The sequence below is a fragment of the Novosphingobium resinovorum genome (assembly GCF_027922145.1).
Classification (GTDB): domain Bacteria; phylum Pseudomonadota; class Alphaproteobacteria; order Sphingomonadales; family Sphingomonadaceae; genus Novosphingobium; species Novosphingobium resinovorum.
Genome location: NZ_BSFC01000011.1, coordinates 565251 through 674408, shown reverse-complemented (window position 1 = coordinate 674408; position 109158 = coordinate 565251). Strand labels below are relative to the sequence as shown.

At 66.4% G+C, this 109158-nt stretch carries 121 protein-coding genes and 1 tRNA gene (2 of these 122 running past the window's edge); 74 read left to right on the top strand and 48 right to left on the bottom strand.

The genetic code is table 11. The annotated features are described in order from the left end of the window. On the top strand, window positions 1-2306 hold the 3' portion of the coding sequence (locus tag PKE80_RS08200; protein ID WP_271182038.1) for a TonB-dependent receptor. The gene continues 10 nt to the left of window position 1, outside the view; 2306 of the gene's 2316 nt are visible here — the last part of the coding sequence; its start codon lies beyond the left edge, outside the window; its stop codon occupies window positions 2304-2306. 805 nt (window positions 2307-3111) lie between these two features. Here PKE80_RS08200 and PKE80_RS08195 read toward each other — a convergent pair. Beyond that, window positions 3112-4383, bottom strand: a complete 1272-nt coding sequence (locus tag PKE80_RS08195) for an MFS transporter (protein ID WP_271182037.1) — start codon at window positions 4381-4383, stop codon at window positions 3112-3114. A gap of 163 nt (window positions 4384-4546) precedes the next feature. Here PKE80_RS08195 and PKE80_RS08190 point away from each other — a divergent pair, with 163 nt between their 5' ends. The 3 genes from PKE80_RS08190 to PKE80_RS08180 are packed head-to-tail and all read left to right on the top strand — an operon-like array spanning window position 4547 to window position 8563. Beyond that, window positions 4547-5614: a YeiH family protein gene (locus tag PKE80_RS08190; RefSeq protein ID WP_036526152.1), complete on the top strand. Its 1068-nt coding sequence runs from the start codon at window positions 4547-4549 to the stop codon at window positions 5612-5614. An 8-nt stretch (window positions 5615-5622) separates the two neighbouring features. Beyond that, on the top strand, window positions 5623-7083 hold the full coding sequence (locus PKE80_RS08185) for a glycerol-3-phosphate dehydrogenase (protein WP_271182036.1): 1461 nt from the start codon (window positions 5623-5625) through the stop codon (window positions 7081-7083). 4 nt (window positions 7084-7087) lie between these two features. Further along, window positions 7088-8563, top strand: a complete 1476-nt coding sequence (locus tag PKE80_RS08180) for an FGGY family carbohydrate kinase (protein ID WP_271182035.1) — start codon at window positions 7088-7090, stop codon at window positions 8561-8563. Between the two features lie 395 nt (window positions 8564-8958). Here PKE80_RS08180 and ahpF read toward each other — a convergent pair whose 3' ends face one another. The 4 genes from ahpF to aroC all read right to left on the bottom strand — a co-directional run bounded on the left by ahpF (window position 8959) and on the right by aroC (window position 13286). Continuing rightward, the gene (gene ahpF / locus PKE80_RS08175; protein ID WP_271182034.1) at window positions 8959-10560 is read right to left on the bottom strand and encodes an alkyl hydroperoxide reductase subunit F; all 1602 of its coding nucleotides are present in this window, start codon (window positions 10558-10560) and stop codon (window positions 8959-8961) included. A 194-nt stretch (window positions 10561-10754) separates the two neighbouring features. Continuing rightward, window positions 10755-11321 carry an alkyl hydroperoxide reductase subunit C gene (ahpC, locus tag PKE80_RS08170; protein WP_008831739.1) on the bottom strand — a complete coding sequence of 189 codons (567 nt, stop codon included), beginning with the start codon at window positions 11319-11321 and terminating at the stop codon, window positions 10755-10757. Window positions 11322-11614: 293 nt separating this feature from the next. Further along, a complete protein-coding gene (locus PKE80_RS08165) occupies window positions 11615-12073 on the bottom strand; it encodes a YaiI/YqxD family protein (RefSeq protein WP_271182033.1) in 459 nt (152 codons plus the stop codon). A 133-nt stretch (window positions 12074-12206) separates the two neighbouring features. After that, entirely contained in the window at window positions 12207-13286 is a 1080-nt protein-coding gene (gene aroC, locus PKE80_RS08160) for a chorismate synthase (protein WP_271182032.1), read from the bottom strand. 156 nt (window positions 13287-13442) lie between these two features. Between aroC and PKE80_RS08155 the strand changes: the two genes are divergently transcribed. The 4 genes from PKE80_RS08155 (at window position 13443) to PKE80_RS08140 (ending at window position 15350) form a co-directional block, all read left to right on the top strand. Further along, complete coding sequence (locus PKE80_RS08155; RefSeq protein ID WP_008830561.1) at window positions 13443-13763, top strand: antibiotic biosynthesis monooxygenase family protein; 321 nt, start codon at window positions 13443-13445, stop codon at window positions 13761-13763. Between the two features lie 111 nt (window positions 13764-13874). Further along, window positions 13875-14222: an arsenate reductase gene (locus PKE80_RS08150; RefSeq protein ID WP_271182149.1), complete on the top strand. Its 348-nt coding sequence runs from the start codon at window positions 13875-13877 to the stop codon at window positions 14220-14222. Between the two features lie 40 nt (window positions 14223-14262). Beyond that, a complete protein-coding gene (gene pnuC / locus PKE80_RS08145) occupies window positions 14263-14838 on the top strand; it encodes a nicotinamide riboside transporter PnuC (RefSeq protein ID WP_008830559.1) in 576 nt (191 codons plus the stop codon). Further along, on the top strand, window positions 14835-15350 hold the full coding sequence (locus tag PKE80_RS08140) for an AAA family ATPase (RefSeq protein WP_271182031.1): 516 nt from the start codon (window positions 14835-14837) through the stop codon (window positions 15348-15350). Before pnuC ends, PKE80_RS08140 begins: the two co-directional genes overlap by 4 nt. Before the next feature lie 133 nt (window positions 15351-15483). Here the strand turns inward: PKE80_RS08140 and ubiG are convergent, their stop codons facing one another. Further along, window positions 15484-16233: a bifunctional 2-polyprenyl-6-hydroxyphenol methylase/3-demethylubiquinol 3-O-methyltransferase UbiG gene (gene ubiG / locus PKE80_RS08135; protein WP_271182030.1), complete on the bottom strand. Its 750-nt coding sequence runs from the start codon at window positions 16231-16233 to the stop codon at window positions 15484-15486. Between the two features lie 83 nt (window positions 16234-16316). On the opposite strand from ubiG, the gene PKE80_RS08130 reads away from it, so the two are divergent. Together PKE80_RS08130 and PKE80_RS08125 are read left to right on the top strand one after the other, a co-directional pair. Continuing rightward, window positions 16317-17576, top strand: coding sequence for an aspartate kinase (locus tag PKE80_RS08130; protein ID WP_417629276.1), 1260 nt, complete (start codon window positions 16317-16319; stop codon window positions 17574-17576). Window positions 17577-17761: 185 nt separating this feature from the next. Continuing rightward, window positions 17762-20053 carry a glycoside hydrolase family 3 N-terminal domain-containing protein gene (locus tag PKE80_RS08125; protein WP_271182029.1) on the top strand — a complete coding sequence of 764 codons (2292 nt, stop codon included), beginning with the start codon at window positions 17762-17764 and terminating at the stop codon, window positions 20051-20053. Window positions 20054-20238: 185 nt separating this feature from the next. Here the strand turns inward: PKE80_RS08125 and PKE80_RS08120 are convergent, their stop codons facing one another. Both PKE80_RS08120 and PKE80_RS08115 read right to left on the bottom strand, forming a co-directional pair. Next, a complete protein-coding gene (locus tag PKE80_RS08120) occupies window positions 20239-21762 on the bottom strand; it encodes a catalase (RefSeq protein ID WP_271182028.1) in 1524 nt (507 codons plus the stop codon). A gap of 147 nt (window positions 21763-21909) precedes the next feature. After that, complete coding sequence (locus tag PKE80_RS08115; RefSeq protein ID WP_271182027.1) at window positions 21910-22272, bottom strand: hypothetical protein; 363 nt, start codon at window positions 22270-22272, stop codon at window positions 21910-21912. A gap of 146 nt (window positions 22273-22418) precedes the next feature. Here PKE80_RS08115 and PKE80_RS08110 point away from each other — a divergent pair, with 146 nt between their 5' ends. The 4 genes from PKE80_RS08110 to PKE80_RS08095 all read left to right on the top strand — a co-directional run bounded on the left by PKE80_RS08110 (window position 22419) and on the right by PKE80_RS08095 (window position 25775). Beyond that, a complete protein-coding gene (locus PKE80_RS08110) occupies window positions 22419-23444 on the top strand; it encodes an NAD(P)H-dependent flavin oxidoreductase (RefSeq protein WP_271182026.1) in 1026 nt (341 codons plus the stop codon). 11 nt (window positions 23445-23455) lie between these two features. Next, complete coding sequence (gene purU / locus PKE80_RS08105) at window positions 23456-24310, top strand: formyltetrahydrofolate deformylase (RefSeq protein WP_271182025.1); 855 nt, start codon at window positions 23456-23458, stop codon at window positions 24308-24310. Between the two features lie 148 nt (window positions 24311-24458). Then, the gene (locus PKE80_RS08100; RefSeq protein WP_211149709.1) at window positions 24459-24860 is read left to right on the top strand and encodes a VOC family protein; all 402 of its coding nucleotides are present in this window, start codon (window positions 24459-24461) and stop codon (window positions 24858-24860) included. 51 nt (window positions 24861-24911) lie between these two features. Beyond that, window positions 24912-25775, top strand: coding sequence for a dienelactone hydrolase family protein (locus PKE80_RS08095; protein ID WP_271182024.1), 864 nt, complete (start codon window positions 24912-24914; stop codon window positions 25773-25775). Between the two features lie 214 nt (window positions 25776-25989). On the opposite strand, the gene PKE80_RS08090 is transcribed toward PKE80_RS08095, so the two are convergent. The 3 genes from PKE80_RS08090 to PKE80_RS08080 are packed head-to-tail and all read right to left on the bottom strand — an operon-like array spanning window position 25990 to window position 27381. Beyond that, a complete protein-coding gene (locus tag PKE80_RS08090) occupies window positions 25990-26256 on the bottom strand; it encodes a hypothetical protein (RefSeq protein WP_008832624.1) in 267 nt (88 codons plus the stop codon). A gap of 2 nt (window positions 26257-26258) precedes the next feature. Next, entirely contained in the window at window positions 26259-26462 is a 204-nt protein-coding gene (locus PKE80_RS08085) for a type II toxin-antitoxin system antitoxin (protein ID WP_008832625.1), read from the bottom strand. Between the two features lie 7 nt (window positions 26463-26469). Further along, window positions 26470-27381 carry an SPFH domain-containing protein gene (locus PKE80_RS08080; RefSeq protein ID WP_271182023.1) on the bottom strand — a complete coding sequence of 304 codons (912 nt, stop codon included), beginning with the start codon at window positions 27379-27381 and terminating at the stop codon, window positions 26470-26472. A gap of 399 nt (window positions 27382-27780) precedes the next feature. Between PKE80_RS08080 and PKE80_RS08075 the strand changes: the two genes are divergently transcribed. From PKE80_RS08075 to PKE80_RS08045, 7 genes are all read left to right on the top strand, one after another. Further along, window positions 27781-27963: an HP1242/YdcH family protein gene (locus tag PKE80_RS08075; protein WP_271182022.1), complete on the top strand. Its 183-nt coding sequence runs from the start codon at window positions 27781-27783 to the stop codon at window positions 27961-27963. Between the two features lie 77 nt (window positions 27964-28040). Then, the gene (locus tag PKE80_RS08070; RefSeq protein WP_271182021.1) at window positions 28041-29027 is read left to right on the top strand and encodes a TerC family protein; all 987 of its coding nucleotides are present in this window, start codon (window positions 28041-28043) and stop codon (window positions 29025-29027) included. Window positions 29028-29104: 77 nt separating this feature from the next. Beyond that, the gene (locus PKE80_RS08065) at window positions 29105-30016 is read left to right on the top strand and encodes a DMT family transporter (RefSeq protein ID WP_036528044.1); all 912 of its coding nucleotides are present in this window, start codon (window positions 29105-29107) and stop codon (window positions 30014-30016) included. Between the two features lie 4 nt (window positions 30017-30020). Further along, window positions 30021-30569 (top strand): pseudouridine synthase, encoded by a 549-nt coding sequence (locus PKE80_RS08060; protein ID WP_036528046.1) that lies wholly within the window; start codon window positions 30021-30023, stop codon window positions 30567-30569. A 38-nt stretch (window positions 30570-30607) separates the two neighbouring features. Continuing rightward, window positions 30608-31048, top strand: coding sequence for a thioredoxin TrxC (gene trxC / locus PKE80_RS08055; protein ID WP_271182020.1), 441 nt, complete (start codon window positions 30608-30610; stop codon window positions 31046-31048). 60 nt (window positions 31049-31108) lie between these two features. Then, entirely contained in the window at window positions 31109-31384 is a 276-nt protein-coding gene (locus PKE80_RS08050) for a BrnT family toxin (protein WP_008833584.1), read from the top strand. After that, window positions 31350-31652, top strand: a complete 303-nt coding sequence (locus PKE80_RS08045) for a helix-turn-helix domain-containing protein (RefSeq protein WP_162177409.1) — start codon at window positions 31350-31352, stop codon at window positions 31650-31652. The genes PKE80_RS08050 and PKE80_RS08045 overlap by 35 nt, the downstream gene beginning before the upstream one ends. 52 nt (window positions 31653-31704) lie before the next feature. Here PKE80_RS08045 and PKE80_RS08040 read toward each other — a convergent pair whose 3' ends face one another. From PKE80_RS08040 to PKE80_RS08005, 8 genes are all read right to left on the bottom strand, one after another. Then, on the bottom strand, window positions 31705-31848 hold the full coding sequence (locus tag PKE80_RS08040; RefSeq protein WP_155986379.1) for a hypothetical protein: 144 nt from the start codon (window positions 31846-31848) through the stop codon (window positions 31705-31707). Further along, window positions 31845-33524, bottom strand: coding sequence for a YbaL family putative K(+) efflux transporter (gene ybaL, locus PKE80_RS08035; RefSeq protein ID WP_008833586.1), 1680 nt, complete (start codon window positions 33522-33524; stop codon window positions 31845-31847). The genes PKE80_RS08040 and ybaL overlap by 4 nt, the downstream gene beginning before the upstream one ends. A 93-nt stretch (window positions 33525-33617) precedes the next feature. Next, window positions 33618-33956: a hypothetical protein gene (locus PKE80_RS08030; protein ID WP_271182019.1), complete on the bottom strand. Its 339-nt coding sequence runs from the start codon at window positions 33954-33956 to the stop codon at window positions 33618-33620. Between the two features lie 241 nt (window positions 33957-34197). Continuing rightward, window positions 34198-35184 carry a quinolinate synthase NadA gene (gene nadA, locus PKE80_RS08025; protein WP_008833588.1) on the bottom strand — a complete coding sequence of 329 codons (987 nt, stop codon included), beginning with the start codon at window positions 35182-35184 and terminating at the stop codon, window positions 34198-34200. A gap of 235 nt (window positions 35185-35419) precedes the next feature. Then, entirely contained in the window at window positions 35420-36124 is a 705-nt protein-coding gene (locus PKE80_RS08020) for a hypothetical protein (RefSeq protein ID WP_271182018.1), read from the bottom strand. Window positions 36125-36201: 77 nt separating this feature from the next. Next, entirely contained in the window at window positions 36202-37086 is an 885-nt protein-coding gene (locus tag PKE80_RS08015) for an MBL fold metallo-hydrolase (RefSeq protein ID WP_271182017.1), read from the bottom strand. A gap of 68 nt (window positions 37087-37154) precedes the next feature. Then, window positions 37155-37610, bottom strand: a complete 456-nt coding sequence (locus PKE80_RS08010) for a DUF1465 family protein (RefSeq protein ID WP_008833014.1) — start codon at window positions 37608-37610, stop codon at window positions 37155-37157. Window positions 37611-37885: 275 nt separating this feature from the next. Then, complete coding sequence (locus PKE80_RS08005) at window positions 37886-38086, bottom strand: YdcH family protein (RefSeq protein WP_008833013.1); 201 nt, start codon at window positions 38084-38086, stop codon at window positions 37886-37888. Between the two features lie 250 nt (window positions 38087-38336). Here PKE80_RS08005 and PKE80_RS08000 point away from each other — a divergent pair, with 250 nt between their 5' ends. The 5 genes from PKE80_RS08000 to tilS all read left to right on the top strand — a co-directional run bounded on the left by PKE80_RS08000 (window position 38337) and on the right by tilS (window position 44182). Continuing rightward, on the top strand, window positions 38337-38492 hold the full coding sequence (locus PKE80_RS08000; protein WP_008833012.1) for a YdcH family protein: 156 nt from the start codon (window positions 38337-38339) through the stop codon (window positions 38490-38492). Between the two features lie 143 nt (window positions 38493-38635). Then, window positions 38636-40912 carry a phosphoenolpyruvate--protein phosphotransferase gene (gene ptsP, locus PKE80_RS07995; protein ID WP_271182016.1) on the top strand — a complete coding sequence of 759 codons (2277 nt, stop codon included), beginning with the start codon at window positions 38636-38638 and terminating at the stop codon, window positions 40910-40912. 152 nt (window positions 40913-41064) lie between these two features. Next, the gene (locus tag PKE80_RS07990) at window positions 41065-42045 is read left to right on the top strand and encodes a helix-turn-helix domain-containing protein (protein WP_271182015.1); all 981 of its coding nucleotides are present in this window, start codon (window positions 41065-41067) and stop codon (window positions 42043-42045) included. 189 nt (window positions 42046-42234) lie between these two features. Then, window positions 42235-43227 (top strand): tol-pal system YbgF family protein, encoded by a 993-nt coding sequence (locus tag PKE80_RS07985; RefSeq protein WP_271182014.1) that lies wholly within the window; start codon window positions 42235-42237, stop codon window positions 43225-43227. Then, entirely contained in the window at window positions 43208-44182 is a 975-nt protein-coding gene (gene tilS / locus PKE80_RS07980; RefSeq protein WP_271182013.1) for a tRNA lysidine(34) synthetase TilS, read from the top strand. Before PKE80_RS07985 ends, tilS begins: the two co-directional genes overlap by 20 nt. Here the strand turns inward: tilS and PKE80_RS07975 are convergent. Together PKE80_RS07975 and PKE80_RS07970 are read right to left on the bottom strand one after the other, a co-directional pair. Further along, window positions 44179-44817: a L,D-transpeptidase family protein gene (locus PKE80_RS07975; protein WP_271182012.1), complete on the bottom strand. Its 639-nt coding sequence runs from the start codon at window positions 44815-44817 to the stop codon at window positions 44179-44181. The two genes, tilS and PKE80_RS07975, sit on opposite strands and share 4 nt — an antisense overlap. 162 nt (window positions 44818-44979) lie before the next feature. Continuing rightward, window positions 44980-45597 (bottom strand): TetR/AcrR family transcriptional regulator, encoded by a 618-nt coding sequence (locus PKE80_RS07970; protein WP_271182011.1) that lies wholly within the window; start codon window positions 45595-45597, stop codon window positions 44980-44982. Window positions 45598-45708: 111 nt separating this feature from the next. On the opposite strand from PKE80_RS07970, the gene PKE80_RS07965 reads away from it, so the two are divergent. The 3 genes from PKE80_RS07965 (at window position 45709) to PKE80_RS07955 (ending at window position 50438) form a co-directional block, all read left to right on the top strand. Beyond that, complete coding sequence (locus PKE80_RS07965; RefSeq protein ID WP_271182010.1) at window positions 45709-48054, top strand: TonB-dependent receptor; 2346 nt, start codon at window positions 45709-45711, stop codon at window positions 48052-48054. Between the two features lie 148 nt (window positions 48055-48202). Beyond that, on the top strand, window positions 48203-49081 hold the full coding sequence (locus tag PKE80_RS07960; protein WP_271182009.1) for an alpha/beta fold hydrolase: 879 nt from the start codon (window positions 48203-48205) through the stop codon (window positions 49079-49081). Window positions 49082-49193: 112 nt separating this feature from the next. Then, window positions 49194-50438 (top strand): spinster family MFS transporter, encoded by a 1245-nt coding sequence (locus tag PKE80_RS07955; RefSeq protein ID WP_271182008.1) that lies wholly within the window; start codon window positions 49194-49196, stop codon window positions 50436-50438. Window positions 50439-50446: 8 nt separating this feature from the next. Here the strand turns inward: PKE80_RS07955 and PKE80_RS07950 are convergent. From PKE80_RS07950 to PKE80_RS07935, 4 genes are all read right to left on the bottom strand, one after another. Beyond that, window positions 50447-50522: transfer RNA gene (locus PKE80_RS07950), tRNA-Thr, on the bottom strand. A gap of 64 nt (window positions 50523-50586) precedes the next feature. Next, the gene (locus tag PKE80_RS07945; protein ID WP_271182007.1) at window positions 50587-52332 is read right to left on the bottom strand and encodes a DUF885 domain-containing protein; all 1746 of its coding nucleotides are present in this window, start codon (window positions 52330-52332) and stop codon (window positions 50587-50589) included. 39 nt (window positions 52333-52371) lie between these two features. Next, window positions 52372-53256 carry a hypothetical protein gene (locus tag PKE80_RS07940; RefSeq protein ID WP_271182006.1) on the bottom strand — a complete coding sequence of 295 codons (885 nt, stop codon included), beginning with the start codon at window positions 53254-53256 and terminating at the stop codon, window positions 52372-52374. Between the two features lie 202 nt (window positions 53257-53458). After that, complete coding sequence (locus PKE80_RS07935; protein ID WP_271182005.1) at window positions 53459-54778, bottom strand: replication-associated recombination protein A; 1320 nt, start codon at window positions 54776-54778, stop codon at window positions 53459-53461. Between the two features lie 82 nt (window positions 54779-54860). Here PKE80_RS07935 and PKE80_RS07930 point away from each other — a divergent pair, with 82 nt between their 5' ends. Both PKE80_RS07930 and PKE80_RS07925 read left to right on the top strand, forming a co-directional pair. Beyond that, the gene (locus tag PKE80_RS07930; RefSeq protein WP_271182004.1) at window positions 54861-55304 is read left to right on the top strand and encodes a hypothetical protein; all 444 of its coding nucleotides are present in this window, start codon (window positions 54861-54863) and stop codon (window positions 55302-55304) included. An 83-nt stretch (window positions 55305-55387) separates the two neighbouring features. Continuing rightward, complete coding sequence (locus tag PKE80_RS07925; RefSeq protein WP_271182003.1) at window positions 55388-56200, top strand: sugar phosphate isomerase/epimerase family protein; 813 nt, start codon at window positions 55388-55390, stop codon at window positions 56198-56200. A gap of 135 nt (window positions 56201-56335) precedes the next feature. Here the strand turns inward: PKE80_RS07925 and PKE80_RS07920 are convergent, their stop codons facing one another. Then, entirely contained in the window at window positions 56336-57916 is a 1581-nt protein-coding gene (locus PKE80_RS07920) for a GMC family oxidoreductase (protein WP_271182002.1), read from the bottom strand. Window positions 57917-58055: 139 nt separating this feature from the next. Between PKE80_RS07920 and PKE80_RS07915 the strand changes: the two genes are divergently transcribed. Beyond that, window positions 58056-58949 carry a TIGR03620 family F420-dependent LLM class oxidoreductase gene (locus PKE80_RS07915; protein WP_271182001.1) on the top strand — a complete coding sequence of 298 codons (894 nt, stop codon included), beginning with the start codon at window positions 58056-58058 and terminating at the stop codon, window positions 58947-58949. 243 nt (window positions 58950-59192) lie between these two features. Here the strand turns inward: PKE80_RS07915 and PKE80_RS07910 are convergent, their stop codons facing one another. The 8 genes from PKE80_RS07910 to PKE80_RS07875 all read right to left on the bottom strand — a co-directional run bounded on the left by PKE80_RS07910 (window position 59193) and on the right by PKE80_RS07875 (window position 63270). Next, entirely contained in the window at window positions 59193-59393 is a 201-nt protein-coding gene (locus tag PKE80_RS07910) for a hypothetical protein (RefSeq protein WP_008831797.1), read from the bottom strand. 98 nt (window positions 59394-59491) lie between these two features. After that, window positions 59492-59938, bottom strand: a complete 447-nt coding sequence (locus PKE80_RS07905; RefSeq protein ID WP_271182000.1) for a DUF1810 domain-containing protein — start codon at window positions 59936-59938, stop codon at window positions 59492-59494. Then, a complete protein-coding gene (locus PKE80_RS07900) occupies window positions 59935-60153 on the bottom strand; it encodes a hypervirulence associated TUDOR domain-containing protein (protein WP_271181999.1) in 219 nt (72 codons plus the stop codon). The genes PKE80_RS07905 and PKE80_RS07900 overlap by 4 nt, the downstream gene beginning before the upstream one ends. After that, window positions 60150-60365 carry a hypothetical protein gene (locus PKE80_RS07895; RefSeq protein ID WP_271181998.1) on the bottom strand — a complete coding sequence of 72 codons (216 nt, stop codon included), beginning with the start codon at window positions 60363-60365 and terminating at the stop codon, window positions 60150-60152. Before PKE80_RS07895 ends, PKE80_RS07900 begins: the two co-directional genes overlap by 4 nt. Window positions 60366-60459: 94 nt before the next feature. After that, window positions 60460-61305 carry a 2,3,4,5-tetrahydropyridine-2,6-dicarboxylate N-succinyltransferase gene (gene dapD / locus PKE80_RS07890; protein WP_271181997.1) on the bottom strand — a complete coding sequence of 282 codons (846 nt, stop codon included), beginning with the start codon at window positions 61303-61305 and terminating at the stop codon, window positions 60460-60462. A 199-nt stretch (window positions 61306-61504) separates the two neighbouring features. Then, window positions 61505-62170 (bottom strand): guanylate kinase, encoded by a 666-nt coding sequence (gmk, locus tag PKE80_RS07885; RefSeq protein WP_008831792.1) that lies wholly within the window; start codon window positions 62168-62170, stop codon window positions 61505-61507. Between the two features lie 139 nt (window positions 62171-62309). After that, window positions 62310-62744 (bottom strand): hypothetical protein, encoded by a 435-nt coding sequence (locus PKE80_RS07880; RefSeq protein ID WP_271181996.1) that lies wholly within the window; start codon window positions 62742-62744, stop codon window positions 62310-62312. A gap of 31 nt (window positions 62745-62775) precedes the next feature. Then, window positions 62776-63270, bottom strand: coding sequence for an SspB family protein (locus PKE80_RS07875; RefSeq protein WP_271181995.1), 495 nt, complete (start codon window positions 63268-63270; stop codon window positions 62776-62778). A 184-nt stretch (window positions 63271-63454) separates the two neighbouring features. On the opposite strand from PKE80_RS07875, the gene hisB reads away from it, so the two are divergent. The 16 genes from hisB (at window position 63455) to PKE80_RS07795 (ending at window position 73804) form a co-directional block, all read left to right on the top strand. Further along, window positions 63455-64057, top strand: coding sequence for an imidazoleglycerol-phosphate dehydratase HisB (gene hisB / locus PKE80_RS07870; protein WP_271181994.1), 603 nt, complete (start codon window positions 63455-63457; stop codon window positions 64055-64057). Next, entirely contained in the window at window positions 64057-64353 is a 297-nt protein-coding gene (locus PKE80_RS07865; protein ID WP_271181993.1) for a YciI family protein, read from the top strand. The genes hisB and PKE80_RS07865 overlap by 1 nt, the downstream gene beginning before the upstream one ends. Then, window positions 64350-64973 carry an imidazole glycerol phosphate synthase subunit HisH gene (hisH, locus tag PKE80_RS07860; protein ID WP_271181992.1) on the top strand — a complete coding sequence of 208 codons (624 nt, stop codon included), beginning with the start codon at window positions 64350-64352 and terminating at the stop codon, window positions 64971-64973. The genes PKE80_RS07865 and hisH overlap by 4 nt, the downstream gene beginning before the upstream one ends. A 256-nt stretch (window positions 64974-65229) precedes the next feature. Continuing rightward, window positions 65230-65961 (top strand): 1-(5-phosphoribosyl)-5-[(5-phosphoribosylamino)methylideneamino]imidazole-4-carboxamide isomerase, encoded by a 732-nt coding sequence (gene hisA, locus PKE80_RS07855; protein WP_008831786.1) that lies wholly within the window; start codon window positions 65230-65232, stop codon window positions 65959-65961. Then, window positions 65958-66200, top strand: coding sequence for a hypothetical protein (locus tag PKE80_RS07850; protein WP_271181991.1), 243 nt, complete (start codon window positions 65958-65960; stop codon window positions 66198-66200). The genes hisA and PKE80_RS07850 overlap by 4 nt, the downstream gene beginning before the upstream one ends. A 5-nt stretch (window positions 66201-66205) precedes the next feature. Further along, window positions 66206-66967: an imidazole glycerol phosphate synthase subunit HisF gene (gene hisF, locus PKE80_RS07845; RefSeq protein ID WP_069709031.1), complete on the top strand. Its 762-nt coding sequence runs from the start codon at window positions 66206-66208 to the stop codon at window positions 66965-66967. A gap of 147 nt (window positions 66968-67114) precedes the next feature. Next, window positions 67115-67288 (top strand): PEP-CTERM sorting domain-containing protein, encoded by a 174-nt coding sequence (locus PKE80_RS07840; protein ID WP_069709032.1) that lies wholly within the window; start codon window positions 67115-67117, stop codon window positions 67286-67288. A gap of 42 nt (window positions 67289-67330) precedes the next feature. Continuing rightward, window positions 67331-67654 (top strand): phosphoribosyl-ATP diphosphatase, encoded by a 324-nt coding sequence (locus tag PKE80_RS07835; RefSeq protein WP_271181990.1) that lies wholly within the window; start codon window positions 67331-67333, stop codon window positions 67652-67654. 111 nt (window positions 67655-67765) lie between these two features. Then, a complete protein-coding gene (locus PKE80_RS07830; protein WP_271181989.1) occupies window positions 67766-68143 on the top strand; it encodes a histidine triad nucleotide-binding protein in 378 nt (125 codons plus the stop codon). Window positions 68144-68405: 262 nt separating this feature from the next. Then, complete coding sequence (locus PKE80_RS07825; protein ID WP_271181988.1) at window positions 68406-68864, top strand: YbgC/FadM family acyl-CoA thioesterase; 459 nt, start codon at window positions 68406-68408, stop codon at window positions 68862-68864. Continuing rightward, window positions 68861-69568 (top strand): protein TolQ, encoded by a 708-nt coding sequence (gene tolQ, locus PKE80_RS07820; protein WP_008831780.1) that lies wholly within the window; start codon window positions 68861-68863, stop codon window positions 69566-69568. Before PKE80_RS07825 ends, tolQ begins: the two co-directional genes overlap by 4 nt. Continuing rightward, window positions 69568-70014 (top strand): ExbD/TolR family protein, encoded by a 447-nt coding sequence (locus tag PKE80_RS07815; RefSeq protein WP_036528115.1) that lies wholly within the window; start codon window positions 69568-69570, stop codon window positions 70012-70014. The genes tolQ and PKE80_RS07815 overlap by 1 nt, the downstream gene beginning before the upstream one ends. 24 nt (window positions 70015-70038) lie before the next feature. After that, window positions 70039-71082 (top strand): cell envelope integrity protein TolA, encoded by a 1044-nt coding sequence (tolA, locus tag PKE80_RS07810; RefSeq protein WP_271181987.1) that lies wholly within the window; start codon window positions 70039-70041, stop codon window positions 71080-71082. After that, the gene (tolB, locus tag PKE80_RS07805; protein ID WP_271181986.1) at window positions 71079-72452 is read left to right on the top strand and encodes a Tol-Pal system beta propeller repeat protein TolB; all 1374 of its coding nucleotides are present in this window, start codon (window positions 71079-71081) and stop codon (window positions 72450-72452) included. The genes tolA and tolB overlap by 4 nt, the downstream gene beginning before the upstream one ends. Window positions 72453-72624: 172 nt before the next feature. After that, the gene (gene pal, locus PKE80_RS07800; RefSeq protein ID WP_008831776.1) at window positions 72625-73170 is read left to right on the top strand and encodes a peptidoglycan-associated lipoprotein Pal; all 546 of its coding nucleotides are present in this window, start codon (window positions 72625-72627) and stop codon (window positions 73168-73170) included. Window positions 73171-73270: 100 nt separating this feature from the next. Next, entirely contained in the window at window positions 73271-73804 is a 534-nt protein-coding gene (locus PKE80_RS07795) for a J domain-containing protein (RefSeq protein ID WP_008831775.1), read from the top strand. 264 nt (window positions 73805-74068) lie between these two features. On the opposite strand, the gene infC is transcribed toward PKE80_RS07795, so the two are convergent. After that, a complete protein-coding gene (gene infC / locus PKE80_RS07790; RefSeq protein WP_036528118.1) occupies window positions 74069-74590 on the bottom strand; it encodes a translation initiation factor IF-3 in 522 nt (173 codons plus the stop codon). A gap of 166 nt (window positions 74591-74756) precedes the next feature. After that, on the bottom strand, window positions 74757-75449 hold the full coding sequence (gene pdeM, locus PKE80_RS07785; RefSeq protein WP_271181985.1) for a ligase-associated DNA damage response endonuclease PdeM: 693 nt from the start codon (window positions 75447-75449) through the stop codon (window positions 74757-74759). Between the two features lie 89 nt (window positions 75450-75538). Here pdeM and hemF point away from each other — a divergent pair, with 89 nt between their 5' ends. Further along, window positions 75539-76414 carry an oxygen-dependent coproporphyrinogen oxidase gene (gene hemF / locus PKE80_RS07780; protein ID WP_271181984.1) on the top strand — a complete coding sequence of 292 codons (876 nt, stop codon included), beginning with the start codon at window positions 75539-75541 and terminating at the stop codon, window positions 76412-76414. A 277-nt stretch (window positions 76415-76691) separates the two neighbouring features. Further along, window positions 76692-77807 (top strand): adenosine deaminase, encoded by a 1116-nt coding sequence (add, locus tag PKE80_RS07775; protein ID WP_271181983.1) that lies wholly within the window; start codon window positions 76692-76694, stop codon window positions 77805-77807. Between the two features lie 4 nt (window positions 77808-77811). Here add and PKE80_RS07770 read toward each other — a convergent pair whose 3' ends face one another. The 3 genes from PKE80_RS07770 to uvrB all read right to left on the bottom strand — a co-directional run bounded on the left by PKE80_RS07770 (window position 77812) and on the right by uvrB (window position 80553). After that, a complete protein-coding gene (locus tag PKE80_RS07770; protein ID WP_271181982.1) occupies window positions 77812-78036 on the bottom strand; it encodes a type II toxin-antitoxin system HicB family antitoxin in 225 nt (74 codons plus the stop codon). Continuing rightward, a complete protein-coding gene (locus PKE80_RS07765; protein ID WP_271181981.1) occupies window positions 78033-78287 on the bottom strand; it encodes a type II toxin-antitoxin system HicA family toxin in 255 nt (84 codons plus the stop codon). The genes PKE80_RS07770 and PKE80_RS07765 overlap by 4 nt, the downstream gene beginning before the upstream one ends. 79 nt (window positions 78288-78366) lie before the next feature. After that, entirely contained in the window at window positions 78367-80553 is a 2187-nt protein-coding gene (gene uvrB / locus PKE80_RS07760; RefSeq protein WP_271181980.1) for an excinuclease ABC subunit UvrB, read from the bottom strand. 101 nt (window positions 80554-80654) lie between these two features. On the opposite strand from uvrB, the gene PKE80_RS07755 reads away from it, so the two are divergent. Then, on the top strand, window positions 80655-81224 hold the full coding sequence (locus PKE80_RS07755; RefSeq protein ID WP_069709040.1) for a DUF3617 domain-containing protein: 570 nt from the start codon (window positions 80655-80657) through the stop codon (window positions 81222-81224). Window positions 81225-81245: 21 nt separating this feature from the next. Continuing rightward, on the top strand, window positions 81246-82022 hold the full coding sequence (locus PKE80_RS07750) for an esterase/lipase family protein (RefSeq protein ID WP_008831766.1): 777 nt from the start codon (window positions 81246-81248) through the stop codon (window positions 82020-82022). 344 nt (window positions 82023-82366) lie between these two features. Here PKE80_RS07750 and PKE80_RS07745 read toward each other — a convergent pair whose 3' ends face one another. Continuing rightward, window positions 82367-82792, bottom strand: coding sequence for a hypothetical protein (locus PKE80_RS07745; RefSeq protein WP_271181979.1), 426 nt, complete (start codon window positions 82790-82792; stop codon window positions 82367-82369). A 319-nt stretch (window positions 82793-83111) separates the two neighbouring features. Beyond that, window positions 83112-84620 (bottom strand): YifB family Mg chelatase-like AAA ATPase, encoded by a 1509-nt coding sequence (locus PKE80_RS07740; RefSeq protein ID WP_271181978.1) that lies wholly within the window; start codon window positions 84618-84620, stop codon window positions 83112-83114. Between the two features lie 191 nt (window positions 84621-84811). Between PKE80_RS07740 and PKE80_RS07735 the strand changes: the two genes are divergently transcribed. From PKE80_RS07735 to PKE80_RS07685, 11 genes are all read left to right on the top strand, one after another. Beyond that, window positions 84812-85525 (top strand): alpha/beta hydrolase, encoded by a 714-nt coding sequence (locus tag PKE80_RS07735; protein ID WP_309298978.1) that lies wholly within the window; start codon window positions 84812-84814, stop codon window positions 85523-85525. A 68-nt stretch (window positions 85526-85593) separates the two neighbouring features. Further along, on the top strand, window positions 85594-85728 hold the full coding sequence (rpmH, locus tag PKE80_RS07730) for a 50S ribosomal protein L34 (RefSeq protein ID WP_008831762.1): 135 nt from the start codon (window positions 85594-85596) through the stop codon (window positions 85726-85728). 133 nt (window positions 85729-85861) lie between these two features. Further along, a complete protein-coding gene (rnpA, locus tag PKE80_RS07725; RefSeq protein ID WP_271181976.1) occupies window positions 85862-86251 on the top strand; it encodes a ribonuclease P protein component in 390 nt (129 codons plus the stop codon). After that, entirely contained in the window at window positions 86248-86493 is a 246-nt protein-coding gene (gene yidD / locus PKE80_RS07720; RefSeq protein WP_069709045.1) for a membrane protein insertion efficiency factor YidD, read from the top strand. The genes rnpA and yidD overlap by 4 nt, the downstream gene beginning before the upstream one ends. An 81-nt stretch (window positions 86494-86574) precedes the next feature. After that, on the top strand, window positions 86575-88338 hold the full coding sequence (yidC, locus tag PKE80_RS07715; RefSeq protein WP_271181975.1) for a membrane protein insertase YidC: 1764 nt from the start codon (window positions 86575-86577) through the stop codon (window positions 88336-88338). Between the two features lie 23 nt (window positions 88339-88361). Then, window positions 88362-88991 carry a ribosome biogenesis GTP-binding protein YihA/YsxC gene (yihA, locus tag PKE80_RS07710; protein WP_271181974.1) on the top strand — a complete coding sequence of 210 codons (630 nt, stop codon included), beginning with the start codon at window positions 88362-88364 and terminating at the stop codon, window positions 88989-88991. Between the two features lie 252 nt (window positions 88992-89243). After that, complete coding sequence (locus PKE80_RS07705) at window positions 89244-90377, top strand: DUF47 family protein (RefSeq protein ID WP_008831757.1); 1134 nt, start codon at window positions 89244-89246, stop codon at window positions 90375-90377. A gap of 137 nt (window positions 90378-90514) precedes the next feature. After that, the gene (locus PKE80_RS07700; protein ID WP_271181973.1) at window positions 90515-91516 is read left to right on the top strand and encodes an inorganic phosphate transporter; all 1002 of its coding nucleotides are present in this window, start codon (window positions 90515-90517) and stop codon (window positions 91514-91516) included. A gap of 167 nt (window positions 91517-91683) precedes the next feature. Beyond that, window positions 91684-92349, top strand: coding sequence for a glutathione S-transferase family protein (locus tag PKE80_RS07695; protein WP_271181972.1), 666 nt, complete (start codon window positions 91684-91686; stop codon window positions 92347-92349). A gap of 2 nt (window positions 92350-92351) precedes the next feature. Next, window positions 92352-93209, top strand: a complete 858-nt coding sequence (locus PKE80_RS07690; protein ID WP_309141546.1) for a S1/P1 nuclease — start codon at window positions 92352-92354, stop codon at window positions 93207-93209. Window positions 93210-93338: 129 nt separating this feature from the next. After that, on the top strand, window positions 93339-94247 hold the full coding sequence (locus PKE80_RS07685; protein ID WP_271181971.1) for a DMT family transporter: 909 nt from the start codon (window positions 93339-93341) through the stop codon (window positions 94245-94247). A 6-nt stretch (window positions 94248-94253) separates the two neighbouring features. Here the strand turns inward: PKE80_RS07685 and PKE80_RS07680 are convergent, their stop codons facing one another. The 3 genes from PKE80_RS07680 to PKE80_RS07670 all read right to left on the bottom strand — a co-directional run bounded on the left by PKE80_RS07680 (window position 94254) and on the right by PKE80_RS07670 (window position 97157). Further along, window positions 94254-95033 carry an SDR family NAD(P)-dependent oxidoreductase gene (locus PKE80_RS07680; RefSeq protein ID WP_271181970.1) on the bottom strand — a complete coding sequence of 260 codons (780 nt, stop codon included), beginning with the start codon at window positions 95031-95033 and terminating at the stop codon, window positions 94254-94256. 149 nt (window positions 95034-95182) lie between these two features. Continuing rightward, window positions 95183-96508 carry a NupC/NupG family nucleoside CNT transporter gene (locus PKE80_RS07675; RefSeq protein WP_271181969.1) on the bottom strand — a complete coding sequence of 442 codons (1326 nt, stop codon included), beginning with the start codon at window positions 96506-96508 and terminating at the stop codon, window positions 95183-95185. Between the two features lie 451 nt (window positions 96509-96959). Then, a complete protein-coding gene (locus tag PKE80_RS07670; protein WP_069709049.1) occupies window positions 96960-97157 on the bottom strand; it encodes a hypothetical protein in 198 nt (65 codons plus the stop codon). 241 nt (window positions 97158-97398) lie between these two features. Between PKE80_RS07670 and PKE80_RS07665 the strand changes: the two genes are divergently transcribed. The 10 genes from PKE80_RS07665 to PKE80_RS07620 all read left to right on the top strand — a co-directional run bounded on the left by PKE80_RS07665 (window position 97399) and on the right by PKE80_RS07620 (window position 104630). Beyond that, window positions 97399-98061: a queuosine precursor transporter gene (locus PKE80_RS07665; protein WP_271181968.1), complete on the top strand. Its 663-nt coding sequence runs from the start codon at window positions 97399-97401 to the stop codon at window positions 98059-98061. 80 nt (window positions 98062-98141) lie between these two features. Continuing rightward, window positions 98142-99041 carry an acetylglutamate kinase gene (argB, locus tag PKE80_RS07660; RefSeq protein WP_008832918.1) on the top strand — a complete coding sequence of 300 codons (900 nt, stop codon included), beginning with the start codon at window positions 98142-98144 and terminating at the stop codon, window positions 99039-99041. 48 nt (window positions 99042-99089) lie between these two features. Beyond that, window positions 99090-99641 (top strand): hypothetical protein, encoded by a 552-nt coding sequence (locus PKE80_RS07655; RefSeq protein WP_271181967.1) that lies wholly within the window; start codon window positions 99090-99092, stop codon window positions 99639-99641. A gap of 231 nt (window positions 99642-99872) precedes the next feature. After that, on the top strand, window positions 99873-100166 hold the full coding sequence (locus PKE80_RS07650; protein WP_008832920.1) for a YggT family protein: 294 nt from the start codon (window positions 99873-99875) through the stop codon (window positions 100164-100166). Continuing rightward, window positions 100166-101056 (top strand): bifunctional methylenetetrahydrofolate dehydrogenase/methenyltetrahydrofolate cyclohydrolase FolD, encoded by an 891-nt coding sequence (folD, locus tag PKE80_RS07645; RefSeq protein WP_271181966.1) that lies wholly within the window; start codon window positions 100166-100168, stop codon window positions 101054-101056. Before PKE80_RS07650 ends, folD begins: the two co-directional genes overlap by 1 nt. After that, the gene (locus PKE80_RS07640) at window positions 101053-101742 is read left to right on the top strand and encodes a Cif family virulence factor (protein ID WP_271181965.1); all 690 of its coding nucleotides are present in this window, start codon (window positions 101053-101055) and stop codon (window positions 101740-101742) included. Before folD ends, PKE80_RS07640 begins: the two co-directional genes overlap by 4 nt. Before the next feature lie 10 nt (window positions 101743-101752). Continuing rightward, window positions 101753-102391, top strand: a complete 639-nt coding sequence (locus PKE80_RS07635; RefSeq protein WP_008829351.1) for a MarC family protein — start codon at window positions 101753-101755, stop codon at window positions 102389-102391. Continuing rightward, window positions 102388-102729: a YnfA family protein gene (locus PKE80_RS07630; RefSeq protein ID WP_271181964.1), complete on the top strand. Its 342-nt coding sequence runs from the start codon at window positions 102388-102390 to the stop codon at window positions 102727-102729. The genes PKE80_RS07635 and PKE80_RS07630 overlap by 4 nt, the downstream gene beginning before the upstream one ends. 84 nt (window positions 102730-102813) lie before the next feature. Beyond that, window positions 102814-103824: an LLM class flavin-dependent oxidoreductase gene (locus tag PKE80_RS07625; protein WP_271181963.1), complete on the top strand. Its 1011-nt coding sequence runs from the start codon at window positions 102814-102816 to the stop codon at window positions 103822-103824. Window positions 103825-103832: 8 nt separating this feature from the next. Next, window positions 103833-104630 (top strand): IclR family transcriptional regulator, encoded by a 798-nt coding sequence (locus tag PKE80_RS07620; RefSeq protein WP_271181962.1) that lies wholly within the window; start codon window positions 103833-103835, stop codon window positions 104628-104630. Window positions 104631-104732: 102 nt separating this feature from the next. On the opposite strand, the gene PKE80_RS07615 is transcribed toward PKE80_RS07620, so the two are convergent. Continuing rightward, window positions 104733-105815 (bottom strand): glycosyltransferase family 4 protein, encoded by a 1083-nt coding sequence (locus PKE80_RS07615; protein ID WP_271181961.1) that lies wholly within the window; start codon window positions 105813-105815, stop codon window positions 104733-104735. Then, the gene (locus PKE80_RS07610; protein ID WP_008830165.1) at window positions 105812-106717 is read right to left on the bottom strand and encodes a UDP-2,3-diacylglucosamine diphosphatase; all 906 of its coding nucleotides are present in this window, start codon (window positions 106715-106717) and stop codon (window positions 105812-105814) included. Before PKE80_RS07610 ends, PKE80_RS07615 begins: the two co-directional genes overlap by 4 nt. A gap of 275 nt (window positions 106718-106992) precedes the next feature. On the opposite strand from PKE80_RS07610, the gene PKE80_RS07605 reads away from it, so the two are divergent. Continuing rightward, entirely contained in the window at window positions 106993-107667 is a 675-nt protein-coding gene (locus tag PKE80_RS07605) for a response regulator transcription factor (protein WP_271181960.1), read from the top strand. A 96-nt stretch (window positions 107668-107763) separates the two neighbouring features. On the opposite strand, the gene PKE80_RS07600 is transcribed toward PKE80_RS07605, so the two are convergent. Together PKE80_RS07600 and PKE80_RS07595 are read right to left on the bottom strand one after the other, a co-directional pair. Beyond that, window positions 107764-108372 carry an LON peptidase substrate-binding domain-containing protein gene (locus PKE80_RS07600; protein WP_008830163.1) on the bottom strand — a complete coding sequence of 203 codons (609 nt, stop codon included), beginning with the start codon at window positions 108370-108372 and terminating at the stop codon, window positions 107764-107766. A gap of 5 nt (window positions 108373-108377) precedes the next feature. Beyond that, window positions 108378-109158, bottom strand: the 3' portion of a protein-coding gene (locus tag PKE80_RS07595) for a tetratricopeptide repeat protein (protein ID WP_271182147.1). Its footprint extends 122 nt past the window's final position; only the last 781 of its 903 coding nucleotides appear in the window; the start codon falls outside the window, past its right edge — the gene reads right to left on this strand; its stop codon occupies window positions 108378-108380.

Genomic DNA, 109158 nt, shown 5'->3' with positions numbered 1-109158 from the left:
ACGCCATCACCACGCCCGGAGCGATTCTGGCGCGCACCGCGCTGGCGCTTTCGGCGTCGGCCGTCGCGCTTGTTGCCGCGACCCCGGCCAGCGCGCAGGTCGACGAGATTATCGTTACCGCGCAGAAGGTTCGTCAGAACGTCCAGGACGTGCCGATCGCCATCAGCGCGGTCACCGGAGAGGCCATGGCCCGCGCCGGCGCCAAGAGCCTGGAAGACATCACCTCGATCGTTCCTTCGGTCACCTTCCGCAAGGGTACCACCAACGCCAACAGCGCGATCGTCATGCGCGGCGTCGGCACGATCAGCTTCTCGGTCGCGGCCGAACCCAGTGTGTCCACCGTTGTCGACGGCATCGTGCTGAGCCGTTCGGGCCAGTCGTTCCTCGACCTCGTCGACTTCGATCGCCTCGAAGTGCTGCGCGGGCCGCAGGGCACGCTGTTCGGCAAGAACGCCTCGGCGGGTCTGGTCAACATCGTGTCGAAGGGCGGCACCAGGGACTTCGAAGCCGAGGCCAACGTTTCGGGCACCACCGACGACGAATACCGCGCCAAGATGACCATTTCCGGCCCGATCTCGGAGAACCTGACCGGCCGCCTCACCGGCTTCTACGGAAACTTCGACGGCAACATCAAGAACACCTACTACGACAAGACGGTCAACGGCTACGAGCACTACGGCGCGCGCGGCCTGATCGACTATGACGGCGAGGGCGGCCGTTTCCGCCTGATCGCGGACTACTTCAAGGCCAACGACGATTGCTGCGCCGAAGTGACCGGCGTGTCGCGCGGCACCGTGATCGACAACGAACTGGGCATCGTCCCGCAGGGTGAAGACACCCGCGACGTCAACCAGAACCTCATCACCCGCTCGCTCGACCGCCAGTACAGCCTGACGATGAGCGCGGACATCGATACCTTCGCCGATCACACGCTTTCGATCGTCACCGGCTATCGCAACTGGAAGAACACCGAAATCCGCGACGGCGACTTCTTGCCCCGCGCGATCGTCGGCACGCCGCAGCTCCATGACCGCGGTACCGTCGAGACCGACCAGATCTCCGCCGAGGTCCGCCTTGCCTCGCCGCAGAACCAGGCGCTGACCTATCAGGTCGGCGGCTTCATGTGGTATTCCAAGAACACGCAGGACTTCACCCGCAGCGACGTGACCTGCACCACCTCGACCTCGCCGATCGATGCGGCGACGGGCGCGCGGCCATGCAACCTGTCGGACACCGTCAACACGCACTATGTCTCGGCGACCTCGCGCAGCGACGTCTCGTTCCGCAACTGGGCGCTGTTCGGTCAGGCGACTTACGCCTTCCTGCCGGAACTGCGCCTGACGCTGGGCGGCCGCTACACGCATGACAGCGTGAGCTTCACCCACGTGCGCGGCGCTGCGATCGATGCTGCCACCGGCCTGCCGATGGCGGCTTCGGGCCTGCTGCCCTACGGCGCGGGCGGCACCTTCGCCACCGGCGGTAACGGCACGGACACGTCGCGTGGGGAAACCAGCGCCAACAACTTCTCCGGCAAGGCGGTGCTGCAGTACGACGTCATGGACGACGTGATGGTCTACGGCAGCTATACGCGCGGCTACAAGGGACCGGCGTTCAACGTCTTCTTCAACCACACCGCGCCCAACAACGCCGAACCCATCGATCCCGAGAAGTCGAACAGCTTCGAGGTCGGCTTCAAGAGCCAGTGGTTCGACCGCATAGTGCAGTTGAATGCGGCCGCGTTCCTGGTCGACTATAAGGGCTTCCAGGCGAACAACTTCGTGCTCATCAACGGCGCGACGACCACCAGCCTGACCAACGCCGGTTCGGTGCGCTCGAAGGGCTTCGAGGCCGACCTCACCGTCGCCCCGACCGAGGGTCTGACATTCCGCGCCAGCGCCGCCTATGCGGATGCCAAGGTGCGCAAGTTCAACCCGAACCCGCTGACCAATGCGCCCGACGCGCGTGACGGCACCCGCCTGCCGCTGGCGCCCAAGTTCAGCTACACCATCGGCGCGGACTACGACGTCCCCGTCGGCCCGGTGAAGCTGTACCTGTCGAGCGACTGGCACCATGTCTCGAAGCAGTTCTCGGACCTCGGCGAGAGCGGGCCGATCGACCCATACGGCATCTGGAACGCCAGCATCGGCGTGTCGGACGCCGAGGACAAGTATCGCCTGACCTTCATGGTGAGGAACATCCTCGACGACAGCTACGTGCTGCTCAACACCACGAACGGCCAGCGCCTGATGATCCCGCGCGACGCGGATCGCTATGCAGGCCTGAACTTGCGGGCGAAGTTCAACTGAGGACGGGCGCAAACGTCCTTCGCTGAATGCTCGCACAAAGAACCCCCGGCGGATCTCCTCCCCGCCGGGGGTTTTTGTTTGCCCTTCGCGAGACAAGCTTGAGGAGGAACCGAGCCCCCAACCGTTCGTCATTGCGAGCGCAGCGAAGCAATCCAGGCGGCTTGAGACTGCCCTGGATTGCTTCGCTGCGCTCGCAATGACGAACTTGGGGTTTGCAGATACGACAATACCCGCTGGCGAGTGCGGGCCGTTACGCCGGGGAAATCAACGCAAGTCCGAGAACATCGGGTCGGCGTCGGGAGCGTCCTCACCGGGACGCGGGGTTTTGTTTTCCACCTGCTCGGGCGAGCGGCCGGGTAGCGGTGGTCAGCCCGGCTCGACCTGGGTATTCCATCGGAGCCGTCCCGTATGACCGACGTTAGGGTTCGCGTCGTTGGCGGTCATGGGTCATCCGGGATAGCCTTCGCGTTGTCTGTCCGAAGGCAGAACGGTTCGAAGGACGTTTCCAGAGCCGAGAGGACAGTCCGGGTCTTCGATGGGCGCGTGGTTTGCGTAGCTACGGCTTGAAACCGCACCCCGGCCCACGACGCCGACCCGATACACCGAAGCGATGTGATCTGCACTGCTGCGGATGCTGGGCCACATAACCCATGTGGTTATAAATGTCAAGGCCGATGGCAAGCGCCCGTCATCCCAGCGCAGGCTGGGACCGCTGGTCTATTACGACCGACCCTCGTCAAAAGTGCCCCGACGCCAGCCATCGCCTCAAGCACTGCCAGCGATCCCGGCCTTCGCCGGGATGACCTCAATCCGCCGCCGCCAGCTTCGGCTGCATGAGGTGGATGAACGCCGTCGCCACCAGATAGGCCGCGCCGCACACCACGAACAGCGGGCCGTAGCCGAGGCCCGACTTCAGCGACCAGCCCGCGAACTCGATGATCCCGGTCCCGGTGAGGTTTCCCGCCACCGCGCCCAGCGCGATCACCGTGGCCATGCGGCGTGCCGGGATGATCTCGGTCGCCATGCCGAAGATGTTGGTGGAGAAGCCCTGATGCGCGAACAGGCCCAGCCCGATGCACACCGCCGCCACCCACGGATTGCTCGCCAGCAGCGCCAGCGGCATCACCAGCACGACGAGGGCATAAGCCAGCATCGAGCCCTTGCGCGCGAGGTTCATCGAAACCCCGCGCAGCAGCAGTGCCGGGTAAAGCGCGCCCGAGGATACCGCGCCCAGCGCCGCGAGGATGAAGATCACCGCGATCGGCCAGCCCAGCTCGCCTTGGCTGAGATTGAACTGGCGCGCGAAGAAATCGGGCGTCCAGAACAGGACGAACCACCAGACGAGATCGGTGAAGGCCTTGGCCCCGATCACCGTCCAGCTGCGACGGTCGGACAGGATCGCGCCCCATTCGACCTTGCCGCGTGTCGTCGCGGCCTGTCCGGCGATGGGCGTCAGCTTCGCGGTGTTGAGCTTCCACAAGGCCAGCCACACAAGGCCCAGCCCGCCGGTGACGAGGAACGCGGCCTTCCATCCGAACGCCATCGCGAAAGGCGGGATGATGAGCGGGGTGAGGATCGCGCCGATGTTGGGCGCGGTGTTGATGATGCCGATGCCGACCGAGCGGCGCGCGGCGGGCAGGTAGATCGCGGCGGTCTTCATCGCGGCGGGGGTGTTGACCGATTCTGCGGTCGCCAGCACGGCACGGGCGATCACGAATTGCTGCACGCTGGCGGCCAGCGCATGGGCCATCCCCGCAAGGCTCCACAAGGCCACGGCGAAACCGTAGGCGAAGCGCACGCCGAAACGATCGACGAACCAGCCCACGCCGAGCAGCGAAGCCGCCGCCGCCAGCTGGAAGATTGAGCCGAGATGCGCGAACTGCTGGTCGTCCCAGTGGAACTCCGCTTCCAGCATCGGCTTGAGCAGCGCCAGCACCTGCCGGTCGACGTAGTTCAGCGCCGTCGCGAAAAAGATCAGCGCGATCAGTATGTTCTGCGCGCGGATGGCGGCGCGGCCGGAGTCGGGCGCCGGGGGAGGGGCGTGCTCGGGCACGGCCGTCTGTTGGTGAATGGTCATTCTCGCTCTCCCCTATCCCGCCGCTTCGTCGGCGGCAATTCTTCCTGCCCCCTCGCGCAAAGCTCTTGCTCCGCTGCGTGGGTGGTCATAAAGACGGATATGACAACGTAGGACATACGGCAAGCATCTTCGACAGAGAGATGCGGCGAAAGGACGGGGACCAGTGAGCGCAGAACACGCAGGCGACCTTTACGGCGAGATGTTCCTCGCCCAGCTCGACGGCCCCGCCGCGAAGCCGAGCCGTATAGAGATATGGAAGACGCTCTGGCCGGGCCTCGCCATCTGCGGCATCGCCAGCATCGCCGCCGCCTGGCTTTCCGAGCACTACGGCGCGCCGATCATCCTGATGGGCCTGCTGATCGGCCTCGCCTTGAACTTCGTGACCAGCGAGAAGCGCACGCATCCGGGGCTCGATTTCGCCTCCAAGGCCTGTCTGCGCTGGGGTATCGTCGTGCTCGGCACGCAAGTGACCTTGGCGCAGATCGTGGCGCTCGGCCCGGTGCCGTTCCTGGCGCTGCTGATGGTCATGGCCGCCGCGATGGGCGCCGCGCTGCTGGTGGCGCGGGCGACCGGTGCCTCGACCGCGATCGGCATCCTTGCGGGCGGCGCGACGGCGATCTGCGGGGCCTCCGCCGCACTGGCGCTGTTCGGCGTGCTGGGGGCGAAGCGGATCAGCCAGGCGCAGTTCGCGCTGACCCTCGTGGTTATCTCGATGGCGAGCGCGATCGCCATGTCGTTCTATCCGCCGCTCGCAGGGCTGATGCACCTCGACGACCGGCAGGCGGGGTTCCTGATCGGCGCCTCGATTCACGACGTCGCGCAGGCGATCGGCGGCGGCTATGCCTATTCGGACATTGCCGGAAGCTACGCCACCATCGTCAAGCTGAGCCGCGTGGCGCTGCTAGCGCCGATCGTCGCGGTCGTCTCGCTGATGTACACGGACGAGGATGCCGGGGAGCGGCACTGGATCCGGAAACTTGCGATGCCCTGGTTCATTACCCTGTTTCTGGCGGTGGTGGTGCTCAATTCGCTGGTGACGATCCCGGCCTTCGTGGTCCACCTGAACCTGACGCTGTCGAAGACGCTGCTGCTGCTGGCGGTGACCGCCACCGCGATGCGCTCGCGCCTCGATCTGGTGATGCAGATGGGCTGGCGCGCGGCGATGCCGGTGGTGGCGGCGACTTTGGCCTCGCTGGTGGTCGCCACGGCCTTCAGCATGATGATCTTGTGAGTGTGTGAATGACTGAAATCTACGACATCGCGATCATCGGCGGCGGCGTGAACGGCTGCGGCATCGCGCGCGATGCCGCCGGGCGCGGGGCGAAGGTGCTGGTGCTGGAGCAGGGCGACCTGGCCGGCGGCACCTCGTCCGCCTCGACCAAGCTGATCCACGGGGGCCTGCGCTATCTGGAGCACTACGAGTTCGCCCTCGTGCGCGAGGCGCTGACCGAGCGGGAGCGGTTGTGGCGGATCGCCCCACACATCATCCACCCGATGCGCTTCGTGTTGCCGCATGTGAAAGGCCTGCGCCCGCGCTGGCTGCTGCGCCTCGGCCTGTTCCTCTACGACTACATCGGCGGCCGCAAGGCGCTGCCCGCGACCGAGTCCATAGACCTGCACCGGCACCCGGCGGGCAAGCCGCTCAAGCCGGGGTTCGGCAAGGCTTTCGTCTATTCCGACGGCTGGGTGGACGATGCGCGACTGGTGGTGCTCAATGCCCGCGACGCGGCGGACCGGGGCGCGACGATCCTGACCCGCACCGGCGTAGAGAAGCTGGAGCGCGACGGCGGCGTCTGGACCATCTCCACGTCCGGCGGCACGTTCCGCGCGAAGGCGGTGGTGAACGCGGCCGGGCCATCGGCGCTCGACCTCGTCGGCCGCGCCGGTGAGCGCACCAAGCGCGCGATGCGGCTGGTACGCGGCTCGCACATCGTCGTGCCGCGCCTGTTCGAGCATCCTTACGCCTACTTCTTCCAGATCCCCGACGGGCGCATCTTCTTCGCGATCCCCTACCAGCACGACTTCACCCTGATCGGCACCACCGACCGCGACCACACCGGCCCGCTGAGCGAGGTGAAGGCGAGCGAGGAGGAGATCGCTTACTTGTGCGAGGCGGCCAACGCCTACTTCGCCAAGTCGATCACCCCGGCCGATGTGGTGTGGACTTATTCCGGCGTGCGCCCACTGGTGGACGACGGTTCCGGCAAGCCCGAGGCGGCGACGCGCGGCTACGACTTCGACCTCGATCTGGACGGGGAGGGCGGCGCGCCGTTCCTCTCGGTGTTCGGCGGCAAGATCACGACCTATCGCCATCTCGCCAAGGATGCGGTGGAGAAGCTGCAGCCGCTGGTCCCGGCGCTGTCCGGCAAGGACTGGACCGCCACCGCGCCGCTCCCCGGCGGCGATTTCGCGATGGGCGCGATCGATGCGCTGAAGGCCGACCTCGCGCGCGAATACCCGCGCCTCGATGCGGCGACGGTGGACCGCGTGGCGCAGGCCTATGGCACCAGGGCGCGCGATTGGCTGGCGATGGACCCCGGCGAGGACTTCGGCCACGGCCTGACCGGCGCGGAAGTCGATTACCTCAAGGCCAACGAGTGGGCGCTGACGGCCGAGGACGTGCTGTGGCGCCGCACGAAGCTGGGCCTCAGGCTCGACGCGGCACAAGCCGCGCGACTGCAAACATACATGGGTGAGTGAGCACGTGAACGGCGAACACATTCTGGTCCTCGACGAAGGGACCACCTCGACGCGGGCGATCGTCTACGGCGCGGACGGCAGGGTCCTGCACGTCGCGCAGAAGGAACTGACGCAGCATTATCCCGCCCCCGGCCGCGTCGAGCACGATGCCGCCGAGATGTGGGACAAGACCCTCGCCTGCGCGCGCGAGGTCATCGGCAAGGTGGGCGGCGCGGACCGCATCGCCGCGCTCGGCATCACCAACCAGCGCGAGACCGTGGTGGCCTGGGATCGCCAGACCGGCGAGCCGATCACCCGCGCCATCGTCTGGCAGGACCGCCGCACGGCCGAGATGTGCGCCACGCTGCGGGATGGCGGGCATGAGACCATGCTGCAGGAGCGGACGGGCCTCGTCGTCGATCCGTACTTCTCCGGGACCAAGATGCGCTGGGTGCTCGACAACGTGCCCGAGGCGCGCGAACTGGGCGAGCGGCTGGCGCTGGGCACGGTGGAGAGCTGGCTGGTCTGGAAGCTGACCGGGGGCTTGCATGTCACCGATGCCAGCAACGCCAGCCGTACGCAGCTGATGGCGCTGGACGGCGCGGATTGGGACGACGACCTGCTCGGCCTGTTCGGGGTGCCGCGCAGTGCGCTGGGCCGGATCGTCGATACGGCGGGGACGGTGGGCACTTGCGATCCCGAACTACTCGGCGCGCCGATCCCGATCAGCGGGCTTGCGGGCGACCAGCAAGCGGCGACGATCGGCCAGCACTGCCTCAAGGCGGGTGAGACCAAGGCCACTTTCGGCACCGGCGCCTTCATCCTCACCAACATGGGCGAGACCTTGCCGCGTTCCTCGCATCGGCTGCTCGGCACCGTGCTGTGCCAGCAGGACGGGCGGCGGACATATGCGCTGGAAGGCTCGATCTTCGTGGCGGGGAGCCTCATCAAGTGGCTGCGCGACGAACTCGGCGTGATCCGGACGGCGGGGGAGAGCGAGACGCTCGCCCGCGCGGTGGCGGACAATGGCGGGGTGTTGTTCCTGCCCGCGCTGGCCGGGCTGGGCGCGCCGCACTGGCAGCCGGATGCCAAGGGCGTCGTCACCGGGCTCACGCAAGGGACCAGCCGGGCGCATATCGTGCGCGCGGCGATGGAATCGATGGCGCACCAGTGCCACGACCTGCAGGCCGCCTTCGCCGCCGACGGCGCGGCCTGGACCTCGCTGCGCATCGACGGCGGGATGAGCGCCAACGACTGGATGGCGCAGGATCTGGCCGACGTGCTCGCGCTGCCGGTTGAGCGGCCTGCGGATATCGAGACGACCGCTCTGGGCGCGGCGATGCTGGCGGGGGTCGGGGTTGGACTCCATGCTTCGCTGGAGGATGCGGTGGCGATGGGCAGCGCTTCGAAGCGGTTCGCGCCGGATATGGACGGGGCGGTTCGCTCGGGGCGTATCGCGATGTGGGAGGCGGGGCTGAGGCGGCATATCGACGGGGTTTGAGCGCTCGCTTTTATCCCTCCAGTCATTCCCGCGAAGGCGGGAACCCAGCTGATGCCGGTGCAACAGGAACCGTCACGAGATGGGTCCCCGCCTTCGCGGGGATGACGAAGTTTTTAGTGGGTACGTCGTCCCGGACTTGCTCCGGGACCGCTGGCCGTGAACGGCCCACGTTGCAGCGCGCGCCTGCGAGCTATCGCCTCAAGATATGCCAGCGGTCCCGGATCAAGTCCGGGACGACGACGAGTACTGCGGGGGCTTCGACAAGCTCAGCCTGAGCGGAATGGAGAGAACACCTCTAAAACCGCTCAGGCTGAGCTTGTCGAAGCCCCATCCGTACACGAAAAACGGGCGGGAATCCTACGATCCCCGCCCGCCTCTCGTTGGAACTTTTAAGCTCAGGCCGCCTGCTGAGCCGCCTGCGCGATCTCCTCGGGAGCCTCGTTCCGGATCAGGTAATCGAATGCGGAAAGCGCCGCCTTCGATCCCTCGCCCATGGCGATGATGATCTGCTTGTAAGGCACCGTGGTCACGTCGCCTGCCGCGAACACGCCGGGCAGGTTGGTGGCGGCCTTCTCGTCGATGACGATCTCGCCGCGCGCCGTCAGTTCGACGCCGGAGTCCTTCAGCCATTCGGTGTTGGGCACCAGCCCGATCTGGACGAACACGCCTTCCAACTCGACCTTGTGCTCCTGACCCGAATTGCGATCCTTGTAGACCAGCGCGTTGACCTTCTCGCCGTCGCCTTCGACCTCGGTGGTCTGGGCGCTGGTGAAGATGTCGACGTTCTTCATCGACTTGAGCTTGTCGACCAGGACCTGGTCGGCGCGCAGCTTGGCGTCGAATTCGATCAGCGTCACGTGGCCGACGATGTTGGCAAGGTCGATCGCCGCCTCGACGCCCGAGTTGCCGCCGCCGATCACCGCCACGCGCTTGCCCTTGAACAGCGGGCCGTCGCAGTGCGGGCAATAGGCCACGCCCTTGTTCTTGTACTCGGCCTCGCCGGGCACGCCGAGGTTCCTCCAGCGTGCGCCGGTGGTCAGCACCACCGAGCGGGCTTTCAGCGAAGCGCCGTTGGCGAACACGACTTCGTGATAGCCGCCCACTTCGCTGGCCGGGATCAGCTTTTCGGCGCGCTGCAGGTTCATCACGTCGATGTCGTATTCAGCGACGTGCGATTCCAGCGCGGCGGCGAGCTTGGGGCCTTCGGTGTAGGGAACCGAGATGAAGTTCTCGATGCCCATGGTGTCCTGCACCTGGCCGCCGAAACGCTCGGCCGCGATGCCGGTGCTGAAGCCCTTGCGCGCGGTGTAGACCGACGCGGCGGCACCAGCGGGACCACCGCCGACGACGAGCACCTCGAAAGGCTTCTTCTCGGCCAGCTTGGCGGCGGCCTTGGCGTCGGCGCCGCTGTCGAGCTTGCCGAGGATTTCCTCGATGCTCATCTTGCCCGAACCCCACATCTGCCCATTCAGGAAGACGGCGGGGACGGCCATCACGCCGCGCTCCTCGACTTCGGCCTGGAACGTGCCGCCTTCGATCAGGGTCACGTCGGCGTGCGGGTTGTTGAGCGCGATCAGCGTCAGCGCCTGCACCACGTCGGGGCAGTTGTGGCACGAGAGCGAGAAATACATCTCGAACGTCAGCGAGCCTTCGAGCGCCTTGGCCTGCTCCAGAACTTCGTCCGAGACCTTGGGCGGATGGCCGCCGGTCCACAGCAGGGCGAGGACGAGCGAGGTGAATTCGTGGCCGAGCGGCAGGCCGGCGAAGCGCACCCAGGCGCTGGCGTCGCTGGCGCGGCGGATGATGAAGCTGGGGCGGCGCGCATCGTCGCCGTCGAAAGTGGCGGTGACCTTGTCCGAGAGCGAGGCGATGGTGGTCAGCAGCTCGCGGGTCTCGGTGGACTTTGCGTCATCGCCAAGGGAGGCGACGAGCTCGATCGGCTCGCGCAGCATGCCGAGGTATTGCGAGAGCTGTTGCTTCAGGTTGGCGTCGAGCATGAGTCAGGTTTCCTTTGTTGGGAATCCTCCCTGCGAAGCGGGGAGGGGGACCATCCGAAGGATGGTGGAGGGGGGCGGGGCGGTCCCGTCTGCAATGCGACGTCTGCGGCCCTGCGGCCCGCCCCCTCCGTCAGCCCCTTGCGGGGCTGCCACCTCCCCATGGCCTGCGGCCACGGGGAGGATTTGCAGGGGTCTTAGATCTTGCCGACGAGGTCGAGCGAGGGAGCCAGCGTGGCTTCGCCTTCTTCCCACTTGGCCGGGCAGACCTGGCCGGGGTGCTCGCGCCAGTACTTGGCGGCCTTGATCTTGCGGACCAGTTCCTTGGCGTTGCGGCCCACGCCCTCGGGGGTGATTTCGACCAGCTGGATCACGCCGTCCGGATCGACCACGAAGGTGGCGCGGTCAGCCAGGCCGACGCCTTCGCGCAGCACGCCGAAGTTGTTGGCAAGGTTGTGGTTCTGGTCGCCGAGGAAGGCGTAGGTGCACTTGCCGATGGCGTCCGAGGTGTCGTGCCATGCCTTGTGGCTGAAGTGCGTGTCGGTCGAAACGCCGAACACTTCGACGCCGAGGCCCTGAAGCGTGGCGTATTCGCCGGCGAGGTCTTCCAGCTCGGTCGGGCACACGAAGGTGAAGTCCGCCGGGTAGAAGAAGAACACGGCCCACTTGCCCGCGATGTCGCCTTCGGTGACGTCGAAGAAGTCCTTACCGGCCTGGAAGGCGGTGTTCTTGAACGGCTTGATGGTGCTGCCGACGATACCCATGGATGTAGTTCCCTCAGTTGGGTGGTTGAAACTGGTGAAGTTCAGATAGGCCGGGGGTGTGACGATTGTAAGCACGATGATCCGATTGGGCTCATCGGTTCAGGCGATCAATCGGAGATGGATTGTGCAGCTCTGTCGATGAGATGTGGAAAGCATCGTACCGGTCTGGCCAACTCTCCCTTCATCCTCATTGCGAGCGAAGCGAAGCAATCCAGGGCGGTGTAGGGCCGCCCTGGATTGCTTCGCTTCGCTCGCAATGACGAACTGGGGTTGAAGGCGTCAGCGGTCCCGGATCAAGTCCGGGACGACGACCTCAGCAACCGTACCAGCACTTCGTCCAGCGCCGAGAGGAACCGCGAGCGGTCCTGCTTCGCGAACGGCGGCGGCCCGCCGATGATGTCTCCGCCCGCGCGCAAGTCCGCCATGATCGCGCGGGTGGCGATGGCGCTGCCGATCGAACTGGTGGTGAAAGGCTTGCCGTTGGGAGCAACCACGCTGGCGCCCAGCTTGAGGCAGCGGTCGGCCAGGAGGATATCGGCGGTGATCACCACCGTTGCGGCGTCAGTATTCTCCACGATCCAGTCGTCCGCCGCGTCGAAGGCGTCGCTGACCACCTTGCGGGAAATCAGCGCACTTTGCGGGACGCGGATCGCGCTGTTGCTGACGACGACGACGGGCACCTTGTGGCGGGCGGCGACCTTGTAGGTCTCCTCCTTCACCGGGCAGGCGTCGGCGTCGATCAGGATGCGCATGCAAATCCTCCCTGAGCTTGCTCGGGGAGGGGGACCGCCCACGTAGCGGGTGGTGGAGGGGGAGACGACCCCTCCGTCAGCCCTGCGGGCTGCCACCTCCCCATTGCTTCGCAACAGGGAGGATTCGGCCCACTCAACCGCACTGCCCGCGGTGGAGCAACTTGTGATCGGCCAGCACCAGCGCCATCATCGCCTCGACCACCGGCACGCCGCGGATGCCGACGCAGGGGTCGTGGCGGCCCTTGGTGAACATCTCGGTCGCCTCGCCGGAGCGGTTGATGGTCGCTTGCGGGGTGAGGATCGAACTGGTCGGCTTGAACGCCACGCGGCAGGTCACCGGCTGGCCGGTGGAGATGCCGCCCGCGATGCCGCCCGCGTGGTTCGCCAGAAACTCCGGCGCGCCGTCCGGCCCTTCGGCATTCGGGCGCATCGGGTCGGCGTTCTGCTCGCCGGAGAGGCGTGCGGCCGCAAAGCCGTCGCCGATCTCGACGCCCTTGACCGCGTTGATGCCCATCATCGCCGCCGCGAGGTCGGCGTCGAGCTTGGCGTAGAGCGGGGCGCCCCAGCCTGCGGGCACGCCGCTGGCATAGCATTCCACCACCGCGCCGACCGACGAACCGCTCTTGCGCGCGTCATCGACGATCTTCTCCCAGCGCGCCGCAGCGGCCGCGTCGGGGCAGAAGAACGGGTTGTTGGCGATCTCGGCTTCGTCGAACTTGCCCGGATCGATCATGTCGCCGCCGATCTCGGAGACGTAGGCGAGGATCTTCACTTCGGGGATCACCAGCCGCGCCACCGCGCCCGCCGCCACGCGGCTGGCGGTCTCGCGCGCCGAGGAGCGCCCGCCGCCGCGATAGTCGCGGAAGCCGTACTTGGCGTCGTAGGCGTAGTCGGCATGGCCGGGGCGATAGGCGACGGCGACCTCGGAATAGTCCTTGGAGCGCTGGTCGACGTTCTCGATCATCAGGCTGATCGGGGTGCCTGTCGTCCTGCCTTCGAAAACGCCCGAGAGGATGCGGACCTGGTCCGGCTCCTGCCGCTGCGTGGTGAACTTCGACTGGCCGGGACGGCGCGCGTCGAGGAAGGGCTGGATCACGCCCTCGTCGATGGCGAGGCCCGGCGGGCACCCGTCGACGACGGCGCCGATGGCGGGTCCGTGGCTCTCACCCCAGGTGGTGAAGCGGAAGAGGCGGCCGAAGCTGTTCATGCTCATGGTGCCTCGCGCCTTGTCGGGAATCGCGCGATTTGTCCAGTGGAGCGCTGATTGTGGTCGAAGCGGCTGCGATCTTCCCGAAGCGGGACAAATCGCAAGTCACAATGGCGCTTTTGATCACTTGTACAACCGATTGCGGCGATGCAGGGAGCGCAAATGTTCCTTGTCCTTTTCCGCAACCGCAAGCGCGCCGACATCGACGTTGACGCTTATATCCACGACGCCGTCGCCATGGAGGCGATGGCCGCCGAGCAGCCGGGATTCCTGTTGTTCCGCAGCTATACGGCGGACGACGGCGAAGTGCTGTCGATGTCGGAATGGGAGAGCGCGGAGCACGCCGCCGCCTGGGCGCGCAATGCCGAGCATCTCATGGTCCAGCGTCGCGGCATGAAGGAATATTACGAGAGCTACACGCTCTACACGTGCGACATGCCCAAGGTGCAGCGCTTCGACATGAAGGCAAGGCTGCCGGGCTGATCGGCCCCATGTTCTTGCCGGTATGCATCGCGCGCGGCTTGGTGTATCGCCGCGCGTGAAGCAGGCTCCTTACCGTAACTTGTGCCTGCGTTTCAGGGCGATAGGTACGGCATGGCGATCGAGTTCTACGGCATCCCCAACTGCGACACGGTGAAGAAGGCGCGTGTCTGGCTTGACGCGAAGGGGATCGCGTACACGTTCCACGACTACAAGAAGGAAGGCGCGGACCCGGAAAAGCTCGCGGCGTGGATCGACGCCGCCGGGCTCGACAAGGTGCTGAACCGCGCCGGGACCACCTTCCGCAAGCTGCCCGATGCCGACAAGGCCGACCTCGACGCCGAGAAGGCGACTGCGCTGATGGCCGCCAATCCCAGCATGATCAAGCGGCCTGTGGTGGAATATCCCGGCGGCATCCTCGTCGGCTTCAAGGAGCCGGAATGGGCGGCGGCGTTCGTCTGAGCGGGGGCCTGATTCGGGGACTGTTTCGGGGGCCGGGGCAATGAACACCGTCGAATGGATCGCGGCCGCGCTCGGTCTTGCCAACATTGCGCTGCTGGTGCGGCGCAGCGTGTGGAACTATCCGTTCGGCATGGCCATGGTGGCGCTCTATGTCGCCGTGTTCTTCGAGGCGAAGCTCTACGGAGAGGCGGGGCTGCAGGTCTTCTTCTTCGTGGCGCAGGGGTGGAGCTGGGTGCTCTGGCTGCGCGCGGCGAAGACCGGCGGCGAGGGCGACGACCGCGTGCCCGTTCGCCTGCTGAGCAACCTCAGCCGCGTCGTCTGGCTGACGGCGACGGCGGCGCTGGCGCTCAACCTCGGCTGGGTGATGCACCGCTTTACCGACGCCTCGCTGCCTTACGCCGACACCGCGATTGCCGGGGCCAGCATCGCCGCGCAGATCCTGCTCGCGTTTCGCCGCATCGAGAACTGGGTCTTGTGGATCGCCGTCGATATCGCGTCCATCGCAGTCTACGTTCACAAGGACTTGTGGGCGACGGCGGGGCTTTACGTCGTATTTCTCCTGATGTCGGTGCTGGCCTTGCGGGAATGGATCGTCGCCTACAGGACGCAGGCATGAAGACCGTCTGCCTCCACGGCGCCGAGAGCACCGGCAAGTCGGTGCTGTGCGAGCGCCTGCTCGTCACGCGCGGCTGGCCTTTTGTGCCGGAGTATGGCCGCACCTATTGCGAAGAGAACGGCATCGACCTGACGATGACGGACCTTCTCGTCATCGCCGAGGGGCAGGCCCGGCACAATCGCCGGGCGCTGTCTGACGATGACGGTGCGCCGGTCCTGTTGTTCGACACCGACCAGCTGATGACCGCCGCCTGGGCGCAGATGCTGTTCGGCGAAGTGCCCGAAGCCCTGCTGGCCTATCCCAAGGCCGACCTCTACCTGCTGTTCGAGCCCGATGTGCCCTGGCAGGAGGACGGCACCCGCTTTTTCGGGACCGATGACACCCGCGCCCGCTTCGCCGCGCTGGCCGAGGACATGCTGGTGCGTGCCGGGGTGACCTTCGTGCGCATCGCCGGAACCTGGGCCGAGCGTGAGGCGAAGGCCGTGGCGGCGATCGAGGGGGTGCTGGGGTAAGGTCCCCAAATCCTCCCTGTCGCGAAGCGATGGGGAGGGGGACCGCTCGCGTAGCGAGTGGTGGAGGGGGAGAAGCCCCTCCGTCAGCCCTGCGGGCTGCCACCTCCCCATTCCTTCGGAACAGGGAGGATGCTTACTTCTTCCGCGCCGTCGCGATGAAGTTCAGCGCCAGATCGTCTGACAGGTGCAGCCCCTTGAGCGGCGACCATGCGATCCCGCGCGGCGTACCCAGTTCCAGCCCGGCGCCATCCGCAAGCTCGCGCAGTTCCTCAGGCGTCACGAACTGGCTCCATTCGTGCGTTCCCTTCGGCACATGGCCGAGCCGCTCCGCCGCCTCCACCAGCAGCACGCGCGAGCGGGCGGTGCGGTTAGGGCACGATAGGATCATCAACCCGTCGTCCGCCAACGCAGCGGACAGGTCACCGATGAAGGTGGCCTTGTCGGTGACATGCTCGATCACTTCCAGCGAGCAGACGAGGTCGTAGCCCGTCAGGCCCAGCGATCCCAGTTCGCCCGCGCGGTAGTCGATCGCCAGCCCGCCCGCCTCGGCATGGGCGCGCGCGGCGGCGGCGTTTTCGGGTGCGGCGTCCACGCCCGTCACCGCCGCGCCCATGCGCGCCAGCGGCTCGCACAGCAGCCCCGCGCCGCATCCGGCGTCGAGCGCGCGCTTGCCCGCCAGCGGCCTGAGCCCGCGCGAATCGGTGCCGAAATGTCCGTCGATCGCCTCGCGGATGAAGCCCAGGCGCACCGGGTTCAGCTTGTGCAGCATCGCCGAAGTGCCCTTCGGATCCCACCACTCGGCGGCGAGGGCGCCGAAGTGCGCGGCCTCCTTCGGATCGATTGTTGCGCGCGAAGCGGGAAGAGAGGCAGTTGCATTGTCCATGATCCCCCCCTAACAGCGCCGCCGACTCTTATCCACACTCGCGCACTCCGCGCGGGTCTTTTACGCAGGGGAGCAACGGCGCCTTGGCACGTATCGTGATGAAATTCGGCGGCACTTCCATGGCCGGGTCCGAGCGCATCCGGCGCGTGGCGGGTATCGTCAAACGCCAGCAGGAAGCCGGGCACGAAGTGGCCGTGGTCGTCTCCGCGATGGCGGGCGAGACCGACCGCCTCGTCAACTTCTGCCGTGAAGCCGATGCGCTCTACGATCCGGCCGAATACGACGTCGTGGTCGCCTCGGGCGAGCAGGTCACGTCCGGCCTGCTGGCGCTGACGCTGCAGTCGATGGGCTGCAAGGCGCGCTCGTGGCTGGGCTGGCAGGTGCCGATCAAGACCGACGACGCCCACGCCAAGGCCCGCATCGAGGATATCGACGCCGAGGCGCTGATCGCCTCGATGGCATCGGGCCAGATCGCGGTGATCCCGGGCTTTCAGGGTGTCTCGCCGGAAAATCGCGTGACCACGCTGGGGCGCGGCGGCTCGGATACTTCGGCGGTGGCCGTGGCGGCGGCGGTGAAGGCCGACCGCTGCGACATCTACACCGACGTCGACGGCGTCTACACCACCGACCCGCGCATCGTCGCCAAGGCGCGCAAGCTGCCACTGGTGACTTATGAGGAAATGCTGGAACTGGCCTCGGTCGGCTCCAAGGTGCTGCAGACCCGCTCGGTCTCCCTCGCCATGAAGGAGAACGTGCGCGTGCAGGTGCTGTCCTCGTTCATCGACGAGAACGCGCCCGCCGCCGATACCATCCCCGGAACCCTGATCGTCAGTGACGAAGAGCTTGAAGGAAGCGACATGGAACGCCAGCTGATCACCGGCATCGCCGCCGACAAGAACGAAGCCAAGATCACCCTGACCCGCATCGCCGACCGTCCGGGCGCGGTGGCGTCGATCTTCGCGCCGCTCGCGGATTCGAACATCAACGTCGACATGATCATCCAGAACGTCGCCAAGGACAAAGGCGAGACCGACGTGACCTTCACGGTCCCGCAGGCCGATCTCGCCCGCGCGCAGGCGCTGCTGGAAGAGCGCAAGGAGGCCATCGGCTACTACCGCATGATCGCCGAGGGCAATGTGGCGAAGATCAGCGTCGTAGGCGTGGGCATGCGCAGCCACGCGGGCGTCGCGGCGACAATGTTCAAGACGCTGGCCGATCGCGGCATCAACATCATCGCCATCTCGACCAGCGAGATCAAGGTCTCGGTCCTGATCGACACCGATGAGACCGAACTGGCCGTGCGCGTGCTGCACACCGCTTACGGGCTCGACGCGGCCGCCTGATCGCGGCGCTCTCGCGTACCGGCGAAGGATTAGAGAAAGGCGGCGCGGCAAGCGCCGCCTCTTTTCGTTTCCGCTATCCGCGCGTCGGATACAGCGCTGTCAAATACGCGAAACCGCGATAGTGCGCGTGCACAAGTATGCTGATCAGCATTCCAATGGAGTAATCGACCTTGCGCCTTTCCCGAATGGTACTCGCTTTGGCCCTGACGTCGTCGCTCGTTCCGCTGGCGGCCACGCCGGTCGTGGCCAAGCAGGCGAAAGTCGTGACAGAGGCGGAAGCACGCGAGCGCGCGGAGGCGATGCTGCAGCGGATGACGCTGGAGGAGAAGGCGGGCCAGCTCGTCCAGTACTTCGACTTCGGCGGCGCTACCGTGGCGAATCCGAAGGCGACGGCGGTGAACATCGACGCCGCGATCGCGAAGGGCGAGGTCGGCTCGATGCTGTTCGTCACCGATCCGGTCCGCATCAACGCGCTGCAGGAACTGGCGGTGAAGAAGACCCGCCTCGGCATTCCGCTGCTGATCGGCTACGACGTGATCCACGGGTTGCACACGATCATGCCGGTGCCGATCGCGATGGCCGCGTCGTGGGACCCGGCGACGGCCGAGCGCGGCCAGGCCGTCGCGGCATCGGAAGCGCGCGCGGTGGGCATCAACTGGACCTTCGCGCCGATGGTCGACATCACCATGGACCCGCGCTGGGGCCGCATGGTCGAGGGCGCGGGCGAGGACCCGGTGCTCGGCGCGGCGATGGCGGCGGCACAGGTGCGCGGCTTCCAGGGCGGGGCCATCGGCACGCCGGGCCACGTGCTGTCCGGCCCCAAGCATTTCGTCGGCTACGGCGCCTCGTTCGGCGGGCGTGACTACGACGAGGTGGACTTGTCGGAAAACCAGCTGCGCAACACTTACCTGCCGCCGTTCAAGGCCGCGCTCGATGCGGGCGCGGGCAATATCATGAGCGCCTACATGGGCCTCAACGGCGTTCCGGCGGCGGCGAACAAGTGGCTGCTGACCGACGTGCTGCGCAAGGAATGGGGCTTCAAGGGCTTCGTCGTCAGCGATGCCAACGGCGTCGATTCGCTGGAGAAGCAGGGCATGGCGGGCAGCCCGAAGCAGGCCGCCGTGCGCGCGCTGGAGGCGGGCATGGACCTTGCGATGACGGTGCCGAGCAACCCCTCGCCGATGCTGTCGCTGATCGACGCGGTGAAGAACGGCGAAGTGGCCGAAAGCGCGCTCGACGGCCCGGTGCTGCGTCTGCTCGAGGCCAAGTATCGCCTTGGCCTGTTCGACAAGCCTTATGTCGATCCCAAGGCGGTGCCCAGGACCTTCGACGATCCCGCGCACCGCGAAGTCGCGCGGATCGCGGCCGAGCGGTCGGCGGTGCTGCTGGCCAATGCGGGCGGGCTGCTGCCGCTGGACCGCAGCAAGCTCAAGTCGGTGGCGGTGATCGGGCCGCTCGGCGATGCGGGCCACGACATGCTCGGCCCCTGGGTGTTCTCCTCCAACAAGCCGGAGGGCGTCAGCGTCCTTGTAGGCCTGCGCGCCAAGCTGGGTGCGGGCGTGAAGGTCGAATATGCGACCGGAACGGCATGGCCGACCCGCAAGAACCCCTCCTTCTTCGACGCGATGAACAAGCCCGGCGAGCATCCCGCGATCGACGAGAAGGCGGAACTGGCCAGGGCGATCGCGCTTGCGAAGCAGTCGGACGTCGCGGTCATGGTGCTGGGCGAGGCGCAGAACATGGCGGGCGAATTCGCCTCGCGATCGGACCTGAAGTTGCCGGGCCGTCAGCAGGAACTGCTCGACGCGGTGATCGCCACCGGAAAGCCGGTCGTCGTGGTGCTGGTCAACGGCCGTCCGCTCAGCCTCGGCGATGCGAAGCCCGGCGCGGTGCTGGAGGCGTGGTATCCCGGCTCCGAGGGCGGCAATGCCGTCGCCAACCTGCTGCTCGGTGATGCGAACCCCGGCGGCAAGCTGCCCTTCAGCTGGATCCGCAGCGCGGCACAGGCGCCTTACACTTACGCCTACCTGCCCTCGCACCAGCCCGGAAGCGCCGACAAGCGCTACTGGAACGAGGACAATTCGCCGACCTGGCCCTTCGGTCACGGCCTGAGCTATACCACGTTCGCTTACGGCAAGCTGGCGGTGGACCGCGCCTCGGTGAAGCTGGGCGAGCCGGTCACGGTGTCGTTCGACCTCACCAACACCGGCAAGCGTGCGGGCGACGAGGTGGCGCAGCTCTACATTCACCAGCGCGTGGGCACGTCCTCGCGTCCGGTGCGCCAGCTCAAGAAGTTCGCCCGCGTCGCCCTCGCGCCGGGCGAGACGAAGCACATGCAGTTCACGCTGACGGCCGACGACCTGCGCTACTGGAGCGCGGCGACCAAGGGCTGGGTGCAGGACGACAGCGCCTTCGACGTGTGGGTCGGCGGCGATTCGAAGGCTGACATGGCGACGACCTTCACGGTGGCGAAGTAGAACACCGACCCTTTGACAGTCATTCCCGCGAAGGCGGGAACCCATCTCCGGTTCTCTCGTGTTGCACGGTCATCAGATGGGTCCCCGCCTTCGCGGGGATGACTGTTAAAGGGTGACGGAACAATCACGAAAAAGGCCCCGTGCGCGGACATCCGCACACGGGGCCTTTTCATTCGGCCGTCAGGTCAATCCGCCAGTTCGGGCACCGGCGAGAGTTCCGCGCTCACGCTCATCCCCAGCGCAGCCGCCACGCCTGTACCGTAAGCCGGATCGCAGCGGGTGGCGTTGTCGATGTGGCGCTGCTTGATGAAGTCCGGCGCGTCGCCCATGGCGCGGGCGGTGTTGCCGAACAGGCGCTCCTTCTGCGCATCGTCCATCAGCTGGAACAGCGCGCGCGGCTGGCTGTAGTAGTCGTCGTCATCCTCGCGGAAGTTCCAGAAGTCGGCAGCGCCCGAGAGGCGCAGCGGCGGTTCGCGGAATTCGGGCTGGCCCTGCCACTGGTCGAACGAGTTCGGGTGGTAGTGCAGCAGTCCGCCGTAGTTCCCGTCGACCCGGCCCTGGCCGTCGCGGTGGTTGTTGAACACCGGGCAGCGCGCCGCGTTCACCGGGATCTGGTGGTGGTTGACCCCCAGACGATACCGCTGCGCGTCCGAATAGGCGAACAGGCGTGCCTGCAGCATCTTGTCGGGCGAGACGCCGATGCCGGGGACGAGGTTGGACGGGCTGAAGGCGCTCTGCTCCACGTCCGCGAAGAAGTTCTCCGGGTTGCGGTTCAGTTCCATCATGCCGACCTCGATCAGCGGATAGACCTTCTGCGACCAGACCTTGGTGAGATCGAAGGGGTGGAAACCGCAGGTCTCGGCCTCGGCCTCGTCCATGATCTGGACCATGACCTTCCACTTCGGGAACTCGCCGCGCTCGATCGCCTCGTAGAGATCGCGCTGGTTGCTCTCGCGGTCGCCGGCGACGACTTCGGCGGCTTCGGCGTCGGTCAGGTGCGCGTGGCCCTGCTGGGTCTTGAAGTGCCACTTCACCCAGAACCGCTCGCCCGCCTCGTTGTAGAACGAATAGGTGTGGCTGGAGAAGCCGTCCATGTGGCGGTACGACTTGGGGATGCCGCGATCGCCCATCACGTAGGTGACCTGATGGAAGGCTTCGGGCAGCAGGGTCCAGAAGTCCCAGTTGTTCTGCGCGCTGCGCATGTTGGTGCGCGGATCGCGCTTCACCGCCTTGTTGAGATCGGCGAAGTGGCGGGGATCACGCACGAAGAAGACCGGCGTGTTGTTGCCGACCATGTCCCAGTTGCCTTCCTCGGTGTAGAACTTCACCGCGAAGCCGCGAATGTCGCGCTCGGCATCGGCCGCGCCGCGCTCTCCGGCCACGGTGGTGAAGCGGGCGAACAGCTCGGTCTGCTTGCCCTTTTCGGCGAGGAACTTCGCGCGGGTGTACTTCGAGACGTCACCGGTGACGGTGAAGGTGCCGAATGCGCCCGAACCCTTGGCGTGCATGCGACGCTCGGGGATCACTTCGCGGTTGAGGTTGGCCAGCTTCTCGATCAGCCAGACGTCCTGCATCAGCAGCGGGCCGCGCGGCCCGGCGGTGTAGGAGTTGGAGTTGTCGACGACCGGCGCGCCGAACTGCGTGGTCAGCGGGGTAGCGGCGCCGTGGCCGTAAGGGCACTTGGGCTCGTCTGAGTTGGATCCGTGCATGTCGGCTCTCCTTTGGTCATGGGCCTGTGGTCATGGATTGGCGTGTGCTGCCCTTTGGCGGCTCTGCTTTAGACCTAACGAAGCCCGCCAAGGCGGAGAAGCTATACGAACATGTAAGAGTAATCGGGAAACTCGATGAAACTTGATCTATTCTTCGGATTTTACGGCCCAGCACGTCGTGCGCAGCGAAACCAGTGTGTCGATGACGCGCAGATGGCACTCGCGGACCCGCGCCAGATCACCGGCCTGCGTGGCCTTGCGCACTTCATCGGCAAGGACCTGCATCTTCGCGGCTGAAGGTTCGCGCAACTTGCGGCCGAGCATCACGATTTCCGTGGCGCGCGGGGCGCCGAGACCGGCGGTGGCCTGCGTACTCAACCGCAACGCGCCTTCGAGATCCAGAATGTCCTCGAACAGATGTTCGTCGATCGTTACGCCCTGCGCGGCGACCGCTTCCGGGCCCGACGGTGTCGTGGCTGCGGCATTCAGCGGTTCGTCGTCGTGTTGCATGTTGGAAATGACCCCCTGATTTCCATGTAACTGTGCCTCACCTGAACGAACTTGTCGCCATTTGGTTCCGTCGCTCGCCGCTTGTCTGGTGCGGCTCGTCACCCTATGGCGCACGGCTGAACAAGAATCCGGGCTATGGGAATTTCATGACCGCCTACACCAAGACTTCCGCGCTGATGGCGCGCGGCTGCGAATTCCTCGGCACCGAGACCGCCATCCTGTGCGGCGCCATGTCCTGGGTTTCCGAGCGCAACCTCGTCTCCGCGATCAGCAACGCAGGCGGCTTCGGCGTGATCGCCTGCGGAGCGATGACCCCGGAACTGCTCGACACCGAGATCGCCGCCACCAAGGCGCTGACGTCCAAGCCCTTCGGCGTGAACCTCATCACCATGCACCCGATGCTGTTCGACCTGATCGACGTCTGCGCGAAGCATGGCGTGACGCATGTGGTGCTTGCGGGCGGAATTCCGCCCAAGGGCAGCGTCGAGGCGATCAAGGCCAATGGCGCCAAGGTCATCTGCTTCGCGCCCACGCTGGCGCTGGGCAAGAAACTGCTGCGCTCGGGCGCGGACGCGCTGGTGATCGAGGGTTCGGAAGCGGGCGGCCACATCGGCCCCGTCTCCACCTCGGTGCTGGCGCAGGAAATCCTGCCGAGCCTAGCCGCGGACAACCTCGTGTTCGTCGCGGGCGGCATCGGCCGGGGCGAGGCGATCGCCGGATACCTCGAAATGGGCGCGGCCGGCGTGCAGCTCGGCACCCGCTTCGCCTGCGCGAGCGAATCGATCGCCCATGAAGCGTTCAAGAAGGCGTTCTTCCGAGCCTCGGCCCGCGATGCGGTGGCATCGGTGCAGGTCGATCCGCGCCTGCCGGTAATCCCCGTGCGCGCGCTCAAGAACAAGGGCACCGAGGAATTCACCGCCAAGCAGATCGAAGTCGCGCGCCTGCTGGACGCGGGCGAGGTCGACATGGGCGAGGCGCAGCTCAAGATCGAGCACTTCTGGGCAGGCGCGCTGCGCCGCGCGGTCATCGACGGCGACGTCGAGAGCGGCTCGATCATGGCGGGCCAGTCGGTCGGCATGGTCGGCAAGGAGGAGCCGGTGGCCGAGATCATCGCCGCGCTCATGGCCGAGAGCGAGGCCGCGCTGACCAATCGCGGCGCCGTCGCGGCGTAAGGGGCAAGGGTATGGCCGAGCCGCTGATCCTCGCCTTTTCGTGTGCCGACCGTCCGGGCATCGTCGCCCGGGTGACGGGCTATCTCGCGCAGATGGGCGCCAACATCACCGAGGCGCAGCAGTTCGACGATCTCGAGCAGGGCCGGTTCTTCATGCGCGTGGCCTTCGATCCGGGCGCCACGGACCGCGAGGATATCCGCGAAGGCTTCGGTCCGATCGCGCACGAATACGGCATGGCCTGGTCGATGCAGCGCCGCGACCGGCCGCGCCGCGTCCTGCTGCTGGTCAGCAAGTTCGACCATTGCCTGGCGGACCTGCTCTATCGCCACCGCATCGGCGAGATCGCGATGGAGATCGTCGGCGTCGTCTCCAACCACCCGCGCGAGGCGATCAACACGCTGATGCTGGGGGACATTCCCTTCCATCACCTGCCGATGGCCAAGGGCGAGAAGGCCGCGCAGGAAGCGCAGATCCGCGCCATCGTCGACGAGACGCGGGCGGAACTGGTGGTGCTGGCGCGCTACATGCAGATCCTCTCGGACGAGATGGCGGCATTCCTGTCGGGGCGCTGCATCAACATCCACCACTCCTTCCTGCCCGGCTTCAAGGGCGCCAAGCCCTATCACCAGGCGCACGCGCGCGGGGTGAAGATGATCGGGGCGACCGCGCATTACGTGACCGCCGACCTCGACGAAGGGCCGATCATCCATCAGGACGTGGAGCCGGTGACGCACTCCGACACGCCCGAGGACATGGTCCGCAAGGGTCGCGACATCGAACGCCGCGTGCTGGCCGAGGCGGTGCGGCTGCATCTGGAGGACCGGGTGCTGCTGAACGGAGCGCGGACGGTGGTGTTCCGGAGCTGAGGCCCACCCCGTCCGGCTAGTTCGCTTCGCTCTCAAGCCTCCCGGCCCTCCCGCGAGCGGGAGGGCTATGCGCAGGTTTCGCATTCCCCTCCCGCTTGCGGGAGGGGGCAGGGGTGGGTTAATCCCTGCCCAACAATGGGAGAGCACCATGCAGGTCAGCGGCATCGATCACGTCAACATCCTGACCGACGACCTCGAAGGCACCGCCACGTTCTACGAACGCGTACTGGGCCTGATCCGCAGCGAAAACCCCTCGATCCGCGCGGGCACGGCGGGCTACTGGATGCGCGACGCAGGGGGGCTGCCGATCATTCACCTCGTCGATCGCACCACCGCTCCGGGGCGCTACGACGATTACCTGCCGGGCGAATCAACCAACGGTTTCCATCACGTCGCCTTGCGCTGCAGCGGCTTCGAGGAGACCCGCGCGAAGCTGGACGAACTCGGCCTCGACTACCGGTTCAACGATCTGACGCACATCGGCCTCAGGCAACTGTTCCTCGCCGATCCCAATGCCGTGAACCTGGAACTCAACTTCAACGGCGATTGAGGTCGCGCGAAGCTCTGCTAGGCTGCCGGGAAAGCAGCGAAAGGCCAGCCCATGTGTGACGACTATACCGCCGACGACTTCAGCCGCTTGGACCGCCGCGCGTTCTCGGTGCTGGGTGCCGGACTTGCGCTGACCGGGTGCGGAGCGGTGGCGGCGGAGAGCGGCGGCGAACTGACCGAGCGCATGGTTTCGATCACCACGGCGGACGGCGTGTGCGATGCGTTCTTCGTCCATCCGGGCCATAAAGCGGGTGGGGGCAAGCATCCCGGCATCGTGATGTGGCCCGACATTGCGGGCCTGCGTGATGCCAAGAAGATCATGGCCCGCAATCTCGCCGCGCAGGGCTATGCGGTCCTGGTGGTGAACCCCTACTACCGCTCGGGCCCGGCGCCGGTGATGAAGAGCTTCGCCGAGTACCGCACGCCTGAAGGTCAGGCGAAAGTCGGCCCGATGCGCGCGATGCTCACGTCCGAGGCTGTCACGCGCGATGCGACGGCCTATGTGGCGTTCCTCGACACGCAGGACGCGGTGGATACGAAGCGCGGGATCGGCAGCAACGGCTACTGCATGGGCGGGCCGTTCACCGTGCGCACGGCGGCGGCGGTGCCGGGGCGGGTGAAGGCGGCGGTGTCGCTCCACGGTGCGGGGCTGGTGACCGAGGCGCCCGACAGTCCGCACAGGGTTCTGGGCAAGACGCAGGCGAGCTACATCCTCGCCATTGCCCGCAACGACGACGCCAAGCAGCCCGAGGTGAAGACCGAACTGCGCAAGGCCGCCGATGCGGCGAAGCGTCCGGCTGAGGTGGAGGTCTACGCCGCCGACCACGGCTGGTGCGTGCCGGATTCGCCTGCCTACGATCCGGGCGAGGCGGACCGGGCGTGGAAGGCGATGGTGGCGGTTTTCGCGAAGTTGTAATGTTCCACGTCGTCCCGGACTTGATCCGGGACCGCTGGCTGTCTTTAGGCGGGCGTTATCGGCCAGGGCTTCGACAAGCTCAGGCTGAGCGGTTTTGAGAGCAGGTCTTTAAATTCCGCTCAGGCTGAGCTTGTCGAAGCCCCGGCGGCGCGCGCCGACAGATGGGCTGTTCACGGCCAGCGGTCCCGGATCAAGTCCGGGACGACGGACCGCCTCAATCCCCGCCCCAGCGCCACTTCCAGCCGCCGCGCGTGTGGCGCGCGGCGATCACCATGAACACGCCCGTCACCAGCAGCACGCCGACGAAGGACGCGGTCCGGGCGCCCAGCGTGCCGCCGGTCCCCGGCAGCGCGATCCCGACGATAATGGCGAGGTAGGCCGCCAGCAGCGCCCACCCCTGCCACGCGATCGGCAGCCCCGCGCCGTAGCCGTAGCGCTTGGGGGCGAACCACGGATCATTCTCGAACAGCTTGTGCAGCATGATCAGTCTCCATCCTTCGGCGGACGTCCGCGCCTTGCCGGTTCGCCCGCCTCGACCTTGACGCCGCGCCGGGCGAGGGCCTCGCGCAGCAGCACTTCGACTTCGGCGTTCACCGAGCGCAAGTCCGCCGCCGCCGTCCGCTCCAGCGCCGCGTAGAGCGCCGGATCGAGACGGAGCGCGAACGCCTTCTTGCCGGGAGACGCCATGGGGTCGTTACGAGTAGAGCGTGCCGGTGTTGACGACGGGCTGGGTATCCCGCTCGCCGCAGAGCACGACCATCAGGTTCGAAACCATCGCCGCGCGGCGCTCGTCGTCGAGTTCGACCACGTTCTTTTCCGAGAGCTGCGCCAGCGCCATCTCGACCATCGACACCGCGCCCTCCACCAGCTTGCGCCGCGCGCCGATGACGGCCTCGGCCTGCTGGCGGCGCAGCATGGCCCCGGCGATCTCTGGCGCGTAGGCGAGGTGAGTGAGGCCGCACTCGTCCACCGTGATGCCCGCCACCTGCAGGCGGGCGATCAGTTCGGTGCGCAGTTCGGCATTCACCTGCTCGTGGCTGCCACGCAGGGTGATCTCGGCATCCTCGACGTCGTCATAGGCGTAGCGCGATCCGATCGAGCGCACGGCGGCCTCGATCTGGACGTTCACGAAGGCCTTGTAGTCGTCCACGTCGTAGAGCGCCTGGGCGGTGTCGGCGACGCGCCAGACGACGTTGGTGGCGATCTCGATCGGGTTGCCGCGAAGGTCGTTCACCTTGAGCTTTTCCGAGACGACGTTGTTGGCGCGGGCCGAGATTTTCGTCTTGCCCATCCACGGCCAGACCCAGCGCAGGCCGGGGGTGCGATCGGTGCCCTTGTAGCTGCCGAACAGGGTGACGGCAGCGGCCTGGTTGGGCTGGATCATGTAAAAGCCGCTGAGGATCAGAACGTTCATGATCACCGCCGGGAGGATGAAGGCGAGGAAGCCCAGCACCGTGCCCGGTCCCGGATCACCGCTGGCAAGCGTGACGACGCAGAACACGATCGCCACGAGCAGCGCCAGGAACACTATGAGCATCAGGTAGCCGCTCCGGGTCGAGGCGATGCTCTCCCGGCTGGCGTTGATGGGCAGATGCGAATCGGACATCGGTGGCACCCCTCTAAAAGTGATATCACATTAATATCGGATTTTGAGGCAGAGGCAATCCTCCCTGTCGCGCAGCGATGGGGAGGGGGACCGCCGCCGTAGGCGGTGGTGGAGGGGGAGGGGCGTGCGGGTTCCCCCCTCCGTCAGTCGCTTCGCGACTGCCACCTCCCCATCGCTGCGCGACACGGAGGATCGATGGGTTGAACTCGGAGCGATTCGGTCGTATTAGAGCCTTTGCGGGCCGGGCCCCTCTGGCGCGGCGTGATCGGGAATTTCCCTCACGCCTCGTGATGTCGGACCGCATCGGGTGATACCGGTGCAGGTTCAGCATTGTTTTCTTACGCAACCCCAGCGCCGCTCATCCGATCGAACTTCAACCCGTTCGATAGGGATACGATAATGACCGAACGCATGTTCCGCCTGCTAGAGCTGCACCAGAAGCTCGACGCCGCGATCCGCCGCATGAAGACAGGCCGCCACAGGGACCCGTTGGAGGTCGCCCGGCTGATGAAACGGAAAACCAGGCTCAGGGACAGGATGGCGCGGCTGCTGCCGCCCGCGCGCGCACTCGCCAGCCTGTAACCCGCGCGCCGGCGCGCTTTCCTCCCCCGATCCTGCGCGCCGGCGCCTCCGTTTCCCCCTGAACAGGGCACGTCATCATGGAATTTCTCTTCGCCGACTGGCTGGGCACGCCCGCCTGGTTCTGGCTTTCGTTCGCGGCCGTCGTGCTGCTGCTCACCGCCTTCGACCTCGGCGTCCTGCATAAGGACGACAAGGAGATGGGCATCGCCGAATCGCTGAAACTGTCGGTGTTCTACATCGGCATCGCCATGATCTTCGGCGCGTGGATCTGGTGGGCCAAGGGCTCCGCGCCCGCGATCGACTACTACACGGGCTACTTCATCGAGAAGGCGCTCTCGATCGACAACGTCTTCGTCATATCGATGATCTTCGGCTACTTCGCGATCCACCCCAAGTACCAGTACCGCGCGCTCCTGTGGGGCATCCTTGCCGTCATCGTGCTGCGAGGGGCTATGATCGCGGGCGGCGCGGCGCTGGTCGCCCATGCCCACTGGGTCATGTACCTGTTCGCCGCCTTCCTGATCTTCACCGGGATCAAGATGCTGTTCACCAGCGACCATGACCCGGACATCGGCAACAACGCCGCGATCCGCTGGATCTCGCGCCACATGCGCGTGACCAAGCAGCACCACGCCGAGCACTTCTTCGTGAAGGAGGCCAACGCGAAGGGCCACCTCGTCTGGGCAGCGACGCCGCTGTTCCTGGCGCTGGTGGTGATCAACCTGGCCGACCTGGTCTTCGCGATCGATTCGGTGCCGGCGATCTTCTCGATCACGACCGACACCTTCATCGTCTACACCTCGAACATCATGGCGATCCTGGGCCTGCGCGCGCTCTACTTCGCGCTGGCGGCGATGGTGCATCGCTTCCACTACCTGAAGTATGCGCTCGCGCTGGTGCTGGTGTTCATCGGCGGCAAGATCCTGATCGCCGACTTTGCGCTGGGCGGCGCCAAATTCCCGCCGCTCGCCAGCCTTGGCATCACGCTGGCGCTGATCGCGGGCGGCGTGGGCTGGTCGCTGTGGAAGACGCGGGGGGAAGAGACGGCGCAGTTGCCGAATTGATCCTGCTTTGTTGACGATCCGGGCGGCGCGCCAATAAGCAGGTGCGCCGCCCGCGCCATGCCGCTAGGACGCGGGCCATGAGCACTGCTCCCGCCCTGTCCGTCCCCGAAGTCCGACCCGGCCATGACTGGACCGCGCGCCATCTCCTCGCGCTGCTGGCCGCCAACGTCGCGCTGGCGCTGGGGGCATGGCTGGTGCGGCTTGCCGATACCGGGCCGGTCGCCGCCGGATTCTGGCGCCTGACCCTCGCGCTGCCGGTGCTCGTGCTGCTCGCCGGACGTGAGCCTGCGGTGCAGCGCAGGATGTCGCCGGGGGTGATCGCGCTGGTCATGGCGGCGGGGGTGTTCTTTGCCCTGGACCTGGCCGCCTGGCATTTCGGCATCGTGCGGACAAAGGTGGGCAATGCCTCGCTGTTCGGCAATTCGGGCAGTCTGATCGTGATGGTCTGGGGTCTTGCCACCGCCCGGCGCGCGCCGCGCGTGCTGGAAGTCAGCGCCATCCTCGCCGCGCTGGCGGGAGCGGGCCTGCTGATGGGCGGATCGCTGGAGATCAGCCGCACGAACCTCGTCGGAGACTTGTTCTGCCTGCTCGGCGGAGCCTTCTACGCGGTCTATCTCATCATGCTGAACGGCGTGCGGCAGGGCAGGGGGCAATATTCGCTGCTCGCCGTCTCGACCGCCGCGAGCGTGCCGGTGATGCTGCTCGCCGCGGTGCTGCTGGGCGAAGTCATCATGCCGCGCGACTGGACGCCGCTGGTCGCGCTCGCGCTGTCGAGCCAGCTGATCGGGCAGGGTTTCCTGATCTACTCGCTGCGCCATTTCACACCGCTGGTGATCGGCCTCGCGCTGATGGCGCAGCCGGCGCTGGCGGCCACTGTTGGCTGGCTCGCTTTCGGAGAGACGCTGGGCACGATCGACGTGGTCGGCATGGTGTTGCTCGCCGTGGCGCTGGCGATGGCGCGCGCCGCAGACAAGCCCGCGAAGGACTGATCGCATGACCCGCCTGATCCTGCTCAACAAGCCGTTCGACGTGCTGCCGCAGTTCACCGACCTCAAGTCTCCCAGCCCGCGCGCGACGCTGTCGGACTTCGTGAAGGTGCCCGGCGTCTACCCCGCCGGGCGGCTCGACCGCGACAGTGAGGGGCTGTTGCTGCTGACCGACGACGGCCGCCTGCAGGCGCGTATCTCGAACCCGCGCTACAAGACGCCCAAGACCTATCTCGTGCAAGTCGAGGGAGAGCCGGACGAGGCCGCGATCCAAACGCTGTGCAAGGGTGTCACGCTGAACGACGGCCCGACGCTGCCCGCTGATGCCCGCCGCATCGACACGCCCGACCTGTGGCCGCGCAATCCGCCGGTGCGCTTCCGCAAGACGGTGCCGGACTGCTGGATCGAACTGACCTTGCGCGAAGGCCGTAACCGGCAGGTCCGCCGCATGACCGCCGCCGTGGGCCACCCGACCTTGCGCCTCGTACGCTGGCGCATCGGGGACTGGACTCTCGATGGCATCGCGCCGGGCGAGTGGCGCGAAGTGGCGGTCTGAGTCGCGCGCTCCTACATCGATGGTGAGGAGACGTGTCCATGTCCGATAACAGAATCGTCGTTTGCCCCAGCTGCACGACGTCGAACCGGGTGCCGGTCGAACGGCTGGGCGCCGGCGGGACATGCGGCAAGTGCAGGGCGGCCCTCTTCGCCGGGGCGCCGGTCACCCTGACCACAGCGAATTTCGATGCTCATGCGATCCGCAGCGACCTGCCGCTGCTGGTCGACTTCTGGGCCGCGTGGTGCGGTCCCTGCCGCCAGATGGCTCCGGCCTTCGCGGCGGCGGCGGCGCAGCTGGAGCCCGAGATGCGCCTCGGCAAGCTCGACACCGAGGCGGAAGGGGCGATTGCCGGGCACTACGGCATCCAGTCCATCCCGACCCTCGTTCTGATGCACAAGGGCCGGGAGATCGCGCGCAAGTCCGGTGCGATGCCGCCCGGCGCGATCGTCGCGTGGGCACGGGCCGCGGCGGCTGGGTAAGTCGCCGGATGGACGGGGTTTAATTTCCCGTGTTATATGCGGTGCCCATAGTCACGGGCGATGGAGTTCGCGTTCGACCCCGCCAAGGACGAGGCCAATCTGGTCAAGCACGGCTTGCGGCTGGCGTTCGGGATGCGGATTTTCGAGGATACGCGGCATGAGGTTTTACCTTCGTTTCGCTTGGTCGATGGCGAAGATCGCTACAAGGCGGTGGGATTGGTGGACGGTAAGTTGTTCACGGTCGTGTACGTCTTGAGAGACGATCGGGTCAGGCTGATATCTGTTCGACGGAGCAATGCTGGTGAACAAAGAGACTACGATCGCAATTCCGGCTGATCCCAACGATCCCGAGGATTTTGACGTCAGTGTAGCCGGGCTGGAACGCGCCCATATCGGACGGCGGTTTCGCATTCTGCGGCATCGCCTTGGCTTGGACCAGGCGCAGTTCTCGGCGGCTTATGGCATTCCGCTCGCCAACTTGCGCCAGTACGAACTGGCTCGCCACATGCCGCCACCCGCCGTGCGCGCCTATCTCACGGTTATCGAGGCCGAACCGGAGATGGTGCGCAAGGTCATGGCGCAGGCAGCCGGAGTGCTCGCCTAGACTACGACTGCCTTTGATGACGGCGAGAACGTCGACCCAAACCTGTCTCGTTTCAGTGCGGCAATGACGGGAAGGCGCCGTAGCCCGGCACCTCCCCGTGGTTCATCACGCAGGCGGTGGGGACGGCGACGGCCAGCACGATCCCGCCCCAGACCGCCCACTTGAACCAGCCGGGCGGTTTTCTCCTCGCCCTCATGCCGACTTCACGTCCGGTACGGCGGCGATGCGGCTGGCGCTGGCGCCGATCAGTTCGAGCATCTGCCGTGCGATCTCCCGCTCGCCCAGCACCACCTTGTCGCAGCCGTGCTCCACGAGATGCGCGAACTGCGCGTCCGAGTGGGCGCGGGCGATCACCGAGAGGTCGGGGCGCAGCTTGCGGGCGGCCTCGCAGATCGCGCCCGCCTCGAAGCCTTCGGGGATGGCGATGAGCATGCGGTTGGCGCGCTCGATGCCGGCTTCCCTCAGGACATCGGGCTCCACCGCGTTGCCGGTGACGACCTCGAAGCCCTCGGCGCGGGCCTCGCGGGCGAGATCGCTCTGCGCTTCGATCAGCAGCACGGCGGTCGGGGTGGCGCGCAGGCCGTGCGCCACCAGCTTGCCGACGCGGCCGTAGCCGACGAGGATGACGTGCTCCTCGCGCTTTTTCTCGTGCTCGATCTCCGCCTGTTCGGCCTGCTCCTCCATCTGTTTCTTCACCGAACCGGTGCTGCCCACCGCGAAGTTGAAGATGAAGGGGTTGAGGAAGATCGAGATGATCGCGCCTGCCAGGATGAGGTCGCGCCCGGCCTCGGGCAGCAGCCCCAGCCCGGCGCCCAGCCCGGCGAGGATGAACGAGAACTCGCCGATCTGCGCAAGGCTGGCGGAGATCGTCAGCGCCTTGTCGTTCTCGTAGCCGAAGGCGCGCACGATCAGCCAGGCCGCCAGCGACTTGCCGACCACGATCGTCAGCACCGTGACCAGCAGCGGAATCGGCTGCTCGGTCACCACCGAGGGGTCGAACAGCATGCCCACCGAGACGAAGAACAGCACCGCGAAAGCGTCGCGCAAGGGCAGCGTTTCCTCGGCGGCGCGGCGGGACAGCTGGGTTTCGCCCAGGATCATGCCTGCGAAGAAGGCACCCAGCGCAAAGCTGACGTCGAAGGCATAGGCCGCCCCGAACGCCACGCCGAGAGCCACCGCAAGGACGGCAAGGCGGAACAGCTCGCGCGATCCGGTGTGGACCACCCAGTGCAGCGCCCAGGGCAGCACGCGGCGCCCGACGATCAGCATCAGCGCCACGAAGCCCGCGACTTTCAGCAACGTCGTCGAGATCACCCATGGCAGGCTTGCCGCGCCGTCGCCTCCCGAGAGGCCCGAGGCCAGCGCAGGCAGCAGCACCAGCGCGAGGACCATGACGAGATCCTCGACGATCAGCCAGCCGACGGCGATGCGGCCGCGCTCGGTCTCGACGAGGTTGCGGCTCTGCAGCGCGCGCAGCAGGACCACGGTACTCGCCACCGAGAGCGCGAGGCCGAAGACGAAGCCGGCGGCAAGGTCCCAGCCCATCATGTAGCCGATGCCGATGCCCAGCAGGGTGGCGACGGCGATCTGCACCAGTGCGCCGGGGATGGCGATGTTCTTCACCGCCAGCAGGTCTCGCAGCGAGAAATGCAGGCCGACGCCGAACATGAGGAGAATCACGCCGATCTCGGCGAGTTCCTGTGCGAGCCCGGCATCGGCGACGAAGCCGGGCGTGAAGGGGCCGACCATGACGCCGGCGAGAAGGTAGCCTGCGATGGGGGAAACCCGCAGGCGGTGGGCGAGCGCCCCCATGAAGAAGGCGATCACCAGACCGGCGACGATGGTGCCGATCAGGGGAGTGTGATGAGGCATTGGATGTCCCGTGCTTCGCTGCCGGGACGCGCTGGAATGCGCCGCTCCGGCCTTGCTGAAACTGTCGGATCGGTATTGCGATCCGGCGGCGTGTCAGGCGAAGGGCGGGGCTCTGGGCTGCGACAGCGCGCAGCGCCAGCCGGGCGGGCCGGAGGCTCCGGCCGGGGCAGGGCAGGCGCGGGCGTCCCGTGCTTCCCGGTCCTGGGAAGAGGAGGCGAGCAACATCCCCCTGCCGAGCGGGTCACGCTGGGGGGCGAGCTTGCGCACGGCAGCCACACGCAGGGAGTGGCCGGTCGATACCTCGACCGTGGAAGGGCTGAATGCCGAGCCGGAGGCGCGGGCCTCGATCGGGATCAGCGCGTGCGCGAAGACGGCGGCCAGCAGCAGCAGGCACCAGACCTTCAGTTTCCTCAGGATGAGGACATCACGCAAGTTTCAGGGCTCCCCGGTTCGTTCCCATACAACATAGGAAGCGCGAAGAGGTTTCGCCAGTCGTCGTCCCGGACTTGATCTGGGACCGGTGGCTTGTCTTTAGAGTGATGCCTTACCTTGAATCGTCATTGCGAGCGCAGCGAAGCAATCCAGAGCAGTCTTACACCGCCCTGGATTGCTTCGCTGCGCTCGCAATGACGAAGGGTTGGGTCATCGCGCTTCAGGCGGGACGACGAAGCCCTCAACGCGCGCCCAGGTCGCCCTTGCCGATCGTCCCGCTGGCCATCTCCAGCATGCGGTCGAGGCTCTTCTTCGCCGCCAGACGCAGCGGCTCCTCGATCTCGACGCGCGGGGACAGGTCACGCAGCGCGATGTACAGCTTCTCGAGGTTGTTGAGCGCCATGTAGGGGCAGATGTTGCAGTTGCAGTTGCCGTCCGCACCGGGCGCGCCGATGAAGGTCTTGTTCGGGATCGAGAGCTGCATCTGGTGGATGATGTGCGGCTCGGTCGCCACGATCAGCGTGTCGCCGGGCATGGTCTTCGCATACTGCAGGATGCCACTGGTCGAGCCGACGTAGTCCGCATGATCGACGATGTGCGGCGGGCATTCAGGGTGCGCGGCGATCGGCGCATTGGGATGCTCGGCGCGCAGTTTCAGCAGTTCGGTCTCGCTGAACGCCTCGTGCACGATGCACACGCCCGGCCACAGCAGCATCTCGCGGTTGAATTTGCGCGCGAGGTAGCCGCCGAGGTGACGGTCGGGGCCGAAGATGATCTTCTGGTCGAGCGGGATCTGCTGCAGGATCGTCTCGGCGCTGGAGCTGGTGACGATGACGTCGGACAGCGCCTTAACCTCGGTCGAGCAGTTGATGTAGGTCAGCGCGATGTGATCGGGGTGCGCCTCGCGGAACGCCTTGAACTTCTCCGGCGGGCAGGAATCTTCCAGGCTGCACCCGGCGTTGAGATCGGGCAGCACGACGATCTTGTTCGGGGAGAGGATCTTGGCGGTGTCGGCCATGAACTTCACGCCGCAAAAGGCGATGACGTCGGCATCGGTTTCCGCCGCCTTGCGGCTCAGTTCGAGGCTGTCGCCCACGAAGTCGGCAAGGTCCTGAAGCTCGGGCTTCTGGTAGTAATGGGCGAGGATGACCGCATTGCGCTCCTTGCGCAGGCGCTCGATTTCGGCGCGCACGTCGATGCCTGAGAGGTCGGCGGGCATTACGGTCATGGTCGTTCCTGTACATCCTCGCCCGAACCTTGCTGCGGGCGGGGTCTATCTAGGGACGGGAAGGCGCGGACCCAAGCGGAATTTTCGCAGATCGCGGCCGTCGTCTTCCTCCCTGTTCCGCAGGAATGGGGAGGTGGCAGCCCGCAGGGCTGACGGAGGGGGCTCCCCCTCCACCACCCGCTATGCGGGCGGTCCCCCTCCCCATCGCTGCGCGACAGGGAGGACAGCTGGACATCTATCCCGCGAATTGCGCCGCGAACGCGACCCACGGCGGCGTGATCGCCAGCAGCTCGACAAGGACATGCGCCAGCACCACCGCCAGCGCGACGGTCACGGTGGCAGGATGGACCCGGCCTATCGTGCGCCGGTCGTGCCGCACGATCAGCGCGACCATGCCAAGCTGGATCGCCATCGACAGCCACTCGCCCCAGGGCATGATGAAAGGCATCGGCAGGACCCGGCCGAGCGCAGGGTCCATGATGAGGATGGTGGAGCCCAGGATCAGCCGCTTGTGCCAGTCCGCACGGCCGCGCAGCGCAACGGCGCCGCCGACCATCATCACGAAGATCAGCATCGAGACATGGATCAGCGCGAGAAAATAGGCCGGCGGGAAGAACGGAGGGAACATGCCGGTGCGAAGTCCGGCGAAGCAGGTCAGGCTGGTCAGCACGGCGATGGTGGGCAGCATGACTGCACTCGCCCAGCCAAGTCGTCGGTGCAGTTCCAGCCCGCTGCCGTTGCCCAGCAGCGCCTGCGTCGTCACGAGGGCGAGCCAGCCGAGCATGACCACGCCATGGACATGAAAGATTACCGGCACTTGCGTAACGGGCACGAAGCCGCGCAGACCGAATTGTGCAAAGGCGAAGACGATGAACAGGCTGAGCCCGATCGTCATCTTCGCCCAGAACGAGACGCGCGAAACCTGCGCTGCGGTTGCCATGAATTACCCTCCACCTTTCGATGGCGGTGGATAATACCGTGTTAAGTGTTATTGCGACAATACTTGTCGATGAACGCCTAATTCGCGGCGATCAGCGTCCATTGGTCTTCGCGGCGCGTTGTAATGCCGCGTTTTTCCAGATCGAGGAGGTGGGCCAGGACCGAACGCCCAGCGGCGGGCCAGAGCCTTTCGTCGACGCCCTTGTACATCAGCGGAACCATCGCGGCGATGGTGGTCACGCCCGATTCGATCTGGCGCAGGATCTGCCGCTCGCGCTGGCGGCGGTGGCCGATCATCCCGCGCACGAGCTGGCGCGGCTTTGTCACTTCCGGGCCGTGGGCGGGGTAGTAGACCACGTCCTGTTCGCGCTCGTAGAGGCGGGCGAGGCTTTCCATGTAGGCGGTCATGTCGCCGTCGGGCGGGGAGACGACGCTGGTGGACCATCCCATGACATGATCGCCGGTGAACAGCGCGCCGGTTTCCTCCAGCGCGAAGCACAAGTGGTTGGAAGTGTGCCCCGGCGTCGTGACCGCGCGCAGGGTCCAGCCTTTGCCCGTAACCACCTCGCCGTCGGCGAGCACGCGGTCGGGCGCGTAGTTCGCATCGAACGAGGCGTCGGCGCGCGGGCCGTCGTCGCTCAGCACCAGCGGCGCGCAGCCGACGATCGGCGCGCCGGTCAGCGCGGCGAGGGGGGCCGCGGCGGGCGAGTGGTCGCGGTGGGTATGAGTGCAGCAGATCGCCACCACCTTGTCACCGCCGATCGCCGCCATCAGCGCGCCCAGATGCTCGGCCTCGTCCGGGCCGGGATCGATGACGGCCACTTCGCCATCGGTGCCTACCAGATACGTCTGGGTACCGGTGAAAGTGAAGGGCGAGGGGTTGCGCGCCAGCACTCGGCGGACCAGCGGGCCGATGGTTTCGGCCACCGTGTAGGGCCGGTCGATCTCTGCAGCAGCGTTCATGGGCGCGATATGGGGTGGATGAAGCGCCGTGTCGACCTTGAGGGCGGTTATGGCACCGTTGAGTGCCGTTAGGTGCCGGTCGCAACCTCCGTCTCGATCCGTTCACGCAAGTGCTCGATCGCGCCGAAAGCCGCGGGTGTGGTCAGCCGCCAGAACTGGTCGAGGCGCAGCAGGCGGTCGTAGAACACCCGCGTCGCCTCGACGAGTCGGGCGGTGGCGGGCTCCAGCAGAAGGGCATGCGCAGGGTCCGACTGGCGCATCGCGGGCGACAGGCGGCCATGGCGGCGTAGCTGCAAGTCACTGATCTCGCCGATGAAATAAGCGCGGTGGTTAAGTAGCCAGGCGATCGCGTGCATCATCCGCGTGGTGGTGCGCAGCCCTTCGCTGGAGAGGGCGACACGGCCGGGATCTCCGTCGATCCGCCCGGACAACGTGAACGCCGCGCGCACTTCGTCGGACAGGACGAGCGCCTCGCAGTAGAGCGCCTCGACGATGCGCGGATTGATGGTCGCCGGTTTCGACATGGCCCTTCGTATTTCTTACCGTCGAATCGGCGGCAAGCGGGGCGAGTCGATAATCCCGGGCAAATATCGCGCTGTCCCTGAACGGCACGGCGGGAGGGTGAATGAAAGTTAATCCCGATCGTTAGGAAACGGGGTAAATCCTCCCTGTCGCGCAGCGATGGGGAGGGGGACCGCCGCGAAGCGGTGGTGGAGGGGAAGAAAACCCCTCCGTCAGTCGCTTTGCGACTGCCACCTCCCCATTCCTACGGAACAGGGAGGATTGAGCGATCATGCGATCATGCGATGATGTCGGGGATCAGGTAGTCCTCGATCTGCGCGATCTGGTCCTTGAGGCGCAGCTTGCGCTTCTTGAGTCGCGCGATCTGCAGCATGTCGCCGCCGCCACCCGCGTTCATCAAAGCATCGATCGCCGCGTCCAGGTCGCGATGTTCGACTTTCAGGATTTCGAGGCGCTTGCGCATTTCCTCTTCGGTCACGCCGGAATTCCTTAAGTATCAAGCCTGTGCACTGGCGGGACCGAATCCTGCCGAACGCATGATTCACGCACTTCACCGATATGAAGCAAGAGAGGTCTTCGCAAGGTGCTCCAGATGTGGTTCCTTGGTTTTTGCGCCGGCCCACCAGTGTCGAGTCGCCCGATCAGGTCGCTCGTCATGGCTCTTACGAGAGCACCGTTCGCAGTTTGCCGTAAGGCAAGGGTCCGGCCCCTATAAGGAGGAACGTCCAATGGATAATTCGCACGTCAGCGCTCTGCAGCTCAAGCATGCCGGTATCGAACGGCAGATCCACGAGGAATTGAGCCGCCCGATCCCTGATGCCGCGGTCGTCCAGTCTCTCAAGAAGCGCAAGCTTCGCATCAAGGAGGAGATCGGGCGGTTCTGATCGCCGATCTTCAGTCTTGTAGAGGGTCCTGAGCGCGGAGAATTCCACCGGACAACCGGGTAATTCCCGATATCACCCGCATAAGCTGAATCGACGGCATCCGCTGCGTTCCCAAAGCCATGACTTTGCGTTACGCCAGAAGAATGACCAGCGGAGCCGTCGAAGCAGCCCGAACCATTCTCACGAGCCTTCACGAGGTGATGGCCTCGCGCAGCAATGCGCAGACCAAGCTCAACAACGTGGTGGAAGTGATAGGCGAGTGCCTCGATAGCGAGGTCTGCTCGATCTATCTGCTGCGTGAGGGAATGCTCGAACTCTTCGCCACGCGCGGTCTTGCGCAGGAGGCGGTCCACGTCACCCGCATGGCGGTGGGCGAAGGTCTGGTGGGCTCCATCGCCGACCGGATCGAGACGCTGAACCTCGCCGAAGCCGCCGCGCATCCCGACTTCATGTATCGCCCGGAAACGGGCGAGGACAAGTTCCACTCCTTCGCCGGCGTCCCCATCGTCCGCCGCGAACGCGCGGTCGGCGCGCTCTGCGTCCAGCACGTCGAGCCGCGCCGCTACGAAGAGGTCGAGATCGAGGCGCTGCAGACGGTGGCGATGGTTCTGTCCGAACTCATTGTCAATGCCGACCTCATCGACGAGGAAGATGCGCGCGCGCTCACTGCCGCCCAGACCGGGCCGGAGCAGATGCGCGGCCTGACGCTGGTGAAGGGCCTCGCATCGGGCGTCGCCGTCTACCACCAGCCGCGTGTCACCATCGAGCACATCGTTGCCGAGGATACCGAGGCCGAGCGCCAGCGCGTCATCCTCGCCTTCGACCGCATGCGCGAACAGATCGACCGGATGGCCAATCAGGCCGAGTTCGGCATGGGCGGCGAGCATGACGAGGTGCTCGAGACCTACCGCATGTTCGCCTACGACGAAGGCTGGACGCGCCGCATCAACGAGGCGATCGACAGTGGCCTGACGGCGGAAGCGGCGATCGAGCGCGTGCAGCAGCGCACTCGCATGCGCATGCGCCAGATCGACGACCCGCTCCTGGCGGACCGCATGCACGACCTCGAGGACCTGGCGAACCGCCTGCTGCGGATCGTCTCGGGCCAGATCGGTACGGCGGCTTCGATGGGGCTGCGAAACGATGCGATCCTGATCGCGCGCAACCTTGGTCCGGCGGAACTGCTGGAATACGACAAGCGGCGGCTCAAGGGCGTGATCCTCGAGGAAGGCTCGCTCACCAGCCACGTCGTCATCGTCGCGCGGGCGATGGGCATCCCGGTGCTCGGCCGCGTGCGGGGCCTGCGCGGCATCGTGCGCGAAGGCGATCCGCTGCTGCTCGACGCCGATCAGGGCACGACGATGGTGCGCCCCTCGCCCGGCGTGGTCGAGGCGTTCGAGGCGCGCTTTGCGAAGAACCGCGAACGTCAGGCCGTCTATGCGGGCATGCGCGACGTGGCTGCGACCACGCTCGACGGCACGCGCATCAAGGTGATGATCAACGCGGGGCTGCGTGACGACGTCGCCAACCTCAACCTGACCGGCGCGGACGGCATCGGCCTTTTCCGCACCGAGTTCCAGTTCCTCGTTTCCGCCACGCTGCCACAGCGTGAGAAGCAGACGCGCCTCTACCGCGACGTCATGGATGCCGCCGGCGATCGCCCGGTCGTGTTCCGCACGGTCGACATCGGCGGCGACAAGACGCTCCCCTACTTGCGCCACGACGACGGCGAGGGAGAGGAGAACCCCGCGATGGGCTGGCGCGCGCTGCGCGTGGCGCTGGAGCGCGACGCGCTGCTCAAGGCGCAGGCCCGCGCGCTGCTGGAAGCGGCGGCCGGGCGGCCGCTCAACGTGATGTTCCCGATGGTTGCAGAACCCTGGGAATTCGACGCCGCAAAGGCCGTGTTCGACGGTCAGCTCGCCTATCTGCGCCGCCAGAAGAAGGTGCTGCCCGAGGCCATCCGCTACGGCGTGATGCTGGAAGTGCCCTCGCTGGCTGAACAGCTGGACCTGCTGGCGCCGAAGATCGCGTTCCTGTCGATCGGCACGAACGACCTCACGCAGTTCCTCTTCGCGGCCGACCGCTCGAACCCCAAGCTGGCCGAGCGCTACGACTGGCTGAGCCCGGCGATCCTGCGCTTCCTGCGCCGTGTCGTGCGCACTCTGGAGGGCACGTCGGTCGATATCAGCGTCTGCGGCGAAATGGGCGGGCGGCGGCTTGAGGCGCTGGCGCTGCTGGGCCTCGGCGTCCGGCGCCTGTCGATCACCCCGGCAGCGGTAGGCCCGATCAAGGAGCTTGTCGGCAAGGTCGATCTGCCCGCGATCACGGCGGCCATGGAGGGCTGGCTTGCGGCACCTCCGGCCGATTTACGCGCTGTGATGACCGCGTGGGCGGCGGAGCGGGACATTGCGATCGACTGATCTGAAGCCCTGCTTTGGGCTCGGCCGGGGCGGGATGATGATTTTGCCCTATAATTTTGACCGGAACAGGTAGGGCCTGATTGACATTATCCGGTCAGACGGTTTGGTTAGGCGCCGATCAGGTCGCATTTACCACGCCGAACGGAGCGGAATTGGAAAACGTCGAAACCCAGGGTCTTGCGCGTGGACCGCAGAGCGTCGGAAGTCAGCTTCGTGCGGGCCGTGAAGCGCTGGGCAAGAGCCGCGCGGACATCGCGTCGCAGACCAAGATCGCCGAACGCCACCTGATCGCGCTGGAGGAGGACCGTCTCGGCGATCTGGCCGCACGTACTTATGCGGTGGGTTTCGCACGTACTTACGCGCGCGCCATCGGGCTCGACGAGCGGATGATCGCTGCCAAAGTGCGCGAACAGCTCGATCACGATGCAGGTGAGCGCGTCGAATATGCGCCGAGTTTCGAGCCGGGCGACCCTGCGCGTGTTCCGACGCGGGGCCTCGCATGGGCGGCGGCGGTAGGTATCGTGGTCGTGGTCGGTGCACTCCTGTTGTTCTGGAGCAATTTCCTCTCGCCGGAAGGCCAGCTTCCCGATCTGGTCGCGGAGCAGGCTGCGGTTCCGGCTGCGCCCAAGGCAGCGCCACCCGCCGTGCCGCCCCCGGTTCCCGCCGCCGGTCCGGTTGTGCTGACCGCGACAGGAGACAGGGTCTGGGTCAAGGTGACGGATGCCGAGGGCGACCAGGTGTTGCAGAAGGAACTCGCAAAGGGCGAGAATTGGGCTGTGCCGGCTGGCGTTACCGGGCTGCAGTTGCGCACCGGGCGCCCCGATGCCTTGCAGATCACCGTTGGTGGAAAGGCGATCCCGCCGCTTTCGGCCGAGCCGCGCCTCGTTTCCGGCGTCTCGCTGGCGCCTGCCGACCTTCTCGCCCGGGGTGCCGGTTCGGCGGTTCCGGGCGGCGCGGGCGTCTCGCCCGCTGCTGGCCCTGCCGCGGCCATTTCCCCGGCTCCGGTCGCGACGCGCGCGCCTGCCATAGTGCCCACCCGCCGCCCGGTTCCGCGTCCTGCGGCTAATGCCGCCCAGCGCGAACCCGCCGAAGTGCCGACACCGGAATCGCTGCTACCTCCGACTGCGCAGTAAACGTCCAGGGTAGTAAGCGCCTGGAGAGGCCGCTTTCCACGACTTTCCGACCGCCCGCGCCTCGACAGGCGGGGGCGGCTCGGGCAACACCGTACTCGGTCCATTGGTTAATCCCCGGTTTCACCCACCGCTGCCATGGCGCGGCCATGGTTCGGGTAATGATGGTCCCGGCATGGAGATGATTTGGCGATGAAACGTACCCTTGGCGCAATCGGCGGCACCGCCCGCGCGCAATGGCTGGCCACGGCGGCGCTGGCATCGGTCCTGTTCGGCGCGGCTCCGGCCATTGCGCAGGATGCCAACACCAACTTGCGGCTCAACAAGGTAGAGGCCGAAGTGCGCGCCCTGCAGCGCAAGGTCTTCCCCGGAGCCGACGGCAAGTTCTTCGAGCCCCAGATCAACGCCGCTCCCACGCCGACCCCGACGCCCGGCGCGCCCTCGACCACGCCGCTTTCCGACGTTCTCACGCGGATGGACGCCGTCGAGGCGCGGATGGCGCAGCTGACCGCGCAAGTCGAACAGAACACCAACCGCATCGGCCAGCTCGAAGCCAAGCTGGCGGCGGCGGCTCCGGTCCAGTCCGATTTCGTGCCCGGCCCCGGGGCGACTGCTCCTGTAGCGTCCGGGCCTGCTGTTTCCGGACCTTCAATCTCCGGGCCGGCGCCGCTGCCGACGCCCGTGGCAGCCACGCCGCGTCCGACGACTGCACCCGTAGCGACCGCTCCCAAGCCGACGGCGCCTTCGAACTCGCGGATCGATGGGGTCAAGGCCATCGTCAAGCCACAGAGCGGCGATCCGGGCGAAGACGAATACAGCTATGGCTTCCGTCTTTGGGAAGCCAAGTATTATCCCGAGGCGCAGCAGCAGCTGAAGCTCTACCTCGAGAAGTATCCCAAGCATGCGCGCGCCAGCTTCGGCCGCAACCTGCTGGGCCGCGCTTACCTGGACGACGGCAACCCGGGCGAGGCGGCAAAATGGTTCCTGCAGAATTTCCAGACCGACAAGCGTGGCGATCGCGCCTCGGACAGCCTGTTGTATCTCGCCGTCTCGATGAAGCAGCTCAAGGACACCAAGCGCGCCTGTATCGCGCTGGCCGAATTCAGCGAAACGTATGCCGCCGAGGCGGCTGGACGACTGGCGGGCATCTACAGCACCACGCGCAATGGACTTGCCTGCAACTGAGATAGACCGCTTTCGCGTCGGCTTGTCCGCGATCTGGGCTGACCGGATCGAGGACGGGGCGGCACGTCTGGGCGTCGCCGTGTCCGGTGGGCCGGACAGCCTTGGCCTGTTGCTGCTTGCCCATGCGGCGCTGCCGGGGCGGGTGGAAGCGGCGACCGTTGACCATGGCCTGCGTCCCGAAAGTGCCAGCGAGGCGGAGGAAGTCGCTCGCATCTGTGCTGGTCTGGCAATACCTCACGCAACGCTGGCGGTGAACGTCGCGCCCGGCAACGTGCAGGCCGAGGCGCGGCTTGCGCGCTATGAAGCCATGGCGGGATGGGCGGCGGAGCGGGGCCTGGCCGCTCTGGCAACCGCGCATCATGCCGACGATCAGGCCGAGACGCTGCTGATGCGGCTTAACCGGGCCAGCGGGGTTGCGGGGCTTGCCGGTGCGCGCGGGCGGAGCAGGGTGCCTGACGCGGACTTGCTGCTGTTGCGCCCGGTGCTCAACTGGCGGCGCGCCGAACTGGGTGTGGTCGTGGAAGCGGCGGGGCTCGTGGCCGCGCAGGACCCGAGCAACGCCAACGATCGCTTCGATCGGGTGCGTATCCGCAAGGCGCTGGCAGAGGCCGACTGGCTCGATGTTGCCGCCATCGCTCAGAGTGCCGCCCATATCGCCGAAGCCGATGCTGCGCTCGACTGGATGGCGGCTCTCGAATGGCGATCCTGCGTGACGAAGGAGCCGATGGGCCTCAAGTACCGCCCGCAGGCGCCGCGCGCGGTGGCCTTGCGGGTGGTCGCGCGGATCGTGCGCGAACTCGACGGCGAGGATGCGCGGGGCGGGGCGATCGCGCGATTGGTCGATGGCCTTTCGCAGGGCCAGCCGGCCTCTATCGGCAAGCTGGTGGCGCGGCCCAACGCGGGCGGGTGGAGCTTTGCCAGGGCGCCGGTGCGCGCGCCGAAGCGGACGGGTTAACCCCCGACCAGGCTGTCGCCCATGCCGACCTGCTTGCCCTTGGTGATATAGACCTTGTCGCCGATCTTCGTGGTGTCGAACAGCTTCGCGGCGAAGGCGTCGGGCATGCCCACGCAGCCGTGGCTGGCATAGCCCAGCGCCACGTCGGAGCCGTGCAGGGTGATGCCGTCGTTGGTCAGGCGCTGCATGTAGGGCATCGGCGCGCCGGTGTAGATGTTGGAGACGTGGTCCTTGTCCTTCTGGGTGATCGGGAAGATCCCCAGGGGGGTCGGCTTGTCCGCGGTGCCCAGCAGTACCGCCGCCGCGCCGATCTCGTAGCCGCCGCGGAAGACCGAGATCACGCGGGCATCGAGGTCCACGGTGACGACGATCGGGCCGGGGGGCACGTCATGCTCGTTCCAGTGCCATTCGCCATATTTGATCGCGCCCTTGATCGGCAGGATGCGCTTGATGACGAAGGGCTCGTCCTTCGCGGGGACCGGCGGTTTTGCTGCAGGCTTTGGCGCGGGCTGCGCCAGCTTTGCTTCGGCCAGCGAGGCGGGGGCGGGCTTGTCGGGCTCGGACGCGACGATCAGCACGCCGGCGATGGCGGCAAGGGCGACGAAGCCCGAAGCGAGGAAGATGCGCGCGTCCACTTGGTAATGTTCCGATTCTTTTGGCGAATCCGCTTCTGGCAGGGCTGCCTTAGCATCGCGTAAATGGCTGTTAGGCGCCAGTATAAGTGGACAGAGAAGGAGGGAGGGCCGGGAGACTTGAGAGCGTAGCGAACTAGCCGGACGGGGCGGGCGCGCCGTAAGCTAACGTTTCACGATCCCGTCGCGCAGGATCGAGTTCGCCAGTTCCGCGATCTCCTCCGCCTCCGCATCACCCCACACCGCGTAGCGCAGGCCGAGGAACACGTTCATTCCCATGATCGCCCAGGCATGCGCCTCGCCCAGCCCTTCGCGTAATTCGCCCTTGCGGATGCCTTCGGAGAGGCGTTCGCGGATGCGGGTGGCGGTGGACTGGTAATGCTGGCGGAAGCTGGCCGGATCGACGAACTCGCACTCGTCGATGATACGGTAGATTTCCTTGTGCTCGGCGGCGAAGCGCAGGAATCCGGTCAGCGAGGCCCGTTCGGTCTCCAGTGCGGGCAGATCCTGCTGCCGGGCGCTCCGCGCAGCTTCGCGGACCTTGCCCGAGAGGTCGTCCACCAGCGCGCGGAAGATTTCGTCCTTGGAATTGAAGTAGGTGTAAAAACTGCCCAGCGCCGTTCCCGCCCGGCGGGTGATGCCGGTGATCGAGGCTTCGTGAAAGCCGTGCTCGCCGAACTCGACGGCGGCGGCGTCCAGCAGCTTGCGCAAGGTGCGCCGCCCGCGCTCGGTTCGCGGGGCCTTGGCGGCCGAACCTTCGGCAGGAGGCTTTTCTGTGCTCACGATGACACAGTTAGACCGGACCGTGCGCCATGGCAAACATTCAAAGTTGAAACTCGGTTCAACTATCAATATGAGGGGCGCCAACAAGAAGCGTGAATGGGAGTGACTGTGATGCGAAGGGTGCGATTCCTCGCGATTTCCTCAAGTGTGCTGGCTCTGTCGGGCGGCTTCATGACACCGGCGATGGCGCAGGACAGCGCCCCCGCAGCGCAAGCCGCTGCCGAAGGCGGCGACATCATCGTCACCGCGCGGCGCCGCGAGGAGCGGCTGGTGGACGTGCCGATCGCCGTCTCCAGCTTCAGCGGAGACCAGTTGGCCAAGTCCGGCGCGGTGGACATCACCGAAATCGCCAACGTCTCGCCCAACGTCACGCTGGAGCCCTCGCGCGGGACCAACTCGACGCTGTCGGCCTTCATTCGCGGCGTCGGTCAGCAGGACCCGGTCTCGGGCTTCGAGCAGGGCGTGGGCATCTACCTCGACGACGTCTACCTCAACCGCCCTCAGGCCGCCGTACTCGATATCTACGATGTCGAGCGGATCGAAGTGCTGCGCGGGCCGCAAGGCACGCTCTACGGGCGCAACACCATCGGCGGCGCGGTCAAGTACGTGACCAAGCAGTTGCCGCAGGAGTTCTCCTTCAAGGTGAAGGGCACTTACGGCAGCTACGACCAGGCGGACCTGATCGCCACCGCCTCTGCCCCGGTCAGCGACCTCATCCGCGTCGGCGGGTCGGTGGCGCGGCTGTCGCGCGGGGGCTTCGGCAAGAACCTGACGACGGGGCAGGACAACTACAACAAGGACATCTGGGCGGGCCGGGCCAGCGTCGACATCGGCGGTTATGGCGAGCCGGTGCTGATCCGCATCTCGGGCGACTACACCAAGGACAAGTCCAACGCGCGCGGCGGCCATCGCCTGATCCCTGGCTACGTCTCGGGCGCGCCGGTGCTGGACGACGTCTACGACACGCGCGGCGGCCTCAATGATCCGCGCCAGGTGGTGGAAGCCTACGGGCTGGCGATCAACGCCACTGCCGAACTGACTGACGCGCTGACGTTCCGCTCGATCAGCTCGTGGCGCAAGGACAACTCTGCCTCGCCGATCGACTTCGACGCGCTGCCCGCCGTCGACGTGGACGTGCCCGCCTACTACCGCAACGAGCAGATGAGCCAGGAAGTCCAGCTGCTGTGGGACGATGGCGGCATGGTGCAGGGCCTGCTGGGCGCCTATTACCTGACCGCCAAGGCCGACACCGACTTCGACGTGCGCCTGTTCACCGCGCTCAACGGGTTGACCGCGTTCACCCGCGCCAACGTCGATACCAATACTTTCGCGATCTTCGGCGACTTCACCTTCGATTTCACCGAGCAACTGAGCCTCGCGGTCGGTGGGCGCTATACCTGGGACGAGCGCAAGGCGCAGATCCTGCGGCAGAACTACCTCGGCGGCGGCTCGCCGGTATTCGGCGGGGCGGGAGTGCCGCTTGGCGCGCCGAACACCAACTTCTCTGGCAAGGCGAAGTTCGACAAGTTCACGCCGCGCGCCTCGCTCAGCTTCAAGCCAACGCCGGATCACAACATCTATGCAAGCTACAGCCAGGGCTTCAAGGGTGGCGGCTTCGACCCGCGCGGCGTCGGCGTCAACGCGCCCGCCGCGACGCCGGGAGCGCCCACCGATACCGAGATCGCCGATTACCTGAGCTTCCAGCCGGAGACGGTGGACAGCTACGAGGTCGGCTACAAGGGCAACTTCTTCGGCGGCGGGCTCTACATCGCGGCGGCCGGGTTCTACATGGATTACAAGGATGTGCAGATCCCGGGTTCGGCGGGCTGCACCGTGGGCGGGCTGCCGACGTTCTGCGGCGTGATCACCAATGCCGGCAAGGCGCGCTTCAAGGGCTTCGAACTGGAAGCCAATGCGCGGCTGGGGCGTGACCTGATGGCCTCGGGCGACCGGCTGAGCCTGTCGGGCGCGCTCGGCTACATTGATGCGCAATACAAGGAGTACATCACCAACATCGCCTCCACCCCGACCGACGTGGCGCAGTACCGCAAGGTGCAGAATACACCCAAGTGGACCGCCAGCGGCACGCTTGCCTACTCGACCCCGGTGGGCGGCGGCGATCTGGATGTCAGCGCGACATATTCGTACCGCTCCAAGGTCTATCAGTTCGAGATTCCCAACCCCTATCTCGATCAGAAGGGCTTCGGGTTGCTCGATGCCAGCCTCGTCTACACCGCCCCGGGCAGCCGCTGGAGCTTCGGCGTCCACGGCAAGAACATCCTCGACACGCGGTACAAGACCTCGGGCTACACGTTCTTGGCGACCAATCCGGTGACGGGCGAATTGCTGACGGCACCAAGCGGGAGGTTCATCCCTTCGCTGGGGACCGAGGGCACGCTGACCGCCTATTACGGCAACCCGCGGCAGGTCTTCGCGACCGCGACGCTGGCGTTCTGAGGGCGAGCACCGCATTTTCCGTCATTCCCGCGAAGGCGGGAACCCATCTCCTGACGGTGTCTGTTGCACTTCCGTCAGATGGGTCCCCGCCTTCGCGGGGATGACGGGATAGAAGAGGTCGGGCAGCCGCCCATTGAAAGGACATTTCATGGACTACCGCGTCCATCATTATCGTAGCGCCGACGGCCGGCTCGACCTCGTCGCTCGGGACTACCCGGCACATGAGGGCGCGCCTGTGCTGCTGATGATGCACGGCCTCACACGCAACAGCGCCGATTTCGAACCGCTGGTGGGCAAGCTCGCCGGGCACTACCGCATGATCGTGCCCGACCAGCGCGGGCGAGGGGCCTCGCAGTGGGATCCGGACCCCGCACAGTACCGGCCGGACGTCTACGCGCAGGACATGCTGGCGCTGATGGATGACCTTGGCATCAGCCGCGCCGGGCTGGTCGGCACCTCCATGGGCGGGCTCATGGCGATGGTGATGCAGGCGCTGCGGCCTGACCTCGCGCAGGCGGCGATATTCAACGACATCGGCCCGGTGCTCGACCCGGCGGGCCTCGCGCGGATACAGGGCTACGTCGGACCCGGCGGCAAGATGGCCGGCTGGACCGAGGCCGCCGCCCGCACCCGCGCCATCAACGCCCCGGCCTTTCCCGACTATGGCGCAGTGCAGTGGGATGCTTTCGCTCGCCGCATCGCGCGGGAGAACGCCGACGGCACCGTCTCCTTCGCATACGACCCGGCGATTTCCGAAAGCATCGCAGGCGATGCCCCGCAGACCGTGCCGCCGGACTTGTGGCCCTTGTGGGAACTGCTGGGTGCGGTGCCGGTACTGGTGGTGCGCGGTGCACTCTCGGACTTGCTGAGCCCCGCCACGGTGGAAGAGATGGCGCGCCGTCATTCGGGGCCTTATGCGGCGGTGGAAGTGCCACGCGTCGGCCACGCCCCGATCCTCGACGAGCCGGCGGTGCTGGCCGCTATCGAGGCGTTTCTGAAGGCGCATCTCCCGTCGTCCCGGACTTGATCCGGGACCGGTGGCTGTCTTTAGCTGGGAGCGTGCTGCGCGCAGAAAGGTGGGCCGTTCTCGGCCAGCGATCCCGGATCAAGTCCGGGATGACGAAAAGGGTGCAAACGCGATGACCGAGCATAAGAGCACATCCCCCCGCCTCGTGCTGGCGATGCTGCTGCTGGTCTATGTATTCAACTTCATCGACCGGCAGATTCTCTCGATCCTCGCCGCGCCGATCCAGGCGGACCTCAAGCTCGACGACGCGCAGATGGGAATGCTGGGCGGCCTTGCCTTCGCGATCCTCTATTCCACGCTGGGCGTGCCGCTGGCCTGGGTGGCCGACCGCACGAGCCGGTCCTGGGTCATCACCGGCTCGCTGGTGGTATGGAGCGTGTTCACCTCTGCCTGCGCGCTGGCGACGGGGTTCTGGCACATCTTCCTCGCCCGCCTCGGCGTCGGTGTCGGCGAGGCGGGCGGCGTGGCCCCCAGCTATGCGGTGATCGGCGACCATTTCCCCAGCGAGCGCCGCGCTTTCGCGCTCTCGGTCTATTCGCTGGGTATTCCGCTCGGCTCTGCGGCGGGGGTGATGGCGGGCGGCTACGTGGCGCAGGCGGTGGACTGGCGCACGGCGTTCCTCATCGTCGGCCTGTGCGGCATCCTGATCGCGCCGCTGTTCAAGCTGGTGGTGAAGGACAAGCCGCGCCCTGTCTCCGCGCCGACCGTGCGTTTCGCAGAGGTCTTCGCCACGCTGGCGCGCAAGCGGGCGTTCTGGTTCCTCAGCTTCGGCGCGGCGTCCAGTTCGATGCTCGGCTACGGCGTCGCGTTCTGGCTGCCGAGCCTGCTTCAGCGCAGCTTCCACCTCACCCTCGTCGAGACGTCATGGTTCTTCGGCGCGGTATTGCTGCTGGGTGGGACGGTCGGTGTGCTGACCGGCGGCGCGCTGGCGGACCGGCTGGGGAAGGGCGACCGCGCCTGGTACGGCCGCGTCCCCGCGATCGGCTTCGTGCTGGCGGTGCCGCTCTATGCGGGCGGAATCTGGACGACCAGCGTGCCGGTGGCCTTCGTGCTGTTCCTGATCCCGCAGGTGCTGGCCTACTTCTGGCTCGGCCCGGTGACCGGCGCGATCCAGCACCTCGTCGACCCGCCCGCCCGCGCGACGGCCTCGGCGTTGTTCCTGCTGATCAACAACCTGATCGGCCTTGGCGGCGGCATCTATGCGCTGGGCGCGCTGTCGAAGGCGCTGGCGCCGGTGTGGGGTGCCGAATCGCTGCGCTATTCGATGCTGTTCGCGCTGGTGCTCTACCTGCTGGCGGCGCTGCTGATGACGCTGGCGGGGCCGGGCCTGCGCAGGGAGTGGGTGGCGGAAAAGTAGGCGAAAGGTGGTGCCGGCTACAGGATTCGAACCCGTGGCCCCCTGATTACAAATCAGGTGCTCTACCAACTGAGCTAAGCCGGCGCTTGCTTCATCAAGCAAGTCCGGCGCCCTTACCGCGAGCGGGGGGCGCCGGTAAAGCCCATAATCAGAATACCGCGTGCGGCGCGGCCTCCTGCATCATCGTCTGGCGCAGTAGCGGGATGGCCGGGCCGCCGTGGCTCAGGAATTCGTCGTGGAACGCCTTCCAGGCCGAACGCCCGTCGCGCGTCGCGGTCCAGTCGGTGCGCAGCTTGCGGATCATCAGCTTGCCCAGCGTGTAGTTGAGGTAGGCCGGATCATACGTCCCGCGCGCGGCCTGCTGTTCGGCGGTGCCGGCGTCCTGGTAGCACTGCTCCATGAACATCGTCTTCGACTGCGCCTGCGTCATCCCCCGCGCATGCAGGCCGATCGCCGAGAGATAGCGGCAGTTGCGCAGCAGGGCGTTGGAGATCTGGCCCACCTGCACGCCCGGATCGCCGTCGCCGAGGCCTGCCTCCAGCATCATCTCCTCGGCATAGTGCGCCCAGCCTTCGGCGAAGGCGTAGCCGACGAACAGCTTGCCGACGATCGAGGGCGCCGCGTTCGAATGGAGGAACTGCAGGTAGTGGCCCGGCATCACCTCGTGGACGGTGGTGAACAGCAGGTCCGCATTGCCGGGGATGTAGTCCATCTGCATCTGCTTCGACCACGCCGGGTCTGGCGGCGAGATGTAGTAGATCGACGAGCCGCCGTTCTCCAGCGGCCCCGGCGGGTCAATGTAGGCCGAGTTGGCGCGATTGTAGGGCGGGCTTTCCTCGACCATCGCCATTTTCGTGCCGGGGATCGTCGCGATGTCGTGGCTGCGGACGAATTCGGCGAGCTGCGGAATCTCGCGCCGCGCCTCGGCGACCGGGCCGTCCTTGGGCTTGTCGGCGCGCATCCTGTCGAAGCACTGCTGGATGGTCTTGCCCGGCGTGTATTTCGCGCAGGCCAGTTTCAGCGCCTGCTGGTTGCGCAGGAGGTCGGCCTTGCCAGCCACCTCCAGCGTATCGAGCGTGGCATCGACGCCTTCGGTCGCAAGCACCATGCGCGCAAACTTGTCGGCGCCGAGCGCGAAATCCTGCGTCGGGATGGCCTTGGCGACCTGGTCGGCGATGCCCTTCATGGCGACGGCGGCGGCTTCGGACGCGGCCTTGAACTCGGCCTGCAGCGCCGGGTCGGCGACGTCGGCGAAGGCGGCGCGGGCATCGCCGCGGTAGTAGTCGGCAAATCCGCCGAAGCCGTCGGTGCCCAGCTTGATGAAGCTGGCGGGCATCGCGGCGGGCAGGTTGGCGCGGATATTGGGGGCCTGCGCTGCCACCGCCTTGAAGAACGCGATCATCGCCTTCATCCGCGTCGGCTTGTCGGCATAGTCGCGGCTGACGTAGACGTTCGGGTCGAGGCCGCCGTTGATGTAGTAGGCGGGGTTGGTGTGCGGCTGGTCGGCGTCCTCCAGCCAGAACAGCTGGCCCTTGGCGACCTGAACCAGATAGTCGCGTTCGAAGCGGTCGGCGTCGGAAAGGGCGGTGAACTGGCCCGCCTTGTCGATGACGGAGTGCAGGAAGGCGGCGCGGGCCTTGAGCCCGACGTCGCTCCAGTCGGGCAGGCGGCCGTCGTACTTGTGCGCGCCTTCGTAGATCGCGAAGGCGGGGTCGGTCTTGAACCAGCCTTCGATGGTGCCATCGACGAAGCTCTTCCACGTCGGCGCAGGAGCGGTTCGCTCCGCCACTTGCGCGGCATCCATGGCGGCGTCGGCGCGGCGATCGTCGGCCATCGTCGTGGCGCAGGCGGAAAGGGTAAGGCAGGCGATGCCCGCCAGCAGGATGGACTTCATTGGGGGGAGGCTCCCTGTGCTTATGGGAGCGGTTGTGCGTCAGCGCGCGCCGAAGGTCCAGCCCTCGGTGCGAGCGAGTTCGGGCGTGAGTTCAGCGGGTTGCCACAGGTCCGCGCGCGGGGCGGCGACGCGCAGCCAGGCGGCGGTGAGGAGGGCGTCGGCGCTGTGGTCGTCGATTGGGCCCTGTCCGCGCGTCGGCCGTGACCCCAGGGTTTCGAGCGCCGCATCGAGCGCGGCGTGGTCGGTCATCTTAGCGCGGCCTGCGCTGCGCCCGGCCTCCACGGCGGCGAGGGTGGTGTAGATTTCCGTCACCACCGAGCCGCTCGCAGGCAGCGGGTCGATCGGCCAGACCGGCACGCGGCCCTGCAGGCGGTGGAGCAGGCGCATGCCTGTCAGGCTCGACTTGCCGACCTGTGCCGCGCCGACGAGGTTGAAGTTGGAGTAGGGGCGACATCCGGCGCGGGCCTGCGCCTCCTCGGTCACGCGCATGCGGCCGCGCTTGTGGAGCGCGCCGGGGAGGTGGAAATGCGCCCCCTCGCGCCCGCCGTGGCGGCGGAAGTAGGCGCTGAGATCGATGTGATCGACGAAGCTGGCGGCCGAGAGGTGCAGGTCTTCGGCGCAGATGGCGTCGATCAGCGCCCAGAGCGCGCGGGCATCGGGCGGGCTGTGGGCCCAGCCGGGGAAGAACGCGCCCGCGTCGGCGAAAGGCAGCGATAGGCCGAGGTCGAGGCCGACGAGGGTGTCGGGCGGCAGGCGGCCCAGCAACAGGTCGAGCACTTGCGTGCGGGACCATGCGGCGTGGGTGGCGGGGCGCAGCAGGCGGGGCGCGGCGTCGCCGCTTTCGCACAGGGCGACGGCGATGCCCTTCTGGCGCTCGCCCAGCGCGCCTGACCAGTCGATGGCGATGAAGTGGCGGAAGTGCATGGGGTTTCCTGATCGGGCATGCGATGCGATGGCATGACATCCACCATGTCGTCACCCTGAACTTGTTTCAGGGTCCATCGGGCAGCCGCGGTTGCCAGTGCAGGTCACCAGCGGCACTGGCGGTTTACGGAATCACGGCGCTGTATCGGCGGCGAAATGGACCCTGAAACAAGTTCAGGGTGACGAGGTATTGGTCGCGAGGTCACTCCGCCCGCCGCTCGGCGCGCTTCTTGTCCCACCATTCGAGGCGCTTCTTCACCTCGCGCTCGAAGCCGCGTTCCACCGGCTCGTAATAGACCTGCGGCCCCATTTCCTCGGGCCAGTAGTCGTCGCCGGAGAAGGCGTCGGGCGCATCGTGGTCGTAGGCGTAGTCTTTGCCGTAGCCGATGTCCTTCATCAGCTTGGTCGGCGCGTTGAGGATGTTCTGCGGCGGGCTGACCGAACCCGTCTCGCGCGCGGCCTTGAACGAGGACTTGAACGCCAGGTAGGCCGCGTTCGATTTCGGCGCGGTGGCGACGTAGATGCACGCCTGCACGATCGCCAGCTCACCCTCGGGAGAGCCGAGGAACTCGTAAGCCTGCTTGGCCGCGAGGCATTGCACCAGCGCCTGCGGGTCGGCCATGCCGATGTCCTCGCTGGCCATGCGGACGAGGCGGCGCAGCACGAACAGCGGTTCCTCGCCCGCCGTCAGCATCCGCGCCATGTAGTAGAGCGCGGCTTGCGGGTCCGATCCGCGCACCGATTTGTGCAGCGCGGAGATGAGGTTGTAGTGCCCGTCGCGGTCCTTGTCGTAGACCGCCATGCGCCGCTGCAGGAACTGGCCGAGCCCTGCCGGATCGAGCGCCTGCGGAATCTTCGCCGCATAGAGCGTCTCGGCCTGATTGAGCAGGAACCGCCCGTCGCCGTCGGCCGAGGCGACCAGCGCCTCGCGCGCTTCCGTCGTGACGGGGAGCGGGCCTTCCAACTCCTCGCCCTTGGCCAGCAGCGCATTCAGCGCGGCGGCGTCGAGGCGGTGGAGGATCAGCACTTGCGCGCGGCTGAGCAGCGCGGCGTTGAGGGCGAAGCTGGGGTTCTCGGTCGTCGCGCCCACCAGCGTCACCGTGCCGCGCTCGACGAAGGGCAGGAAGCCGTCCTGCTGGGCGCGGTTGAAGCGGTGGATCTCGTCCACGAACAGCAGCGTGCGCTGGCCCGCCTTCGCCGCGACGTCGGCCTCGGCGAAGGCTTTCTTGAGGTCCGCCACGCCCGAGAACACGGCGGAGACGGCGGCGAAGCGCATGCCCACGGCGGCGGCGAGCAGGCGGGCGATGCTGGTCTTGCCGGTCCCCGGCGGCCCCCACAGTATCATCGAGGACAGCCGCCCCGCCGCCACCATGCGCCCGATCGCGCCTTCGGGGCCAGTCAGGTGCTCCTGCCCCACAACCTCGGTCAGGTCGCGCGGGCGCAGGCGGTCGGCGAGGGGGGCGTCCTCGCGCAGGTCGTCAGGGGGCGACGGCGGCAGGTCATCGGCAAAAAGGTCGGCCATGAAAGGGTACTTAGCCATTCGCGGCGCGAATTGCATCGGCCTCGTCGCGGGAGTATCCTTGGGTCCGGCAGGGAGAGGCGCGATGGCTACGACGGACAGATACGTGACGAGGCCGGGGTGGACCTTCTGGCTCATCGCGGTGCTGGCGGTGCTGTGGAATGCCTTCGGCTGCCTCGACTTCACGATGACGGCTTCGCGCAATCCGACTTATCTTGCGCAAGTCCCGCCCGAGATCATCGACTGGCTCGATTCCGCGCCGAGCTGGACGCTGGTGCCCTGGGCTCTGGGCGTGTGGGGCGGGCTGGCGGCAAGCCTGCTGCTGCTCGCGCGGTCGGGCTGGGCGGTGCCTGCCTTCGCGGTGTCGCTGGTCGGGCTGGCGGTGTCGCAGGCCTGGCAGTTCTCCGCCGGGATGCCGGAAAGCATGACCACGCCGGGGATGCTGGCGATGACTGCCTGCATCTGGGTCATCGCACTCGGGCTATTGTGGTTCGCCTGGGACAAGCGGCGCGCAGGCGTACTCCACTGAATTGAGTGACCGACACGGGAATGACGTTCCTTGCCCGCCGTCCACGCGGTATGGCAGCGGCGACGGGAGAGGGAATCACGACCATGCCACATCCGCTGGGTATCGAACTTTTGACGGTGCTCGGGCTCGGCCCGGTCGAGCACGTCACTCTGGCCGCCGACCTCGGCTGCAAGGCAGTGTCGATGGGCCTGAGCCAGTTGCCCGAACGCTTCAACCCGCATGGCTATGCCCCCTGGTCGTTGCGCGAGGATCCGGCCTTGCGGCGTGAACTGAAGGCGGTGCTCGCCGATCGCGGGATCGCCATCAGCATCGCCGAGGGCCTCGGCGTGTCCGCTGAACTGGACGCTGCCGAGCGGGCGGGCGACATGGACATCTTCGCCGATCTCGGCGCGCTGCGGGTCAATGCGGTGGACATGGGCGTGGAGCGCGCGCGGGCCTTCGACCAGCTGGCCGCGCTGGCGACGATGGCGGCCGAGCGCGGCATGGAGTTCTCGATCGAGTTCACGCCGGTCTTCACCATCCGCTCGCTGCCGGAGGCGCTGGAGGCGGTGGAGTACATCGGCGCGGGAAAGGCGACGGTGCTGATCGACACGATGCACTTCTTCCGCTCGGGCGGGACGGTGCGGCAGGTGGCGCAGCTCGACCCGGCGCTGATCGGGCATGTCCAGCTGAGCGACGTGCCGCGCAAGGGCGATGACGATTACATGACCGAGGCGATGAGCGGTCGCATGATCCCGGGGCAGGGGGAACTGCCCTTGCGCGAATTCGTCGAGGCCCTGCCGCGCGGGCAGGTGCTGGGGCTGGAAGTGCCGCTGATGGCGGCCGCCGCCAGCGGGCGCGACGTGCGCGACTACGTGGGAGAGATCGTGAAGCGCACGCTGGAATTTCTGGTGTGACGCATTCCTCCCCGAGCTTGTCTCGGGGAGGTGGCGCCGCTGCAGGCGGTGACGGAGGGGGGAATGTTTGAACTCCGCCCCCTCCACCACTCGCTGTGCGAGCGGTCCCCCTCCCCGAGCAAGCTCGGGGAGGAACTAGGTTCGATCCAGCAGCATTTCGGCGCCTTTTTCGGCGATCATCATCGTCGGCGCATTGGTGTTGCCCGACGTGATCTTCGGCATCACCGAGGCATCGATGACGCGCAGACCGTCCAGTCCGATCACCCGCAGCCGGCTGTCGACTACCGTGCCCATCGCCGCCGTGCCGACGGGGTGGAAGATGGTCGTGCCGATCTCCGCCGCTGCGCGCTGCAGGTCTTCCTCGCTCTCGAAGGCAGGGCCGGGGCGCACTTCCTCGGGCCGGTAACGGGCCAGAGCGGGCTGCGAGACGATGCCGCGCGTGATGCGGATCGCCTCGGCGGCGACGCGGCGGTCTTCCTCGGCGGAGAGGTAGTTGGGCCGGATCGACGGCGCGGCTGTGGGATCGGCGGCGGTGATGCGGGTGCTGCCCCGGCTTTCCGGCCTGAGGTTGCAGACGCTGGCGGTGAAGGCCGGAAACGGATCGAGCGCTCCCCCGAAGGCGGCAAGGCTCAGCGGCTGGACGTGGTATTCGAGGTTCGGCGTCGCATAGCGCGCATGGCTGCGCGTAAAGACGCCGAGCTGGCTGGGCGCCATCGCCATCGGTCCTGTCCGGCGCAGCGCATATTCCATGCCGATCAGCGCCTTGCCGAAGAGGTTGCTCGCCCGCGCATTGAGCGTCGCCACGCCCGAGACGCGGTAGGCGCAGCGCAGTTGCAGGTGGTCCTGCAGGTTGGCGCCGACCTCGGGCCGGTCGAGCACCGGCGCGATGCCGAGGTCCGCCAGCCGCGCCGCGTCGCCGATGCCGCTGCGCTCGAGGATCGCCGGCGAGCCGATCGCGCCCGCCGCCAGTACGACTTCGCCGGGGGTGAGCGCCACGCGCTGCTGGTTGCCGACAGAGTAGGCGACGCCGACCGCGCGGCCCGCCTCGACGATCACCCGGTCCACCACCGCGCCGGTCTCGACCTTCAGATTGCTGCGCGAGCGGACCGGCTTGAGGAAGGCGTCGGCCGCGCTCCAGCGCCAGCCGCCCCGCTGGGTCACCTGGAAGAAGCCCGCGCCCTCGTTGTCGCCGGTGTTGAAGTCGGTGGAATGCGGGATGCCGTGTTGTCCGCAAGCGTCGCGGAAGGCTTCGAGGATGTCCCAGCGCAGGCGCTGCTTCTCGACCCGGATCTCGCCGCCGTCGCCGTGGAACGCGCTGGCGCCCTCGTAATGGTCTTCGGCGCGGGTGAAGTAGGGCAGCACGTCGTCCCAGCCCCAGCCGAGGTTGCCTGCCTGCTGCCAGCCGTCGTAGTCGGCCGCCTGTCCGCGCATGTAGATCATGCCGTTGATCGACGAGCAGCCGCCCAGCACGCGCCCGCGCGGATACTTGAGCGCACGGCCGCCGAGCCCTTCCTCTGCCTCGGTGGACAGGCACCAGTCGGTGCGCGGGTTGCCGATGCAGTAGAGGTAGCCCACCGGCACCCGGATCCAGATGTAGTCGTCCTTGCCGCCCGCCTCCAGCAGCAGCACGCGTGTCTCCGGGTTGGCACTCAGCCGGTTGGCGAGGACGCAGCCCGCGCTGCCCCCGCCGACGATGATATAGTCGAACTCTCCCATCCTGCAGGGCTATGCCGTGATTTGGGCGCGATCAAGCACGCGCTTTGGACAGGTGAATGCCGTGGATCATTGCACGCCGGGGCGATGCCGGCTTGGATTCCGGCCAAGAATCTTGCCGGAGAGGGCAGGCGAACCCACCATGACCGCAGGAGACGAGGAGAAAAGTACCATGGCGACACCCGCGATCGGCAGGCTGGGCATATGGTCGATGGAGATGCGCTTCGGCGACAAGCCGCAGTCGAACGCGGCGGCGGCGCAGCTCGATGCGCTGGGTTATGGTGCGCTGTGGATTCCCGGCGGTATCGACGACGGTGCCCCGGCCGAGGTCGAGCGGCTGCTGGCAGTGACCTCGCGGATGACCATCGCCACCGGCATCCTCAACATCTGGAAGCACGATCCGGAGGAACTGGCAGCCTGGTTCCTCGCGCTGCCGCAGGAGTGGCGGGCGCGTACGCTGATCGGACTCGGCATCAGCCATGGCCCGCTCATCGGCGATTCCTGGGGCAAGCCTCTGGAGGTGACGGCGGCCTTCCTCGACCGGCTCGCCGCCGCCGGGATGCCGCGCGACAACCTGTGTCTCGCCGCACTCGGGCCGAAGATGGTGGCGCTTTCGGGCGAGCGGACCGCCGGGGCGCATCCCTATCTGGCGACGCCCGAGCACTCGCGCCGCGCCCGCTCGATACTCGGCCCGGAACCTCTGCTGGCGCCCGAACAGGGCGTGGTGCTGGAAGCCGATCCGGCCAAGGCCCGCGAATTGGCGGTGGCGGCGCTGGAGCACTATCGACGGCTTCCCAACTATCGCAACAACTGGGTGCGACTGGGCTTCAGCGAAGGGGAGATCGAGGCGCTGGACGACCGCCTGCTCGATGCCCTTTTCGCGATCGGCGGGGTGGAGGCGGCGGCGCGGCGGGTCGCGGCGCACCTCGATGCGGGAGCCGACCACGTCTGTCTTCAGGTCATCGCCGGGCCGAGGGGCGGCAGCTTCGACCAGCTGCTGCCGCAATGGCGCGAGCTGGCAGAGGCGCTGGCTTGAATTTCGCCCGCAAGGTAAGCGCGCTGTTAACGAGTTGGCAACGGATTGTGCCTAATCCCTGTCGGCACAGGAGACGGTGGTTTCGGCCACCGGATTGACAGGAGCCGCCGGCGAGCCGGATGGACCGATCGTCGGGGGGCGAATGGTCCGAATCCGGGGTGGGAACGCAGCTTTCGGGCACGTTCGATTACCGCCTTCGACGACGGCTCCTGGCATTTCCCGTCACTCTTCCCAAGCCTGTCGTCAGCTTCCCAGCGCGTGCTGTTCCGCAGTCACCGGCGTACTGCTTGGCCGGTCGGACAAGGCACGGGCGATCCAAATGGTCGACATCGCCAGTACCACCAGCACCAGGCTGACGATCAGCACATAGCGAACGATATGCGGCGTAGAGCCCCCGCGTGCTTCGTCATCGTCGAGATGAACTTCGTCACCGGAACGATACATGACTGCTCTCCCGTCGACCCGACGGTGCCTTTATGGCCGCATTATCGATTCGGGCCGTGTGATGGAACGAGGATGGGCGCGGGAAAGTTCCCCGGCGTTCAACTTGCGTGATGGGATGTGAGGTGCAGCAGTTGCAGAGTGCGTTCGTCCCTTCGTCCCTGGCAGAAGGCATCGAGGGCGTGGGCGAATTGTCCGGCGCCATCGGTGCCCATGGCGGCAAGCTCGAACAGGGTCATCGAACTGGCGAACTTCATCGCATCGACCGCGCCGAGGATACCCGTGGCGCTGCGCCTTCCCGCCCAGCCCAGCATGAGACGAGTCGTTTCGTCGAGCCTCTGGCGAAGTACAGGGTGGCTCAAATAACGCCGCGCTTCGTCGAGCGTCTCCACGGCGTAGCGGCGTGCCATCGGGCTCGAGCCCAGCCCGGCGACTTGCGGGAACACGAACCACATCCAGTGCGTGCGCTTCTCGCCATGGGCGAGTTCGGCGCGGACTTCGCCGAAGATGGCGTCCTGCGCGGTAACGAAGCGCTCAAGGTCCATCATGCTTGGTGCAGTTCCGACCCGCGTTTGAGGGCGCGGCCGCCGTCAGGCTGCTCGACAAGGTATGCGGGGTTTTCAGGCGTTCCGACTCGCACGATGCGCTTGCCTTCGATCGTGCGGCTGACGCGGCGTTCGAAACGCTCGGCGATGTGGCCAGTAGCGGTGCCGGTGCCCCAATTCCAGGTGACCTGCGCTCCCTTGCGGAAGGTGGCGGTCACTGCGGCTGGTCTTGCTGCTGCGCCGCCGCCTTTTCGGTATCGGCGTGGCCGCCGGTCTCTGGCGTGGTCAGCGCGCCGGTGATCCAGATGGCAGAAAGCGCGATGATGACGAGGGCGAGGCTGATGAGCAGGACGTAGCGCACGACGCCGGACGTCTCGCCACCACGGGCTTCCTCTTTGTCGAGATGGACTTCCTGTCCTCGGGTTTCCATGGCGTGCTCCGAAGGCGGCCGGTTGCGGCCCGTTTCCTTCGTCAACACGCCGGGACGGGCGAATGTTCCGCCGCCCGTCCCGCGTCTGCGCGGCTTAGTCGCGCAGGAGTTCGTTGATGCCGGTCTTCGAGCGGGTCTGCGCGTCCACGGTCTTGACGATCACGGCGCAGTACAGCGACGGGCCGGGGGTGCCGTCGGGCAGCGGCTTGCCGGGCATCGCGCCGGGGACGACGACGGCGTAAGGCGGCACGCGGCCGATGTGGACTTCGCCGGTCGCACGGTCGACGATCTTGGTCGAGGCGCCGATGAACACACCCATCGACAGCACCGCGCCTTCGCCCACGATCACGCCCTCGGCCACTTCCGAACGGGCGCCGATGAACGCGCCGTCCTCGATGATGACCGGGCCGGCCTGCAGCGGCTCAAGCACACCGCCGATGCCCGCGCCGCCCGAGATGTGGACGTTCTTGCCGATCTGCGCGCAAGAACCGACGGTCGCCCAGGTGTCGATCATGGTGCCTTCGCCGACGTAGGCGCCGAGATTCACGAACGACGGCATGAGGACCACGCCCCTGGAGATGTGGGCGCTGCGGCGCACCACGGCGCCGGGGACCACGCGCACGCCTGCCGCCTTGAAGCGGGCATCGTCCCAGCCTGTGAACTTGAGCGGCACCTTGTCGTAGGCCGGGGCGCCCGCCGCGCCGTATTCGACCACCGCGTTGTCATTCAGGCGGAACGAGAGCAGCACCGCCTTCTTGAGCCACTGGTTGACGACCCATTCGCCATCGATCTTCTCGGCGACGCGGGCCTGGCCCGAATCGAGCAGTTCCAGCGCCTCGTCGACGATCTTGCGAACGTCCGCGCTCGCGGGGGTGACGGTGTCGCGTGCGTCGAACGCGGCTTCGATCTGGGCGGCGAGGCCAGAATTGAGGTTGGACATTGGCTGGTCTCCGGAAAGGATGAAACTGTCGCGGCGCGGCCTAGAGGGAGTTGGGGCGCGGGGCAAGGTTATCGTCGTCCCGGACTTGATCCGGGACCGCTGGCCATGAACAGCCCACCTTGCTGAACGCGCCTGCAACCTATCGCCTAAAGACAGCCAGCGGTCCCGGATCAAGTCCGGGACGACGACTGTTGTTTCCTCAATCGTCCGGCTGCATCAGTTCCCGTACGAACCCGATCAGCCCCGTCTGCCTTGCGCGGCGGAGGCGTTCGGCGTGGAGGATCTTCTTCACTTCCTCGAAGCAGCTGGCGATGTCATCGTTGACCACGACATAGTCGTAGCCGTCCCAGTGGCTGATCTCCGAGCGGGCGCGTTCCATGCGGCCGTGGATCACTTCGGCGCTGTCGGTGCCCCGGCCGGTCAGGCGGCGGCGCAGTTCCTCGATGCTGGGGGGGAGCAGGAACACGCGGACGACGTCGCGCTCCAGCTTCTGGTAAAGCTGCTGGGTGCCCTGCCAGTCGATGTCGAACATGTAGTCGACGCCGTCCTTGAGGCCTGCCTTCACTTGCGCCTTGGGGGTGCCGTAGCTCTGGCCGAAGACGGTGGCCCACTCCAGAAACTCGCCCGCCTCGACCATGGCGTCGAACTGCTCGTGCGTGATGAAGTGGTAGTGCTCGCCGTCGATCTCGCCGGGGCGGGGCTGGCGGGTGGTGCAGGACACCGAGTTGCGCAGTTGCGGATCGTGCTCCAGCAGCATGCGCGCGATCGTCGTCTTGCCCGCGCCCGAGGGGGAGGACAGGATGAACATAAGACCGCGACGCGCGAGCGTGCCGGTGGTGTCGGGAGAAGGAGTGGACTGGACCATGGCCCCCGATGCCGATGGTTGGCGCGGGAATCAAGGCGGAACCTGATCCAATCCTTCGTCATTGCGAGCGCAGCGAAGCAATCCAGGGCGGTTTATGCGGCCCTGGATTGCTTCGCTGCGCTCGCAATGACGATGCGGTTTATTCTTCCGCCCCGCCCTCGGCCATGTCCTGCAACTGCGCGGCGCCCTCGGCGCGCGCCTGCCGGGCGCGGCTGCGATCGTAGAGCGTCTTGGCCACCAGCACTCCGCCGATGACCACGGCCCCCGGCACCGATCCCAGCGCGACTCGGGCCAGCGCGCCGTGCAGCAGCGTTTCGGCCACCGTGCGGCCCTTGAGGATCGACTTGGCCTTTTTCGGCGAGTAGCTGGCGCCCAGCACGCCGCGTTCCACGCTGCGGCGCATGATGGTGGTCGCGGTGCGCAGGGCGATGTCGGCGATGATGAGGTTGGTGGCGGGGTTCGGGCTCGGCCCGTGGAGTTCCCCGCCATTGTCGGCCAGCGTCTTCAGCCCCTTGGCGGGGGCCGCGACGACGCTGGCGGCCTTCCTGGCGCTATCTTTCAGAACCGTTGCCATTTTTCGCCCTGCTCTTACCGGGCGAGCCCGGTTACTTCTTCTTGCCGAAATCCACCGAGACGACGTTCGAGCCGTCTTCGCTGGGAGTAATGCGCGACGCCACATCGCGTTCCGCATCGTTCTCGGCCGCTGCGGGCTCGTCTGCCTCGTCCTCGACCATGGCCTGGAACTGCAGGCCGAAGTCAACCGCCGGATCGACGAAGGCGGTGATCGCCGAGAAGGGAATGTCCAGCTTGGCGGGCATGGCGTTGAACGAGAGGCTGACGGTGAAGCCGTTCTCCGAGACGCCCAGATCCCAGAACTTGTTCTGGAGCACGATCGTCATCTCGTCCGGGAACCGCGCGCGCAGGTCGGCGGGAATGCTGACCCCGGGCGCGCCGGTCTTGAAGGTGATGTAGAAGTGGTGGCCGCCCGGAAGCATGCCGCCGGAGCTTTCGACCTGGCCGAGAACACGGCCGACGACGGCGCGCAGGGCCTCCTGCACGATCTCGTCGTAAGGGATCAGGCTGTCTGTGGTATCGTTCATCGCGCCCTACGTGCTCATGGTTCTCCGGCCGGTCAAGCGTGTTCGAGCGTAAAATAACATGTCGGGCCGGGTTTTCCCTAGCTCGAAGCACTTGCGACCGAAGATTGCTATATAAACGCCCGACGCGCATTCTTGTGCCGCGACCGAATTGATTCCGGCGCGTACAGGTATATAGGCACGGGCCATGCGTACCGCCTCGATCATCCGCAAGACCCATGAGACCGACATCGCCGTGGAGGTGAACCTCGACGGCACCGGGGCCTATGACGTGTCCACCGGCATCGGCTTCCTCGACCACATGATCGAGCAGTTCAGCCGCCACTCGCTGATCGATATCAAGTGCCACATCAAGGGCGACCTCCATGTGGACCAGCACCACACGACCGAGGACAGCGCCATCGCCATCGGCCAGGCCATCACCCAGGCGCTGGGCGACAAGGCGGGCATCGGCCGCTACGGCGACGTGAACTCGCCGATGGACGAGGCGCTGAGCCGCGTGTCGCTCGACATTTCGGGTCGTCCCTACCTCGTGTGGAAGGCCGCTTTCACCCAGGACAAGCTGGGCGAGTTCGACACCGAGATGGTCGAGCACTGGTTCCACTCGATCGCGCAGGCGGTGGGCATCACCCTGCACATCGAACTGCTTTACGGCACCAACAACCACCACATCTGCGAAGGCATCTTCAAGGGCTTCGCCCGCGCCATGCGCAGCGCGGTGGAACTGGACCCGCGCAAGGGCGGGGCGATCCCCTCGACCAAGGGCATTCTCGGGCAGGCGAGCCTCTGATGGCGATCTTCATCCTCAACCTCACGTATGTCACCACCGACATCGCGCAGGTCGATGCGCTGCTGGCGGACCACCTTGCATGGCTGGAAGCCGGGCGCGGCGAGGGGCATTTCCTCGCCTGGGGCCGCAAGGTCCCGCGCGAAGGCGGCGCGATCATCACGAAGGGCGATAGCCGTGAAGCCGTCGAGGCACTGGCGGCCACCGATCCGTTCATCGCGGGCGGCGTCGCGAAAGTCGACGTGATCGAATGGGTGCCGACTTTCCTCGGCGAAGGGCTGGAGGCTCTGGCCCAATGACCCTCGCGCTGATCGACTACGGCGCGGGCAACCTGCACTCGGTCGCCAATGCGCTGCGAGCGGCGGGGGCCGAGGACGTGGCGATCACCGCGAACCCCGACGTCGTGCGCGCGGCCGACCGCATCGTCCTGCCGGGTGTGGGCTCGTTTCGCGCCTGCGCGGAGGGCTTGTGGGGCATTCACGGCATGGTCGAGGCGATGACCGAGCGTGTCCATGTCGGCGGGGCGCCGTTCCTCGGCATTTGCGTGGGCATGCAGCTTCTCGCCACGCGCGGGCTTGAGCATGGCGTGACGCGCGGCCTCGACTGGATCGAGGGGCAGGTGCAGCGCATCGAGCGCACCGATCCCGAGATCAAGATCCCGCACATGGGCTGGAACGACGTGAACCTCGGCCGCAAGGACCCGGCGCAGGGCCTGATCGATCCGGGCGAGGCGTACTTCCTGCACTCCTATCACTTCCAGCCCGACGACGGCGCCTGCGTGGCGGCGATGACCGACCACGGCGGCGGCCTTGTCGCGGCGGTGGCCAAGGACAATGTCGTCGGCGTGCAGTTCCACCCGGAAAAGAGCCAGGGCTACGGGCTGTCGCTGCTGGCGCGGTTCCTGGAATGGAAGCCGTGACGCACCTCTATCGGGGGGCGGTCGGGAATGCGCTTTCATGCAAGATATCACGCCACCCCGTTCGTCTTCATGCGAGATATCACGCACCCCCCGTTCGTTATTGCGAGCGCAGCGAAGCAATCCAGGGCCGGGCAAACCGCCCTGGATTGCTTCGCTGCGCTCGCAATGACGGGGGTGGTATAACAACCGTGCCAACCCCGCTCAGGCTGAGCTTGTCGAAGCCCGCGCGCTGCCCTCAGACCCTCAGGATCGCATCATGATCGTCTTCCCCGCCATCGACCTCAAGCAAGGGCAGGTCGTGCGCCTCGCCGAAGGCGACATGGACCGCGCCACCGTCTACGGTGACAACCCCGCCGCGCAGGCGATGCTGTTCGCCGAGGCCGGATCGCAGTTCCTCCACGTCGTCGATCTCGACGGCTCCTTCGCGGGCCGGGCAGAGAACCGCGAGGCGGTGGAAGCCATCCTCGAAGTGTTCCCCGGCCACGTCCAGCTCGGCGGCGGCATTCGCACGCCCGAGGCGGTCGCGGGCTGGTTCGACTTGGGCGTTTCGCGCGTGGTCATGGGCACCGCTGCACTCAAGGACCCGCAGTTCGTCAAGGACATGGCGAAGGAGTTCCCCGGCGGCATCGTCGTCGCGGTGGACGCGCGCGACGGCATGGTCGCGACCGAGGGCTGGGCCGAAGTCTCCGACGTCTCGATCGTCGACATGGCGCGCCGGTTCGAGGACGCGGGCGTTGCCAGCCTGCTGTTCACCGACATCGGTCGCGACGGTCTGCTCAAGGGCGTCAACATCGATGCCACCGTCGATCTCGCCCGCCGCACCGACCTGCCGGTGATCGCATCGGGCGGCGTCAAGGGCCTTGACGACATCCGCCTGCTGGCGCTTCACGCCAAGGACGGGATCGAGGGCGTCATCACCGGCCGCGCCCTCTACGACGGTCGCCTCGACCTTGCCGCCGCGATCCAGTTCGCGGAGCGCGAGGGGTGAACGAAAATCGCCTCATGGCGGTACTGGCGTTCGTCATCTTCGTGCCGGCTGCGATCTTCGCGTTTCGCGACTGGCGCGAGGGCAAGGCGCGGTTGATGCTGTTCAGCCGTGCGCGTAATCCGATTTTGACGACAAAAGCCGCCGATCCGCGCAAGTTTGCGCTCTACACGGCGTTCAATGTCGCTTTGTGTGGCATTGTGGCGGTTTTCGCCGTGCTGCTGTTCTTCAAGCCGGAGTAAGCCGAATGACCGTGCGAATCCGCGTAATTCCGTGCCTCGACGTCCGTGACGGACGGGTGGTGAAGGGCGTCAACTTCGTCGACCTCAAGGACGCCGGAGACCCCGTCGAACAGGCCCGCGCCTACGACGCGGCCGGCGCTGATGAGCTATGTTTCCTTGACATCTCAGCCAGCCATGAAGGCCGCGGAACCCTGCTCGACGTGGTCCAGCGCACCGCCGAAGTCTGCTTCATGCCCCTCACCGTCGGCGGCGGCGTCCGCACCGCAGAGGACGCCCGCGCGCTGCTTCTGGCGGGCGCGGACAAGGTTGCAGTGAACTCCGCGGCCGTCTCCCGCCCCGAAGTGGTGGCCGATATCGCCGAGAAGTTCGGCTCGCAGTGCATCGTCGCATCGGTCGATGCGCGGCAGGTTTCGCCCGGAAAGTGGGAGATCTTCACCCACGGCGGCCGCAAGGCGACCGGCATCGACGCGCTGGAACATGCGATCAAGCTGGCCGACTACGGCGCGGGTGAACTGCTCGTCACCTCGATGGATGGCGACGGCACCCAGAACGGCTACGACCTCGCCCTGACCCGCATGATCGCGGAGGCCGTCTCGGTCCCGGTGGTGGCGAGTGGCGGCGTCGGCAATCTCGATCACCTCGTGGCCGGTGTGACCGAGGGCAAGGCGAGCGCGGTGCTGGCCGCCTCGATCTTCCACTTCGGCAAGCACACCATCGCCGAGGCGCACTCGGCGCTGCGAGCGGCAGGGATCCCTGCGCGCGGGTGAAGGCACGCCAAGGTTAACGGCTCATTGTTAGTCGAATGCGACTAACGGAGTGAACCACATCGGGACAACCCCGAATCGGCGCTTGCTGCAGCGCACCCGGTGGTCGATGGCAAAATCTAGGCCATCGGATCAACAGGAGGATTCGCGGTGCCCGTTTTGAAATTCATTCCGGCGTTCGTCGCGACTTTCGTTGCGCCGGTTCCCGCCTATGCCGCAGGGGGCATCCCGCTTCCCGAACCCAGCAGCATGCTGCTTCTTGGCCTTGGCGTCGTCGGCGTCGCCGTGGGCCGCAAGCTGTCGTCCAAGCGCGGCGAGGACTGACGCGCTCTTGACCGCGCGGCCCCTGCACCGCATGGGCAGGGCATGAGCAGCCTCGACACTCTCGCACGCCTCGAAGCCACGATTGCCGAGCGCCGCGCGGCCGATCCCGATTCCAGCTATGTCGCCAAGCTCAACGCCAGGGGCCTGCGCAAGATCGCGCAGAAGCTGGGCGAGGAGGCGACCGAAACCGTGATCGCGGCGCTGACCGAGGATCACAAGGCGCTGGTCGGAGAGGCGGCGGACCTCATCTTCCACCTCATGGTCCTGCTCGGCGCCAAGGACGTGCCGCTGGCCGACGTGCTGGCCGAACTGGACCGCCGCGAAGGTGTCTCGGGGATTGCCGAGAAAGCTGCACGCAAGTCCTGATCCGTCCCAAATCCGTCATTGCGAGCGTAGCGAAGCAACCCAAGGCACAGTTGCGCTTCGCTGGATTGCTTCGCTACGCTCGCAAGACGAAGTGTTCGAGTGGAGAACCCGATGCCCATCGATCCGAAGCTGCCTTACGACGACAACAACGTCTTCGCGAAGATCCTGCGCGGCGAACTGCCGTGCTCGAAGGTCTACGAGGACGACCATGCGCTCGCCTTCAACGACATCCGCCCGCAGGCGCCGGTCCATGTGCTGGTAATCCCCAAGGGCGCTTACGTTTCGTGGGACGACTTCACCGGGCAGGCCGACGATGCTCAGATCGCCGGGTTCATGCGCGCGGTGGGCACCGTGACGCGGCAGCTTGAGCTGGACGGGCCGGGGTATCGCCTCATGGTGAACATGGGCACCAACGGCCATCAGGAAGTGCCGCATCTGCATGTGCACATCTTCGGCGGGCGCCAGTTCTTCCAGATGATCGGGGAATAAGGCCTTTTGCCCACACCGTCCGGCTAATTCACTTCGCTCATAAGCCTCCCGGCTCTCCCGCGAGCGGGAGGGCGAAGTGCAGGTCTCTCATTCCCCTCCCGCAAGCGGGAGGGGGCAGGGGTGGGCACTTCCACCGCTGTCCACCGAAAATTTACCCCGCAATACAGCCTCCAAGGTCGGTTCCTGCGCTCCCGGGGTTGAAGTCGCCCTGCTCCCCGTTACACAACCGCCCGGAATGACGGACGCACCATCCTCCCCCCTCATGCCTCAATCGGGCGTGATCGACGGCAAAGTCCACCGCTACCCCTTGCGCGTGTTCTACGAGGACACCGACGCGGGCGGAGTGGTCTATCACGCCAACTACCTGCGCTGGTTCGAGCGTGCCCGCTCCGACCTGCTCGACGTGCTCGGCATCGACCAGCGCGCCTCGCTGGAGGCGGGCACCGGACTCTACACCGTGGCCGAGGCGAACTTGCGCTACCTCTCGCCCGCGCGCCTTGGCGACACGATCATCATCGAGACCTGGGCCGAAAGCACCGGCCGCGTCGCCAGTGTGCTGCGACAGGTCGCATTGCGGGGTGATGTCAGGCTATGCGAGGCGGCCGTAAAGGTCGCGTTCATCAGCCCTGAAGGACGACCGCGCCGACAGCCCGAGGCCTGGCAACAGGCTTTCGCCACACTTGAACCCATCGCCGCTCCGGCCCCGGAAGGACCAGAATGACGCTCGACCTGCTTGCCTCGACCATCAGCTTCGCCGGTGACGACAACCATCTCAACCCGGTGAAACTGTTCCTCGATGCCGACATCGTGGTGCAGGCGATCATGGCCGGGCTGGTCCTCGCCAGCGTGTGGGTATGGATGATCATCGTCACCTTCATCGTGCGCATGGGGGCGATCAGCCGTCGCTGCGACGAGTACGAGGAAGGCTTCTGGGAGGCCCAGAACTTCGACACCTACCAGAAGGAGCGCAAGCGCGGCGACGTGCCGATGGGCAAGGTCGCAGGCGCGGGCCTCGGTGAATTCAAGCGCAACGTCGGCCCCGGCATCGATGCCGAGGGTGCCCGCCAGCGCATCGCCACGATCCTCAATTCCTCGGTGGGCGAGGAGGCGGACAAGCTCTCCGACCGTCTGAACTTCCTGGCAACCGTCGGTTCGGTGGCGCCCTTCGTCGGCCTGTTCGGCACGGTGTGGGGCATCATGAAGAGCTTCTTCGATATCGGCCAGCAGCAGAATTCCTCGCTCGCGGTCGTCGCCCCCGGCATCTCGGAGGCGCTGTTCGCCACTGCGATCGGCCTGTTCGCGGCGATCCCGGCGGTCATCGCCTACAACCGTTTCTCGCATAAGGTGAACGGCTTCGAGGCCCGGCTGCAGCGCTTCGCCGACCATCTTCACGCAGCCCTCACGCGCCAGCTGGAGCAGCGCTGATGGCGATGGGGATGTCCGGAGGCGGCGGACGTCGGCGTCGCGGACGCGGCGGTCGCGGCCCCATGGCCGAGATCAACGTCACGCCGCTCGTCGATGTAATGCTGGTGCTGCTGATCATCTTCATGGTCACCGCGCCGCTGCTGAAGGCGGCGGTGCCGATCGAACTGCCCGAAAGCCGCGCCAAGGCGATGAGCGAGGAGCAGGGCCAGATCACCATCACCCTGCGCCGCGACGGCGCGGTATTCTACGAGCAGGACGAACTCGCGTCCGGCGAACTGCCCGAGCGTCTGGCCTCCACGCCCGCCGGTCCCGACGGCAAGCCGCCGCTGGTGACGCTGCGCGCCGACAAGGCGCTCGACTATGGCCGGGTGATGGAAGTCATGGGCGAACTCAACCGCGCAGGCTTCACCTCGATCTCGCTGGTTACCGATGTCAGCGGCGGTTAAGGCGCGCCGGGTAGGGTCGGTCTGATGGCGGTACTGGGTGTGCGCAAGGATGAGAGGATCGGCCTCGTCGTCGCCGTGCTGTTGCACGGCGCGGTGCTGGCTGCGATCCTGTACAGCCCGCGCTCGAACAACGTGGTCAAGCCGCCCGAGCGTATCGAGGTGACGATCAGCGACGAGGTCGCGGCGACTTCGACTGCCCCGAATCCCGGCGAGGCGTCTCCGGACAAGAGCCCGGAACTGGGCCAGCCCGCGCCGGCGGCGGCACCGCCGCCACCCGAACCCGCGCCTGCGGCGGAGCCCGAACCGGCTCCCGCTCCCGAACCCGCGCCGCGCGTGGTGGAAAAGCCCAAGCCTGAGCCGAAACCCGAGCCGAAACCGGTTCCGAAACCGGTTCCGAAACCCAAGCCGGTCGAGAAGCCCAAGCCCAAGCCCGCGCCCCCCAAGCCGACTCCGCCCAAAGCGAAGCCGACGCCGCCCAAGCCTGCGGCAAAGCCCGCGCCCAAGGCGCCGCCGCGCAAGTCCAGCGCGATCGACGACATCGTTCGCAAGCCTTCGCCCCAACCCGCGGCGAAGCCTGCGACAAGGCCCGCGACCAAGCCGGCCACCACAGGGCAGTCTTCGGGATCGAGCAATTCGGCGACGCCGCCGAAGAAGGCAGGCACCAGTGCTTTCGACGATGCGTTCAAGCCAGGCACGCCGGGCGCCACTTCCAGCGCGCCCAAGCCGACCGGCACGCCTGCGTCCGAGATCGGTCCTTCGGCCCGCTCGGCGCTGGGCGCTGCGATCAACCGGCAGCTCAAGCCGCACTGGCAGGCGCCGCAGGGCGCCGACGTCGAACTGCTGACTACCAAGGTGCGTTTCCGCCTCAACCGCGACGGCAGCCTTGCCGGCGCGCCCGAGGTGATCGGCACCAGCGGCGTCAACGCCTCCAACCGCGCGCAGGTGGAACGCCATCAGGAACAGGCCGTGCGTGCGGTAAGGCTTGCGGCGCCATTCAACTTGCCCGACGATCTCTACGAGGGCTGGAAGGTCGTCACGACCACGTTTGACAGAAGGCTATCGCAATGAAGATAACCCGTGTTCTCGCCTTGGGATTGATGCTGACGGTTTCGGGTACGGCCTTCGCCCAGACGGCACCGGTCATCACGCCCCCCGCGCCGCAGGACGGTGGCCTCGAAGTCACCGTTTCCGACGACAGCGCGTGGAACGACCTCGGCATCGCCATCACCACCTTCGCCACCGATCAGGACGTGCCGACGCGCACCAATGCGGGCACCACCGGCCAGCTGGGCCGGGCGCTGGCGCAAGTCGTGGCGGGCGATCTCAAGAACAACGGCCTGTTCAAGCCCTCCGGCCCCGATGGCCTGCCGCAGCCCGCTTATGGCCAGATCCAGGCGCCCGACTACACGCCATGGGCCGCGCGCAGCGCCGACATGCTGGTACAGGGCTTCGTGCGCGCAGGCGGCGACGGCAACCTGACAATCGGCTGCTATCTCTACGACGTGCAGCTCAAGCAGCAGCTGGTGAAGGGCGGCTGGCAGGTTCCCCCGTCCGACTGGCGCCGCGCCGCGCACAAGTGCGCCGACATGGTCTATTCGCGCCTCTCGGGCGAAAGCCCGTTCTTCGATTCCAAGATCGCCTACATCGCCGAGACCGGTCCCAAGGACCATCGCATGAAGCGCCTTGCGATCATGGATTCGGACGGGGCCAACCACCGCTTCCTGACCAGCGGCCAGTCGATGGCGCTCACCCCGCGCTATTCGCCGGACTACAGCAAGATCATGTACCTGTCCTACCTCAACGGACAGCCGAGCATCTACGCCTACGACCTTGCGACCGACCGCCAGACGCTGATCGCCCGCACCGGTGCGCCGACGCTGGCGCCGCGCTGGTCGCCGGACGGCAAGTGGGTGCTCTATTCGATGGCCAAGGGCGGCACGACCGACATCTACCGCATCTCCTCGGCAGGCGGCGGCACCCCGCAGCGCCTGACCAACGGCCCGGGCATCAACATCGGCGGCAGCTATTCGCCCGACGGCTCGCAGATTGTGTTCGAGAGCGACCGCTCGGGCAGCCAGCAGGTCTATGTGATGAATTCGGACGGGTCGAACCAGCGCCGGATCAGCTTCTTCGGCGGCCGCGCGGCGACGCCCGAATGGAGCCCGCGCGGCGACCAGATCGCCTTCACGCACATCGCGGGCAACTTGCGCGTCGCCGTGATGAACCCGAACGGCGGCGGCATGCGCCACCTCACCGATTCGTGGCAGGACGAGGCGCCGACGTGGTCGCCTAACGGCCGCATCGTGCAGTTCTTCCGCACGACCAAGAGCACCGGCCTCGCCTCGATCTGGCAGGTCGACCTCACCGGCCGCAACGAGCGCAAGCTGCCGACCCCGGTGGGCGCCTCGGATCCGGCCTGGGGTCCGATCCGCCCCTGATTTGCAGGCGAATGCAGCAAGTTGGCGTCCCCGGCGAAATCCGGGGCCGTTTTCTCGCATTCAGGTTGCCCGACGTTCATCTTGACTGTGTAGAGAATTGAACGGAACCATCACACCATGCCGCCCATTCAACAGGCCAGTCGTATCATGGCGGCGACATAGGAGATTGCCGATGCCTTCTTCCCTCTCATCCATGCGCATCACCCGCGTCGGCGCGACGGCGCTGGTCGTGGCCGGCGCTCTTGCCATCTCGGCTTGCGGCAAGAAGGCTCCGGCCCAGCTTCCGCCCGATCCCGGCCCGGCGACCAGCACCGACACCGGCCAGTCGAGCGGCGGCTACGGCATGGCCCAGCCCGGCAGCCAGGCGGACTTCGTCGCCAAGATGATGGGCGCGGACACGATCTACTTCGCCCTCGACGAATCGACCGTCGATGCGCAGGATCAGGCGTCTCTCGCCAAGCAGGCGCAGTGGTTGCAGCAGTACCCCAACAAGCGCGCCACGATCGAGGGCCACTGTGACGAGCGCGGCACCCGCGAATACAACATCGCGCTGGGTGAACGCCGCGCCAACGCCGCCAAGAACTATCTGGCGAGCCTGGGCATCGACCCCTCGCGCATCACCACCGTCAGCTACGGCAAGGAGCGCCCGATCGCGCTCGGTTCGGACGAGGCTTCGTGGGCGCAGAACCGCCGCGCGGTGACCGTCACCATCGATTGATGCCGTTTCCAGCGCGCGGGCGTGCCCAGCGCGCTGGATTGATATTTTTGCGTCAGACGGGGGTTGCGTCCCCGTCGAGTCGCAGCGTATCGCCGATCTGATGAGCCGCGCACGTCGATCCGCAGACTGGGGTTTTCCGCGCTGGCGCGGCTATGGCAGCGCGCGCGAGGCCGTGGAAGTTCGTCTGTGCGATCGCCACGGCTGCAACGATCGCGGCGAGTGCCCCGCTCCCAAGAGCCCCAACAGCCCCGATCGCTGGATGTTCTGCCAGAAGCACGCGGCGGAATACAATTCGGGCTGGGACTACTTCGCCGGGCTGGACGCCGAGGAAGCCGCCGCGCGCGAAGCGAGCGAGCAGGCCGAGACCTCCGGCTACAAGGAAGCGCAGCATTACGGCTGGGGCGGCTCGGGCGACGGGTCGCGCAGCCGGGATGAACTGCGGGCGCTGGAAGCGCTGGGCCTCGATCCCGACGCGGACTTCGATGCGGTGCGCAAGGCGTGGCGCACCAGGGCCAAGGAAGTCCACCCGGACGTGAAGCCCAATGATGCCGAGGCGGCGAAGGCGTTCCAGACGTACCAACTTGCCTACGAAGTCCTGCGCGCGGCGGAAGAACGCCGCGAGTGGAAGGGCTGAGCGGCGGCTTTTCGCTCACGGGGCTTTGACAAGCTCAGCCTGAGCGGGGTTGAGATGGTATCGGATTAAGCCACCCTTCGTCATTGCGAGCGAAGCGAAGCAATCCAGGGCAGCATAAACCGCCCTGGATTGCTTCGCTTCGCTCGCAATGACGATTGGAGGTATGATCATGGCGCTCTGCCGTCTCGAAGCCCCATCCTCAAACGACAAAAGGCGCGGCCATCGGCCACGCCCCTCGTTTGCGTCGAAACCGACAGCTATCGCTTACTTCGGCGACAGCACCATCAGCATCTGGCGGCCTTCCATGCGCGGATAGGCTTCGATCTTGGCGATCTCTTCCACATCCTGCTGCACACGGCGCAGGAGGTCCATGCCAAGCTGCTGGTGCGAAAGCTCGCGACCACGGAAGCGTAGCGTCACCTTGACCTTGTCGCCGTCCTCGATGAAGCGCACGACATTGCGCATCTTCGTGTCGTAGTCATGGTCGTCGATGTTCGGACGCATCTTGATCTCTTTGATCTCCTGCGTCTTCTGCGTCTTTCGAGCGGCGTTTGCCTTCTTCTGCGCCTCGTAACGGTACTTGCCCACGTCGAGGAACTTGCACACCGGCGGATCGGCGTTCGGGGAGACCTCAACGAGGTCGAGACCGACCTCAGCTGCCTGCTCGATCGCCTGGCGCGTGTACATGACGCCCAGGTTCTCGCCCTCATGGTCGATGACGCGGACCTTGTCCGACTGGATCATGTTATTGTAGCGCGGTCCACTCTTGACCGGTGGCGTCATCATGCGCCGGGGTGGGGGTGCTATATGCGTTCTCCTGAGTCGTTACAGTCGACGTGGCTGGATTCGGCGGTCATTAATGCGATTCGTCCTCGCGCGCAAAGCGCGATTTCACGAGATTGCAGATGGAACGCCCCGACCGGAAAACCGGCCTTGCGCGCCATATAGGTATTCAGGCCGCTTTGCGCCAGAGCGGATAGCGTATCAACTGCCCGCGAGCAGGCACCAGCGCCTCGATCGCATCGGCCGGCTGAAGCGCGGACAGGATCGCCGGATCGGCCGCATTCATACCGCCGGTCAACGCTCCAAAGGCCGGCAGGATCAGCCGTTTCTCGCTGCGCACCGCACAAGGGCGCGCAATCCGCCGTCCGCGCGCCTCGATCATCAGGCGCGGATGGAAGTGGCCCGAGACTTCCGCTTCGCATGTGCCCGGCAAAGCCTGGTGGCGCAGGGCAAGGCCTGCCAGCATCAGTTCCTCGACTCGGGTGCCACCTGCCTCGGCGCCCAGATGCGGGTCGTGATTGCCGGCGATCCACACCCAGTCGAGCGCGCGGGTCAGCGCGGCGAGCATCCCGGCGGCGTGCGGCTCCAGCCGGTCCGGTCCGGCGCTGTCGTGGAAATTGTCCCCCAGTGCGAAGACCCGCCGCGCGCCCGTGGTCCGCACTGCCGAGGCAAGCCGTTCCAGCGTCTCGCGGCTGTCGTAGGGGGGCAGCATCTGGCCGGTGCGGGCGAAGAAGCTGGCCTTCTCCAGATGGAGGTCTGCGACCAGCAGCGCCTGTTCGCGCGGCCAGTAGAGCGCGCAGGCACCCCGCATGGCGCCGTCCACCAGAACCATCTCCTGACCGCAGAACGAAAAGGGAACCATGGCTTTTCCTTGCCGCAGCTTGTCCAATTTGGCAAGCGCCGTGCAAAGCGAAGGGTGCCACGTTACGGCAACCTGCCATGAGGACACGGATGACGGACTGGACCCCCTACACGACGCGCGCCAGCGACTGGTTCCGCACCTTGCGCGATCGCATTTGCGCTGAATTCGAGGCGATCGAGCGCGAGGCGGGCTCCGATGCGGTGTTCGGCTACACGCCCTGGCAGCGCGCCGCCGTGGAGGGTGCCGAAGACAAACAGGGCGGCGAAACCGGAGGCGGCACACGCGGGCTCATGAAAGGGCGTGTGTTCGAGAAGGTCGGCGTCAACATCTCGACCGTCTCGGGCGGATTGGCCAAGGACTTCGCCGCGACCATCAACGGGGCCTCGGCCGAGAACAACGGCTTCACCGCCACCGGCATCAGCCTCGTCGCGCACATGGCGAACCCGCATGTCCCGGCGGTTCACATGAACACGCGCTTCCTGACGACGACCAAGGCGTGGTTCGGCGGCGGCGCCGATCTCAACCCACCATTGCCCTATGAGGAGGACACGGCCGAGTTCCATGCGGAATTCAAGGCCGCCTGCGATGTCCACGGCGGGGATTACTACGACCGCTTCAGGGCCTGGGCGGACGAGTATTTCTACATCCCCCACCGCAAGGTCCATCGCGGCGTCGGCGGCATCTTCTACGACCACCTCGAATGCGGCGACGAAGCCGCGTGGGAGGCGAACTTCGCCTTCACCAAGGCGGTGGGCGAGGCATTCCTTGCGGTATTCCCCCGGCTGGTGCGCCGCCGCATGGGCATGGACTTCACCCCCGCCGACAAGGCGCAGCAGCTGGAATGGCGCGGGCGCTATGCCGAATTCAACCTCGTCTATGACCGGGGCACGCTGTTCGGCCTGAAGACCGGCGGCAATATCGACGCGATCCTGATGAGTCTGCCGCCCGAAGCGACCTGGAGCTGAGGTATTAGAGTGCATCGCCGGCAGCCCTGACTCAATCCCGTCATCCCCGCGAAGGCGGGGACCCAACTGATTCCAGTGATGCAGGCACCGTCAGGAGATGGGTTCCCGCCTTCGCGGGAATGACGATGAAGGGGAACGCGGCAGGTCGATTTCGACACTGCGATGGCGTCCCTCGGCCTCGCCGTTTTCTGCAACGCCGCGCCCGGTTTTCTCGGTTGGACAAGCCCTGCGCCGGCCTCGATGATCCGCCTCGTTAACTCAGGGGTGGGCCATCAACATGAATCTGGATCGACGTTCCCTCATCGGCGGCGCGCTGTGCGCTGCCGCCATGCCGCTGCTGCCGATGCGTGCCCTCGCCGCGCCGGATGACATGGCCACCTTCATCGCCGCCATGCCCAAGGCCGAGTACCACGTGCACCTCGAAGGCACGCTGGAAGCCGAGATGAAGTTCGCCCTCGCCAGGCGCAACGGCGTGAAGCTGCCTTATGCCGACGTCGCGGCGATGAAGCGCAGCTACGTGTTCCACGACCTGCCCACCTTCCTGAAGGTCTACTACGAGGGCATGAACGTGCTGCTGACCGAGCAGGACTTCTACGATCTGTGCTACGCCTATCTCGCCAAGGCCCATTCGCAGAACGTGCTCTATGCCGAGATGTTCTTCGACCCCCAGCAGCACATCGACCGGGGCGTGCCGATCGCGGCGGTGATCGGCGGCATCACCCGCGCCCGCGCCGATGCCGAGGCGAAGCTGGGCATCGGCTCACAGCTGATCCTGTGTTTCATGCGCGACCTGACGGCGGACAACGCGATGGCCGCGCTCGACGCGGCGCTGCCCTACAAGGACAAGCTGGTCGGCGTCGGCCTCGATTCGGACGAGAAGGACAACCCGCCCGCCAAGTTCGCCGCCCACTTCGCCAAGGCCCGCGCGGCCGGGCTGAAGGTGACGGCGCATTGCGACGTCAACCAGAAGGATACGCTGGAACACTTGCGCGAGGCGCTGGTCGACATCGCCGTCGATCGCATCGACCACGGCGGCAACATCCTGCAGTCGCCCGAACTGATCGCCATCGCCAAGGCGAAGGACATGGCCTTCACCGTCTGCCCCTCGTTCTCGGGCAAGGTCGTGGTGGACGGGCAGCCGGTGGAGGTGGTGCGCGGGATGCTGGATCAGGGACTGAAGGTCTCGATCAACTCGGACGACCCGGCCTACATGGGCAGCAATTACATCACCCAGGCCATGATCGAGGCGCAGACGCGCTCATCGCTGACGAAGGCGGAACTGGTGCGGATTTCGCGCAATGCCTTCGACACGGCGTGGATCACGCCCGAGCGCAAGGCGAACTATCAGGCGAAGCTGGCGGCCTTCGCGAAGGCGCGCGGGGTGGCGGTGTGAGGGATCAGACCGCCGCGTAGATCGCGGGCCGATACCGGGGCTCGGGAATGGCCAAGCCCTTTTCGGCCGCCACGTCCAGCCAGCCTGCGATGGCATCGTCGATGTTGGCGAGCGCTTCGGCGCGCGTATCGCCGTGCGCGGAACAGGGCTTGAGGTCGGGAACGTCCGCGATCCAGCTCGCGTCCTCGTCCGACCAAAACAGGTTGATGTGGTAATGTGGCTCGTTCACAGGACGATATATAGCCCGTGTTGCTCAACCAGTTCAAGGAACTCGCGAACCTGATAGGGCTTCGCGTCCTTGTCGCTGGGCTGGACGGGGAAGGGCCGTTGCAGGGACGGATGCGTCCAGATCTGGTGACTGCCCTTCGTGCGGACATGCTCGAAGCCGAAGGCTTTCAGCAACCGCTCGAAATCCCGGAAGGCGACGGTTCGGTTTCGGGATTCGAGGAGTTGAGTGTAAAGTCTTGTCGGTTTTATCATGGCTGCCCTCAGTAATGCGCAGCACTTTTAATACTGGCCACTAAGTGATTCGCAACAAGCCCCCTTATGGAAAAGCCGGCTACTTCCCGAACTTCCGCTGCGTCTTCCCGTACCGCATCTTGCGTGTGCCCGGCTTGCCCTCGTTGCTACGCCCCACCCTCGGCGCCTTGTGCTCCGCCTCGGGCAAACCAAGCTCATTCTGCTCAAGCCGCCTGATCTCGTCGCGCAGGCGTCCGGCCTCTTCGAACTCCAGGTCCGCGGCGGCCGCGCGCATGCGCTTCTCCAGGTCCTCGATGTACGAGCGCAGGTTGTGGCCGACGAGGTTGCTGGTGCTGTCATCCTCGAGGTCCACCACCACGCCGTCGCGGCTGGCGGTATCCGCCACGATGTCGGCGATGCGGCGCTTGATCGTTTGCGGGGTGATGCCGTTTTCGAGGTTGAACTGCTCCTGCCGGGCGCGGCGGCGGTCGGTTTCGGCGATCGCGCGCTCCATCGATCCGGTCATGCGGTCGGCGTAGAGGATCACCCGCCCGTCCACGTTGCGCGCGGCGCGGCCGATCGTCTGGATCAGCGAAGTCTCGCTGCGCAGGAAGCCTTCCTTATCCGCGTCTAGGATGCACACGAGGCCGCATTCGGGAATGTCGAGCCCCTCGCGCAGCAGGTTGATGCCGATCAGCACGTCGTAGACGCCCATGCGCAAGTCCCGGATCAGTTCGATGCGCTCCAGCGTCTCCACGTCGGAGTGCATGTAGCGCACCCGCACGCCCTGCTCGTGCATGAACTCGGTCAGGTCCTCGGCCATGCGCTTGGTGAGGGTGGTGACGAGAGTGCGGTAGCCCTTGGCCGCCACGTCCTTGCACTGGGCGATGCAGTCCTGCACCTGATCCTCGACCGGGCGGATTTCCACCGGCGGGTCGATCAGGCCGGTCGGACGGATGACCTGCTCGGCGAAGACGCCTCCGGTCTGGTCCATCTCCCAGTGGCCGGGGGTGGCCGAGACGGCGAAAGTCTGCGGACGCATCGCGTCCCACTCGTTGAAGCGGAGAGGGCGGTTGTCGATGCAACTGGGCAGGCGGAAGCCGTATTCGGCCAGCGTGATCTTGCGGCGGTGGTCGCCCTTGGACATGGCGCCGATCTGCGGCACCGTCTGGTGGCTTTCGTCGACGAAGAGCAGGGCGTTGTCAGGCAGGTACTCGAACAGGGTCGGCGGCGGCTCGCCGGGGATGCGCCCGGTCAGGAAGCGGCTGTAGTTCTCGATGCCATTGCACGATCCGGTGGCGGCGATCATCTCCAGGTCGAAGTTGGTGCGCTGCTCAAGCCGCTGGGCCTCCAGCAGTTTGCCCTCGGCCTCCAGTTCCTTGAGCCGCTCGGTCAGCTCGAAGCGGATCGCCTCGCTTGCCTGCCGCATCGTCGGGCCGGGCGTGACGTAGTGCGAGTTCGCATAGACGCGCACCTTTTCCAGCACCGCGCCCTTCTTGCCGGTGAGGGGATCGAATTCGGCGATCTCCTCGATATCGTCGCCGAAGAAGCTGATGCGCCAGGCCACGTCTTCCAGATGGCTGGGGAACAGCTCCAGATTGTCGCCGCGGACGCGGAAGTTGCCGCGCGCAAACGCCACGTCGTTGCGCTTGTACTGCAGGGCGACGAGCTTGCGGATGATCTCGGTCTGGTCCTGCGCCTTGCCGGTGACGAGGTCGAAGATCATCGCCGAATAGGTCTCGACCGAACCGATGCCGTAGAGGCACGACACCGAGGCGACGATGATGACGTCGTCGCGCTCCAGCAGCGCGCGGGTGGCCGAGTGGCGCATCCGGTCGATCGCCTCGTTCACCGAGCTTTCCTTCTCGATGTAGGTGTCCGACCGGGGCACGTAGGCCTCGGGCTGGTAATAATCGTAGTACGAGACGAAATATTCGACCGCGTTGTCCGGGAAGAAGTCCTTGAACTCGCCGTAGAGCTGCGCGGCCAGGATCTTGTTCGGCGCCAGGATCAGCGCGGGGCGCTGCAGTTCCTCGATCACCTTGGCCATCGTGAAGGTCTTGCCCGAGCCGGTGACCCCCAGCAGCACCTGAGTCTTCTCGCCATCGGCCGCGCTGGCGACGAGTTCGGCGATGGCGGTCGGCTGGTCGCCCGCCGGGGCATAGTCCGAGACGATCTTGAACGGCTTGCCCGGCATCGATTTCTCGGGCCGCTGCGGTTTGTGGGGGACGAAGTTCTCCGAAGTATCGGGTTCTTCGAGGCCGCGCCGGATGATGATCTCTGCCATGGCGGAACATATGGGGTATATCCGTTCCCGCGGCAACAGGGCGTTGGCGTTGGGGCAGGGCGGTGATAGCCCTCGGTGCATCTCAGGGAGAGGAGAAGGCCATGAAGGGCAGGATCATGATCGCGGCGCTGAGCATGATGACGGGCGCGCTGGTTCTGGGCGGCTGCGGATCGAAGGACGACGGCGAGCAAGCCGGGAGCGGCGGTGCACCGAAGTCGGCGGAGGAGGTGAAGCACGAGGCGGCCAAGCTCGATACTCCGCAGCCGGGCCAGTATCGGCAGACGGTGGAGATCACCCGTCTCGAAGTGCCGGGCATGCCGAAGGAAGCCGCCGAACAGATGAAGTCGATGATGGCGGCGAAGCAGGAAAGCACCATCTGCCTGACCAGGGCGGACGCCGAAAAAGGCTATCGCGACATGTTCAGGGGTGTGGGCAAGGGGAACGAGTGCTCCTATTCGAAGTTCGACGTTGATGGCGGCAGGCTTGATGCCCAGATGGATTGCCAGTCCGCCGGTGATGGCAAATCGACGATGACGCTTAATGGCACGGTCAGGCGCGATGGTTCAGATGTCACGGTCGACATGGATACCACCGGCGGACCTGCGCCCACGGGTTCAATGAAGATGACGATGCACCTGACCACCACTCGCCTCGGCGACTGCAAGACATGATGGGGTAACGCGAAGAGAGCGATGGATCCGCTGAACGAGGAACAGGAACGCTTCGCGGGATCCCTGCGCGCCGCGATCGCGCGGCGCGCCGCCTTCGCGCGCGAGCAGCACCCCGAGGGGGTCGGCAAGCCGCCGCTCGAGCTGCTGTGGGCGGAACTGCGCTCGCTCTATCGGGGCGGCCACAAGGTGCGGTTCACGGGGCAGCGGGTGCAGCCGGCAGTCAGCCCGATGCCGGTCATGCTGCTGCCCGGCTTCGGCGCGCATCCCAAGCGGATGAAGCCGATGGCCGACGCGCTCTCCGCCGCCGGGCACCATGTCCACCAGTGGGGCCTGGGCCTCAACCTCGGGCCGAACGAGCGCAATTTCTCCTACCTCATGCGCCGGGTGGCGATCATCGCGCGGGAGAACTGGCACCCGGTCGCATTGGTCGGCTGGTCGCTCGGCGGCCTCTTCGCGCGCGAGATCGCCCGGCGCGAGCCGCATCTGGTGGCCAAGGTCATTACCATGGGCACGCCCTTTTCGGGCGATCCGCGGGCCAACAATGCGTGGAAGGCCTATCAGGTGGTGACCGGCCATTCGGTGGACAGCCCGCCGATCGACTGCGATTTCTCGGAGAAACCCGCCGTACCGACGATCGCCCTATGGAGCCCGCGCGACGGCATCATCCAGCCCCGCGCCGCTGCGGGCTGGCCGCACGAGCGCGATCGTGCGGTGGCGATACGCTGCAGCCACCTCGACTTTTCGAGTTCGCCCAAGGTAGTGGCGGAGGTCCTGCGGCAACTGGATGTGCGGGAGTAAGGGCTATCTGCCGTCTCAGAACCAGACCGTCATCCCGGCAAAGGCCGGGACCGCTCTCGTTCTGTCGCGACATCTCGGCTAGGCTGGGAAAAAGCTGCCGCAACTCTGCCGAGATTGCATATCATGGTCATAGCGGTCCCAGCCTTCGCTGGGATGACGACGGTGTTCGAATAACGGATTTGAGTGGTTATCTGCCGTTTTAACGGCTCTAAACCAACCCCGTCATTTCCGCGAAAGCGGGGACCCAACTGATGCCCGTGCAACACGAAGCGTCAGAAGATGGGTTCCCGCCTTCGCGGGAATGACGGCAAAGTGTGGATGGCCGACAGACTGTATTGGATGCTTCAGCGAGCGTGACCAACAATCCGTAAGCCAGTCGAGGTATCCTCCAAAGGAAGTTTCCTGCCGAGCGCCAAAAGCGCAGAACGGACGGCCGCAATATCTTGCGGGTAGTGCTCGGCGGGCACATTATTTTTTCGTGGAAAAATAGCTACCGCTGGAACCTCCATCCATTCGATCCCGACAAGAGGAAATGGGCCGAAATCGATACTGTCCACGAAAGCATGGGGCGCATTGAGCCATGGTAGACTGATAGCTTTTTCGTTCTCGGCCTCGATGAACTTGATGACAAGCTGTCGTATGCCAAGGCCATCGTTCTCTAAGGCAGTGAAGACAGACCGCCACTTAGTATTCGACATGAAAGATGCCGAATACAATCGCAGGACAGCGCGGCGCTCGCGGCGTAGATCGGCAGATAAATCATGCTTCATGCCACCTTGTGTGCCTTCGGTTAACAGCGGCTGCAATACGCGCATAGGCAATGGGCATCAACGACCGCAACGGGGCGCTTGCCGAAGGTCGGCTTTCCTACACAACGGGCACTCCGATACACTGCGCTCATGACCGTCCGTCGCTCAACTCCCATCACAAGGTTACACCGCAAGGTGACACCTCACTCGCACAAGGTGACACATCGCACGCAAAATGTGTCACCTTGCGGCTCTAAGGTGACACTTTCCGGCTCTAAGGTGACACCTTTTCTCTCTGGACCGTGTCAACCGTGTAAACCCTGTCACCTTGCGCGGGCTCTCACCCCACCGGAGCACGGCGGCGATAGCTCAGCGCCTCGGCGACATGGATGCGGGTGACCTGACCCGCCCCCGCCAGATCGGCGATCGTCCGGCTGGTGCGCAGGATGCGGGTGTAGCCGCGCGCGGAGAGGCGCATCGTTTCGGCGGCCTGTATCAGCAGGCGGCGTCCGGCCTCGTCCGGAGTGGCGTGGGCTTCCAGCAGGTCGCCGTCGAGTTCGGCATTGGTGCGCGCCTTGGTGCCGTTCAGTCGCTCCGCCTGAATCTCGCGCGCCTGAGCCACCCGGGCGGCGACCTGCACGCTGCCTTCGCTTGGTGGCGGGAGGGCGAGATCGACGGCGCGGACGGGATCTACCTCGACGTGAAGATCGATCCGGTCGAGCAGCGGCCCGGAAACCTTGCTCTGGTAATCCGCCCCGCAGCGCGGCGCGCGGCTGCAGGCAAGGGCGGGGTCGCCCATGTAGCCGCACCGGCATGGGTTCATCGCCGCGATCAACTGGACTCGTGCGGGATACGTGAGATGGGCATTGGCGCGGGCGACGGTGACTTCGCCGCATTCCAGCGGCTGGCGCAGCGAATCGAGGGCCTGCCGCTGGAATTCAGGCAGTTCGTCGAGGAACAGGACGCCGAGGTGCGCCATCGAAACTTCACCCGGCCGCACCTTGATCCCGCCACCGGTCAGAGCGGCGATCGAGGCGGAGTGATGCGGCGCGCGGAACGGCCGGGCACGGCTGATCCGCCCGCCCTCCAGCGTGCCCGCTACCGAGGCGACCATCGATACCTCCAGCGCTTCGGCCGGGGTGAGTTCGGGCAAGACGCCGGGCAGGCACGATGCGAGCAGCGACTTGCCCGCGCCCGGTGGCCCGACCATCAACAGGTTGTGCGCGCCCGCAGCCGCGATCTCTAGTGCGCGGCGGGCGGTTTCCTGTCCCTTGACCTGCCGGAGATCGGGGCCGCCTGCCCGCGTTTCGACCTCGCCCAGCGGTGGCGTCTGCAGCACTCGGATGCCGCGCAAGTGGTTGAGCAGGCTGATGAGATTGGGCGCCGCGACCACTGGCACCCCGCTGGCCCAGCGCGCTTCCGAGCCTTGCGAGGCCGGGCAGATCAGACCCTTCTCGTGCTCGCTGGCGTGGATCGCCGCCAGCAATACGCCGGGAGAGGGGATCACCCGGCCATCGAGCGCGAGTTCGCCCACCGCCACGAAATCGCCCAGTTGCTCGGCATCGACCACGCCCATCGCCGCCAGCAACGCCAGCGCTACCGGCAGGTCGAAGTGCGAGCCTTCCTTGGGCAGGTCGGCGGGGGAGAGGTTGACGATGATTCGCTTGGGCGGCAACGCCAACCCCATCGCGGTGAGCGCCGCGCTCACCCGCTGGGTGCTTTCGCGCACCGCCTTGTCGGGCAGGCCGACGAGCGTGAAGCCGGGCATTCCCGGTGCGATTTGGCACTGCACCTCGACGGCACGCGCCTCGAGCCCGAGGTACGCGACGGTCGAGACGATGGCGACCAAGGGAAGGGCCTTTCTGCAAGAATTGCGAAGAAGACCTCGTCTAGTAAGGCCCGCTCGCGGCGGCGCCATGTTCAAAAATATACCTTACAGCACTTTAACCGGACCCGTGAGGAAGAGGGTAAGGGTGTTCCCGGCATAGACTTGTGATGCGCTCGCTTTCCGCAAGTCTTGCTCTGGTCGCCCTTTTCGCCGTGTCCCCCCTGTCGGCGCAGGTGATCGAGTACGAGACTGTCGACGAGGTCACCGATTCCGTCGTTACCGGGGGCGAGCGCACCCTCTTCACTACCGCGATCGAAGCGCCTGCGATGCCGCAAGGTCCGGCCTACGGTCCGTTCCGCGTGCTGGACGAGGGCCGGGCGGCGCTGGTCGATGTCACCGACGCGCGCACGCCCGGGCAGTTCACCGCGATGCTGCGCGACCATCCCGGAATTGCCACGATCGAGATGATCGACTGCCCCGGCACCGAGGACGACCTCGCCAACCTGCAGGTCGGCCAGATGATTCGCCGCAGCGGCATCGTCACCCATGTTCCGGCGGGAGGGTCGGTGCGTTCGGGCGGGGTAGAACTGTTCCTGGCGGGCGCGCGGCGCTACGCCGATCCGGGCTCCGAGTTCGCGGTGCATTCCTGGCAGGACGACACCGGGCTCGAGCCCTCGGACTATGCCGCCAATGCGCCCGAGAATCGTCGCTACATCGACTACTACCGCGCCATGGGCATGAATGCGGCCGAGGCGCAGGCGTTCTATGCCATGACTAATTCCGTGCCCTTCGCTTCGGCGCGCTGGCTCGACGCGGGGGAGATGAGTGCGTGGGTGCAACTGGACGAGGTGAAAGTGGATGTGAGTCCGCGTTTTCAGTTCCTCCAGCTTGCGGCTGTTGTTGACTCAATCCCGTCGTTCCAGTAACGGCGGCCAACGATTTCCATGGTCGTCCGGTTTGGGCGGCCCTTTTTGTTAGATTTTCGAGGACTGACATGAAGCGCACTTTCCAGCCGAGCAACCTTGTTCGCGCCCGTCGTCACGGCTTCCGTGCCCGCACCGCGACCGTCGGTGGCCGCAAGGTTCTGCGCGCGCGTCGCGCTCGCGGCCGCGCCAAGCTCTCGGCCTAATCCGCCGGGATCGGCAGGGGCGCAAAGCTCCTGCCATAAGCGGCGCCAGCCCACGCTCTCGCCTTGCGCGAGGGCATGGGCTGGCGCCGTTTTGCTTTGGCGCGAATCGCCATGTCCCGACGTTCGAGCTGTCATGAAGCAGGCTGACGCCTACACGGTCCTGAGCCGTCGTTCGGACTTTCTCGCTGCCAATCGCGGCCTGCGAGTCGCGCGCCCCGGTTTCGTGCTGCTGGCCAACCGCAATGACGGGCTGGGGCGGCGCGCCGGGATCACGGTGACCAAGAAGATCGGCAATGCCGTCGTGCGCAACCGCATGAAACGGCGTTTCCGCGCGCTGCTTCGCGAATTGCTGCCCGAGCATGGCCTTGCCGACACCGACCATGTGCTGATCGGCCGTGAAGGCGGGGTCGAGCGCGACTTCGACAAGCTGCGCGGCGAACTCGTCGCCGCTCTGGGGCGGGCGCGGGACGGGAAGGGTGATGCGCCCCGCCAGCCGAATCGCAGGCGTGGCCCTCGCAAATGACCAAGGTTCTCGCCTTCCTCGTCTCGCTTCCGGGGCTGGCGATCATCGGTGTCGCGCGATTGTGGCAACTCGGTCCTTCGGCGATCATGCCGCCCACCTGCCGCTACTCCCCCTCCTGTTCGCAGTACGCGATTATCGCGGTTCGCAAGCATGGTGCGATCAAGGGTGGATTGCTGGCGCTGTGGCGTCTATTGCGCTGCAATCCTTGGGGTGGGCACGGGCACGATCCCGTGCCGGACTGAACCTTAGATACTGGCGAAGTGATGCCGGCGGCCCCACATGGCCGCCGCCGAGACGAAGATACGGGCAGGAAACAGGCTTTCGTGGAAAACCAGCGTAACATCATCCTTGCGGTCGTACTGACCGCGCTCGTGCTCTTCGGCTGGGAGGCCGGGGTCGGCTATTTCTATCCGCAGGCCAAGACCCCGACGCAGATCGTCGAGTCCGGCGGCGCCAAGAACGCCTCCAGTCCCACCAAGCCGACGCGCGAAGGTGGCCTGATGGATGCCGCCGACCGCACGCTGGAAGCTACCGACCTCAAGACCGAGCTGGCTGCTCCGGGCCGCGTGAAGATTTCCGCGCCCGGCCTCTCGGGCTCGATCAACCTGACCGGTGCGATCGTCGACGACCTCGTGATCAATCGCCACCGCGAGACGGTCGAGAAGAATTCCGGCCCGGTCCGAATCTTCTCGCCCGCGGGCACCCCCGCGCAGCAATTCGCGCAAGTCGGCTGGCTGGGTGAGGGCGGCGTCGCCGCGCCGACCGCCTCGACCGTCTGGACCGCGCCCGCGAACGCCACGCTGACCCCGACCACCCCGGTGACCCTGACCTGGGCGAACCCCACCGGCCAGCGCTTCGCGATCACGTACTCGATCGACCAGAACTACATGATCACCGCGCAGCAGACCGTCGAGAACGCGGGCGGCGGCGCGGTTTCGGTCAAGCCCTTCGCGCTCGTCAACCGTACCGAGAAGACTGCAAGCCTCGATACCTGGAACGTCCATTCGGGGCCGATCGGCGCCTTCGACGGTTCGGTGACCTTCGGCACCAACTACAAGGACGTGGCCGAAGCCGGCACCGTCAACGAAGCGGGCCGCACCGACTGGATCGGCTTCACCGACATCTACTGGATGTCGGCCCTCATTCCCGTGGGCGCGAAGGCGGAGAGCACGTTCCGTTCGCTCGGCAACCAGATCTTCCGCGCCGACGTGGTATACGATCAGGCCGTGATCCAGCCGCGCACGCGCCAGAGCGTGACGACCAAGATCTTCGCGGGCGCCAAGGAGCACAAGGTGCTCGACGCCTACGAGGCGCAGGGCATCGCCAACTTCGGCCTCGCGATAGACTGGGGCTGGTTCCGCTGGTTCGAGAAGCCGATCTTCTGGCTGCTCACCAAGCTGTTCAGCCTTGTCGGCAACTTCGGCGTCGCCATCATCCTGCTGACCCTCATCGTGCGCGGCATGATGTTCCCGGTCGCCCAGCGCCAGTTCGCCTCGATGGCGGCGATGCGCGCGATCCAGCCGAAGATGAAGGCGATCCAGGAGCGCTACAAGGACGACAAGCAGAAGCAGCAGCAGGAGATCATGGCCCTCTACAAGCAGGAGAAGGTCAATCCCCTCGCAGGCTGTCTGCCGATGTTTCTGCAGATCCCGGTGTTCTTCGCGCTCTATAAGACGCTGATCCTGGCCATCGAGATGCGCCACCAGCCCTTCGTGCTGTGGATCAAGGACTTGTCCGCGCCCGATCCGCTGCACATCCTGAACCTGTTCGGCCTGCTGCCCTTCGATCCGCCCAGCTTCCTGGCGATCGGCCTGCTCGCCCTGCTGCTCGGCGCGACGATGTACCTGCAGTTCCAGCTCAACCCGGCCCAGATGGACCCGGCGCAGCAGCAGGTGTTCAAGCTGATGCCGTGGTTCATGATGTTCGTGATGGCGCCTTTCGCCTCGGGCCTGCTGGTCTACTGGATCACCTCCAACATCCTGACCATCGCGCAGCAGAAGTTCCTCTACAGCCGCCATCCGCAGCTCAAGGCGCAAGCCGAGAAGGATACGGCCGACAAGGCACGCGCGGCGGCCCGTACAAAGTGAGTGATGATCGCGTGAATGAAGAAATGGCAGAACTGACGGAGCGCGCGCGCAAGCTGTTCTCGGGACCGGTGACGTTCCTGAAGTCGGCACCGTCGCTGCAGTTCCTGCCCGATCCCGATGCGCCGGAGATCGCCTTTGCGGGCCGGTCGAACGTGGGCAAGTCCTCGCTGCTGAACGCACTGGTCGGCCGCAAGGCGATCGCGCGTACTTCGGTGACGCCGGGCCGCACGCAGGAGTTGAACTTCTTCGACGTGGCCGAGCCGCTCAAGTTCCGTCTCGTCGACATGCCGGGCTACGGCTTCGCCAAGGCGCCGCCCAAGGTCGTCGAGACCTGGCGCCGTCTGGTGCGCGACTACCTGCGTGGCCGTGTGGAACTCAAGCGCACGCTGGTGCTGATCGATTCGCGCCACGGCGTGAAGCAGGTCGATCTCGACATGATGGAGATGCTGGATCAGGCGGCGGTGGGCTACCGCCTCGTCCTGACCAAGGCGGACAAGATCAAGGCCAGCGAACTGGAGGCGGTCCACGCCGCCACCATCGCCGAAGCCCGCAAGCATCCCGCCGCGTTCCCCGTGGTCCACGTCACCAGCTCTGAAAAGGGCATGGGGATCGAGGAACTGCGCGCCGCCGTGCTGGGCGATTCGGAACTCTGATTTCACACTTTCGTCATTGCGAGCGAAGCGAAGCAACCCAGGGCAGCACTACGCCGCCCTGGGTTGCTTCGCTTCGCTCGCAATGACGGACGGGACGGCCTTCGGTAAATTGCCCAGCCCTTGGAAATCATCCTTTCATCATTCGAGTCCACAATCGAGACCGCGTCTCTATTTGTGACATTTGCATGACGGCGCGCCGTCCCCTATGGGGCGCAGCTTCACGCGTCGAGGGATGAAAGGAATCTCGCCCATATGCGCCAGATTGCCGTTCTTCCTTACCGCACCGTCGGTCCCGCCGTCGACGCGCCCATCCAGATACTGCTCATCACTTCGCGCAGCACTCGTCGCTGGGTGATTCCCAAGGGCGGGCTGATGAAGGGCCTGCAACCGCATGCCGCCGCCTCGAAGGAAGCGGAAGAGGAAGCAGGCGTGCTGGGCGCGACCTGCCCGGTGCCGCTGGGCTCTTACCGCTACCGTAAGCAGCGCAATTCGGGCGCTTCGGTATGGGCGGACGTCGATGTCTATCCCTTCGCGGTCACCGACGAGCTTTCCACATGGGACGAGCAGCACCAGCGCGAACGACGCTGGTTCTCGCTGGAGGAAGCGGCTAGGGCGGTCGACGAAGAGGACCTTCGCGCCCTCATACGTTCCTTCGGCGCACGTGAATTCCGCGCCGCCGCCAGTCCCGCGCGCTTCCTGGGCGCAGCCGTGGACACGGTGGCAAGCAAGACAGGGGTCAATGCCATGTTCGCCTGGTTCCAGAAGCTGCTGCCCGAGCAGGGCAACTTCTTCGACCTGTTCGAGAAGCAGGCCGCCACGCTGGTGGCCGGCGCCGACGCGCTCGCCCGCCTCGCGCAGGGTGGTCCGGGCCGCGCCCAGCACATCCGCGAGATCGCCGAGCGCGAGCACGACGCCGACGACATCACCCGCGAAGTGCTGCAGACGGTGCGCCGCAGCTTCCTGACGCCGTTTGATCGCTCGGCCATCACCAGCCTCATCAACACGATGGACGATGCCATCGACGAGATGCAGCAGACGGCCAACGCCTGCGATCTCTACGAGGTGAGCGAGTTCGAGCCGGAGATGATCGACATGGCCGCGATCATCGTCGATGCCGCACGCCTGACCGCCGAAGCGATCCCGCTGCTGCGCAAGATCGGCGACAACGGCCACCGCCTCCACGAACTGACCGAGCGTCTGGTCCGCATGGAAGGCCATGCCGACGAAATCCACGCGGCCGGGCTCAAGCGCCTGTTCAAGGCGGACCTGACCAACCCGATGCACTTCTTCGTGCGGCAGGAGATGTTCAAGCGCCTCGAGCGCGTGGTCGATCGTTTCGAAGACCTCGCGAACGAGATCGACGGGCTGGTCATCGACCACTCGTAAGCGCGAAGCCGGATCGATGTTCATCACCATTCCTCGTCATTGCGAGCGTAGCGAAGCAACCCAGGGCGGTTTGCGCAGGCCTGGATTGCTTCGTCGGTTTCACCTCCTCGCAATGACGAAGCCAGGGGCTTAACTTCGTGGACCACAGCCTTGCCCTGCCGCTGCTGATCGGCCTCGTCGCGCTCGCGCTGGCGTTCGATTTCCTCAACGGCCTGCACGATGCGGCCAATGCCATCGCGACGGTGGTGGCGACGCGTCTGCTCTCGCCGGTCTTCGCGGTGCTGTTCGCCGCTGCCGGCAACTTCCTCGCCTATTTCTTCGTCGGCCTCCACGTCGCCGAGACGGTGGGGAAGGGCATCATCGACGTCGATGCCGTCACCCCGGCCGTGGTGTTCGGCGCCTTGGTCGGTGCGATGTTCTGGAACGTGCTGACTTGGATCAAGGGCATTCCTTCCAGCTCCAGCCACGCGCTGATCGGCGGGTTGCTGGGCGCCGGGATCGCGCATGGCGGCTTCGCGGTGGTCGAAAGCTCGGGCACGGTGAAGACCATCGCGGCGATCTTCGTCTCGCCGGTGCTGGGCTTTGCCATCGCCATGTTGCTGATGCTGGTGACGAGTTGGCTGTTCAAGGGCACGTCCCCGCGCCAGTCGAACGGCATCTTCAAGAGCCTCCACCTGCTCTCCAGCGCCGCCTATTCGATCAGCCACGGCGGCAACGATGCGCAGAAGACGATGGGGATCATCGCGGTGCTGCTCTACTCGACCGGGCACATGTCGGGGGGCTTCCATGTGCCGCACTGGGTTGTGCTGTCGTGCTATCTGGCGATTTCGCTGGGGACGCTGTCGGGCGGGTGGAAGATCATCAAGACGATGGGTTCCAAGCTGACCAAGCTCAATCACCACTCGGGCTTCTGCGCTTCGACCGCCGGTTCGATCGTGGTGTTCGGGGCTTCGGCGCTGGGCATTCCGGTTTCGACCACGCATGCCATCACCGGGTCGATCGTCGGCACCGGCGCGGCGCGGCGGTCGAGCGCGGTGCGCTGGTCGGTGGCGAGCCGGGTGATCGTGGCATGGTTCGTGACGATCCCCGCCAGCGCGGCGGTGGGCGCGCTGTTCTATCTGATAACGCGGGCGTTCTGAGGGCGGCGGGGCTTCGGTGCTTCGACAGGCTCGGCACTCAGCCTGAGCGGATTTGAGGGGGCATCAGCCAACGTCCGCTCACCCTGAGCTTGTCGAAGGGTCAGGCTCGACACATCGCGCCCCAGCCTCTAGGCCGCTCGTTCAGCAATCCCGAGGAACGCCGCCCCGTGAAGCTCATCATCGGCAACAAGAACTACTCCAGCTGGTCGCTGCGCGGCTGGCTCGCCTGCAAACAGTCGGGCCTGCATTTCGACGAGATCACCGTCCCCCTGTTCGGCGAGGAATGGGAAGCCTTCAAGAAGTCCTCCGACGACCTCGCCCCCAGCCACGGCAAAGTGCCGATCCTGTGGGATGGCGAGGCGGTGGTGTGGGATTCGCTCGCCATCGTCGACTATCTTGCCGACAAGGTCGGCCGCGATCGCTTCTGGCCCAAGGACGACGCGGCGCGCGCCATGGCGCGATCGATGGTGGCGGAGATGCACTCCGGCTATCTGTCGCTGCGCCGCAATTGCCCGATGAACATCCGCTCGCGCGTCGAACTGCCGGGGCTGGAGGACGAGACCCGCACCGACATCGTGCGCATCCTCACCCTCTGGGCCGAGGCGCGGGCGCGGTTCGGCAAAGGCGGGCCGTTCCTGTTCGGCACCTTCGGCGCGGCGGACGTGTTCTACGCCCCCGTCGTCAGCCGCTTCCTGACGTACGGCATCGGCGTGCCCGGCTTCGCGCAGGCCTACATGCAGGCGGTGTGGGAGCACGAATGGATGCAGGCCTGGATCGCCGCGGCCGAGGCGGAGGACTGGGTCATCGAACAGTACGAGCACCCGGTGGTCTGATGATGCGCAAAGTTCTCCTTCTCCTAGCCGCTCTTGCGACGATCGTATCCAGCCCGGCCTTCGCCTGGGGTGCGATGGGGCACCGAACCGTGGCGGGCATCGCCATGGCCAACGTTCGCCCTGCCACCCGCGTCGCCATCCGCAAGCTGCTCGCCCATGAGCGCGAGATGGACACGCCCAAGTGCTCGATGCGCACGATCGAGGACGCCGCGACCTGGCCCGACTGCATCAAGGGCGAGCGCTGGCGCTGGGCCTACCAGAATTCCTGGCACTACCACGACCAGCCGGTCTGCGGGACGTTCGACCTCAAGCAACTGTGCCGCGACGGCATGTGCGCCACCGCGCAGATCGAGCGCGACGAGAAGCTGCTGGCCAACCACAAGCTGGCGCCGGTGCTGCGGCTTGAGGCGCTGGTCTTCCTCGTCCACTTCGTCGGCGACATCCACCAGCCGCTGCATATCGGCGAGAACGAGGACCAGGGCGGCAACGCGGTGAAGGCCGATTACGGCGACGCGCCGGGTCGCAACCTGCACTCGATCTGGGACACGACCTTGGCCGAGCGCGCGATCACCTCCGCCCGCCCGCCGCTGGTGCGCGTCTACAGCGCGGCCGAAAAGGCGCGGCTGGCGACCGGCACGCTGGAAGACTGGACCCGCGAGAGCTACGAGATCAGCCGCGACGTGCTCTATCCGCTGGCGTTCGGCGGCAAGCTGCCCTGTCACGTGGGGGGCGACGTCAAGGAGCCGCAGAAGATCGTCTGGACCAACGCAGCGATCGAACAGACGATTCCGATCGTCGATGAACGCATCGAGCGGGCGGGGCTGCGTCTGGCGCAGATGCTCGACAAGGCGCTGGCATAATGGCGTCGTCCCGGACTTGATCCGGGACCGCTGGCCGTGAACAGCCCATCCTGCGGCGTCGGCAGCGAGGTTGTGCCTAAAGATAGCCAACGGTCCCGGATCAAGTCCGGGACGACGAATGGAGCAGCCGTGCCCAAGTCTCCCTCTCACACCCGCGCGTTTCTGCTGCTCGGCCTTGTGATGCTGTTCTGGGCTGGCAATTCGATCACCGGCCGCGCGGTGCGGGACGACATTCCGCCGTTCACGCTCGCGTTCGGGCGCTGGCTCATCGCGGTGCTGATCCTGCTGCCGTTCGCGGCGCGGCAGGCCTGGGCGGAGCGCGCGGCGATAGTCGCGGGATGGCGCTGGATCGCGGCGCTGGGGTTCCTCGGCATCGTCTGCTTCAATTCGTTCGTCTACTCCGGGCTACATCATACGAGCGCGGCCAATGCCCTGCTGCTGCAGGCGTCGATTCCGGCTCTGGTACTGGTGCTCGATCGCATGATCTTCGGAACGCGGGCGGGGGTGCTGCACCAGGCGGGCGTCGCACTGTCCACCGTCGGGGTCGTCGCCATCGTGTTCCGGGGGGACGTATCCGCGCTGGCGACATTGCGGCTTGGCATCGGCGATGCGCTGGTGCTGTGCGGCGTCGTGGTATGGGGGCTCTACACTGTGCTCCTGCGCAAGCGGCCGCCGATCGCGCCGGCGAGCTTCTTGCTTATGGTGTTCCTGATCGGCGCGGTGTTCATGGCGCCTTTGGCAGCTTGGGAAGCGGCGCAGGGGCTTGCAGTCGCCTGGAGCCCGAAGGTGCTCTCGGCCTTCCTCTACGTCGGCATTTTTCCGTCGGTGTTGGCCTACTTCATCTACAACGCCGCTACAGTGCAACTCGGCGCGGCGCGGGCCGGGCAGGCGATCACGCTGATGCCGCTGTTCGGTGCACTGCTCTCCGCGCTGCTGCTGGGCGAGCGGCTGGAAGGCTACCACTTCCTCGGCATGGCGTTGATCCTCGCGGGGATCGTGCTGTCGCCCGCGGAACTGATGCGCAGGCGTTCCGTCTGAGGCGGCTCAGCCGAGGCGTTGGCGCATCCCTTCCGCCATGCCCGCCAGTGCCTCGCGGCGGGGACGGGCGCGGAGCGCATCGAACATGGCGCGGTAATGCGCGTGTGGTACGAAGGTCGGTCCCTCGCGCACGTTGTCGAGGGCTAGGCGCGCGACTTCGGCCGGGCTTTGCAGGTTGGCGATGCCCTCCATCCCGGCGGTCGCCTCTGTCTCGGTAGCGCCGGGGCAGAGCGTCAGCACGTCCACGCCGCTGCCCTGCATCTCGCCCCAGAGCGCCTCGCCCAGCGCCACGACCAGTGCCTTGGTGGCGGAGTATGCGGCTGAGTACGGGCAGCCGATCAGGCCCTCGACCGAGGCGGTGAAGATCAGACCTCCGCTCGCCCGTGCCTTGAGGCGGGGGATCAGACCGTGGGCCAGCTGCATCGGCGCGTGGCAGTTGACGGTGAGCATCCGCGCCATCGCGGCCGGGTCCTGCGCCTCGAACGCGCCCTTGATGTTGAAGCCGGCATTGCTGACGACGAGGCCGATGTCGGTGCCCTCGGTCGCCTCGAGTATCCGCGCGGGAGTCGCCGGGTCACCGAGGTCCGCACCGAGCACGGTGGTCCGGGTGCCGTGCGAGGACGCCAGCCGCTCCGCCAGCGCATCGAGCGGGTCGGTCCGGCGCGCGGTGAGGACGAGGTGGAAGCCCCGGTCGGCCAGTTCCTCGGCGAAGGCGAGGCCGATCCCTGAAGAAGCGCCCGTCACCAGCGCGGTGGGGCCGTAAGTCTCGCGGAATCGGTCGGTCATGCTCTGGTCCTCTCAAGGGGAGAGAAGACCCAAGCCTCAGGCCGGTGTCCAGTTTCCCCGGGGCAACATCGCCGGGACGGACCGCTCTAAGTCAATTGTTTATCGCATTTTCCGAGTCATCAGGTGTTTCCACCTGATTAGAAAATGCTTCAGGCGACGGTGAGGAACAGCCCCGCCAGCGCCGCGCTCATCAGGTTCGACAGGCTGCCCGCCGCCAGCGCGCGGATGCCCAGCTTCGCGATGATCGGGCGCTGGTTGGGGGCAAGTCCGCCGGTCACGGCCATCTGGATCGCGATCGAGGAGAAGTTGGCGAAGCCGCACAGCGCGAACGTCACCACCGCCACGGTGCGGGGCGAAAGCAGGCCGTCCTTGCCCAGTTCGATGAACGAGACGAATTCGTTGAGCACGATCTTGGTGCCGAACAGGCCGCCTGCGTGCAGCGCCTCGGTCCAGTCGGGGGTCGCCAGCAGGTAGAAGATCGGCGCGAAGATGTAGCCCAGCAGCGACTGGAACGTCACCCCCTGGAAGCCGAAGAGCCCCGCCGCCCAGCCGACGAAGCCGTTGGCGAGCGCGATCAGCGCCACGAATGCGAGAACCATCGCGCCCACCGCGACCGCCAGCTTCACGCCGGTCTGCGCGCCCTGCGATGCGGCCATGATGATGTTGGCGGGCTTTTCCTCCTCGTGCTCGACGGCTTCGGGCTCGTCGACGTGGACGCCGGGGAGATGGGTGACGTCGGCGCGGTTCATCGCGGCGGCGGCGGCGCCTGCGGGGGGCAGGGTGCTCTCATGGACCTCGGCGTTCGAAGCCACGCCGGGCCGCGGATCGGGCATGATCATCTTGGCCATGAAGATGCCGCCCGGTGCCGACATGAAGGCGGCGGCGACGAGGTAGTCGATGCGGATGCCCATCGAGGCATAGGCGGCCAGGATCGTGCCCGCCACGCCTGCCAGGCCCACCGTCATCACGCAGAACAGCTGCGAGGGGTTCAGCGAGGCGAGGTAGGGGCGGATCACCAGCGGCGCCTCGCTCTGGCCCACGAAGATGTTGGAGGCCGCGCAAAGGCTTTCGACCTTGCTGATCCCGGTCACCTTCTCCAGCGCACCGCCCAGCCAGCGCACCACCAGCGGCATGATCTTCAGGTAGTAGAGGATGGAGATCAGCGAGGCGAAGAAGATGATCACCGGCAGCGCCGCGATGGCGAAGCTGGTGCCGCCGATTTCCGGCGAGGCGAGCGGGCCGAACAGGAAGGTCACGCCTTCATGCGCGTAGCTCAGCAGCCCCTCGACGCCCGAGGCGGCGCCGCGCAGCATGCGGTTGCCGAACGGCACGTAGAGCACCAGCGCGGCAAGGCCCGCCTGCAGCGCGAAGGCCGCGCAGACGACGCGCGGGCGGATCGCCTTGCGGTCGGTCGAGAGCAGGAAGGCTGCCGCCATGATGAGAACGATGCCGATCAGGCTGTAGGCGACATGCATCGAGGCGCTTGGCTCCGGGAGAGGAAGGGGGGAAACAGCCGCCGACCCTAGAGGCGCGACGGACGCAGGGCTAGAGGGTTTTGCGGCGGGTGCCCCGCAAGGTGACAGGTTTACACGGTTTACACTGTCCAGGGCGAAGAAGGTGTCACCTTGCGACGGGGTAGGGGCGTGATTGGCGCAAATGCGTGAGTGCGGGTGTCACCTTGTGCGTGAAAAGTGTAACCTGGGGACAGCGATGTGTCACCTTGCGGGGCATCGGGTGTAACCTTGTGGCCGGGGGACGGGCGACGGGAATAGTACGCGGCGGCGCCCTTGTAGGAAACCATGGCTTACCGGACAGGGTATCGCGTCCGCCTACCCTCTTTCGTCATTGCGAGCGTAGCGAAGCAATCCAGGGCGGTGTCAGGCTGCCCTGGATTGCTTCGCTACGCTCGCAATGACGACGTCGGGATTACCCCGCCTGCCGCTTCATCTCCAGATAGGCTGCCTCGCGCGCTTCGGCGTCAAGCGACAGGAGGTAGCGACTGGCCTCCTTGTAAGTCAGGAAAGGCTTGTCATCCGCGACGACAGGCTCGGTGCGGCCGTTGTAGAGGCGGCGCAGCAGGCGGCGCTGGGGGCGGGTGAGGGCATTGTCTTCGTCTTCGGTCATGGCGAGGCGGCTAGCACGGCGGCTAGACGATAGCGATGACCCCGCCGCATCCTCCCCGTTGCGCAGCAATGGGGAGGGGGACCGCCGACGCAGTCGGTGGTGGAGGGGTCGGAAAGCCCCTCCGTCAGTCGCTGCGCGCCTGCCACCTCCCCATCGCTTCGCGACAGGGAGGATGCGACGGGGCTCGCATTTTCTCCACCGAACCCTAGTCCAACGCCGCTTTGCCCGTTACAGGGAGGCGATGGATCGATCCGTCACTGCGCCCGCGCCCATCATCACCCGCTCGCTTTTCGTCTTCTCGCTGCTCTACGGCGGCCTCGTCGTGCTGGCGGGAGTGCTCGGGACCAAGCTGGCTTCGCTCGGCCACTGGCCGGTGCTGGGCGACCTCGCGGTCGAATCGGGGATCTTCGCGTTCCTGTTGCTGGTTGTGCTTTCCAGCGCCATCGCCGAACTCCACGGCCCGGACACCGCCAACAAGCTGGTGCGCTTCGGGTTCATCCCGCTGATCGTCTCGATGCTGCTGCTGACCTTCGTGATCCACGTGGTCCCGCCGGCTGCGTTCTGGGGCGACCAGGAGGCCTATGCCCGCCTGCTCGGGCAGGGCGCACGGATGCAGTTCGCCGGGCTGATCTCCTACGGCGTGTCGCAGACGCTGAACGTCCTGATCTTCTCCAAGCTGTCGCAGGCTGGCGGCAAGCTGCTGCTGGTGCGCGCGTGGATCGCCTCGATGCTGTCGCAGGTGATCGACACGGTGCTGTTCATCACCATTTCCTTCGTCGGAACCGGGTTGCCGATCGTGCAGATCATGGAGGGCCAGATCATCTCGAAGCTGGTGCTCTCGACGATCATGGTGCCGCCGTTCATCTGGTTCTTCGTGAAGCTGGGCAGGAAACTGGATTCCTGAGCCGATTAACGGCACGATTACGCCGAAAAAATCACGTTAAGCGGGTTCAAAATTGCGCGTGGGGGCGTATTAGCGCCCTCATGTCGAATCCGCACCACCCCGCCCTGCTGGCCAAGGCCGAAACCCTCGTCGATGCGCTGCCCTACATGCAGCGATATGCGGGGCGCACGTTCGTGGTCAAATACGGCGGCCACGCCATGGGCGATCCCGAAAAGGCGGTGGACTTCGCCGAGGACGTGGTGCTGCTGAAGGCGGTGGGCATCAACGTCGTCGTCGTGCACGGCGGCGGGCCGCAGATCGGCGCGATGCTCAAGAAGGTCGGCGTCGAGAGCCAGTTCGTCGATGGCCTGCGCATTACCGACAAGGCGACCGCCGAAGTGGCCGAGATGGTGCTGTCGGGCGCGATCAACAAGGAAATCGTCGGCTGGATCGCCAAGGCCGGCGGCAAGGCGATGGGCGTGTCGGGCAAGGACGGCGGGATGGTCACCGCGCGCAAGGTCTCGCGCACCCGCAAGGACCCCGACAGCCTGATCGAGCAGGTGGTCGATCTCGGCTTCGTGGGCGAGCCCGAACACATCGACACCCGGGTGATCGAGACGATCTCGGGCGCGGGGATGATCCCGGTCATCGCCCCGATCGCGGCCGGGCCGGACGGCGGCACCTACAACGTCAACGCCGACACGATGGCGGGCGCCATCGCCGCGGCGCTGGGTGCATCGCGCCTGTTCCTGCTGACCGACGTGCCCGGCGTGCTCGACAAGCAGGGCGAGCTGCTGACCGACCTGACCCCCGCCGCGATCGCGGGCCTGAAGGAAGACGGCACCATCTCGGGCGGCATGATCCCCAAGCTGGAGACCTGCATTCACGCGGTCGAGGCGGGCTGCGAGGCGGCCGTCGTCCTTGACGGACGGGTTTCGCATGCCATGTTGCTGGAAATATTCACGCAGGAAGGTGCAGGTACGCTCATCCGGGCGGGCTGAACTACCCTTGCGAGGGGGATCAAGGAACTGAAAGGCGTCTCGAAGCACATGCGCACCAAAGCTGCACTCGCCGTCCTGCTCTCCGGCTCGTTGCTGGCCCTTGCCGCCTGCGGTAAGGCGGGAGAGGACCCGGCCGTGCTCGACAGCGCAAGTGCGGCGGCGGATGCCGGCGATGCGGTGGTCGATGTCGGGCCGGTGGACGGCGCGACGTCCGTGGCAGCGCCTGCCGCAAGCACGCTCGACACCCCCGCCCTGACCGAGCGCCGCGATCCCGAACGACTGCTGCGCTACTACGTCAGTGCCGTGCGCATCGGCGACTGGAACGCCGCGGCTCAGGCCTGGAGCCTCGATGCCGAGATGACGGCGCAAAAGCTGCAGGGCGAATTCGGCGGTTCCAAGCCCCGCCTCGCGGTCGGCAAGGGCGACATGGAGGGCGCGGCGGGCTCGCTCTATTACGAGGCGCCGATCGTCGTGGACTTCGGCGACGGGCGCACCTCGAAGCGCGGAACCATCGTTCTGCGCCGCGTGAACGACGTGCCGGGCGCCAGCGGCAGCCAGCTCAACTGGCGGATCGAGCGGACTTCGACGCTTACGCAGTAATACCTCGTTTCGTCATTGCGAGCGAAGCGAAGCAATCCAGAGCGGCTTACTCGGCCCTGGATTGCTTCGCTTCGCTCGCAATGACGAGGTAGGCTGGTTGGCGGTGGTCGATCCCGATCCAACTCCTGCAGACGCGCCCTTGCCCACCGACCACCCGCTCGGCTATCAGCGCGCGCAGAACCATGCCGCATGTGCGAACGTGCTGTCCCAACGTCATTCTAGGAGCCGGCCTTGCTGTTCCTCACCATTTTCCAGATCGTCAGCTACCTGATCGACATCATCGTCTTCGTGGTGATCGTGCAGTTCGTGCTCGGGCTGCTGATCGCGTTCAACGTAGTCAACATGCACAACCAGTTCGTGTCGGCGGTCTATACCGCGCTGAACGCGATCCTCGAGCCGCTCCTGCGGCCGATCCGCAAGATCATGCCCAACACCGGCGCGATCGACTTCTCGCCGATGGTGCTGATCATCGGTCTCAAGATCCTGCAGATCATCTTCGGCAACCTTGCCATGGCGGGCTACTGATGAGCCAGGTCATCGACGGAAAGGCTTTCGCCGAGGGCCTGCGCGCCCGCGTCGGCACCGCTGCGGTGGGCTTCGAGGCGAAGAGCGGCCGCAAGGCGGGTCTCGCCGTGGTGCTGGTGGGCGAGGACCCGGCCAGCCAGGTCTACGTGCGCAACAAGGGCAAGCAGACGCTCGCGGCGGGCATGAACAGCTTCGAGCACAAGCTGCCCGCAGACACGTCCGAAGCGGATCTGCTGGCCGTGGTCGAGCAGCTCAACAATGACCCGGCTGTGGACGGCATCCTCGTCCAGCTGCCGCTGCCCGCGCACATGAACGAGCAGAAGGTCATCGCCACGATCAACCCGGACAAGGACGTCGACGGCTTCCATGTCGTCAACGTCGGCCGTCTGGCGACCGGCCTGCCGGGCTTCGTGCCCTGCACGCCGCTGGGCTGCGTGATGCTGCTGAAGGACCGGCTGGGTTCGCTCTCGGGCCTCGACGCGGTGGTGATCGGCCGCTCCAACATCGTCGGCAAGCCGATGGCGCAGTTGCTGATCGCGGAAAGCTGCACCGTCACTGTCGCGCACAGCCGCACCAAGGATCTGCCCGAGGTGGTGCGCCGCGCCGACATCGTGGTGGCGGCGGTCGGCCGTCCCGAGATGGTCAAGGGCGACTGGCTCAAGCCCGGCGCGACCGTGATCGACGTGGGCATCAACCGCGTTCCCGGTGCCGAGGAAGGCAAGACGAAGCTCGTCGGCGACGTCGATTTCGCCTCGGCCGCCGAAGTCGCGGGTGCGATCACGCCGGTTCCGGGCGGGGTCGGGCCGATGACTATCGCGGTACTTCTGCGTAACACCATCGTCGCCGCGCACCGCAATGCGGGCCTCGCCTTCGACGAGACTGGCCTTTGAAGCGGATCGCGCTCGGTCTAGCGCTGGTAGCGGTTTTCGCTGCGTCAGCCCAGACCGATGCGCGGCCCAGGCGCCGCCTCCCGCCCGGTACGGGAACGGCCAACCCCAGCGCCCTCGTTGCCGAGGAGATCGCCTTCGCCCGGCTCGCGCGCGAGAAGGGTCAGTGGAAGGCGTTCCGCGAATTCGCGGACGATACCGCAATCATGTTCGTGCCGCAGGAAGTGCAGGCGCAGGACTGGCTGAAGAAGCAGGCCGATCCCGCCGCTCCTGTGCAGTGGGAGCCGCATCAGGTCTGGATGAGCTGCGACGGCACGCTGGGCGTCACCAAGGGCGCCTGGCAGCGCCCGGACGGTTCGGTCGGCTGGTACACCACGATCTGGCAGCGGCAGAAGAAGGGCGAGTATCGCTGGGTGCTCGACCACGGCGACACCCTGCCGAGCGCTTTGCCGGAGCCCGACATGCTCACCGCGCGGGTCGCGAAATGCGGCCGGCGCCCGGACGCGCCGCCTCCGGGTACGCCGCCTGCGGACGCGCGCACTTTCACCGGCGGCAACTCGCTCGACGGCACCTTGCGCTGGCACGTCACGGTCATGAGCGCCAACGATGCGCGCACGGTCAGTGTACAACTGTGGAATGGCACCGGGTTCGACACGATCGTAGAGGACAAGGTGACGCCGCAAGGTTAGGGTAGGGCGGATGTACGAACTTTTCCTCAGCGCCTTCGTCACGCTCTTCGTCGTCATCGATCCGCCGGGCTGCGCGCCCATCTATGCCGGGCTCTCCGCCGGGGCGAGCCGTGCGCAGGCGATCTCCATGGCAACCCGCGCCTGCGTGATCGCGGCGATCATCCTCGTGGTCTTCGCGTTGTTCGGCAAGACGCTGCTGAACGCCCTGCACATCGAACTCGACGCCTTCCGCATCGCTGGGGGCATCATGCTGTTCATGATCGCCATCGACATGGTCTTCGAGAAGCGCACCCAGCGGCGCGAGGAGCGGGCCGAGAAGATCATCGCCCACAACGCCGCCACGCCCGAGATCGAGGACGTGTCCGTCTTCCCGATGGCGATGCCGATGCTGGCGGGGCCGGGCTCGATCGCGACGATGATGCTGCTGACCAGCCGCGCGCACGGCACCGAGCAGACGCTGACGATCCTGGGCGCGATGATCGCGGTCATGCTGCTGGCCTTCGCCGCGCTTGCCGCTGCCGGGCCGCTGATGAAGGTGCTGGGCGACAAGGTCGAGGCGGTGATCACCCGCCTGCTTGGCGTGCTGCTGGCGGCGCTGGCGGCGCAGTATGTGATCGACGGGGTCAAGGCGACGCTGCTTTCTGCATGACCGGGGGCGTGATCCAGACCGCCGCCGTCTACCTCCTCGCCGCGCTGGCCGAGATCGGCGGCTGCTTCGCGTTCTGGGGCTGGTTGCGGATGGGCAAGCCGGTCTGGTGGCTGGTGCCGGGCTGCGTCTCGCTGGTGGTCTTCGCCTGGCTGCTGACGCTGGTGGACACCTCGCAGGCGGGCCGGGCCTATGCGGCTTACGGCGGCATCTACATCACTTCGGCGCTCTTGTGGCTATGGCTGGTCGAGGGCGTGCGGCCGGACCGCTGGGACATGGGCGGCGCGCTGCTCTGCCTGGCCGGGGTGGGGGTGATCCTGCTGGGGCCGCATAAGGGCTGAGGCCCATTCATCGCCCCCGCGCCTTGCCGCTTGGGTGGCGGCCTCTACTCTCGCGTCAAATCACAAGACGACGGAGAAGGCTGCATGACCGGCAGGCTGGAGTTCAGCTACCTCTACGATTTCCGCAATCCGGCCCCGTGGCGCCGCCCGCCCGAAGCGCTCTACGCCGAAATCCTCGACGTGGTTGCGGAAACCGAAGCGCTGGGCTTCGACGGCGCTTTCGTGCCCGAGCACCATCTCGCCGAGGACGGCTACATGTCCTCGCCGCTGGTGGCGCTCGCCGCGATGGCTGCACGCACGCGGCGGATGCGGCTGGGCACCGGCATCGCGCTTGCCCCTCTCTACGAGCCGCTGCGGTTCGCACAGGACTGCGCGGTGCTCGACAGTCTGTCCGGCGGACGGCTGCAACTGGGGCTCGCGATCGGCTATCGTGCGCGGGAGTACGCGGCGCACGGGCTGGATTTCACCAAGCGCGGCGCCCGGTTCGACGAATTCCTGGAGATCGTGCGCCGCCTTTGGTCCGGCGAGACGGTAGACTTCGAAGGCGGCTTCTTCACCCTCCACGGCGCCAAAGCCTCACCGCTCTCAACCCGGGGGCATATCCCGCTCTACATCGGCGGCTTCGCGCCCAAGGCGATGGAGCGGGTTGCGCGGCACGGCGATGGCTACTTCGGCAATCCCGAGATCTGGCCGCTCTACCGCGAGAAACTGGAAGCGGCGGGCAAGAGCCAGGCCGATGCACGCATCTGGATACAGGGCCTGATGCTGGTCGTTGCCGAGGACAAGACGGCGGCGCTGGAGGAACTGGCGCCCCATTTCCACCACGTCAACAACAGTTACGGCGCCTGGATGAACGAAGACAAGGCCATCGGCCTCGACGGTCCGACGATCCAGCCGATGAGCCTCGATGCCTTCAAGGCCAGCGGCATCCTGCAGATCCTGACCCCGTCCGAGGCGGTCGCCTACTTCCACCGCCTGCTGGAAAAGGCCCCGGTCGAGCAATTCACGATGATGATGCCGCCCGGCCTTCCGGCGGAGCGCTTCCTCGCTTATGCCGGGCTCTTCGCGCGGGAGGTTCTCCCGCATTTCCAGTGAGGGCGTGCGTGATCGAGGATGCGGAGAAGGACGGCGAGCGCCGGGGCGGGTCGCCGCAGTCGGTCACCCGGGTCATCCGCCTGCTCGAAGCGCTCTGCGTCAGCACCGAGCCGGTGTCGCTGGCCGATCTCAGCCGGCGCCTGAGCACCCCCAAGAGCAGCCTTGCGGCACTGCTGCGCGGGTTGGCGGACGAAGACCTCGTCGTCGCGACCGAAGGGGCGTGGCGGCTTGGTCCGGGCGCTTTCGGCCTTGGCAGCGCGCTGACCGAGGCGCGGCGGCGGCTGCAAAGCTCCGACCTCGTGCGCGACGGGATGCGGCGGCTGGCCGCACGCAGCGGGGAGACGGTGCTGCTGGCGGTGGGCGACCAGGATCACGGGATGATCACCTATGTGGACCTTGTCGAGAGCAGCAATGTGGTGCGCTATACGGTGTCGATCGGTGACCGACGGCCGTTCTATGCGACGGCGGCGGGTCGGGTGCTGCTGTCCACGTGCTCACCTGCAGCGGTCGAGACGTACCTGAAGCGGGTGGCGCCGGCGCGGCTGGCTCCGGGGACTGAGATCGACCCCGCCGTGCTTGCGGATGTGGTCGAGCAGGCCCGTGCGGCAGGTTATGCGCAGACCGTCGATCAGGCCGCCGAGGGTGTCACCGGCACGGCGGCGGTGGTGCGTGATGCGGCGGGTGGTGTGGTGGGCGCTCTGGTGATCGCCGCGCCCAGTACGCGTGCGGCCGGGCGGCTGGAAGACCTCGCCCGGCTGGTGCGGGACGAGGCCGCCGCGATCTCGCGCAGTCTCGGGTTCAGGTAGGCCCCACTACCTTCGTCATTGCGAGCGCAGCGAAGCAATCCAGGGCAGTTTCACACCGCTCTGGATTGCTTCGCTACGCTCGCAATGACGGCGCAAGGGATGTCAGGCCGCCGACCTCAACCTGCGTTCGGCGTTCTCCAGTGCGCCCTCGATCGCGGCGAGAAACTGGTCCGTCGCGCGTTCCCACGAATAGAGCGAGCCCAGCGCGGCGGCGTCGGTCCGCTCCACCGTCAGTGCGCCCTCGACCGCGCGGGCGAGCGAGGTATCGACTGCGCCCGCCGCCCAGCCGACACGGTGGTCCACGCCCCGTCCGTCAGGGCCGAGGATGTCGATCGGCCCGGTCACCGGGTACGCTGCCACCGGAGTGCCGCAGGCCAGCGCCTCAATGACGACGAGGCCGAAGGTGTCGGTCAGGCTGGGGAACACGAAGCAGTCGGCGCTGCGATAGGCAGAGGCCAGCGCCTCGCCCGACAGTGCGCCGAGGAACAGCACGTGCGGATAGCGGCGGCGCAGGTTGTCGAGCGCAGGGCCGTCTCCGACCACCACTTTGCTGCCGGGCACGTCGAGGTCGAGGAAGGCCTCGAGGTTCTTCTCCGGCGCGACGCGGCCAACATTGAGCAGGACAGGACCGGGCCGCATCGCCTTCAGCGCGGTCATCTCTTCAAGGCGCGGGCCGTCGGGGCGGAACATGGCGTGGTCGATGCCCCGGCTCCACGCGCGGGTCGGGCCGATGCCGCGTTCTTCCAGTTCGGCGGCGAGGCTGCGGGTGGAGACCATGACCGCCTGGCTTTGCGCATGGAAACGCTGCAGGATCGGCCAGAAGTACTCGGCCGAGAGCCCGGTGCGCACCGCGCAGTATTCGGGAAAACGCGTGTGGAAGGCGGAAGTGAAGGGCACCCCGCGCGCCAGGCACCAGCCGCGCGCGGCCCAGCCGATCGGGCCTTCGGTGGCGATGTGGACGATGTCCGGCGCCGCCTTGTCGAGCATCCGGCGTACGCCGAAGCGCGGCGCCATCGCCAGCCGGATCGAGGCATAGCCCGGCATCGGCATCGTCAGGAAGCGGTCGGGCGTGATCGTCTCGACCTCGTGCCCGCGGGCAGTGAGGTGTTCGACGGTCGAGGTGAGCGAGCGGACGACGCCGTTGACCTGCGGCAACCAGGCGTCGGTTGCCAGGGCCAGCTTCACGATACGGCCTCCGGGGTGGCTTCCTTGTCTGCGGCGTGCTCCTCGGCGGCCGTTTCGGCGATCGTGTGGCCGCCGGTTTCCTTGACCCAGTCGATCAGGGACATGTGGCCGGTGAAGTCTTCCGCCAGTGCGGTGCAGCTTTCGACCCAATCGCCGTCGTTGTAATACGTGATGCCGCCGAATTCGCGGATTTCGGCGCAGTGGATGTGGCCGCAGACGACGCCGTCGAACCCGCGGGAGGTGGCCTCGTTGGCGACGGCTTCCTCGTAGCTGCCGATGAACTGGACGGCGTTCTTGACCTTCTTCTTCATGTAGGCCGAGAGGGACCAGTACGGCATGTGAAAGCGGCGGCGCACGGCGTTGAACACGATGTTGGCGCGCAGCAGCATCGAGTAGGCCTGGTCGCCCAGGAACGCGAGCCACTTGTGGTAGAGCACCACGCCGTCGAAGGCATCCCCGTGCGTCACCAGCAGGCGGCGGCCGTCGACGGTGGTGTGGACGTATTCCAGCGCCAGCTCGACGCCGCCGAAGCTGAGGCCCGCATAGTCGCGCAGCATCTCGTCGTGGTTGCCGGCGATGAAGATCACGCGGGTGCCGCGGTGCGCCATCTTGAGGATGCGGCGCACGACTTCGTTGTGGGCGTCCGGCCAGTACCAGCCCTTGCGCAGCCGCCAGCCGTCGACGATGTCGCCGACGAGGTAGAGCGTCTCGCACTCGTGCGCCCGCAGGAAGTCGACCAGCATGTTCGCGTTGCAGCCGCGCGTGCCGAGGTGGATGTCCGAGATCCAGATCGTGCGGTACTTGCGCTTGGGCCGGAAGCCCTTGGGATCGGGAAGGTCAAGCCAGGCGGGAATCCCGCTGTTGTTGCCACGTCCGATGAAGTCTTCGATCTGCTCGCGCATGGTCGTTCGTCCCCAAATTCCCTGCGATTTCGGGGCCTATGACAGCAGGCGGTTGCGGCGGCGTGACGGTTGCGGGTCAATTCGATGACAAGTGCCAAGCGGCTTGTTGATAAGCGATATTTCCCGATTGTTTCCGGCGTCGGGGCCGGTTTTGCGAATTCACTGCCATGTCACCGATATGTCACCGGGTCGTCACACTCGGGAGGCAAAAGCCGCGCGTACGAAGGGTCCTGACCCTGGGGGCAGACTATCTCGAAAAGGCGGACAACGGGGCGATGCGGCGGATCGACATATTGCTGGCGAGCGAACTTTCGGGTGGGCTCGCGCCGTTTCGGCATGACCAGTTCGACGTCATGCTGCATCGCTGGACCGACTTTGCCGAACTACCGCTGATCGAGGGGGCCTTGTGGGTCTTCATCGACTGGGTGCTGCCCGAGATGTCCGGCCTCGAACTGTGCCGCCGCCTGCGCGCGGACAGCCTGACCGTCCATGCCCACGTGACCATGGTGCTGGAGGAGGACAACCAGGAGGATCGCAAGCGTGCCTTGCGCATGGGCGCGGACGACTACATGGTCGGCCCGCTGACGCGCAATGCCCTGCTCGACCGGGTGCTCGGCGCCAACCTCGGCGAGCAGGACAGCGCGGGCATCCGCGTCGTCACGCAGGGCGAGCTGATGGTGGACGTCGCTGCGTTCCAGGCGCGTTTCCAGGGCACGCCGATCTCGCTCATGCCCAACGAACTGCGCCTGCTGCGCTACTTCATCGAGCACCCCGGCCGGGTATTCAGCCGCACGCAGCTGATCTCGGCGCTCGGCAAGCAGGAGCCGCCGGTGGACGAACGCACGGTGGACGTGTGGATCGGCCGCCTGCGCCGGGCGCTCAAGGGCGTGGGTGCGGGCAACCCGCTGCGCACAGTGCGTTCGCTGGGGTATGTGTTCGATACGGTTTGATGCGTTTTTTCGTCATTGCGAGCGAAGCGAAGCAACCCAGGGCGGCGTAACACTGCCCTGGGTTGCTTCGCTTCGCTCGCAATGACGAGGTAGAAGCTACTGCAACGTCGCCCCATCCTCGTCACCATCGCCCGCGCGGCCGAAGAACTGCATCAGCTGCACCAGCAACTCGCACCGCGCCGAGAGCCCCGAGGCTTCCAGCAGCGCCTGCTTGGCGGCCGGATCGAACGGCGCGATCTGCGAGACGCCGTTGATCAGCGACATGTCGTCGAGCCGCCCGACCTGCTCCCAGTCGACCACATAGCCCTGCGCCTGCGCGAACCGCTTCGCCTCGCGCTCGAAGCTGGCGCGCTCGATCGGGGCGAGCACTTCCTCGGGCTCCTCCAGCAGTTCCGCCTCGACCTGACGGAACGGCGTGGTCACGTCGAGTTCGCGCAGCACGCGGAAGCGCTTCTCGCCGTCGAGGATGATGTTGAAGCGGCCGTCTTCCAGCGCCTCGACATCGCCGATGCGGCCCAGGCACCCCACCGCGAAGAGCGGGGCGCCCTCGAAGCCCTTCTGCGGCTGGATCATGCCGATCAGCCGGTCGCGTGCGAGGGCGTCGCTCACCATCGCGCGGTAGCGCGGCTCGAAGATGTGGAGCGGCAGTTGCAGTCCCGGGTAGAGCACCGCGCCGGTCAGCGGGAAGATGGTGATCCGCGCCAACCGCGTCAGCCGAACAGGACGGTCGAGAGCTTGCGGCGCGTGGCCGAAACCCACGGGTCTTCGAGGCCGATCGCTTCGAAGATTTGCAGCAGCTTGGCCTTGGCCGCGCCCTCGTTCCATTCGCGGTCGGCCGTGATCATGCGCAGCAGCGTTTCGGCGGCGCCGTCGCGCTCACCGGCGGCGAAGGCGGCACCGGCGAAGGCGAACTGCGCTTCCATGTCGGCGGGGCGCTCGGCTGCGGCGGCGCGCAGGGCGGCCAGTTCGCTGTCCTCGGGCTTGTCCTTGGCGAGTGCCAGCACGCCGCGCGCGCGCTCCACATGCGGGTCGGTGGAGAGCGGTTCGCCCAGCGAATCGAGAACCTGCTCGCCTTCCTCGATCCGCCCGGCGGCGACGAAAGCGCGGACCAGACCGCCAAGCACTTCGCCGTTGTCGGGCGCCATCTCGAGGATCTGCATGAAGATGCTCGCGGCGCGTTCGCCGTCACCCTCGGCCAGCGCTTCCTCGCCCATGGCGATCAGCGGGGCGAGGTCGGGCGCGGGTTCGGCGCCGCCCGGCTGTACCGGCAGCTTGGCGAGCAACTGATCGAGCATGCCCTTGAGCTGCGATTCGGTGCGGGCGCTGGTGAGGTCCGCCACCGGCTGGCCCTGGAAGATCGCGTAGACGGTCGGGATCGACTGCACGCGGAACTGCGCGGCGATGAACTGCTCCTCATCGACGTTGACCTTGGCGAGCAGCACGCCCTTGTCCGCGTATTCCGCGGCGACCTTTTCCAGCACCGGGGTCAGC

Excerpts from the sequence above, each read along its gene's own strand:
- infC (WP_036528118.1), bottom strand. The coding sequence starts at position 74,590 with ATGATGACGCCACCGGTCAAGAGTGGACCGCGCTACAATAACATGATC.
- PKE80_RS08095 (WP_271182024.1), top strand. The coding sequence starts at position 24,912 with ATGTGTGACGACTATACCGCCGACGACTTCAGCCGCTTGGACCGCCGC.
- tolB (WP_271181986.1), top strand. The coding sequence starts at position 71,079 with ATGAAGATAACCCGTGTTCTCGCCTTGGGATTGATGCTGACGGTTTCG.
- PKE80_RS08070 (WP_271182021.1), top strand. The coding sequence starts at position 28,041 with ATGGAATTTCTCTTCGCCGACTGGCTGGGCACGCCCGCCTGGTTCTGG.
- PKE80_RS08000 (WP_008833012.1), top strand. The coding sequence starts at position 38,337 with ATGGATAATTCGCACGTCAGCGCTCTGCAGCTCAAGCATGCCGGTATC.
- PKE80_RS07945 (WP_271182007.1), bottom strand. The coding sequence starts at position 52,332 with ATGAAGTCCATCCTGCTGGCGGGCATCGCCTGCCTTACCCTTTCCGCC.
- PKE80_RS08065 (WP_036528044.1), top strand. The coding sequence starts at position 29,105 with ATGAGCACTGCTCCCGCCCTGTCCGTCCCCGAAGTCCGACCCGGCCAT.
- rpmH (WP_008831762.1), top strand. The coding sequence starts at position 85,594 with ATGAAGCGCACTTTCCAGCCGAGCAACCTTGTTCGCGCCCGTCGTCAC.
- PKE80_RS07960 (WP_271182009.1), top strand. The coding sequence starts at position 48,203 with ATGGACTACCGCGTCCATCATTATCGTAGCGCCGACGGCCGGCTCGAC.
- PKE80_RS07830 (WP_271181989.1), top strand. The coding sequence starts at position 67,766 with ATGCCCATCGATCCGAAGCTGCCTTACGACGACAACAACGTCTTCGCG.
- PKE80_RS07675 (WP_271181969.1), bottom strand. The coding sequence starts at position 96,508 with ATGCATGTCGCCTACAGCCTGATCGGCATCGTTCTCATCATGGCGGCA.
- PKE80_RS07825 (WP_271181988.1), top strand. The coding sequence starts at position 68,406 with ATGCCTCAATCGGGCGTGATCGACGGCAAAGTCCACCGCTACCCCTTG.
- PKE80_RS07835 (WP_271181990.1), top strand. The coding sequence starts at position 67,331 with ATGAGCAGCCTCGACACTCTCGCACGCCTCGAAGCCACGATTGCCGAG.
- PKE80_RS07910 (WP_008831797.1), bottom strand. The coding sequence starts at position 59,393 with ATGTATCGTTCCGGTGACGAAGTTCATCTCGACGATGACGAAGCACGC.
- PKE80_RS07680 (WP_271181970.1), bottom strand. The coding sequence starts at position 95,033 with ATGACCGACCGATTCCGCGAGACTTACGGCCCCACCGCGCTGGTGACG.
- PKE80_RS07625 (WP_271181963.1), top strand. The coding sequence starts at position 102,814 with ATGACCGGCAGGCTGGAGTTCAGCTACCTCTACGATTTCCGCAATCCG.
- PKE80_RS08115 (WP_271182027.1), bottom strand. The coding sequence starts at position 22,272 with ATGCAACACGACGACGAACCGCTGAATGCCGCAGCCACGACACCGTCG.
- PKE80_RS07670 (WP_069709049.1), bottom strand. The coding sequence starts at position 97,157 with ATGACCGAAGACGAAGACAATGCCCTCACCCGCCCCCAGCGCCGCCTG.
- PKE80_RS08140 (WP_271182031.1), top strand. The coding sequence starts at position 14,835 with ATGAAGACCGTCTGCCTCCACGGCGCCGAGAGCACCGGCAAGTCGGTG.
- PKE80_RS08185 (WP_271182036.1), top strand. The coding sequence starts at position 5,623 with ATGACTGAAATCTACGACATCGCGATCATCGGCGGCGGCGTGAACGGC.
- PKE80_RS08195 (WP_271182037.1), bottom strand. The coding sequence starts at position 4,383 with ATGACCATTCACCAACAGACGGCCGTGCCCGAGCACGCCCCTCCCCCG.
- PKE80_RS07765 (WP_271181981.1), bottom strand. The coding sequence starts at position 78,287 with ATGATAAAACCGACAAGACTTTACACTCAACTCCTCGAATCCCGAAAC.
- PKE80_RS08015 (WP_271182017.1), bottom strand. The coding sequence starts at position 37,086 with ATGAACGCTGCTGCAGAGATCGACCGGCCCTACACGGTGGCCGAAACC.
- hemF (WP_271181984.1), top strand. The coding sequence starts at position 75,539 with ATGACGGACTGGACCCCCTACACGACGCGCGCCAGCGACTGGTTCCGC.
- PKE80_RS07665 (WP_271181968.1), top strand. The coding sequence starts at position 97,399 with ATGGATCGATCCGTCACTGCGCCCGCGCCCATCATCACCCGCTCGCTT.
- aroC (WP_271182032.1), bottom strand. The coding sequence starts at position 13,286 with ATGAGCATGAACAGCTTCGGCCGCCTCTTCCGCTTCACCACCTGGGGT.
- uvrB (WP_271181980.1), bottom strand. The coding sequence starts at position 80,553 with ATGGCAGAGATCATCATCCGGCGCGGCCTCGAAGAACCCGATACTTCG.
- PKE80_RS08125 (WP_271182029.1), top strand. The coding sequence starts at position 17,762 with ATGGTACTCGCTTTGGCCCTGACGTCGTCGCTCGTTCCGCTGGCGGCC.
- PKE80_RS07925 (WP_271182003.1), top strand. The coding sequence starts at position 55,388 with ATGCCACATCCGCTGGGTATCGAACTTTTGACGGTGCTCGGGCTCGGC.
- gmk (WP_008831792.1), bottom strand. The coding sequence starts at position 62,170 with ATGGTCCAGTCCACTCCTTCTCCCGACACCACCGGCACGCTCGCGCGT.
- hisA (WP_008831786.1), top strand. The coding sequence starts at position 65,230 with ATGATCGTCTTCCCCGCCATCGACCTCAAGCAAGGGCAGGTCGTGCGC.
- PKE80_RS07920 (WP_271182002.1), bottom strand. The coding sequence starts at position 57,916 with ATGGGAGAGTTCGACTATATCATCGTCGGCGGGGGCAGCGCGGGCTGC.
- ptsP (WP_271182016.1), top strand. The coding sequence starts at position 38,636 with ATGACCAGCGGAGCCGTCGAAGCAGCCCGAACCATTCTCACGAGCCTT.
- PKE80_RS07965 (WP_271182010.1), top strand. The coding sequence starts at position 45,709 with ATGCGAAGGGTGCGATTCCTCGCGATTTCCTCAAGTGTGCTGGCTCTG.
- folD (WP_271181966.1), top strand. The coding sequence starts at position 100,166 with ATGAGCCAGGTCATCGACGGAAAGGCTTTCGCCGAGGGCCTGCGCGCC.
- PKE80_RS07935 (WP_271182005.1), bottom strand. The coding sequence starts at position 54,778 with ATGGCCGACCTTTTTGCCGATGACCTGCCGCCGTCGCCCCCTGACGAC.
- PKE80_RS08010 (WP_008833014.1), bottom strand. The coding sequence starts at position 37,610 with ATGTCGAAACCGGCGACCATCAATCCGCGCATCGTCGAGGCGCTCTAC.
- PKE80_RS08120 (WP_271182028.1), bottom strand. The coding sequence starts at position 21,762 with ATGCACGGATCCAACTCAGACGAGCCCAAGTGCCCTTACGGCCACGGC.
- tolA (WP_271181987.1), top strand. The coding sequence starts at position 70,039 with ATGGCGGTACTGGGTGTGCGCAAGGATGAGAGGATCGGCCTCGTCGTC.
- PKE80_RS07690 (WP_309141546.1), top strand. The coding sequence starts at position 92,352 with ATGCGCAAAGTTCTCCTTCTCCTAGCCGCTCTTGCGACGATCGTATCC.
- hisH (WP_271181992.1), top strand. The coding sequence starts at position 64,350 with ATGACCCTCGCGCTGATCGACTACGGCGCGGGCAACCTGCACTCGGTC.
- PKE80_RS08085 (WP_008832625.1), bottom strand. The coding sequence starts at position 26,462 with ATGGCGTCTCCCGGCAAGAAGGCGTTCGCGCTCCGTCTCGATCCGGCG.
- PKE80_RS08020 (WP_271182018.1), bottom strand. The coding sequence starts at position 36,124 with ATGGCAACCGCAGCGCAGGTTTCGCGCGTCTCGTTCTGGGCGAAGATG.
- rnpA (WP_271181976.1), top strand. The coding sequence starts at position 85,862 with ATGAAGCAGGCTGACGCCTACACGGTCCTGAGCCGTCGTTCGGACTTT.
- PKE80_RS07630 (WP_271181964.1), top strand. The coding sequence starts at position 102,388 with ATGACCGGGGGCGTGATCCAGACCGCCGCCGTCTACCTCCTCGCCGCG.
- PKE80_RS07905 (WP_271182000.1), bottom strand. The coding sequence starts at position 59,938 with ATGATGGACCTTGAGCGCTTCGTTACCGCGCAGGACGCCATCTTCGGC.
- argB (WP_008832918.1), top strand. The coding sequence starts at position 98,142 with ATGTCGAATCCGCACCACCCCGCCCTGCTGGCCAAGGCCGAAACCCTC.
- PKE80_RS07655 (WP_271181967.1), top strand. The coding sequence starts at position 99,090 with ATGCGCACCAAAGCTGCACTCGCCGTCCTGCTCTCCGGCTCGTTGCTG.
- add (WP_271181983.1), top strand. The coding sequence starts at position 76,692 with ATGAATCTGGATCGACGTTCCCTCATCGGCGGCGCGCTGTGCGCTGCC.
- ahpF (WP_271182034.1), bottom strand. The coding sequence starts at position 10,560 with ATGCTCGACGCCAACCTGAAGCAACAGCTCTCGCAATACCTCGGCATG.
- PKE80_RS08165 (WP_271182033.1), bottom strand. The coding sequence starts at position 12,073 with ATGCGCATCCTGATCGACGCCGACGCCTGCCCGGTGAAGGAGGAGACC.
- PKE80_RS07750 (WP_008831766.1), top strand. The coding sequence starts at position 81,246 with ATGGATCCGCTGAACGAGGAACAGGAACGCTTCGCGGGATCCCTGCGC.
- tilS (WP_271182013.1), top strand. The coding sequence starts at position 43,208 with ATGGACTTGCCTGCAACTGAGATAGACCGCTTTCGCGTCGGCTTGTCC.
- PKE80_RS08060 (WP_036528046.1), top strand. The coding sequence starts at position 30,021 with ATGACCCGCCTGATCCTGCTCAACAAGCCGTTCGACGTGCTGCCGCAG.
- PKE80_RS07755 (WP_069709040.1), top strand. The coding sequence starts at position 80,655 with ATGAAGGGCAGGATCATGATCGCGGCGCTGAGCATGATGACGGGCGCG.
- PKE80_RS07985 (WP_271182014.1), top strand. The coding sequence starts at position 42,235 with ATGAAACGTACCCTTGGCGCAATCGGCGGCACCGCCCGCGCGCAATGG.
- ubiG (WP_271182030.1), bottom strand. The coding sequence starts at position 16,233 with ATGGACAATGCAACTGCCTCTCTTCCCGCTTCGCGCGCAACAATCGAT.
- PKE80_RS07745 (WP_271181979.1), bottom strand. The coding sequence starts at position 82,792 with ATGAAGCATGATTTATCTGCCGATCTACGCCGCGAGCGCCGCGCTGTC.
- PKE80_RS07930 (WP_271182004.1), top strand. The coding sequence starts at position 54,861 with ATGGCTACGACGGACAGATACGTGACGAGGCCGGGGTGGACCTTCTGG.
- PKE80_RS08090 (WP_008832624.1), bottom strand. The coding sequence starts at position 26,256 with ATGCTGCACAAGCTGTTCGAGAATGATCCGTGGTTCGCCCCCAAGCGC.
- ahpC (WP_008831739.1), bottom strand. The coding sequence starts at position 11,321 with ATGGGTATCGTCGGCAGCACCATCAAGCCGTTCAAGAACACCGCCTTC.
- PKE80_RS07605 (WP_271181960.1), top strand. The coding sequence starts at position 106,993 with ATGCGGCGGATCGACATATTGCTGGCGAGCGAACTTTCGGGTGGGCTC.
- hisF (WP_069709031.1), top strand. The coding sequence starts at position 66,206 with ATGACCGTGCGAATCCGCGTAATTCCGTGCCTCGACGTCCGTGACGGA.
- PKE80_RS07940 (WP_271182006.1), bottom strand. The coding sequence starts at position 53,256 with ATGCACTTCCGCCACTTCATCGCCATCGACTGGTCAGGCGCGCTGGGC.
- PKE80_RS07795 (WP_008831775.1), top strand. The coding sequence starts at position 73,271 with ATGAGCCGCGCACGTCGATCCGCAGACTGGGGTTTTCCGCGCTGGCGC.
- trxC (WP_271182020.1), top strand. The coding sequence starts at position 30,608 with ATGTCCGATAACAGAATCGTCGTTTGCCCCAGCTGCACGACGTCGAAC.
- tolQ (WP_008831780.1), top strand. The coding sequence starts at position 68,861 with ATGACGCTCGACCTGCTTGCCTCGACCATCAGCTTCGCCGGTGACGAC.
- PKE80_RS08075 (WP_271182022.1), top strand. The coding sequence starts at position 27,781 with ATGACCGAACGCATGTTCCGCCTGCTAGAGCTGCACCAGAAGCTCGAC.
- pal (WP_008831776.1), top strand. The coding sequence starts at position 72,625 with ATGCCTTCTTCCCTCTCATCCATGCGCATCACCCGCGTCGGCGCGACG.
- PKE80_RS07865 (WP_271181993.1), top strand. The coding sequence starts at position 64,057 with ATGGCGATCTTCATCCTCAACCTCACGTATGTCACCACCGACATCGCG.
- ybaL (WP_008833586.1), bottom strand. The coding sequence starts at position 33,524 with ATGCCTCATCACACTCCCCTGATCGGCACCATCGTCGCCGGTCTGGTG.
- yidD (WP_069709045.1), top strand. The coding sequence starts at position 86,248 with ATGACCAAGGTTCTCGCCTTCCTCGTCTCGCTTCCGGGGCTGGCGATC.
- PKE80_RS08110 (WP_271182026.1), top strand. The coding sequence starts at position 22,419 with ATGACCGCCTACACCAAGACTTCCGCGCTGATGGCGCGCGGCTGCGAA.
- yihA (WP_271181974.1), top strand. The coding sequence starts at position 88,362 with ATGGCAGAACTGACGGAGCGCGCGCGCAAGCTGTTCTCGGGACCGGTG.
- PKE80_RS07955 (WP_271182008.1), top strand. The coding sequence starts at position 49,194 with ATGACCGAGCATAAGAGCACATCCCCCCGCCTCGTGCTGGCGATGCTG.
- PKE80_RS07815 (WP_036528115.1), top strand. The coding sequence starts at position 69,568 with ATGGCGATGGGGATGTCCGGAGGCGGCGGACGTCGGCGTCGCGGACGC.
- PKE80_RS07875 (WP_271181995.1), bottom strand. The coding sequence starts at position 63,270 with ATGAACGATACCACAGACAGCCTGATCCCTTACGACGAGATCGTGCAG.
- PKE80_RS07705 (WP_008831757.1), top strand. The coding sequence starts at position 89,244 with ATGCGCCAGATTGCCGTTCTTCCTTACCGCACCGTCGGTCCCGCCGTC.
- PKE80_RS08150 (WP_271182149.1), top strand. The coding sequence starts at position 13,875 with ATGGCGATCGAGTTCTACGGCATCCCCAACTGCGACACGGTGAAGAAG.
- PKE80_RS08080 (WP_271182023.1), bottom strand. The coding sequence starts at position 27,381 with ATGTCCGATTCGCATCTGCCCATCAACGCCAGCCGGGAGAGCATCGCC.
- dapD (WP_271181997.1), bottom strand. The coding sequence starts at position 61,305 with ATGTCCAACCTCAATTCTGGCCTCGCCGCCCAGATCGAAGCCGCGTTC.
- pdeM (WP_271181985.1), bottom strand. The coding sequence starts at position 75,449 with ATGGTTCCCTTTTCGTTCTGCGGTCAGGAGATGGTTCTGGTGGACGGC.
- PKE80_RS07880 (WP_271181996.1), bottom strand. The coding sequence starts at position 62,744 with ATGGCAACGGTTCTGAAAGATAGCGCCAGGAAGGCCGCCAGCGTCGTC.
- purU (WP_271182025.1), top strand. The coding sequence starts at position 23,456 with ATGGCCGAGCCGCTGATCCTCGCCTTTTCGTGTGCCGACCGTCCGGGC.
- hisB (WP_271181994.1), top strand. The coding sequence starts at position 63,455 with ATGCGTACCGCCTCGATCATCCGCAAGACCCATGAGACCGACATCGCC.
- PKE80_RS08100 (WP_211149709.1), top strand. The coding sequence starts at position 24,459 with ATGCAGGTCAGCGGCATCGATCACGTCAACATCCTGACCGACGACCTC.
- PKE80_RS08155 (WP_008830561.1), top strand. The coding sequence starts at position 13,443 with ATGTTCCTTGTCCTTTTCCGCAACCGCAAGCGCGCCGACATCGACGTT.
- PKE80_RS07635 (WP_008829351.1), top strand. The coding sequence starts at position 101,753 with ATGTACGAACTTTTCCTCAGCGCCTTCGTCACGCTCTTCGTCGTCATC.
- nadA (WP_008833588.1), bottom strand. The coding sequence starts at position 35,184 with ATGACCGTAATGCCCGCCGACCTCTCAGGCATCGACGTGCGCGCCGAA.
- PKE80_RS08040 (WP_155986379.1), bottom strand. The coding sequence starts at position 31,848 with ATGAGGGCGAGGAGAAAACCGCCCGGCTGGTTCAAGTGGGCGGTCTGG.
- PKE80_RS07895 (WP_271181998.1), bottom strand. The coding sequence starts at position 60,365 with ATGGAAACCCGAGGACAGGAAGTCCATCTCGACAAAGAGGAAGCCCGT.
- pnuC (WP_008830559.1), top strand. The coding sequence starts at position 14,263 with ATGAACACCGTCGAATGGATCGCGGCCGCGCTCGGTCTTGCCAACATT.
- PKE80_RS08050 (WP_008833584.1), top strand. The coding sequence starts at position 31,109 with ATGGAGTTCGCGTTCGACCCCGCCAAGGACGAGGCCAATCTGGTCAAG.
- PKE80_RS07915 (WP_271182001.1), top strand. The coding sequence starts at position 58,056 with ATGACCGCAGGAGACGAGGAGAAAAGTACCATGGCGACACCCGCGATC.
- PKE80_RS07610 (WP_008830165.1), bottom strand. The coding sequence starts at position 106,717 with ATGCGCGAGCAGATCGAAGACTTCATCGGACGTGGCAACAACAGCGGG.